This window comes from Acinetobacter sp. Brlt_5, assembly GCF_051949055.1.
Lineage (GTDB): Bacteria > Pseudomonadota > Gammaproteobacteria > Pseudomonadales > Moraxellaceae > Acinetobacter > Acinetobacter indicus.
This window is the reverse complement of record NZ_JAYJLP010000013.1, coordinates 1-89,370: the sequence shown is the minus strand read 5'-3', so window position 1 is coordinate 89,370 and position 89,370 is coordinate 1. Positions and strand designations below refer to the sequence as shown.

The 89,370-nt window shown below is 45.9% G+C and carries 86 protein-coding genes, 1 other RNA gene and 1 pseudogene; 39 read left to right on the top strand and 49 right to left on the bottom strand.

Annotated elements, in window-relative coordinates; translation table 11 throughout:
* Window positions 1-84 precede the first annotated feature (84 nt).
* The 9 genes from trpB to VF685_RS10085 all read right to left on the bottom strand — a co-directional run bounded on the left by trpB (window position 85) and on the right by VF685_RS10085 (window position 7,825).
* Window positions 85-1,293, bottom strand: a complete 1,209-nt coding sequence (gene trpB / locus VF685_RS10125) for a tryptophan synthase subunit beta (protein WP_016658999.1) — start codon at window positions 1,291-1,293, stop codon at window positions 85-87.
* A gap of 26 nt (window positions 1,294-1,319) precedes the next feature.
* Window positions 1,320-2,507, bottom strand: coding sequence for a vWA domain-containing protein (locus VF685_RS10120; protein ID WP_286385078.1), 1,188 nt, complete (start codon window positions 2,505-2,507; stop codon window positions 1,320-1,322).
* Window positions 2,508-2,522: 15 nt separating this feature from the next.
* Window positions 2,523-3,374, bottom strand: coding sequence for an AAA family ATPase (locus tag VF685_RS10115; RefSeq protein ID WP_045795395.1), 852 nt, complete (start codon window positions 3,372-3,374; stop codon window positions 2,523-2,525).
* Between the two features lie 37 nt (window positions 3,375-3,411).
* Window positions 3,412-3,795, bottom strand: coding sequence for a hypothetical protein (locus tag VF685_RS10110; protein ID WP_005178416.1), 384 nt, complete (start codon window positions 3,793-3,795; stop codon window positions 3,412-3,414).
* A 21-nt stretch (window positions 3,796-3,816) separates the two neighbouring features.
* Window positions 3,817-4,125, bottom strand: coding sequence for a YcgL domain-containing protein (locus VF685_RS10105; protein WP_005178417.1), 309 nt, complete (start codon window positions 4,123-4,125; stop codon window positions 3,817-3,819).
* A gap of 129 nt (window positions 4,126-4,254) precedes the next feature.
* Window positions 4,255-5,397, bottom strand: a complete 1,143-nt coding sequence (locus VF685_RS10100; RefSeq protein ID WP_104494848.1) for a ribonuclease D — start codon at window positions 5,395-5,397, stop codon at window positions 4,255-4,257.
* 221 nt (window positions 5,398-5,618) lie between these two features.
* Window positions 5,619-6,215, bottom strand: a complete 597-nt coding sequence (recR, locus tag VF685_RS10095) for a recombination mediator RecR (protein WP_005178420.1) — start codon at window positions 6,213-6,215, stop codon at window positions 5,619-5,621.
* Between the two features lie 12 nt (window positions 6,216-6,227).
* Window positions 6,228-6,557: a YbaB/EbfC family nucleoid-associated protein gene (locus VF685_RS10090; RefSeq protein ID WP_005178423.1), complete on the bottom strand. Its 330-nt coding sequence runs from the start codon at window positions 6,555-6,557 to the stop codon at window positions 6,228-6,230.
* Between the two features lie 80 nt (window positions 6,558-6,637).
* Window positions 6,638-7,825 (bottom strand): O-succinylhomoserine sulfhydrylase, encoded by a 1,188-nt coding sequence (locus tag VF685_RS10085; RefSeq protein WP_286385077.1) that lies wholly within the window; start codon window positions 7,823-7,825, stop codon window positions 6,638-6,640.
* A 137-nt stretch (window positions 7,826-7,962) separates the two neighbouring features.
* On the opposite strand from VF685_RS10085, the gene VF685_RS10080 reads away from it, so the two are divergent.
* The 5 genes from VF685_RS10080 to VF685_RS10060 all read left to right on the top strand — a co-directional run bounded on the left by VF685_RS10080 (window position 7,963) and on the right by VF685_RS10060 (window position 12,132).
* A complete protein-coding gene (locus VF685_RS10080) occupies window positions 7,963-9,069 on the top strand; it encodes an alpha/beta fold hydrolase (RefSeq protein ID WP_180061739.1) in 1,107 nt (368 codons plus the stop codon).
* Complete coding sequence (locus VF685_RS10075) at window positions 9,066-9,938, top strand: NAD(P)-dependent oxidoreductase (protein WP_286385076.1); 873 nt, start codon at window positions 9,066-9,068, stop codon at window positions 9,936-9,938. Before VF685_RS10080 ends, VF685_RS10075 begins: the two co-directional genes overlap by 4 nt.
* An 82-nt stretch (window positions 9,939-10,020) precedes the next feature.
* Complete coding sequence (locus tag VF685_RS10070) at window positions 10,021-10,290, top strand: YARHG domain-containing protein (protein ID WP_045795400.1); 270 nt, start codon at window positions 10,021-10,023, stop codon at window positions 10,288-10,290.
* A gap of 27 nt (window positions 10,291-10,317) precedes the next feature.
* Window positions 10,318-10,731, top strand: a complete 414-nt coding sequence (locus VF685_RS10065) for an HIT family protein (protein WP_286385075.1) — start codon at window positions 10,318-10,320, stop codon at window positions 10,729-10,731.
* A 345-nt stretch (window positions 10,732-11,076) separates the two neighbouring features.
* Window positions 11,077-12,132 carry a porin gene (locus VF685_RS10060; protein ID WP_104472781.1) on the top strand — a complete coding sequence of 352 codons (1,056 nt, stop codon included), beginning with the start codon at window positions 11,077-11,079 and terminating at the stop codon, window positions 12,130-12,132.
* A 110-nt stretch (window positions 12,133-12,242) separates the two neighbouring features.
* Here the strand turns inward: VF685_RS10060 and VF685_RS10055 are convergent, their stop codons facing one another.
* Window positions 12,243-12,854 carry a YidB family protein gene (locus tag VF685_RS10055; RefSeq protein ID WP_286385074.1) on the bottom strand — a complete coding sequence of 204 codons (612 nt, stop codon included), beginning with the start codon at window positions 12,852-12,854 and terminating at the stop codon, window positions 12,243-12,245.
* Window positions 12,855-12,961: 107 nt separating this feature from the next.
* Entirely contained in the window at window positions 12,962-13,432 is a 471-nt protein-coding gene (locus VF685_RS10050; protein WP_005178437.1) for a DUF6231 family protein, read from the bottom strand.
* A gap of 35 nt (window positions 13,433-13,467) precedes the next feature.
* Here VF685_RS10050 and VF685_RS10045 point away from each other — a divergent pair, with 35 nt between their 5' ends.
* Complete coding sequence (locus tag VF685_RS10045) at window positions 13,468-14,340, top strand: DUF2797 domain-containing protein (protein ID WP_075174536.1); 873 nt, start codon at window positions 13,468-13,470, stop codon at window positions 14,338-14,340.
* A 69-nt stretch (window positions 14,341-14,409) separates the two neighbouring features.
* Here the strand turns inward: VF685_RS10045 and VF685_RS10040 are convergent, their stop codons facing one another.
* The 3 genes from VF685_RS10040 to VF685_RS10030 form a co-directional block, all read right to left on the bottom strand.
* A complete protein-coding gene (locus VF685_RS10040) occupies window positions 14,410-16,281 on the bottom strand; it encodes a SurA N-terminal domain-containing protein (RefSeq protein WP_168395825.1) in 1,872 nt (623 codons plus the stop codon).
* Between the two features lie 129 nt (window positions 16,282-16,410).
* Window positions 16,411-16,683: an HU family DNA-binding protein gene (locus tag VF685_RS10035; protein WP_005178445.1), complete on the bottom strand. Its 273-nt coding sequence runs from the start codon at window positions 16,681-16,683 to the stop codon at window positions 16,411-16,413.
* A 168-nt stretch (window positions 16,684-16,851) separates the two neighbouring features.
* Window positions 16,852-17,319, bottom strand: a complete 468-nt coding sequence (locus tag VF685_RS10030) for a phasin family protein (protein WP_005178447.1) — start codon at window positions 17,317-17,319, stop codon at window positions 16,852-16,854.
* A gap of 186 nt (window positions 17,320-17,505) precedes the next feature.
* On the opposite strand from VF685_RS10030, the gene VF685_RS10025 reads away from it, so the two are divergent.
* From VF685_RS10025 to fdx, 8 genes are all read left to right on the top strand, one after another.
* Entirely contained in the window at window positions 17,506-18,153 is a 648-nt protein-coding gene (locus tag VF685_RS10025; protein ID WP_127800172.1) for a hypothetical protein, read from the top strand.
* A 111-nt stretch (window positions 18,154-18,264) separates the two neighbouring features.
* Window positions 18,265-18,738 (top strand): Rrf2 family transcriptional regulator, encoded by a 474-nt coding sequence (locus tag VF685_RS10020; RefSeq protein ID WP_005178455.1) that lies wholly within the window; start codon window positions 18,265-18,267, stop codon window positions 18,736-18,738.
* 1 nt (window position 18,739) lies between these two features.
* On the top strand, window positions 18,740-19,957 hold the full coding sequence (locus VF685_RS10015; RefSeq protein WP_104473046.1) for an IscS subfamily cysteine desulfurase: 1,218 nt from the start codon (window positions 18,740-18,742) through the stop codon (window positions 19,955-19,957).
* A 104-nt stretch (window positions 19,958-20,061) separates the two neighbouring features.
* The gene (gene iscU / locus VF685_RS10010) at window positions 20,062-20,448 is read left to right on the top strand and encodes a Fe-S cluster assembly scaffold IscU (protein ID WP_005178460.1); all 387 of its coding nucleotides are present in this window, start codon (window positions 20,062-20,064) and stop codon (window positions 20,446-20,448) included.
* A gap of 37 nt (window positions 20,449-20,485) precedes the next feature.
* Complete coding sequence (gene iscA / locus VF685_RS10005) at window positions 20,486-20,806, top strand: iron-sulfur cluster assembly protein IscA (protein WP_005178462.1); 321 nt, start codon at window positions 20,486-20,488, stop codon at window positions 20,804-20,806.
* Between the two features lie 104 nt (window positions 20,807-20,910).
* Window positions 20,911-21,426 (top strand): Fe-S protein assembly co-chaperone HscB, encoded by a 516-nt coding sequence (gene hscB, locus VF685_RS10000; protein ID WP_016659013.1) that lies wholly within the window; start codon window positions 20,911-20,913, stop codon window positions 21,424-21,426.
* 39 nt (window positions 21,427-21,465) lie between these two features.
* Entirely contained in the window at window positions 21,466-23,325 is a 1,860-nt protein-coding gene (gene hscA, locus VF685_RS09995) for a Fe-S protein assembly chaperone HscA (protein ID WP_286385073.1), read from the top strand.
* Between the two features lie 15 nt (window positions 23,326-23,340).
* Entirely contained in the window at window positions 23,341-23,679 is a 339-nt protein-coding gene (fdx, locus tag VF685_RS09990) for an ISC system 2Fe-2S type ferredoxin (protein ID WP_005178469.1), read from the top strand.
* A 96-nt stretch (window positions 23,680-23,775) separates the two neighbouring features.
* Here the strand turns inward: fdx and VF685_RS09985 are convergent, their stop codons facing one another.
* From VF685_RS09985 to VF685_RS09955, 7 genes are all read right to left on the bottom strand, one after another.
* Window positions 23,776-25,233: an adenylate/guanylate cyclase domain-containing protein gene (locus tag VF685_RS09985; RefSeq protein ID WP_407061115.1), complete on the bottom strand. Its 1,458-nt coding sequence runs from the start codon at window positions 25,231-25,233 to the stop codon at window positions 23,776-23,778.
* Between the two features lie 83 nt (window positions 25,234-25,316).
* Complete coding sequence (locus VF685_RS09980; RefSeq protein ID WP_005178471.1) at window positions 25,317-25,751, bottom strand: HIT domain-containing protein; 435 nt, start codon at window positions 25,749-25,751, stop codon at window positions 25,317-25,319.
* 218 nt (window positions 25,752-25,969) lie between these two features.
* Window positions 25,970-29,431, bottom strand: coding sequence for a transcription-repair coupling factor (mfd, locus tag VF685_RS09975; RefSeq protein ID WP_286385070.1), 3,462 nt, complete (start codon window positions 29,429-29,431; stop codon window positions 25,970-25,972).
* A 128-nt stretch (window positions 29,432-29,559) separates the two neighbouring features.
* Window positions 29,560-29,916 carry a hypothetical protein gene (locus tag VF685_RS09970; protein ID WP_127800166.1) on the bottom strand — a complete coding sequence of 119 codons (357 nt, stop codon included), beginning with the start codon at window positions 29,914-29,916 and terminating at the stop codon, window positions 29,560-29,562.
* 125 nt (window positions 29,917-30,041) lie between these two features.
* Window positions 30,042-30,818: a glutathione S-transferase N-terminal domain-containing protein gene (locus VF685_RS09965; protein WP_034597779.1), complete on the bottom strand. Its 777-nt coding sequence runs from the start codon at window positions 30,816-30,818 to the stop codon at window positions 30,042-30,044.
* Between the two features lie 54 nt (window positions 30,819-30,872).
* On the bottom strand, window positions 30,873-31,385 hold the full coding sequence (gene rraA, locus VF685_RS09960) for a ribonuclease E activity regulator RraA (RefSeq protein WP_005178481.1): 513 nt from the start codon (window positions 31,383-31,385) through the stop codon (window positions 30,873-30,875).
* Between the two features lie 11 nt (window positions 31,386-31,396).
* Complete coding sequence (locus tag VF685_RS09955; RefSeq protein ID WP_075167976.1) at window positions 31,397-32,062, bottom strand: NAD(P)H-binding protein; 666 nt, start codon at window positions 32,060-32,062, stop codon at window positions 31,397-31,399.
* A gap of 212 nt (window positions 32,063-32,274) precedes the next feature.
* Here VF685_RS09955 and rpsT point away from each other — a divergent pair, with 212 nt between their 5' ends.
* Entirely contained in the window at window positions 32,275-32,544 is a 270-nt protein-coding gene (gene rpsT, locus VF685_RS09950) for a 30S ribosomal protein S20 (protein ID WP_005178484.1), read from the top strand.
* Window positions 32,545-32,825: 281 nt separating this feature from the next.
* On the opposite strand, the gene VF685_RS09945 is transcribed toward rpsT, so the two are convergent.
* The 3 genes from VF685_RS09945 to VF685_RS09935 all read right to left on the bottom strand — a co-directional run bounded on the left by VF685_RS09945 (window position 32,826) and on the right by VF685_RS09935 (window position 37,514).
* The gene (locus tag VF685_RS09945) at window positions 32,826-35,504 is read right to left on the bottom strand and encodes a M66 family metalloprotease (protein ID WP_407061117.1); all 2,679 of its coding nucleotides are present in this window, start codon (window positions 35,502-35,504) and stop codon (window positions 32,826-32,828) included.
* A gap of 362 nt (window positions 35,505-35,866) precedes the next feature.
* Window positions 35,867-36,601: a histidine phosphatase family protein gene (locus VF685_RS09940; RefSeq protein WP_005178488.1), complete on the bottom strand. Its 735-nt coding sequence runs from the start codon at window positions 36,599-36,601 to the stop codon at window positions 35,867-35,869.
* Between the two features lie 55 nt (window positions 36,602-36,656).
* The gene (locus VF685_RS09935) at window positions 36,657-37,514 is read right to left on the bottom strand and encodes a 3'(2'),5'-bisphosphate nucleotidase CysQ family protein (RefSeq protein ID WP_005178490.1); all 858 of its coding nucleotides are present in this window, start codon (window positions 37,512-37,514) and stop codon (window positions 36,657-36,659) included.
* Between the two features lie 12 nt (window positions 37,515-37,526).
* On the opposite strand from VF685_RS09935, the gene VF685_RS09930 reads away from it, so the two are divergent.
* The 4 genes from VF685_RS09930 to VF685_RS09915 all read left to right on the top strand — a co-directional run bounded on the left by VF685_RS09930 (window position 37,527) and on the right by VF685_RS09915 (window position 40,536).
* Entirely contained in the window at window positions 37,527-38,213 is a 687-nt protein-coding gene (locus tag VF685_RS09930) for an HAD-IA family hydrolase (protein ID WP_152342418.1), read from the top strand.
* Window positions 38,206-38,646, top strand: a complete 441-nt coding sequence (locus tag VF685_RS09925; RefSeq protein WP_005178493.1) for an RNA-binding S4 domain-containing protein — start codon at window positions 38,206-38,208, stop codon at window positions 38,644-38,646. Before VF685_RS09930 ends, VF685_RS09925 begins: the two co-directional genes overlap by 8 nt.
* Before the next feature lie 145 nt (window positions 38,647-38,791).
* Entirely contained in the window at window positions 38,792-39,835 is a 1,044-nt protein-coding gene (gene recA / locus VF685_RS09920; protein ID WP_005178495.1) for a recombinase RecA, read from the top strand.
* Between the two features lie 89 nt (window positions 39,836-39,924).
* Window positions 39,925-40,536 (top strand): regulatory protein RecX, encoded by a 612-nt coding sequence (locus VF685_RS09915; RefSeq protein WP_168396506.1) that lies wholly within the window; start codon window positions 39,925-39,927, stop codon window positions 40,534-40,536.
* Window positions 40,537-40,674: 138 nt separating this feature from the next.
* Here the strand turns inward: VF685_RS09915 and ffs are convergent.
* Window positions 40,675-40,771: signal recognition particle sRNA small type (gene ffs, locus VF685_RS09910), an RNA gene on the bottom strand.
* Between the two features lie 291 nt (window positions 40,772-41,062).
* On the opposite strand from ffs, the gene VF685_RS09905 reads away from it, so the two are divergent.
* Window positions 41,063-41,917, top strand: coding sequence for a YbgF trimerization domain-containing protein (locus tag VF685_RS09905; protein WP_104471099.1), 855 nt, complete (start codon window positions 41,063-41,065; stop codon window positions 41,915-41,917).
* Window positions 41,918-41,964: 47 nt separating this feature from the next.
* On the opposite strand, the gene rodA is transcribed toward VF685_RS09905, so the two are convergent.
* The 6 genes from rodA to VF685_RS09875 form a co-directional block, all read right to left on the bottom strand.
* A complete protein-coding gene (rodA, locus tag VF685_RS09900; protein ID WP_005178500.1) occupies window positions 41,965-43,101 on the bottom strand; it encodes a rod shape-determining protein RodA in 1,137 nt (378 codons plus the stop codon).
* A 106-nt stretch (window positions 43,102-43,207) separates the two neighbouring features.
* Window positions 43,208-43,945 (bottom strand): 2-C-methyl-D-erythritol 4-phosphate cytidylyltransferase, encoded by a 738-nt coding sequence (gene ispD / locus VF685_RS09895; protein ID WP_127800154.1) that lies wholly within the window; start codon window positions 43,943-43,945, stop codon window positions 43,208-43,210.
* Window positions 43,905-44,306, bottom strand: a complete 402-nt coding sequence (locus VF685_RS09890; RefSeq protein WP_075167982.1) for a septum formation initiator family protein — start codon at window positions 44,304-44,306, stop codon at window positions 43,905-43,907. The genes ispD and VF685_RS09890 overlap by 41 nt, the downstream gene beginning before the upstream one ends.
* Window positions 44,307-44,313: 7 nt before the next feature.
* Window positions 44,314-45,603: a phosphopyruvate hydratase gene (eno, locus tag VF685_RS09885; protein ID WP_163170186.1), complete on the bottom strand. Its 1,290-nt coding sequence runs from the start codon at window positions 45,601-45,603 to the stop codon at window positions 44,314-44,316.
* A 44-nt stretch (window positions 45,604-45,647) separates the two neighbouring features.
* On the bottom strand, window positions 45,648-46,505 hold the full coding sequence (kdsA, locus tag VF685_RS09880; RefSeq protein WP_163170187.1) for a 3-deoxy-8-phosphooctulonate synthase: 858 nt from the start codon (window positions 46,503-46,505) through the stop codon (window positions 45,648-45,650).
* Between the two features lie 30 nt (window positions 46,506-46,535).
* Window positions 46,536-48,173 (bottom strand): CTP synthase, encoded by a 1,638-nt coding sequence (locus tag VF685_RS09875; protein WP_005178510.1) that lies wholly within the window; start codon window positions 48,171-48,173, stop codon window positions 46,536-46,538.
* A gap of 225 nt (window positions 48,174-48,398) precedes the next feature.
* On the opposite strand from VF685_RS09875, the gene VF685_RS09870 reads away from it, so the two are divergent.
* The gene (locus tag VF685_RS09870) at window positions 48,399-48,815 is read left to right on the top strand and encodes a hypothetical protein (protein ID WP_005178512.1); all 417 of its coding nucleotides are present in this window, start codon (window positions 48,399-48,401) and stop codon (window positions 48,813-48,815) included.
* A gap of 83 nt (window positions 48,816-48,898) precedes the next feature.
* Here VF685_RS09870 and VF685_RS09865 read toward each other — a convergent pair whose 3' ends face one another.
* The 3 genes from VF685_RS09865 to VF685_RS09855 form a co-directional block, all read right to left on the bottom strand.
* Complete coding sequence (locus VF685_RS09865) at window positions 48,899-50,011, bottom strand: YheT family hydrolase (protein WP_160241247.1); 1,113 nt, start codon at window positions 50,009-50,011, stop codon at window positions 48,899-48,901.
* 82 nt (window positions 50,012-50,093) lie between these two features.
* Window positions 50,094-50,501 (bottom strand): nuclear transport factor 2 family protein, encoded by a 408-nt coding sequence (locus tag VF685_RS09860; protein ID WP_286385067.1) that lies wholly within the window; start codon window positions 50,499-50,501, stop codon window positions 50,094-50,096.
* 272 nt (window positions 50,502-50,773) lie between these two features.
* Window positions 50,774-52,798 carry an NADPH-dependent 2,4-dienoyl-CoA reductase gene (locus VF685_RS09855; protein ID WP_005178520.1) on the bottom strand — a complete coding sequence of 675 codons (2,025 nt, stop codon included), beginning with the start codon at window positions 52,796-52,798 and terminating at the stop codon, window positions 50,774-50,776.
* Between the two features lie 134 nt (window positions 52,799-52,932).
* Between VF685_RS09855 and VF685_RS09850 the strand changes: the two genes are divergently transcribed.
* Window positions 52,933-53,478 carry a PadR family transcriptional regulator gene (locus VF685_RS09850; protein WP_104489245.1) on the top strand — a complete coding sequence of 182 codons (546 nt, stop codon included), beginning with the start codon at window positions 52,933-52,935 and terminating at the stop codon, window positions 53,476-53,478.
* Between the two features lie 21 nt (window positions 53,479-53,499).
* On the top strand, window positions 53,500-54,408 hold the full coding sequence (locus tag VF685_RS09845) for an alpha/beta fold hydrolase (RefSeq protein ID WP_163170188.1): 909 nt from the start codon (window positions 53,500-53,502) through the stop codon (window positions 54,406-54,408).
* A 93-nt stretch (window positions 54,409-54,501) separates the two neighbouring features.
* Here VF685_RS09845 and VF685_RS09840 read toward each other — a convergent pair whose 3' ends face one another.
* From VF685_RS09840 to VF685_RS09830, 3 genes are all read right to left on the bottom strand, one after another.
* On the bottom strand, window positions 54,502-55,731 hold the full coding sequence (locus VF685_RS09840) for a CaiB/BaiF CoA transferase family protein (RefSeq protein ID WP_127800144.1): 1,230 nt from the start codon (window positions 55,729-55,731) through the stop codon (window positions 54,502-54,504).
* A gap of 49 nt (window positions 55,732-55,780) precedes the next feature.
* Window positions 55,781-57,202, bottom strand: coding sequence for an MFS transporter (locus tag VF685_RS09835; RefSeq protein WP_075174549.1), 1,422 nt, complete (start codon window positions 57,200-57,202; stop codon window positions 55,781-55,783).
* A 230-nt stretch (window positions 57,203-57,432) separates the two neighbouring features.
* Complete coding sequence (locus VF685_RS09830; protein WP_016659032.1) at window positions 57,433-58,656, bottom strand: acyl-CoA dehydrogenase; 1,224 nt, start codon at window positions 58,654-58,656, stop codon at window positions 57,433-57,435.
* A 247-nt stretch (window positions 58,657-58,903) separates the two neighbouring features.
* Between VF685_RS09830 and VF685_RS09825 the strand changes: the two genes are divergently transcribed.
* The gene (locus VF685_RS09825; RefSeq protein WP_005178537.1) at window positions 58,904-59,863 is read left to right on the top strand and encodes a LysR substrate-binding domain-containing protein; all 960 of its coding nucleotides are present in this window, start codon (window positions 58,904-58,906) and stop codon (window positions 59,861-59,863) included.
* Complete coding sequence (locus VF685_RS09820) at window positions 59,856-60,560, top strand: SIR2 family NAD-dependent protein deacylase (RefSeq protein ID WP_286385066.1); 705 nt, start codon at window positions 59,856-59,858, stop codon at window positions 60,558-60,560. Before VF685_RS09825 ends, VF685_RS09820 begins: the two co-directional genes overlap by 8 nt.
* Window positions 60,561-60,649: 89 nt before the next feature.
* Here VF685_RS09820 and aspA read toward each other — a convergent pair whose 3' ends face one another.
* Window positions 60,650-62,098, bottom strand: coding sequence for an aspartate ammonia-lyase (aspA, locus tag VF685_RS09815; RefSeq protein WP_286385065.1), 1,449 nt, complete (start codon window positions 62,096-62,098; stop codon window positions 60,650-60,652).
* 424 nt (window positions 62,099-62,522) lie between these two features.
* On the opposite strand from aspA, the pseudogene putP reads away from it, so the two are divergent.
* Window positions 62,523-64,031: pseudogene (putP, locus tag VF685_RS09810) on the top strand (sodium/proline symporter PutP).
* Window positions 64,032-64,124: 93 nt separating this feature from the next.
* Here the strand turns inward: putP and VF685_RS09805 are convergent.
* Window positions 64,125-64,607: an Lrp/AsnC ligand binding domain-containing protein gene (locus VF685_RS09805; protein WP_005178547.1), complete on the bottom strand. Its 483-nt coding sequence runs from the start codon at window positions 64,605-64,607 to the stop codon at window positions 64,125-64,127.
* 129 nt (window positions 64,608-64,736) lie between these two features.
* On the opposite strand from VF685_RS09805, the gene putA reads away from it, so the two are divergent.
* From putA to VF685_RS09785, 4 genes are all read left to right on the top strand, one after another.
* Window positions 64,737-68,489, top strand: coding sequence for a trifunctional transcriptional regulator/proline dehydrogenase/L-glutamate gamma-semialdehyde dehydrogenase (putA, locus tag VF685_RS09800; protein ID WP_440203626.1), 3,753 nt, complete (start codon window positions 64,737-64,739; stop codon window positions 68,487-68,489).
* A 252-nt stretch (window positions 68,490-68,741) separates the two neighbouring features.
* Window positions 68,742-69,824, top strand: a complete 1,083-nt coding sequence (trmA, locus tag VF685_RS09795) for a tRNA (uridine(54)-C5)-methyltransferase TrmA (protein WP_087662276.1) — start codon at window positions 68,742-68,744, stop codon at window positions 69,822-69,824.
* Between the two features lie 243 nt (window positions 69,825-70,067).
* A complete protein-coding gene (locus tag VF685_RS09790; RefSeq protein ID WP_005178553.1) occupies window positions 70,068-70,292 on the top strand; it encodes a hypothetical protein in 225 nt (74 codons plus the stop codon).
* Between the two features lie 166 nt (window positions 70,293-70,458).
* Window positions 70,459-70,713: a hypothetical protein gene (locus tag VF685_RS09785; protein ID WP_225876358.1), complete on the top strand. Its 255-nt coding sequence runs from the start codon at window positions 70,459-70,461 to the stop codon at window positions 70,711-70,713.
* Here VF685_RS09785 and VF685_RS09780 read toward each other — a convergent pair.
* Window positions 70,700-71,548 carry a phosphodiester glycosidase family protein gene (locus VF685_RS09780; RefSeq protein ID WP_440203625.1) on the bottom strand — a complete coding sequence of 283 codons (849 nt, stop codon included), beginning with the start codon at window positions 71,546-71,548 and terminating at the stop codon, window positions 70,700-70,702. The genes VF685_RS09785 and VF685_RS09780 overlap by 14 nt on opposite strands.
* An 84-nt stretch (window positions 71,549-71,632) precedes the next feature.
* On the opposite strand from VF685_RS09780, the gene VF685_RS09775 reads away from it, so the two are divergent.
* The gene (locus VF685_RS09775; protein ID WP_005178558.1) at window positions 71,633-72,163 is read left to right on the top strand and encodes a lecithin retinol acyltransferase family protein; all 531 of its coding nucleotides are present in this window, start codon (window positions 71,633-71,635) and stop codon (window positions 72,161-72,163) included.
* A 141-nt stretch (window positions 72,164-72,304) separates the two neighbouring features.
* On the opposite strand, the gene VF685_RS09770 is transcribed toward VF685_RS09775, so the two are convergent.
* Entirely contained in the window at window positions 72,305-74,029 is a 1,725-nt protein-coding gene (locus VF685_RS09770; RefSeq protein ID WP_163170192.1) for a glutamine--tRNA ligase/YqeY domain fusion protein, read from the bottom strand.
* Between the two features lie 166 nt (window positions 74,030-74,195).
* On the opposite strand from VF685_RS09770, the gene VF685_RS09765 reads away from it, so the two are divergent.
* Window positions 74,196-74,705, top strand: coding sequence for a peptidylprolyl isomerase (locus tag VF685_RS09765; RefSeq protein ID WP_005178561.1), 510 nt, complete (start codon window positions 74,196-74,198; stop codon window positions 74,703-74,705).
* A gap of 57 nt (window positions 74,706-74,762) precedes the next feature.
* Window positions 74,763-75,482: a UDP-2,3-diacylglucosamine diphosphatase gene (locus VF685_RS09760; protein WP_286385060.1), complete on the top strand. Its 720-nt coding sequence runs from the start codon at window positions 74,763-74,765 to the stop codon at window positions 75,480-75,482.
* 63 nt (window positions 75,483-75,545) lie between these two features.
* Here VF685_RS09760 and hpaI read toward each other — a convergent pair whose 3' ends face one another.
* A complete protein-coding gene (gene hpaI, locus VF685_RS09755) occupies window positions 75,546-76,340 on the bottom strand; it encodes a 4-hydroxy-2-oxoheptanedioate aldolase (RefSeq protein WP_075166833.1) in 795 nt (264 codons plus the stop codon).
* A gap of 248 nt (window positions 76,341-76,588) precedes the next feature.
* On the opposite strand from hpaI, the gene nfsB reads away from it, so the two are divergent.
* On the top strand, window positions 76,589-77,242 hold the full coding sequence (nfsB, locus tag VF685_RS09750) for an oxygen-insensitive NAD(P)H nitroreductase (protein WP_005178567.1): 654 nt from the start codon (window positions 76,589-76,591) through the stop codon (window positions 77,240-77,242).
* A 97-nt stretch (window positions 77,243-77,339) separates the two neighbouring features.
* The gene (locus tag VF685_RS09745; RefSeq protein WP_005178570.1) at window positions 77,340-77,573 is read left to right on the top strand and encodes a hypothetical protein; all 234 of its coding nucleotides are present in this window, start codon (window positions 77,340-77,342) and stop codon (window positions 77,571-77,573) included.
* Here the strand turns inward: VF685_RS09745 and VF685_RS09740 are convergent.
* The 4 genes from VF685_RS09740 to VF685_RS09725 form a co-directional block, all read right to left on the bottom strand.
* A complete protein-coding gene (locus VF685_RS09740) occupies window positions 77,536-78,390 on the bottom strand; it encodes a DMT family transporter (protein WP_104490401.1) in 855 nt (284 codons plus the stop codon). The genes VF685_RS09745 and VF685_RS09740 overlap by 38 nt on opposite strands.
* Window positions 78,391-78,501: 111 nt before the next feature.
* Complete coding sequence (gene fba / locus VF685_RS09735) at window positions 78,502-79,539, bottom strand: class II fructose-bisphosphate aldolase (protein WP_005178575.1); 1,038 nt, start codon at window positions 79,537-79,539, stop codon at window positions 78,502-78,504.
* 137 nt (window positions 79,540-79,676) lie between these two features.
* The gene (locus tag VF685_RS09730) at window positions 79,677-79,952 is read right to left on the bottom strand and encodes a hypothetical protein (protein WP_005178577.1); all 276 of its coding nucleotides are present in this window, start codon (window positions 79,950-79,952) and stop codon (window positions 79,677-79,679) included.
* A gap of 132 nt (window positions 79,953-80,084) precedes the next feature.
* Window positions 80,085-81,272 (bottom strand): phosphoglycerate kinase, encoded by a 1,188-nt coding sequence (locus tag VF685_RS09725; protein ID WP_005178578.1) that lies wholly within the window; start codon window positions 81,270-81,272, stop codon window positions 80,085-80,087.
* Window positions 81,273-81,415: 143 nt separating this feature from the next.
* Here VF685_RS09725 and VF685_RS09720 point away from each other — a divergent pair, with 143 nt between their 5' ends.
* From VF685_RS09720 to VF685_RS09710, 3 genes are all read left to right on the top strand, one after another.
* Window positions 81,416-81,799 (top strand): DUF2237 family protein, encoded by a 384-nt coding sequence (locus VF685_RS09720; RefSeq protein WP_034597805.1) that lies wholly within the window; start codon window positions 81,416-81,418, stop codon window positions 81,797-81,799.
* Entirely contained in the window at window positions 81,799-82,389 is a 591-nt protein-coding gene (locus tag VF685_RS09715; RefSeq protein WP_005178582.1) for a Maf family protein, read from the top strand. Before VF685_RS09720 ends, VF685_RS09715 begins: the two co-directional genes overlap by 1 nt.
* Before the next feature lie 169 nt (window positions 82,390-82,558).
* Entirely contained in the window at window positions 82,559-83,740 is a 1,182-nt protein-coding gene (locus VF685_RS09710; protein ID WP_127798858.1) for a ribosomal protein uL16 3-hydroxylase, read from the top strand.
* Window positions 83,741-83,744: 4 nt separating this feature from the next.
* On the opposite strand, the gene VF685_RS09705 is transcribed toward VF685_RS09710, so the two are convergent.
* Window positions 83,745-85,634 (bottom strand): sensor histidine kinase, encoded by a 1,890-nt coding sequence (locus tag VF685_RS09705; protein WP_407061116.1) that lies wholly within the window; start codon window positions 85,632-85,634, stop codon window positions 83,745-83,747.
* A complete protein-coding gene (locus tag VF685_RS09700) occupies window positions 85,631-86,317 on the bottom strand; it encodes a response regulator (RefSeq protein ID WP_016659055.1) in 687 nt (228 codons plus the stop codon). Before VF685_RS09700 ends, VF685_RS09705 begins: the two co-directional genes overlap by 4 nt.
* Window positions 86,318-86,579: 262 nt before the next feature.
* On the opposite strand from VF685_RS09700, the gene VF685_RS09695 reads away from it, so the two are divergent.
* A complete protein-coding gene (locus VF685_RS09695) occupies window positions 86,580-88,250 on the top strand; it encodes an FMN-binding glutamate synthase family protein (protein WP_180087731.1) in 1,671 nt (556 codons plus the stop codon).
* Window positions 88,251-88,359: 109 nt separating this feature from the next.
* On the opposite strand, the gene VF685_RS09690 is transcribed toward VF685_RS09695, so the two are convergent.
* Complete coding sequence (locus VF685_RS09690) at window positions 88,360-89,331, bottom strand: IS481 family transposase (RefSeq protein WP_440203624.1); 972 nt, start codon at window positions 89,329-89,331, stop codon at window positions 88,360-88,362.
* Window positions 89,332-89,370 lie beyond the last annotated feature (39 nt).

The window sequence follows — 89,370 nt, the reverse complement described above, 5'->3', positions numbered from 1 at the left end:
CTCCTTCAAGAGAGTTTTTTTATGGCTAGCCTTTTAAAAAACGATCTTTTTTAAAACTGCTCGTTTAAAAGAGACTAAACAGGATTAATTCAAGCCCAGCTTGTGTGCCACATAGTCCGCATCTTTGTCACCGCGACCAGACAGGTTCACCACAATATTGGTGTCTTTGGACATTTTTGGTGCTTCACGCATTGCCCATGCGACCGCATGCGAGCTTTCCAGTGCCGGCACAATCCCTTCAACCCGTGATAGCTGAATAAAGGCGTCCAGACACTCCTGATCAGTAGCAGTGGTATATTCGACACGACCAGCATCTTTCAGGAAGCTGTGCTGTGGCCCTACACCCGGATAATCCAGCCCAGATGCAATCGAGTGTACCGGGAGTGGCTCACCCTGCTCATCTTCCAGCACATAACAGGCCATACCGTGTAACTGACCCGGTTTACCTAAGGTGAGGGTTGCAGAGTGCATATCGGTATTCAGGCCATGACCGGCTGGCTCAACACCAACCAGTTTTACTTCCGGATCATTCAGAAACGCGGTAAAAGCGCCCACAGCATTAGAACCACCACCGACACAAGCCACAATATAATCCGGCTGTGCACCAAAACGTTCCTGCGCCTGAACTTTAATTTCATCACCAATAATGGCCTGGAAATCACGTACCATCATCGGGAATGGATGCGGTCCCACCACCGAACCAATCGCATAAATATAGTTTTTCGGATCTTTTAAGTATTCTTCGAAGGCGCTGTCTACCGCATCTTTTAAGGTTGCAGTGCCGCGGGTCACGGAAATCAGCTTGGCGCCCAGAATTTTCATTTTTACGACATTGGGATGTTCTTTCTCAATATCGACCTGACCCATGTGAATTTCGCATGGAATACCCACCAGAGCACAGGCGGTCGCCAATGCCACGCCATGCTGACCAGCGCCAGTTTCGGCAATGACTTTGGTTTTGCCCATATATTTGGCCAGCAAGGCTTCACCTAAACAATGGTTAATTTTATGTGCACCAGTGTGATTTAAATCTTCACGTTTTAAATAGATTTGTGCCCCGCCCAACTGCTCAGATAAACGCTTGGCATGAAATAGCGGACTTGGACGACCCACATAATGTGCGAATAGCTCAGCCAGTTCCTGCTGAAATTCCGGAGTCTGACGAATTTCTTCGTAGGCCACTTTAATATCATCCATCGCCGCTTTCAGATGCGGTGGAATAAACTGCCCGCCATATTCACCAAAAAAGCCATCTTCATTGGGTAAGGCAACGCCATTCATCTGAGAGTTCATGCAGTATTCCTTCTATTTTATGAAGCTTAACGCGCCAAATAACGGGTTAAATCTTCAATCCCCTTTAACGTCATGGGATACATATGATTTTCAAAAATTTGCTGAATTAAACCGATGGTCTGGGTGTAGTGCCAATATTGCTCTTGTTCCGGGTTCAGCCAGGCGGTTTTATCAAAATGCTGGCGTAAACGGCGCAACCACACCTGCCCGGCCTCATCATTCATATATTCCACTGAACCCCCAACGGCATTCAGCTCATAAGGTGCCATACTGGCATCCCCGACCACAATGACACGATAGTCGCGTCCGTAGGTGTTGAATAAATCCCAGGTATTCATACGGGTGTGTGAACGGCGTACATTGTCTTTCCAGACATAATCGTACAGGCAGTTATGAAAATAAAAATATTCCAACGTTTTAAATTCGGTTTTGGCCGCACTAAACAGCTTTTCACACTGGGCGATGTGCGCATCCATGGAGCCGCCGACATCAAACATCATTAATACTTTAACGCGGTTACGCCGCTCGGGTACCAGTTGCACATCCAGAATGCCCTGTTTGGCGGTTTCACGAATGGTGCCATCGACATCTAATTCTTCAGCCGCGCCCTGACGGGCAAACTTGCGCAGACGGCGCAGCGCCATTTGCATTTGCCGTGAACCGAGCAGCTGGTCATCATCCAGATTACGGTATTGACGCTGTTCCCAGACTTTAACCGCCGAACGTTTACGGCCCGGCCCGCCTATACGCACCCCTTCAGGATGGTCGCCATAGGCACCAAACGGCGAGGTTCCACCGGTTCCAATCATGCGGTTACCGCCCTGATGCTTTTTATGCTGTTCGCGTAAACGCTCTTCCAGCATTTTCATCAGCTCTTCCAGTGAACCGGCTTTTTTCAGTTCTTCGCGCTGCTCCGGGGTTAAATGCTTTTCCAGCAGCTCCAGATCAAACCAGTCTTTGGGTAATTTATGGACCTGATTCAGAAATTCATCCAGATCAAAGGTCGAGATACCATCAAAGTAATCTTTCATGGCCCGGTCGAACTTGTCAAAAAAGCGCTCATCCTTGACCATAATGGTTTTGGCCAGATGATAAAACTCATCCTGATTGGCAAAGACCAGACCTTCTGCCACTGCACGGTTCAGGTCAATCAGTTCGCGGGTAGTGACCGGGACGCCGTATTTTCTTAAGGTATAAAACAATCGCACAAACATGTGGCGATTACTCCCTTAACGACGGGCCATAAAGGCTAAGCGTTCCAGTAACTGAACATCCTGCTCGTTTTTAATCAGCGCACCGTACAACGGTGGAATGGCTTTGGTTTTGTCAGCATTACGCAGAATATCGTCCGGCATGTCATCCGCCATTAACAGGCTTAGCCAGTCAATCAGCTCAGAGGTTGAAGGTGGTTTTTTCAGGCCCGGAATCTGGCGTAGTTTAAAGAATACCTGTAAGGCTTCTGACACCAAAGTCGTGGAGATATTCGGGAAATGCACATTGATGATGTCGCGCATGGTGGCTTCATCAGGGAAATCAATATAATGGAAGAAACAGCGACGCAAGAAAGCATCGGGCAGTTCTTTTTCATTATTGGAAGTGATGATCACAATCGGACGCTGCGTTGCGCTAATGGTTTCGCCAGTTTCATAAACGAAAAAGGACATTTTATCCAGCTCATGCAGCAAGTCGTTTGGAAACTCGATATCGGCCTTGTCAATCTCGTCAATCAGCAGTACACAGCGCTCTTCACTGCTAAACGCTTCCCACAGTTTGCCCGGCTTGATGTAGTTTTTAATATCATAAACCCGGTCATCCCCCAGCTGGCTATCACGTAAACGCGACACGGCATCATATTCATACAGGCCTTGCTGGGCTTTGGTGGTCGATTTGATATGCCAGGTAATCAGTTTCAGTCCCAGGCTTTGCGCGACCTGCTCGGCCAGTAAGGTTTTACCGGTACCCGGTTCACCTTTAATTAACAGGGGCTTCTGTAAACGACGTGCCGCCTGCACCGCCAGCTTTAAGCTGTCAGTGGCGATGTATTGATCAGTACCAGTGAAGTGTTGTGTATCTACAGACATGAGATAACCTTATTTCAATTTAAACTTATTTTTGTAATTAAAGCGCTGCGCTGTTGTTCTTGGCAGCAAGACCTGCTTTACGCTGGCTATATTTAGACCAGAAATAACCAACCACCAGTCCTAAGCCAATCACCACCAGAATGGCAGATAAATTGGACCAGACCAACGGCATTTCCTTGGTTAATACACCAAACAGCAAACCAAAGGTGGCCGGTGCAATACCTGCATTATGCCCTTCGGAAATGGTAGGCGTCAGCAAGATGGCAAAGACCACAATCCAGCTTACGCCGCCAAGTGGATGAGGCAGACGTTTGGCAATTTCATACCAGCACCATAAAATAATCAGGCTACCCAATAGATAGACCGTAACGGCAATGGTATTTTCAGGAATTGATTCTAAAAAAGTCATTAAATTTTCCATCACTCAACTCCTGAATTTAACTTAGGCACCGCGTAAGCCTTCTGGCTCAACCGCATTCGGATTAATTAAACCTTCTGGCGGCATTTGAATAAAGAAGCCTTTGGTTTGAATCGAATCCATGACATGCAGAATATTGGCCCGCGCGAGTTTACGGTTTTCATGCAATTCTAAATCCATGACAAACGTTGCACGACCAAATGCAGTACGCAGTACTTCCGGTACCACTTCAAGCGGATCTGCCGCTTCTGCTTGATCATCTTGGCTTTCAATACGAGCGACATAAAGATACATTTCATCTTTTTTGCTCGATTTATAAATTGAACAGAACATATTCAGCACAATACTCGTTTAACTCAGGCCAAAGCATACATCAAAAAAAAGACGGATACATTAGTGATTATTAACGCATCAGTCGTGATTGTGTACAAATCATAATTCTGGCAGCAGTTTGCTGTTTTTTTAATCCATCACTTTCATATGATTGGATAAATACTGCTGATCTTGATGCAGCACTTCAATCAGCGGCTTGGTCAGCAGATCATAACGCCAGCCCAATAAATAGCCCGGCAAATCCTGCTCATCATTTTTAAATACCACATGCTGATACAGGGCATTCAGCCATTTTTTCCGCATCAGTACTTCTTTGGGGATACCGGTTTCATTGACGCCGCGCTGAATCACCTGCTCAATGTGCTGTCCCACCTCTTTGGAAGAATGGCGAATTGGACGCGCCATGCGCAGCGGCCAGTGCTCTGGATCGGGCAGGAATTTCAACAGGTCTAAAATGGTTTTGCCATGTTCACGTAAAATATTCGGACGGATTTCCTTCACGTGTGACAGCTGAAAATTATTTTTCGGATTTTTTTCAACCAGATCCAGTAAGGTGGTATTTTTCAGAATAAAGCTGCGTGGCTGGTTTAAAGCCTTAACCATCTGTTCACGCCAGACCACCAGTTGCTGTAACTGCATAAGCTGACGGCGTGAATGGCGGTAATTACCGACATCCTGATACAGACGCTCTAGCGGTGTATCTTCCCCAATTTCCTGGGTTAAATGACGGCAGTCTTCTACCACCAGATTCAGTAACGATTTTTGCTGCAAGTCCTGCTGTACTTTTTCTGCCAGTTGCATTAAATACAGCACATCATTGGCTGCATATTGCAACTGTTCCGGTGATAATGGTCGCGCCAGCCAGTCCGAACGGGTCTGGTCTTTGTCAATATCGACCTCTAGCACCTGCTTTAGAGCATTCTGATAGCTGACCTGCAGACCATAGCCCAAAAAGGACATGCCAACCTGGGTATCAAATACATTTTTCAGTGATTTTTGCTGGGCATAATGATAGATCAGGTCGATATCTTCGCCGCAAGCATGGAAAATATTCTGCTGCGCCTGGAAGATTTTTTCCCAGAACGCCGAAAGATTCAGCGTTGTTCCATCCAACAAATAAACTTTTCCTGCGACATTAATCTGGAACACCCCCAATTTGGGCCATAAGGTATCAACCTTGATGAATTCGGTATCCAGTCCATAGGTAGAGTTTTGACTCATTAATGTTAAAACATTTTCAAAGTCTTGTTGCTGTTGAATAAATTGGAACATAGCAGAGAGAGTCGTTAAAGTTTCTCAAGGGGTATTTTAACCAATAAATATAATTTAGCTATAAAAAAATAAAACTTACGGTATATTTTGCTGATTTTTTTTTAAAGTTTAAGCTCAAGATAAACAAAAGTTTATATTTTTTATATCTTAGTTAAAATTTCAATATTTGATTAAGACACTATTTAAAAAGTTGAAATCTGATGAAATAAGCACCGGAGTACTTATTTCATGCGCATACGGTTATGGACAGCCTGACTTAAAGTATGACTGTCGATATATTCCAGTTCACCACCTTGCGGCACACCTTGAGCAATCCGGGTCATCTGTACCGGTAAATGCTTGGTCGCTTCAACCAGATAATGCGCCGTCGCCTGACCTTCTACTGTGGCATTGGTCGCCAGAATCACTTCTTTAACCTGCCCCGAGCTTAAACGATGAATTAAAGCCGGAATCCCGATTTCTTCCGGGCCAATCCCGTCAAGCGGCGATAAATGCCCTCCCAAAACATGATATTTGCCGCGGAAGCTGCCACTTTGTTCAATTGCCATCACATCGGCTGGCGATTCCACTACGCAGAGTAATTCTTCATCACGTTCCGAAGATGCGCAGATATTGCACACTTCATCTTCGGTTAAAGAATGGCAAATGGAACACTCATGAATATGTGTGGTCGCTTCATTTAAGGCATAAGCCAGACCCAGCGCGCCTTCACGGTTTTTCATGATCAGGTGCAAGGCCATGCGCTGGGCCGATTTTGGCCCAACACTTGGCAAAATACGCAAGGCTTGTACCAGTTGATCAAAACGATCGCTGAACACAGATGCGCTACCTTAGAACATGCCTGCCAAACCTGGTGGTAAGCCCATACCAGAATTCGCTGCTTTCATACGTTCTTCAGAAATGGTTTCTGCCTGACGCGCTGCATCATTCATGGCCGCAGCAATCAGGTCTTCAATCATGTCTGGATCGTCTTGTAACAGTTCAGGATTAATTTCAATACGCTTCACCACGTTACGGCAGGTCATGGTTACTTTGACCAGACCACCGCCCGCTTCGGCATGCACTTCAGTTTGTGCCAGTTCTTCTTTGGCTTTCTTGATATTGTTTTCTACTTCTTTCTGCATGCGCTGCGCTTGCTGCATTAACATATTAATGTTCATAAAAATCTCCGAACAAAACTGACATCTTTGGCTAAGCACTCTACACGAAAATTCAGCAAAAAGATGTCAGAATTTATAAATTAAATCAGGTCTAAACCACGGCTAAGGTCGCGCATAATATCATCAATATCTTCCAGACCCACAGAAACACGAATTAAACCTTCTGAAATACCGGCTTGCTGTTTGGCTTCGGCAGACATACGGCCATGTGAGGTGGTAGCAGGATGGGTAATTGTAGATTTTACATCGCCAAGGTTACTGGTAATGGATAAGAAACGCGTGTTATCAATGACGGTCCATGCGCCTTCACGCTCACCTTTCACCACGAACGATACAACACCGCCAAAACCGCTTTGTTGCTTTTTCGCTAATTCATGCCCCGGATGCTGCGGCAAACCGGCGTAATATACGGTTTCCACTTTTGGATGGGCATCCAGCCATTCTGCCAGCTTCTGTGCACTAGCACAGTGGGCTTTCATTCGCAGGTTCAGAGTTTCCAGACCTTTAAGGAAGACCCAGGCATTAAACGGGCTCATCGAGTTACCCAGGGTACGAATCACGCCATTAATTTCTTCCAATAACTGATGATTACCGACAACAGCACCACCCAAGGCACGGCCCTGACCATCAATATATTTGGTTGATGAATAAATGATTAAATCCGCACCAAATTTAATCGGCTGCTGTAAAACCGGGGTACAGAAAGTATTGTCGACGGCAAACAAGGCATTGGCTGCATGGGCAATATCGGCAATCGCTTGCAAATCACCCACTTGTGCCAACGGGTTAGATGGGGTTTCAATAAACAGTAAACGTGTATTCGGGCGAATCGCCTGCTGCCAGGCCGCTAAATCTTCCAGATCAACAAAGGTTACATCTACGCCAAATTTCATGATGTATTTTTCAAATAATGAAATGATCGAACCGAATACCGCGCGTGAACACACCACATGATCGCCGGCTTTTAAATAGGCCAGGGTAATTGCATGTACTGCAGCCATACCTGAACTGGTGGCCACGGCACGTTCTGCGCCATCGAGCACTGCTAAGCGTTTTTCAAAAGTATGGACAGTCGGATTGGTATAACGGGAATAAGTATTCCCTTCAATTTGCCCAGAAAATTTGGCGGCTGCATCAGCTGCACTTTCGCAAACAAAAGACGATGTTAAAAAGATGGGTTCACTATGCTCACCCTCGAAGGTACGGTCATGACCAGTACGAATTGCCAAAGTATCTAACTGATATTCGATCTCGTCTTGTTCGCTCATCTCGATTTTCGCCCTTAGACTACCGTTATAAGAATTGCCAACATTTTGAGCGCCCAAGGTGTTTAAGGTCAAGGTAAAATATGGAAATATCGCTTAGACTTCATCCAACTCAGCGTCATGACAAGCAGATAGAGGCTATGAACCCAGTACAGAAAAAATTTGCAGATCAACGCAAGAAGTTAAAAAACTTATCGACCCGGCTTTTTAACAGCAAGACTTTGGTGCTCTCCCAAACCACACCGTATGAGATCATTGGCGAATACCAGCACGCACAAATCCGTTATTACGCTTCACCCAATAAAGCCTATCAGGAGCCGCTGGTCTTTGTTGCGCCGCTGGCGATTAATATGGCGATTTATGATTTGTATCCCTATCGCTCTTTAATCAAGCATTTCCAGCATAGCGGTTTTGATGTCTACCTGATTGACTGGGGACGTTTAAACTATACCCATCGTCATTTAAATTTTATGTACTTTATTAATGCTGCGATTCCGCATTGTATTGAGCAGATTCGACAGCATTCCCATAGTGAGCAGATTTCCCTGCATGGCTGGAGTATGGCCGGCGTCTTTGTGATGCTGTATACCGCCTATCGTCAACCTCAGATTGTGAAAAACCTGATGGTGCTGGGCAGCCCGGTAGATAGTTATGCTTCCGGTCGCATCGGCCAGCTGTTTAAACGCAGCAACCAGCTGATTTCACGTAATCACAAATTAAAACAGGCCTTACATCAGGGCTCTATTCCCCCACATTTCATTCATACACCCGGCATCATCAACGCTTTAGGTTTTAAAATTCTAGATCCTAAAGGCTGGCTGGACAGTCAGCGCCAGCTGTTTCTCAACCTGCATGATCCGCAAATACTGCATGAACATGCCACGCTGGGGAATTTCCTGAACAATATGATCGATTATCCGGGCGGGATTAATCAGGACATGGTACTGAATGTCTGGCTGCAAAATCCGCTGAAAAACGGCATTATCCGCCTGAAGGATGAACATATTGAACTAAAAAATATTCGCTGTTCTTTATTTGTCGGGGCCGGGCAAAGCGACCAGATTGTGACGGCTGCCGCTGTACAGCCTTTAAGCCAGTTGACAAGTAGTACAGATGTCACGTTTACTCTTATTCCGGGTGGTCACTTAGGCCTGATGTCCAGCCAGAAAAGTGCCAATGAATTCTGGCCCAAGCTGACCCGGTGGCTCGAGCAAAGATCGACAAAAATACACAAGGAAACCGCATGATTCAGTCTGTTGCATTTATTGGTTTGGGCGCTATGGGATACCGCATGGCGGCGCATTTACCCCAGCATTTCGATACAGTCTATGTCTGGAACCGTAATTTTGCCAAAGCCGAGCAACACGCAGCGGAATATGCTACACAGGCGGTTGAGCTTGAACAGGCCGTACAGGCCGATGTGATTTTTTCCTGCCTGCCGACCAGCCAGGATGTAGAACATCTGTTAGAGGGTTTGACGCTAAAAGCCGGCTCTATCTGGGTAGACTGTACCAGCGGTGTGCCTGATTCTGCCAAAAAAGTGGCTGCGCAGCTCAAAGCACAACAGGTCGATTTTTTAGATGCACCTGTGAGTGGACAAACCATCGGTGCAGAAAAAGGCACCTTAACCGTGATGGTGGGCGGTGATGCGCAAGCTTTTGAAAAAGCCCTACCCGCAATGCAGGCTTTTGGGCAACTGATCAAGCATGTCGGTGAACCGGGCGCTGGTTTTGCTGTTAAAGCCATTAACAACATGTTGATGGCTGTGAATTTATGCGCCATTGCCGAAGGATTTACCACCTTAAAAGCGCATGGGGTAAACTTAAACGAAGCGCTGGATTGTATTAATGCCTCAAGCGGCAAAAGCGCGGTAACGGAAATGGTATTACCCCAGCGTATTCTTAATCGCGCATTTCCACTAACCTTTGCCCTGCCGCTACTGGCCAAAGACACCGGAATTGCTTTAGACTTGGTACGCGATGCAAAACTTTCAGCACCGGTACTGGGGCTGGCCCAAAGTTTGATACAGGCTGCCAATGCTACTGCTGAACCAGATAGCGACTTCTCCAGCGCCGTTAAAATGTATGAGGCCTGGAGCAAGATTACAATTGAGTAAGATCTGGCCATTGAATAATCAGAATAAAACCTAATATTGTGAGTAGATGCTTACCCACAATGTTATTACAGAGGAAACTCGTATGAATAAGCTCACTGTTGCATTATTGACCAGTCTTGCAACATTCATTGGGGCAAATACCACGGCTTTTGCTTCAGCACAGGAATGTCAAAAGCTGAAAAATGATCATGATGTGATTTATGCATCAAAAGGCTTCTGCTTTAAAGATCCTGAAGCCAAAGCCAAGTTTGGCAATGACAACTGCTATACCACCAAGCCAAAATTTTCTGAAAGAGAGCAACAACGACTTGACGAAATCAAGGCGCGTCAGAAAGAATTGAACTGTAAATAATTCAATGCATTGATTAAAGGAAATATCATGGCTTACGATGATCAAAATATTTTTGCAAGAATCCTGCGTGGAGAACTGCCTGCAATTAAAGTCTATGAAGATGAACAGGTTCTTGCGTTTATGGACATCATGCCTCAGGCAGATGGTCATACACTGGTCATCCCGAAATCACCTGCGGTTACCCTGCTCGACTTAGATCCACAAGTCGCAGCCTACACCATTCAGGTGGTGCAGAAAGTTGCCAAAGCCATGGAAAAAGCCTTAGGGCTAGATGGAATTGTATTAATGCAGCTGTCTGGCGCTGCTGCGGGACAAACTGTACCGCATGTTCATTTCCACCTCATTCCAACCTCGGTACATCAACTCAGCAAACATGCTGCGCAGATGGGTGACCAGGAAAAAATCATGCAACTGGCTGAAAAGATTAAGGCAGTGCTTTAAAATATTTTCCCCGGTGAAATGTAAAAATGAATGGAGCGACTGCTCCATTTTTTTAAGCAGAACTTCTGCTAAACCTATTTTTATGACACTAAGGTGTCAATTCGCTTGCAATTAAGTGATTCATTTTAAAAATTTTTCCAGATTTTTAAATTTATCTTTTTATAACAATGCTATTAAAAGTAAGTTTTTGATCTGATTTGTACTTTTTAATATTTTTGAAATATTTCCTTAATATTACTGTCGCATTTGTAAGGAATACTTAGCACCAATAGAGAACGGGGTAGATCAATCCTACTTCTGAACAATGTTTAGGACTAAAAACAATAGTCTGTATTGGAGCTACACATGAAAAAAACGCTTTGCGCATTAGCAGTTGGGGCAACCTTATTTACACCAGCATTAGCTATGGCTGCTGATGTAAAAGTATATGGTCGTGCACACGTATCTTTAGACTACCTAGATAATGGTGCAGACTATAATGAAGTGACTTTGTCTTCAAACTCATCTCGTTTAGGCTTCAAAGCTGAACAAAAATTAGAAAACGGCCTGACTGTTTTTGGTCAAATCGAACAAGAAGTAAACTTTGCAAGTGGCGCTAAAGATGAGGATGATGGCGTTGACTTTGCAACACGTGATACTTTCGTTGGTTTAAAAGGTGATTTTGGTCAGGCACGTGTAGGTCGTTTTGACAGCCCGTTTAAAGCCGCTCGTGGCCCAGTCAACTTCTTTGGCGACCAATTAGGTGATATCCGTAACGTAACACGTGTTGGTAACTTACGTTTTGATGAACGTAATGCCAATACAATTGAATATAAGTCACCAAAATTGGGTGGTGGTTTTAATGTAATCGGTGCTGTATCTTTACACGGCGAAACTGAAGTAGCTAGCGATGAGAAAAGCAAAGCATACGACTTGGCTTTAACTTATAAAGAAGGTCCAGTTGATTTTGCTGCTGCTTATGAACACTATGAAGAAGATGCTGACAAGAAAGAACGTGATGGCTTCCGTGTTGCAGCTGCATATAAAATTACACCAGAATTCAATCTAGGTGCTTTATATCAATATTTAACTCATGATGATGATGTTGCAAACCCAGATGCCCAAGTATTTGGTGTAGCAGCGGATTATAAGTTTGCGCCAAAAACTTATTTACGTGGTCAAGTATTCCACCGTGATGTAGATGCAGATGATGCAAATGCAACTCTTCTTGCAGTGGGTGTTGAACATCGCTTAGATAAAGCGGTACGTGTTTATGCGAACCTGGCTACTGTACTGAATGATGAAAACTCAAAATTAACTCCATGGTCAGCAGGTCGTAGTACAAAAACTTCAGATATTACCGGCGGCGCTAATGGTGAAGATGCATTCGGTCTTTCTCTAGGTTTCCGTTACGACTTCTAAGTCTTAACCGAAATTAAAAAACAAAAAAACACGCTTCGGCGTGTTTTTTTATATCCAGATTTATGGATTTAAAAAGCCAACCTCAGGTTGGCTTCATTATATAAACAGGCTTATCTTTTCAAGAAACCTGACACCATATTCAGCACATTCTGAATATCATTATTGGCTTCAGTTTTACTGGTCTGCTCACCCTGTGGAGTTAAAGAGTCAATAATCTGTGGCAACACCTGTGAAATTGCGCCATAAATATCCTGTTTAGGGGCATGGGTTTGCTGCGCTACCTGTTCCACTTCTTCATCATCAAACAGATTCTGGACTTCCTGCGGATTCACACTGGCATTCTCGCCCGGCCCGGTCGAAACCCAGTCATCCACCTGGCTGCTTAGGCCCTGACCTTTTAATTTGTCCAGTGCACCTTGCAAACCACCCTGCTTTTGAATCCAGGCCAGCACCAAAGGCAATACCGCAACCAGAAGAGAAGTTTTAGAACCACCACCTAGCCCCTGACTGGAACCACCGAATTGGCCCAGCACAGAGCCTAAAATCCCACCCAAACCGCCTTGCTGGCTTTGCCCACTCTGCTGGTGATTATTTCCCAGTTGACCTAGAACTGAACCGAGAATACCGCCTAGCCCAGCACTTTGTTGGGATTGCTGCTGATTAGAATTTGAACCTAAGGCCTGTTTCGCCAAAATTTCCACAATATTGCTTAAGTTTGTCATGATTTTTATTTCTTCCTTTAATGACATTCACTCAGCATACGATGCTTCATTCATTTGAAACATCCGAAATTGTTATGTTTTTGCAAAAACCGCAGAAAAGCTGAGCATTACCAGCGATATTTATCCCAGTTTTCCGGGTTAGCCCAGAATTTGGAATTAAACCAGTCCGGTACATGCTTATAGGTCAAAATATTAAATTGCCACAACATTAGGTCATGCTGCGGCTGGCTTTTATCCATCAGTTGGGTAAAGCCCAAGGCACGTAATAAAGGTTCATCTTGACGTTTAGTCACCACCACCATACGTTTGGCCAGCAAATCACGCAGTTTCACCAAAAGCTGCGATTTCTGCGCGCTGCTCAAATCTGCCATTTCTTCAGTATCGAGTAGTACAAAAGCCAAATCAAAACGCTGGGTAAAAGGCAGATTTAAAAGCGTAGTTACGTTAAAATATTGCCATTGAATTGTCTGATGATGATCGTATTGTTCAAGATGTTGACCAATACACAATGCAGTAGAAACTGGCTGCTCCTGGGTTAAATCGTCTAGCATAGAAGTGATGACATTCATCTCAGCCATGACTGCATTCCTTATGATGAAAGTGAGTATTTTTTATGGAACTACAAGGCATTTGCCATAAAATGCATGCAGGTCTAAAGGACCTTAGTGTAACTGATCAACAGACACACCGGGCAAATGTTGAATATAAATTTATTCTGGATCGCTCAGAAATCGAACTGCCTTTTCGCTTGGGTCAAGAAATAGAAATTGAATGGACCGGCAATATTTACTGTGTTTCTTGCGGCAGCAAAACTCCAAAATCCTATTCACAAGGTCACTGCTTTAAATGCTTTAAAACCAAAGCGTCCTGTGACATGTGTATTATGAAACCGGAAACCTGTCATTATCATTTAGGCACTTGCCGCGAAGAAGAATTTGCACGATCTGTCTGCTTCCAACCGCATGTGGTGTACCTAGCCAACTCCAGTGGCTTAAAGGTCGGAATTACCCGTATTGGCCAAATGCCAACACGCTGGCTGGATCAAGGGGCGACTCAGGCCTTACCGATTATGAAAGTCGGCTCTCGTCGTTTATCTGGGCAACTGGAAATCATGTTTGGTTCACAAATTGCCGATAAAACTGACTGGCGCAAACTGCTCAAAGGTGAAGCTGAACCGGTCGATTTAATTGCGACCCGTGACCAGCTGATTGAAGAATTTGCACCAAAAATCAGCACCATTCGTGAAGAATTTAACCAGAATCTTGAGTTTAATGAAACATTGGAATTGATGGAGCAGGAACGTCCACGTGAGTTTATTTATCCAGTGGAACAGTATCCTGAAAAAATTAAATCGCATAATCTGGATAAGACCCCGGTGATTCGCGGCAAACTTTTCGGGATTAAAGGACAATATTTAATTTTAGATACTGGCGTAATTAATATCCGTAAATATACTGGCTATGAACTGATTATCCGTACTGAATAAACTTTTCACCAAAATATAAGCATAATAAAAAACCGGCGTTTGCGCCGGTTTTTTATTATGCAGTCAGACTTATTCAATATCTGCTTTAGCTTTCAGATACTGGGTATAGTCATCCAGTTCTTGCTGGGCGCGCAGCTGTTGATACAACTTGGCCAGCTCCTGTAACTGTTCAGGCGTTAAAGCATTTGAAGTGGTACGGTTCACATTCGATACTGCCACGACCACCAGTTCATTTGGCAAAGCTGCCGTGGTCACAGACCACATCCCTTGCTTCGGTGGCATCAAGCTAAATGCAGCACGCTCAATTTCACGCTTTAAACGACCTTCAGCACGGGTAAATACACCAGCATCTTCAAAACGGATTTGCTGCTGAGCCAAGACTTCTGCAGCCGGTTGCGTCTTGAACTCATCCAGTGATTTCTGGATTTTGGCTTTGGCTGCATTAAAGGCTTTTTCTTCAATCAGTTTGGCACGTACACGTGGTGTTGCTTCAGCCAGGGTTTGCACACCCGCAGCATGATACTCACGTACTTTCACCCAAACCACATTACCATTGGCCATTTGGATGTTACTTGAAGCGTTACGATCGCCATTTTTCACATCATCATTAAACAGTTTCACCTTCACACTTGGATCAGATAATACTGGATGCTGAGAGGCCAGACTAAAGCCTTTTACCGATTCAACCTTGGTGCCTTTGACTTCCTGAGATACCACATCCAGCGCATCACTACCCACCACCATCTCATTCAGGCTATTTACCGTATCCGAGAAGGCATTTTGCTGTTTGGTCTTTTTCAGTTCTGCAGTTAAACGGGCTTTTTCCGCTTCAAAAGAAGGCACCTGAACTGCATCGGTTTCAACCTGAATTAGATGATAACCATATTGGGTTTTCACCGGCTGAGAAATCTGACCTGATTTCAGACTGGTGACTGCCTGATCAAAGGCATTGCCAAAGGCACCCACGTCATAAGCCTCAAATAAGCCACCCTTGTCTTTAGATTCCGGGTCTTCTGAATATTTCTGTGCAGCAGCGGCAAAACTGGTGCCCTGCTGGATTTCAGCATACACCTGATCCGCCAGTTTTTTGGCAGCTTCATCATCACGTGCATCGGTGGTAATTAAAATATGTTTAACCTCACGCGCTGCATTTTTTTGCTGGGCTTCAACAAACTTGTCATAGGCCTGTTGCAATTCTGCATCGGTGATTGCAGCTTCAGTCGCGGAAATATGTGCTGGCGTCAGAACAATAAAGTCGACATCAACATTGGCGACCTGCTTAAACAGGGTCGAATGTTTATTGTAATAATCACTGATTTCTTGCGCTGAAACCTGAATATTTTTCTTATATTCATCCAGTTTAATGCTGGATAAATGCAAGGTACGCTGTTCGGTTTGTAAATTGGCAATCTGCTGGATATCCAGCTCGCTCACCAAGGCATGATCCATAAAGCTCGCGCTAAGCATTTTCAAGGCATGATCCTGACGCAGATTCTGGATTAAAGCCTGACTGCTCATACCCACTGAACGCAGGTAATTGGCATACAGTGCTTCAGAAAACTGGCCATTTTCCTGAAAGCTTGGTTGCTGGGCAATCATCTGCTCAATTTGCGCATCGCTTAAGGAAATACCCAAATGTTCAGTCTGTTGTAACAGCAAGGTGCGTGCAATCAGAGTATCGAGTGCTTTATTTTCAATATACGCCTGATTCAACAAGGTCTCATCGCCCTGTGTATAGCTGAGATATTGTTGTTTTAATGAGTTGGATAAGGCTTCTAATTCCTGTTTGGAAACCTGTTGCCCATTTACTGATTTTGCCGAGTCGGCAGAATTGCCGCCACTAAAATATCCTTCAATACCTACAAGTGCTAAAGGGATCAGAAACAGAACGAGCAAAACCTTGCCCAACCAGCCCTTAATAACATTACGAAAAGATTCCATAAGTATTCCAATATTTTACTTGTGCAGGATTTTAACCGAAAACCCTCAGCGAATGAATGTATTAAAGCCCGAAACTCTGATTATTAATAAAAAACGCGCCAGGAGGCGCGTTTAATACTGCTTAAAAGATCAAGCTACAGAATCTTTTAAACCTTTACCCGCTTTGAAGCTAGGTACTTTGCTTGCTTTAATCTCAAGTGTTTCACCAGTTTGTGGGTTACGGCCTGTACGAGCAGCACGTTCTTTCACATTGAAAGTACCGAAGCCCACTAAAGTCACTGTGTCGCCTGCTTTCAGCGCTTCAGTGATTGAAGCAATTGTAGCGTCTAAAGCCTTACCAGCGTCAGTCTTAGACAATCCCCCTTTCTCTGCAATTGCATCAATTAATTCTGATTTATTCATGAAGATTACGTCCTCTTAATATCGTTTATTTAAGGTCCAAAGATTTCGTTTAAGTTACCGTAATGCCTTTATAGCAATGCTTTGAGGGTAAAAGCAATACTCTCCAGACGCATTTATACAAAATAAGTTGCAAAAATCTGCCAAAAAATGCCAAAGCTGTCGAGATTTTCACTTTTTCAGGAGTTGTTCTTTTAATTGCTTATTTTCTTCAATTAAAGCATCGACTTTGCTGTGCAGTTGCAGCACCAGCTGCTCTAAATGCTGGATATCTTTCACGGTTACCAGCCCTATACGGTTCAAGGAATGATGAACACTATGGTCAATCATCCGTTCGACCTTATCTTTGGTATCGACCACCGATTCTTTGGCCTTTTCAGAAACTTTTTCTACGGTCTGATCGGCAATTTCGGTGGTTTTGGATTCCAGTTCTTCCCCCACCTTGACCAGTGAGTCAAATAATTTATTGCCTTCTTCTTCAGCACGGGAAAATGCGCCTAAGCCGGCCAGCCAGATCTGTTTGGTATATTTGCGAAAATCCAGCGCCGATTTACGCCCAGAACGTACTCTTGCTTTGTTTTTAGACGCTTTTTCATTTTCGTTTTGTGGTTCTGGCGATTCTACTGCTGCTTCATCCATTCGCATTTCTCCTGCTTATTTTGTATACCATTCAATATCATAAACCAACAAAATGCTCTTATAATAGCAAATTAAGCACTTGAACGTTTTGTTAAACTGTTCTACAAAGCAAGAATATTATGTATTACTTCCTGGTAATGCACCGCTTGGATATGCATGACTCGATCTGGTTAGGGACTAAATTGTATGAATGAATCGCAACAAAGACAAAATGAATCACATTTGTTGCTGACGATGGTGATGATTGTTCTGGAAACAATCTTTAGCTTTATCTTGAAATATGATCGTGTCGTTGCACTTCAGGCCAAAAAATTTGTAGACCAGAAAATTGCAGTCAAAATTAACAGCTATATCCCCTATTTCGACTTCTATGTGCAGTTTAGCGAACACGGCATCCTGTTTGATCTAAAAGCACCTGAAAAAGCCGTCGAATTAGATGTCCGTACCACATTGCTGGATTTGATTAAGATTTTTGTCTTGGGGAATCGCCGCAGTATTCGAGCCATGCGCATTGAAGGCGACCCGACTTTAAAAGATGAATTCCGTGATCTGCTGACCTTATTTAGTATTCCTAAGGTGCTGTCAGACTGGCGTCAATGGCTGGCCGATCCTGAACACGAGCAGGAACTGGAAACCTCTAAACACCGAATTGCCCCGCTGCTAGAGAAAATTGACCTGCAACGCTCGACCATTAATACCCTGCAAGTAGAAGTTAAACAGTATAAAAACCGCATTCGTCGCATGCAACGCAACCAAAAGCGAATTAATCTGGCTTTTAGTCTAATTACTCTGCTATTAATTGCGTTATTAGTGTATAATTTATGGATCGTTTAAATCCTTAATTTCCCTGCGATTGAATCGAATATCCGAATAATAAAAAAACTTGACTATTTTAGTCAGGATTCATAGAATCTACACATCTAGTCCAACCATGTGTATCGAATCATGCGCTTAACCACTCGCGGTCGCTACGCAGTGACTGCTCTACTTGATCTAGCTTTGCAGCCAACTGAACAAACGATCACTCTTGCAGAAATTGCAGCTCGACAATCTATTTCTGTCGCTTACCTTGAGCAGTTATTTGCGAAATTAAAGCGTCACGGCCTGGTTTCCAGTATTCGTGGAGCCAATGGTGGTTATCACCTGGCGCGCAGTGCCGATACAATCACCGTATTAGAAATCATTGAAGCTGTAAATGAAACGGTTGATGCCACCCGTTGTGACCATAAAGGCAACTGCCAGAATGGTGCAATGTGCTTAACCCATGATTTATGGCAAGAACTCTCCCACCATATTGCCGATTATCTTGCAAAAATCACCCTTGCTGACCTTGTAGCTCGTGACAACGTTCAAGCCGTTGCAATTCGCCAAAATTCAGCATCTTTTGATTCAGCCCTTTTATCGGTTACAGGTATTTGACATGAAACGTCCGATCTATCTTGACTATGCAGCAACAACTCCTGTAGACCCTCAAGTTGCAGAACGTATGATGGAATGCTTAACTTTCGAAGGCACCTTCGGTAATGCAGCATCTCGTTCACATGCCTATGGCTGGCAAGCAGAAGAAAAAGTGGAATATGCACGTGAACAAGTTGCGAACTTGATCAAAGCTGACCCACGTGAAATTGTCTGGACTTCAGGCGCAACTGAATCTGACAACCTTGCCCTAAAAGGTGTGGCTCAATTCTATGCATCTAAAGGCAAGCACATCATTACCTCTAAAATTGAACACAAAGCAATTTTAGATACCTGCCGCGAGCTTGAGTCTGAAGGCTTTGAAATTACCTATCTTGAGCCACAACCACAAACCGGTTTAATTACCCCGGAAATGGTTCAGGCTGCAATTCGTCCAGATACTATTCTTGTTTCCCTGATGATGGTGAACAACGAAATTGGTACCGTGACTGACGTTGCAGCAATTGGTGAAATTACCCGTGCCAACAAAATCTTCTTCCACGTTGATGCTGCACAGGCTGCGGGTAAAGTCGAGATTGATCTTTCAACCTTAAAAGTTGATTTAATGAGCTTCTCTGCGCACAAAATCTATGGCCCTAAAGGCATTGGTGCCTTATTTGTACGCCGTAGCCCGCGTGTGCGTCTGAAAGCGCAAATGCACGGTGGCGGTCATGAGCGCGGTATGCGTTCTGGTACGCTGGCGACCCATCAAATCGTAGGTATGGGCGAAGCATTTGAGCTGGCAGGTAAAAACCTGGAAGCTGAACAAACCCGTTTACGCGTGTTACGTGACAAACTCTGGAATGGCCTGCAAGACCTTGAACAGGTGTTCCTGAACGGTCACCCGACTCAAAACGTAGCCAACTATTTAAACGTCAGCTTCAACTTTGTTGAAGGTGAATCGTTAATGATGGCGCTTAAAGATGCAGCAGTGTCTTCAGGTTCCGCATGTACGTCTGCAACCCTTGAGCCATCTTATGTACTGCGTGCGCTAGGTCTGTCTGACGAGCTTGCGCACAGTTCAATTCGCTTCAGTTTTGGTAAATACACCACTGAAGAAGATATTGATCATGTGTTATCAATTACCAAAGCTGCTGTTGAGAAATTACGTGAACTTTCTCCGCTTTGGGATATGTATAAGGAAGGTATTGACCTTTCTACAGTTGAGTGGGCGGAACACTAATTCGACTCTGAGATGAAGCTCTTTATTCAGCTTCATCTCATTGATAAAACGAATATTGACCCCATATTAATATTAACGCTGACCCCGAGGTTTGGAGAAGCAAAATGGCATATAGCGAAAAAGTAATTGATCATTACGAAAACCCACGCAACGTTGGTGTTTTAGACAAAAATGCAGACAACGTAGGTACAGGCATGGTCGGTGCACCAGCATGTGGCGACGTGATGCGTTTACAGATTCAAGTGAATAACGACGGTGTAATTGAAGAAGCACGCTTTAAAACCTATGGCTGTGGTTCGGCAATTGCATCAAGCTCACTAGTAACTGAGTGGTTAAAAGGTAAAACTTTGGACGAAGCTCAAGCCATCAAAAACATTGATATTGCAAACGAACTGGCTTTACCACCAGTTAAAGTACACTGCTCTGTACTTGCAGAAGACGCGATTAAAGCGGCTGTTGAAGACTATCGTACCAAACAGCAAAAAGCTTAATTGTTTCTCGTTTTAAAGACAGATTAACGGAGTTTTCATGATCCATTTAACTGAAAATGCTGCAACTCATATCAGCAATTACTTAAAGAATCGCGGTAAGGGTGAAGGTATTCGCGTTGGCGTGAAAACTTCCGGCTGTTCGGGTCTGGCCTATGTGCTTGAGTTTGTTGATGACGTCAATGCATACGATCAGGTATTTGAACAGCACGGTGTAAAAGTATTCGTTGACCCGAAAAGTCTGGTTTATCTTGAAGGTTTAGAGATGGACTATGTCAAAAACGGCTTGAATGAAGGCTTCGAATTCAATAACCCGAATAAAAAAGGTGAATGTGGTTGTGGTGAATCCTTCACGGTTTAATTCCCGACCTTCCCTTCTTTTGCAGATTAAAACAGTGTCTTGTACACTGTTTTAATCGCATTTATGCAGTCCTTTTTTGCAATCAATCGCGGATTATCTCTCCCATGAATCATTTTGAGCTGTTTAACCTGCCTGTAGCACTCGATATTGATTTGGCTACTTTAAAAGCAGAATTTTTAAAGTTACAGCAACAATATCACCCCGATAAAGCCGAAGATAAAGACCAGGCGCTGATTCAGTCCAGCGAAATCAACCAGGCGTATAAAGTTTTATCTCAGGTTGACAGCCGCGCAGGTTATTTACTGAGCTTAAAAAAACAGGATTATCATCTGGATCAGTCGATCAGTGATTTCGAGTTTTTACAGTCTGCCCTGGAAATTCGTGAGCAGCTGGATGATGCCCGCTCTGCCGATGAACTGGCTTCCCTGAAAACCGAAGTCCAGCAATGGATTGATGGTCTGGTTCGCGAATTTAAAATTGATTATGCAGATGAAGACTGGGGCGAAGCACGCGATACAGTACGTAAATTGCGTTTCTTCCAGAAAGTCATGACCGATATTGACAAGGCTGAAGATCGTTTCCTCGACGACGACAGCTTTGACCTAGATGACGATTTTTAATTTTATTTTTTCAAATTAACGTGCAAAGGATGTAACACAATGGCGCTCTTGCAAATTGCAGAACCAGGACAATCAAGCGCACCGCATGAACATCGCATTGCGATTGGAATTGATTTAGGCACCACACATTCACTGGTGGCCACTGTTCTTTCGGCGCAAGCCAAAGTCCTTCATGATGAACAAGGTCGTGTGTTACTTCCCTCAATTGTTCATTATGCCGAAAATACCACGCAATATGGCAATGATGCCAAACCGTTTATCACCAGCGATCCGAAAAATACCATTGTTTCAGTGAAACGATTTATGGGTCGCTCCAAGGCAGACATCAAGTTTCAGCACCCTTACGATTTAGTGGGTGAAGCCAATGAAATGCCGGCTTTTGAAACTGCACAAGGTCGTAAAACACCGGTAGAAATCTCGGCTGAAATTTTAAAACAGCTGAAAGACCGTGCTGAAGACAGCCTGAAAAATCCGGTCAATGGCGCAGTAATTACTGTTCCGGCCTATTTTGATGAAGCTCAGCGTCAAGCCACACGTGATGCAGCTCAACTGGCTGGCCTGAATGTGCTGCGCTTACTTAATGAACCGACTGCTGCTGCAGTGGCCTATGGTCTGGATCAGGACAGCAATTTAAGCACCGATCGCAACTATGTGATTTATGACTTAGGCGGCGGTACCTTTGACGTATCAATTTTACGTTTCTCGCAAGGCGTATTTGAAGTACTGGCGACCGGTGGTCACACTGCATTAGGTGGTGATGATCTGGATCGTTTAATTGTCAAATGGGCGAAAAAACAGCTGAATATTGCCAGCTTAAATGATACTGAATATGCCCACTTTGTGGTCGCAGCGCGTCAGGCCAAAGAAGCGCTATCGGATGCGGAATCGGTAGAACTGCAACTGTTAGACCAAACACTGACACTGGATCGTGCGACTTTTGAAAGCATTATTCAGGTGGCGTTAGACAAGACTATTAGTGTCTGCAAACGCGTACTGCGCGATGCCAAACTGGAACTGACCGATATTCAAAACGTAGTACTGGTTGGCGGCTCTACCCGCTCCTATGCCGTGCAAAAAGCTGTCCGTGAGGTATTTAACCAAGAACCGCTGTGTACTATTAACCCGGATGAAGTGGTTGCAATTGGCGCCTCTATTACGGCCAATCAGCTGATTGGTAATACCAAAGACGGTTCATTGCTGTTAGACGTCACCCCACTGTCTTTAGGTCTGGAAACCATGGGCGGTCTGGTCGAACGTTTAATTTCACGTAATACTGCAATTCCAGTTGCGCGTCGTCAGGAATTCACCACTTATCAGGATGGACAAACCGCCATGCTGATTCATGTGGTGCAAGGTGAACGTGATCTGGTTGAGCATTGCCGTAGTTTAGGCCGTTTTGTCCTGCATGGTATCCCACCAATGACTGCCGGTCAGGCGCGTATTGAAGTCACCTTCCAGGTTGATGCCGATGGCCTGCTTAGTGTTTCTGCCAAAGAAACGACTTCTGGCGTTTCCGCGCATATCGACATTAAACCGTCTTATGGTTTATCTAGCGAGGATACTGAGCGTTTACTGCTTGACGGTTTCAAATACGCAGAAGAAGACAAACACCTGCGTCATTTACAGGAAACCAAGGTCGAAGCACAGCGTGAACTGGAAGCTCTGGAGCAGGCACTAAAAGTTGATGCACAGCTATTGAGCGCAGAGCAACTGGACGCATTGAATAGTGCGAAAACCCATTTGTACAGCCAGCTTGAAACAACCGATATTCAGGCTATTGAACAGGCTGTTGAACAGCTTAAAATACACAGTGATGCTTTTGCTGCGCTTCGCATGAACCAGCATATTGATGCTGCTCTTAAAGGCACCAAGCTCGACGACTGGTCAAACTCAAACTAATTTAAGGTAAAGACTATGCCACGTATTAAAGTACTTCCACATGCGCAATTCTGCCCAGAAGGTGCTGAGTTTGAAGTTGAACAAAATGCCAACCTGTGCGAAAGCCTGTTAAAAAATGGCATTAAAATTGAACATGCCTGTGATATGTCATGTGCCTGCACCACCTGTCACGTGGTGGTACGCCGCGGTTTTGACAGCCTGGAAGAAATGAATGATGTCGAAGCTGATCTGTTAGATCGTGCTTGGGGTCTAGAACCTGATTCACGTTTATCTTGTCAGGTACAGGTGGTTGATGAAGATCTGGAAGTTGAAATTCCAAAATACACCATTAACCATGCTTCTGAAAATCACTAAGACTTAAAACAGAAAAACCACGCTCCGGCGTGGTTTTTTTTGACTTGATAGAACACTCAACAATCTTCGATCAAGCAGATCATCTATCTTTATAATTTAATGAAATTCCCGATCTGGTCGATTAACCTCGACTTCTTCAATCACTTCATCTTCCAGTTTTAATTTCACAATACCCTGCGAGTTGGTCAGTTTTTGCTGGGTCTGAATCCGTTTAATCATTTTTTCCAGCACACCAATCAGTTCCGGATATTCAAAGTTTTGCACTTCATCCAGATTCAGCAACAGATGAAAACCTTTGTATTCATAGTCAAACCAGCGCTGATAATCGGATTTTCTGGCCGCATATTTTTCCATGACCTGCCAGGTTTTCACCGGACCCTGAATACCTTTCAGGAAAATTGGCGCTTTCGGCGCACACAGATAATCATTTTTCACCAGTTGATAGGTATCATCTGACAGCAGGATTTCATCAACTTCGGCTGCGCTTTGCAAACGCGCTGCCAGATTGGCATCTCGGCCAACAATGGTATAGGCCATCCGATGCGCCGCACCATAGTTACCCACGTGGCAATAACCGGTACTGATGCCCATGCGGATATGTAACGGCGGATAGCCCATTTTAATCCAGCGTTCACGCAGCAGTTTCATTTGCTGGCGCATGGCAATGGCCATTTCAACGCAGGTCTTGGCATCATTTTCTACACCCTGACTGCTTGGATCACCAAAGAAAATCAGGATGGCATCCCCCATAAACTTATCGACGGTGGCTTCATACTGCTTGGCAATTTCAGTCATATGACTCAAATAATCATTCAGCAGGTAGGCTAAATCGTCTGGAATCAGGGTTTCAGACAGCTCGGTAAAGCCCTGAATATCGGAAAAGAAGATGGTGAGTTTTTTACGTTTATATTCAATTTTGGCTTCTGACTCGCCTTTCATGATCGAGTGCCAGAGCTGAAGCGGCGCATAACGGCTCAACTGGTTGGCAAACTCCATATAGCGGTTCATTTGCTGATAATAATGCTCACGCTTATGGTTAGACGCACGAATCCGGCGGGTCTGATAAACACTGCCCATACCGAAATACACGATCATGCACAGGAAGGCCAGAATAGTCAGCTCATTGGTGGTGTATTCAAAATATTCACCAAAGCCAAATACGAAAATATTGCACAGATAGAATACCGACGCCGCAAATAAAGCCGCCAGCGACACCAGAAAAAATGACACTTTGACGTTAATGGCGGTATACAGCAAGGCAAAAATAGCCGCAAAGGTCAGGACCAAATTTAAATGCACGGCCGACAGACAGATGGCCACAATCATAATATCTATAATAAACAAGATATTTCTTTTAATCTGATAGTTATATTTAGAATGTAGCCAGCGCGACAATTTCGGGGTAATAAACAGCAAAAATGCCAATAAAACCGGAATATAAATTTGGTACTGGGTGTCTGGATAGGTGTAATGATAGACAATCAGGATCAGCGATAAGCTCGCATAGCCCATGACCCGATGCAGGTAATCAAATTGCGTAGGATCTCGATCCATCCAATAACCTAGTGACACCGTACTCTACTCTCCTTAGCGGATCTGGTCACACCATACATCCCTGCATGATGCAAACACGAATATCAGTCCATTCGCCAGTCAAATGGCATATCGCCCTGACCGCGTAGTGCCAACATTAGCGTTTGGCGCATATGGTTCAGCACTTCATTGTTATACGGTACTGCTGGTGTTCCCCAGACCGGTTTTGGCCATGCCACATCATTTTGATAACGCACCACATGATGGAAATGCAATTGTGGCACCATGTTGCCCAGTGCAGCAACATTCATTTTATCGGCACGGAATACACGTGACAGTTGGCTAGATAACCAGCTCGATTCACGCAGGAACTGTTCCTGATCGGCCTGGCTTAATTCATAGAGTTCGGTAATGCCCGGCACACGTGGAATAAGAATGAGCCAAGGAAATTGCATATCATTCATTAAACGACATGTTGACAGGGGAAAGTCGCCTACAAAAAAAGTATCTTGAGCAAGTTGTGGATGCAAACTAAACATATCTTTATAAATGACGCAAATTAGAATGATGGCTAATACTATCACATCCCAAAGGACGTGAATATTCTATAACGGCCGTTTCACCACAAATAACACACTATTTGCAGCCAGCCAGAGCAATCCCCTATCTTCAATAAATTTCCTTAAATAATCAAGACTTCTTTGCGCAGTCAGCGATTAAATAAACAGCAGGAATTGCATCAGGACTGAGCGCTAACTCAGGCTGGCAGCTCACGCAGCAGTTGCTCCAGCAAATCGGAAATAAACTGAATCCGTTTTTGATGTTCATCCAGCAGCACCATGACTTTTAAACGCTGTCCGCCATCCATCCGGAAATAGGTCGGATGTTTCTGCATCATCTGGATAATGCTGATTGCCTGCACCAGGGTATCTGGTGAAAACTCGATATTGCCACCATTGGCACCCACATCAATTTTGGTAATACCGAGCTGCTCGGCTTTCAGACGCAGCTGATGCACGGCAAATAGCTGTTTTACCGGTTGTGGTGGAATACCAAAACGGTCAATCAGTTCCATACGGATGTTGTCGAGTTTTTCCTGTGTATCGGTATTGCTGATACGTTTATAGAATAATAAACGCTGATGCACATCGCCCAGATACTCATCCGGAATCAAGGCTGGCATGTGCAGATTGATTTCCGCTGTTAACGACAACGGCGCATCGAAATTTGGGGTTTTGCCTTTTTGAATGGCTTTAGTGGCTTTTTCCAGCATTTCCATATACAGGCTATAACCAATGGCCTGCATCGAACCGCTTTGCTGTTCCCCGAGAAGTTCACCAGCACCACGAATTTCCAGATCTTCGGTGGCCAGCATAAAACCGGCACCCAAGGTCGATGCACGCTGAATCGCATCCAGACGTTTTTCAGCATCACCTTTTAAGCCTTTAATCGACGGCACCAGCAAATAGGCATAAGCCTGATGGTGCGAACGTCCGACCCGGCCGCGTAGCTGGTGTAATTGCGCCAGGCCGAGCTTGTCGGCGCGTTCAATTAAAATGGTATTGGCATTCGGGACATCAATCCCGGTTTCAATAATGGTGGAACAGACCAGCACATTATATTCTTTATGATAGAACTGCTGCATCACCTGCTCCAGTTCACGCTCACGCATCTGGCCATGTGCGACTGCTACCCGTGCTTCCGGCACCAGCTGGCGGATATTTTCTGCTGCACGTTCAATGGTATCGACTTCATTATGCAGGAAATACACCTGACCGCCACGCAGCAATTCACGCAAAATCGCTTCTTTGACTGAATCACCAGTCTGTTCCTGCACAAAGGTTTTTACGGCTAAACGACGCGCTGGTGGTGTGGCAATGATGGATAAATCGCGCATGCCACTAAAGGCCATATTCAGGGTACGTGGAATAGGGGTTGCCGTTAAGGTCAGCATATCGACATCGGCGCGCAAGGCTTTAATCCGCTCTTTATCGCGCACACCGAAACGGTGTTCTTCATCGACAATCATCAGGCCCAGCTGTTTGAACTGGACATTTTCCTGCAAAATTTTATGGGTACCAATCACAATATCGACTTTGCCTTCGGCCAAATCTTCAATGATTTTAGTATGGGTTTTGGATGAACCAAAACGCGACAGGACTTCAATACGCACCGGCCAGTCGGCAAAACGGTCTTTAAAGGATTCATAATGCTGCTGTGCCAGCAAGGTGGTCGGTACCAAGACCGCTACCTGTTTATTATTTTGCACGGCGACAAAGGCGGCACGCATGGCCACTTCGGTTTTACCAAAGCCAACATCCCCACAGACCAGACGGTCCATCGGTTTTGCCTGCTGCATATCATATAAGGTTGCTTCAATGGCATTGGCCTGATCCAGGGTTTCTTCATAGGCAAACCCGGACGCAAACTGCATATACAGTTTTTCATCCAGCTCAAAGGCATAGCCCGGTTTGGACTGACGGCGTGCCTGTATATGTAGCAACTCAGCTGCAACATCATGAATCTGCTCCAAAGCTTTACGCTTGGCCTTGTTCCAGGCATCAGTGCCAAGTTTATGTAGCGGTGCCAAATCCGGATCGCCACCACTATAGCGGCTAATTAAATGCAAATTGGTCACCGGCACATAAACTTTAGCGCCATCGGCATAGTCAAGCTGCAAGAATTCATGATCCTGCTGATCAATTTCCAGCGTCACCAGTCCAGCATAACGCCCCACACCGTGATCAATATGTACCACTGGTGCGCCAATACTCAGCTCGGTCAGACTGCGAATTAAAAACTCTTCCGAGACTTCCTGCTGACGTTTACGCCGACGCTGAACCACACGATGTTCATAGAGCTGGTTTTCCGAAATGACCGAAAGCTGGCCCTGAATCACCAGACCACGATCTAAAGGAGCGTTGGTAATGGCAACGGCATATAAAGATTTCTGGAATTCGGCAAAGTTCTCAACCGTTGGGATTTCTCCCAGACTGGAACGCAGCGCATCTTTCAAGGTTTCACGGCGACCGGCACTTTCTGCGACCAGCAACACCGGATGATTGGCCGCGTTAATATACTCTTTGACTAGACTAAATGGTTTTTCCCGTTTCGGATCGACCGGCAATTTAGGCGGTGCTTCAGTGGCCAGATTTACCACACCGGCTTTTTCAGCAAAATGATCTGCCGAGGCGATGATGCGGCCAAACTGGTTCAGCTGTCCCAGCACCTGCTGCGATGATAAAAACAGTTGCTCTGGCGGTAAAATAGGCTGGTCAATATTATGCCGGCGATCTTCATAACGGCGGTTTACTTCCTGCCAGAAGCTGTTTAAACTTTCTTCCAGCCCTTTATCTGTAATGACAATGCCATTCTCAGGTAAGTACGCCATTAAGGTACTTTCGGCAGCCATTGCCTGAGCGCTAAAGAATAACGGAAAATAGAACTCTATCCCTGGCGAGGCAATGCCATCGAGCACATCCTGATACACCGGGCTTTTCTTTGGATTTGCACTTGGGAATAATTCTGCATAACGATCGCGGAACAGCGAACGGCCTTCTTTTAAAGGAAACTCTTTGGCGGGTAGTACTGAAAATTGCTGAATGGTTTGGGTGGTCCGCTGGGTTTCCGGATCAAAAAACTTCAGGCTTTCAATTTCATCATCAAACAGGTCAATCCGGATCGGCGCTTCTTGCCCTGAAGCAAAAATATCCATAATACTGCCGCGCACCGCAAATTCACCATGGTCATAGACTGTATCGACCAGATGATAACCAGCCTGAATCAGGCGTTTCTTTTGCTGTTCCAGTTCAAACTTCTGGCCAACCTGAATATCAAAATGCTCACCTAAGACCCAAGAGGTTGGCGCCACACGCTGCGCCAGGGTTGCAGCCGACACCAGCAGTACGCCCTGCTGTGGCATATTCGATAAAATCGCCAGACGCTCAGAGACAATATCCTGATGCGGCGATAAACGGTCATAAGGTAAAATTTCCCAATCCGGGAAAATGGTCGGTTGAATACCATAAAACTCAAATTCGCTTTCCAACTGCCCCAGATGCTGGCTGTTACGCGCCACCACAATCAATAACTGTTTATGCTGGGTACTCAGCTGCTTGATCAGCAAGGCCGCGGATGAGCCCTGCAAATTGCCCACCCAGCGTTTTTCGCCCGTTTTTAATTGTTTCAGATTGAGTTGGGAGCTTTCGTGTTGGAACATGTATATAGCTTTTAGGTCTAATCAACATGCGGCTTATACTAACACGAGCATTTCCATCCATTACGTTAATTTTTCTTAATCTTTATCTGAAAAATGAGACCGCATCTGGCTGAAAAATGGATTGAAGCTTACTTTTTCTCACGCAAGAACTGACGATAATAATCATTCAGGCGTTTCACAATACTTTTAAACTGCAACAGGTTTTCTTCTGTGTTGCCCAAACGCGTTACAAAGCTTTGCGTGGCAATTTCCAGATCAATTTTTTCATTGATCAGCATGGCGGTAAAATACAGTTCTTTCAGGTCATCAAAACGGTTCATACGCCGATTGGACAAATACTCCAGCCGCTCCGATAAAGCCTCATTCAGCACAATACCATCGACGATATAGCCATGTTGCGGATCAAACTGAATCTGATGTTCAGCCAGAAATTCTGCTTCTGGAGAGGGCTTGCTTTTAAACAGTTGCGCCACTTTATTGAACATATACTGATATCCTGAAATTCGCTGTGCCTAGTGTATCGGCTTTAGCGTGGAGATCCAGCATTTGAACGCGGCAATATCCTTATAAAAACAAAAAAGCATCCGAAGATGCTTTTAACTTGAGAGTTTTAACCATACTGGCGCTGTAAATAATGCACAATATCATCCGATTCAAACATATGAGCGCCGGTATTCGGATCAACCAGATAAGGCACCTGAATATTCTCTCCCATCAGTGCCAAGACTTTCTCACGTTTACCGCCCTTTAAAGGTACATATTTACCTGGCTTTAAACGTAATTTGGCCAGCCCCTGATCCTGCCAGCGCTCTTTGGCCACATTGTGGAAAATAAAAGGCAATTCCAGCTCGGTCAAGGTACTGCGCACAATGCGCGTATACGGACTGGCTTCAAAACCCCACAGCTCCAGCAGTTGCTCTGGTGCCGCACGGTTTTTAATCTTTTTCTTGACCCAGACCCCGCGTGCACCATTAAGCAGCGTACCAGCAAAGGCCACAAAGGGAATTTTTGGATAATGTGCATAGCGCCGCGGGGTTTTCCCGCTTTTGCCATAGTGTTTAAACAGATGATGAATAATCTGCTGCGATTCGTAGAGATGATCTCCGGTATTTTCATCTACCAGAAATGGAAATTGCAGTTTACCACCCAATTCCTTGACCTGCGGACGGTATTTTTTACCACCTTTAGGACAGGGATAGACTTCATAATCCAGATTCAGCAAGGTCATGACTTCGCGTACACGTCGACAAAATGGTGAACCTTCAAACTCATACAACTTGAGCGGCTGCTCAGGTTGCTTGGGAAATGCTGTGCCATTGCTTCCGCGCCCGCCTTCGGTCAAAGCAGAAGCCAATGCCTGTACCACTTTAATTTGATGATGCAACATCATGACCTTCCTGTTCTTGTTATGTTCTAGAAGATGAATGCCGAATCGGGTTGATTACAGCTCCACCAATGCTTCTTTGGCCACCACAATACCATTATTATCGGCATAAATATAATCACCCGACTGAATATTCACACCACCAAAGCTGAGCGGAATATCGACCTCACCCACGCCTTTACGGTTACTTTTTTGTGGAATTGCTGCCAGCGCATGTACGCCTAAATCCAGTTCAGCAATGGCATCGACATCACGTACACAACCGTAAATAATCACACCATTCCAGTTGTTTTTTACTGCAGATTCGGCAATCAGGTCGCCCATAAGTGCACAGCGCATTGACGCACCACCATCCACCACCAGCACTTTGCCCCGGCCTTCAGTCGCCAGTAATTCTTTTACACGCGAATTATCTTCAAAGCATTTTACCGTCACCACCTGACCGCCAAAACTTTTACGCGCGCCATAGCTTTTGAAAAATTTGCCATCCATTGATGGGGTGACCACTTGCAGCTGTTTATCCGGGTTATCATCCAGCAAATCACAAGTAACGAAAGCGACTGTAGACACGTGTGTTTCCCTCATTTTGTATGTTGTATGCGTAAATTATCATAAATTTCAAACTTTTCAGTTTGAGTTAAGGCAGCCTCGACCATAGTATGAGCCACCTGCCCGGCTGTCACTGGCCGATGTTTAAAATTTTTAGGCAAAAAAGATGAACAGCGCTGAAACAGCTGTTGTGACAGATCTTCCAGAAAACGTGCATCCTGACGCTCGCCTAGCAATAACGATGGGCGCAGCAGTGAAACTTTGCTTAAAGATAAGTTCTGAATGTACTGTTCCAGTTCACCTTTGACCCGATTATAAAAAAATGGCGATCTGGCATTGGCCCCCAAGGCACTGACCAGCAGATAATGGGCAGAGGTTTGCTGCAACAGCTCGGCAAAATGGGCATTGATAGTAAAGTCGGTCGCATAAAAGTTATCTTTTGAGCCGGCTTTTTTCAGGGTGGTACCCAAACAGCTAAAGCCATGACTATGCTCGCTGACATCCTGATCATTCAGCATCAGTAAATCTTCCAGCACCAATGGCTGTACTTTGGCCATCTGTTCAAAGGCTGCATCCGGACGACGCACCACCGCCGTAACCTGCTGACAGGCAGGATGATCATTTAAGGCAGAAACCAGTGCCCGACCGACCAAACCGGTCGATCCTATGACAATGGCTTTTTTTATGATTTGAGTCATTTTTTATCCAATATTCAGGCACTCACACTAATCTAACGTTTTCTTTCATTTTTTTCTGCATCTTAAATGTTGTCAAAGCTTGTCAAGACTTGACTTCGACGCATTGTTTAATCAAAATATGGCACTTGTTTACGGGCTGGTGAAATTCTGCTGATGTGGTTTTCAGTTGAATTGCGGCCCGCCCAGACCAATCTATTTCAAGGAGTGCACGAGTGGCAAACTCTGCTCAAGCTAAAAAACGTGCTCGTCAAAACGTTAAAGCACGTAAACATAACGCAAGCTTGCGTTCTATGGTTCGTACCTATCTTAAACGTACAGTAGCTGCTATCGCTGCTGGTGACTATGCTGTTGCTTCAGAAGCTTACAAAAAAGCTGTACCTGTAATCGACCGCATGGCTGATAAAGGCATCATCCATAAAAATAAAGCTGCTCGTCATAAGAGCCGCTTGAACGCGCAAGTTAAAGCATTAGCTTCTAACTAATCGCAAAGCAGAAAGAGCCCTGATTCAGGGCTTTTTTTGTATCTGTAGATTTTATTTTGGTCCGATCTTATCCTCAATACGTTTACGTCCCGATCGATTCCATCTCAATTCCACACTAAACCGTCTAAAAAACATCTAACCATCACACGACCTACCATCACTAGAAAATAAATCTGTCCCCCTATATTTTTGATTGCCACAACATCCCCCATAAAAAAACACCTCCTAAACTACTTAGAAGGTGTTTATATAATTCAGACTAGAATGTTGAATATGAATTGTTATTTCAGCATCAGTCTTAAGTTTTCTGGGGTTAAATAAGCCAGTTGCAGACTATTATTAGCGCTTAACTGGGTCCATTGCTGGTTAGCCCCACCGGTACAGCCATAGCGGATTAAACGGGCACGATTGTCTTTTAAATAGCCATGTTCCAGATCAAAACATTGAGCACCCTGGCGGATGGTTCCGGTTTCTGTATGCATTGTCCACACCTGACTGTCCTGTGTGGTGCTACAGCTGGCCAGTGTTACCACATTGCTGTTATTGCTTAAACACAAATCTATCTCGGCTTTACTATGAATCCGGCCCAAACCATCATAAATCCATTGCTCGGTGTCATCTCCGGTACAGGCGCTTGCACCACTGATATAGACATTTTTCTGACCTGTCGCCAGAGTTTCCACTTTCAAACAGTTATTTCTGTTTTTAAGTAGCGTTGCTTCAGCCAGAAGATCTTCATTGGCCAGTCCCAACTGCGTCACGAAGCCTTCCAGCGCTGTTTGCGCTTCAGGTTTTGCATGCTCCAGATCGGCACGGTAGACATTCATCCAGCGATTCAAACGGTAGATGTTCTGTTGCTGCTGTTCATAACGCTGCAACTGCTGCTGAGCTAGTGCACTCAATTCATGACGATTTTCTGCATAAGAATCATATAGTAATTGTGCAGCTGGCTTTAAAGCGATCACCGCCTGATTGGCCTGTGCTTCCAATTGCTGCTGGAATTCCGGCAATTCCACTTTTCTAAGCGCCGTATAACCATCCTCACGTCCAATTTTTACAGCAGCTGAAATGGCAGTGCCGTATTGAGGAATCGTAAGTGTCGATAATAATTTCTCGGCTTCATTGGCTTTTTTGCAGTACAAATTAACCTGTTGCGGCTGATCTGTAATGGCCAGGTTCACATGCAGCTTATTGGCATTACCACGCATACGATGAGGTGCCAAAGCCACGTTCTGGCTGCGATTGGTATATTGAACATCTAACCAGCAAGCCGCCTGCTCTGCGCCACGCTGTGCAGCCGGCAAATCATAGACATTGCCCCAGTTGCTGCGTGCTGCCGGATACAACACCCCTTGCTGGGTTTCCGGATCATAGCCGCCAATAATGGTAATCACCGGCACCCCAAATAAACGCGGTTTTAAATAATAGCCATCGGCGCTGTTATACCAGACCTCGCTTGAATTCGGCACTTTCGGATAGACCACTTCCATCTGGCGGCTGTCCGGATTCCAGCGTTTATAGCCGGATGGCGAGCTTTCATCCCACACATGACGATTGGTAAAATGCGGCTGGATACGCAAAAAGGTACTATAACCGGTGTAATGGGTATAACGTGAAATACTGCTATTGGTGGCACCGCCTGACATGGCATCCCAACCATACGGATACAGTTTCAGGAAATTTGGCACCCCGTTTTTGCCATCGCCCAGATTGGAGGATTGCCAGGCCAAATTACCGCGCATTTTGTTGCGATAGCCTATATAGCCCCAGCCACTATCGGCATGATGTGCCGACCAGAAATAATTGGTGGTGGTATCATCTACTTTAAAAGAGCCCGGATAATGGCCTAAACCATAATGATGGCCAATTTCATGGCTAAATTCGTTACCCACCGAGTTATACAGGGTCAACATGCCGTTACCGCCACTCAAGCCATGGGTCTGTTCACCATTGCTATATTTACCCCGCGCATGGTGAGTTACCACAGTTTGAGTCAGTTGAGGCTGTTGCTGACTGAGCATCGAAGCACTGGTCACCCCCCAGTTGGCCAAGTTAATTCCCACACTAAAGGTCGATTTCGCCGTGTTTTCACGCATATCCCCCGAATAAACACCGCCTTCGCCTGCACTTTGACTGTCGTAGATGGTGCCGTTGGCCACCATCACCCGATCCAGCTGAATATCATCATATTTAGCCACCGTCATGTGCGCTGCCGGAATGGTCTGGAAATAGTCTGTGCCTGAATTTTCCGGTTCAAGCAGCATGGCATGTCCTGTTGAATGTGGCGGCGCAGTGAGCAGTCCAATCCGGATATTATTTAGTACCAGTTCACCAGGCGCAGCAAAATCAATCTGCTCTGCCAGTAAATCACCACTGCGGTTTTTGCTGTCAATGATCCGTAATTTTAAGCCCGGACGTACTTCATCCCAGTTTAAGCGCGCTGACCAGGCCCGTTTACTGTAGCGCACTTCTGCACGGCCATCACGATTGCTCTGGTCCGAGGCCGGAATTTGAGTCGGATCAGCCAGGTTGATACGGCGTAACAGCCGTTCATTCTGATACACCTCAACCTGCAGTGCATTAATCTGATCCATCTCCTGCATCGGTGTGATTAATAACAATGCCTCCCGTTCTGCGGTTAAACGTGGCATTTTTTTCTCTTCGTTACCATTCGGGTCAACCACATGGCCTTGGGCAAACTGCACCATCGCCTGCAAAGAACCTGTTAAATCATTACGCACTTCACGTGATTCAGACTGGGCATTAAAATCATAAAAACCCAAAACAGATGGACTTACCACATCTTGCGTTGGCTCAGGATAATGACTTCCATGCAGCGGAGCATCTGGTGCTGTCCCATTGTTCGGCTGTTGACTTTCTCCATCACTACCACCACCGCCACATGCCGTCAGCATAAATGACAATATACTTACACTTAACAAACTAAGCGGAAACATGATCACACTTTTCACTATTTATTTTACCCCAATGTCAATTTATGACTAAAAATATAAAAATAAACACATATTTTTCAATGATTTAATAAATTATATTAGAGTAATTTAAAATCTAAAGCAATGTGTTGCACTTTATTGGACAGAGAAAGAGACAGCTTATTTTTATTTTTTTAAATGATGGACAAAAATGCAGCAGAAAAGAAAATTTTGATTTAGGCGGTTTTTAGACAAACAAGACTCTTGCACCCCAATAGAAATAGGCGTAACACATAGTCATTTTAGGTGGATTTTTTTTGAGTGTGAGCAAGATATATTAAAGCCAGCCATAGCTCACCTTCACAAACCATCCCCAGCGCAAATTTATATTAAACTTTTTGATGAAACTGCGAGATATCCAAGGTATGTACTTTGCCGCGCCAGATCCATTTCAACTGTGATTCCAGAAAATTTTCACCTTCAAACCAGACAAACAACCCTTCCATCATTTGTGGCCAGTCTTCCTGTGACACCTCATTACGCCCTGAAATTACCGCAATAATCGCAGCCAGAATGGTGTCATGACTGACCGCCAGACTTAGGCCGCCCGGACTGTTAGGATGAGTGTTATAAATCAGTTCCAGCACATCCACCACGCCATGAATCGGATGTTTCATGCCCGGCAAGGCATTATTGACAAAGCTGTTAATAAAGCCCAACGCACCCTGCTGGCGAAAATACGGACCAGCCTGCTTGATGTCCAGCACAAAACTGCCTGGCTCGACCAGCAAGCCCTGCTCGACAATTTCAATATGATGGGTATTTGGCGCAATATGTACCGAATCTGCGCCTTCAATCATTAAAGCGGCAGTATCGACACAGCGCTGGATCGGACTAGAGATACAATGCTGAATGGCGCGTCCGCTATGGTCAATGAGATAAGCCCCCCATTTTTGCGCCAGTTCACGTCCCGGACCGGTTAACTGCAAATCATAGCCCGCCAGTCCCTGTCCAGCCACATTTTCACGAATGGAATGCCGGGTAAACAAGGTCACGGGAGTATGCACATCGGGCAACAAATCAATTGCCTTTAACATACTCGGTGGAAGCAGCTCTAACGCCATGGATCAAGCCAAATACAAAGGTGTTAAGCCCACTATAGCATGTTGGCAAATTAGCTCAATGTTCATTCGCCATAAGTGCTAGAGCACGCAAGGCAATCTCTTTCATTTCGGCATTTTTATAGGCAATAAAATTGCCATTTAACAGCGTATCACGATGGTTATATAAAAATGGCCGTCCCTGAAAATCAATCAGGCCACCGCCAATCCGTTCAATCAGGCATTGGCCAGCACTGGTGTCCCATTCACTGGTTGGGTGAAAACGCGGATATAAATCCACTTTATCTTCCAGCATCATGCAGAACTTATAGGCGCTGCCAGCACGAAAAACCGTATAGTCCTGTTCAATCGTAGCGAGCGCCTGTAGATACTGCTCATAGACCGGTTTATTTTGGCTACTTTGACTTAAACCAACTTGAATCTGCGGACCACTGTCTACATATAGATAGGCGTACCATTGCTGTTGCTGGATATTAAACCGTAGCGGCAGGCCCTGTTTGGGGCAGATATACACCGTTTGCTCGCCCGGAATCGCCAGAATGGCAAAGGTGGTATGAATGCCTTCGACCAGACTCAGGTTAATGGTAAATTCCGGACGTTGATGTAAAAACTCTTTGGTGCCATCGAGTGGATCAAGCAGCCAGAACGTGTCCCACCGCGCCCGATCATAAACTGCGCCTTCTTCTGACAGTAGCGGCACATCTGGAAACTGCTGGGCCAGCTGTTCTGTAATGAAGGCATTCACCCGAAAATCAGCCTGGGTTACGGGCGATTCATCGCTTTTGTGTTCAATATCAAAATCGGCACCGGAACAATAACGCTGATATTCTTCTCGCAAGATTTCACATGCCTGTGTCACAATGGGCATCAGCTGCAAAATCAGTGGATCTTGTGGTGCTGTGGTTTTTTTAAACATAGATAGCCTTATATGTCGAATTATTCTGATCAACCCACCATCATCTTTGACATGGATGGTACGCTGCTTGACCTTGCCTATGATGATTTCATCTGGAATGAGCTGTTACCGGTGCGCTATGCCGAGCTGCATCAATGCAGTCTGGCGGAAAGCCGGGATACCCTGTTCCAGTTTTATCAGGAACACAACCATACCCTCAACTGGTATTCATCGCGCTTCTGGACCAGTAAAGTCGGGGTCGATGTACTGGCCATGCAGATTGAGCACAAACATAAGGTGGCTTTAAGACCGGGCTGTATCGAGCTGCTCGATTACCTAAAAGCCAATGGCTATCCAATCTGGCTGGCCACCAATGCCGACTGCGCCGGCCTGGCCTTTAAACTTGAGCAGACTGGTCTGGCCGACTATTTTGATGTCATGATCAGCAGTGAAAGCGTTGGACATGCCAAAGAATTTGTCGAGTTCTGGCAACACCTGGCACAGCAGCATCCTTTTGATCCTGCCCGCTGTTACTTTATTGATGATACCGAAAAAGTACTCAATGGTGCAGCAAAATTCGGTATTCAACAGCTGCTGACCATTCAGCAGCCTTCATCAGGCAAAGCAGCCCGTGCAGATAGTCATTATCCGATGCTGCATGCGCTAACCGATCTGATTCCCCTATTGCAACACGCTGAGGAAAACAAAATATATGCCTAAATCTGCTCAACACGAAGCTGTAGAAAGCATGCGTATTGACAAGTGGCTCTGGGCGGCCCGCTTTTTTAAAACCCGTTCAATTGCCAAAGCGGCCATTGAAGGCGGCAAGGTGCATCATAATGGTGAGCGCGTCAAAGTTTCCAAGGAAATCCGGGTTGGCATGGAGCTGACCGTACAACAGGGCTTTGACCGCAAAACGGTCAAAGTGCTGTCTTTATCAGCAGTCCGCGGTCCGGCACCGGTGGCCCAGCAACTTTATGAAGAAACTGAGGTCAGTATTGCTCGTCGGGAATTGATTGCATCACAAAGAAAGTTGCATAATCTAGCACGGCCTGATCATCGTCCAAGTAAAAAAGACCGACGACAAATCAGTAAATTTAAACAAGAAAATGATCAGTCCTATGACCAGTCCTGGTCATATCATGATGATTAATTTTAAGCGTCAGAATGTGTCGCAAGGCCACTGATTTTCATAGAAGAGAAACATAAATTCTGTCACTATACTCGGGTGGAAAGAGTTTGAAGTACATACATCCACTTGAGTATATTGTTTGGTGACATCGTATTGAGGTTGTAAGATGGATGAGAATAAAAGCAAGGCGCTAAATGCTGCCCTAAGCCAGATTGAAAAACAGTTTGGTAAAAACACAGTAATGCGTCTTGGTGACAATACCGTACAAGCTGTAGAAGCAGTATCTACCGGTTCATTAACGCTGGATATCGCGCTCGGTATTGGTGGTTTACCAAAAGGCCGTATTATTGAAATTTATGGCCCTGAATCTTCAGGTAAAACCACAATGACCCTGCAAGCCATTGCGGAATGTCAAAAAGCCGGCGGCACCTGTGCCTTTATTGATGCCGAACATGCTCTTGATCCTCAATATGCGCGCAAACTGGGTGTAGATATTGACAACCTGCTGGTCTCGCAACCGGACAACGGTGAACAGGCGCTGGAAATTGCCGACATGCTGGTACGTTCAGGCGCAATTGACCTGATCGTTGTCGACTCTGTTGCAGCCCTGACCCCACGTGCCGAAATTGAAGGCGAAATGGGTGATTCACATATGGGCTTGCAGGCTCGTCTGATGAGCCAGGCGCTACGTAAAATTACTGGTAATGCCAAACGTTCTAACTGTATGGTGATCTTCATTAACCAGATCCGTATGAAGATTGGTGTGATGTTTGGTAGCCCGGAAACCACCACTGGTGGTAACGCACTGAAATTCTATGCCTCAGTACGTTTAGATATTCGCCGTGTTGGTCAGGTTAAAGAAGGTGACGAAATTGTCGGTTCTGAAACCAAAGTAAAAGTGGTGAAGAACAAGATGGCACCTCCGTTCCGTGAAGCGCTGTTCCAGATTCTGTACGGCAAAGGTGTGAACCATTTAGGTGAACTGGTCGACCTGGCTGTGCAGCAAGAGATTGTGCAAAAAGCTGGTGCTTGGTATTCATATCAAGGTGAAAAGATTGGCCAAGGTAAAAACAATACCATTCGCCATCTGGAAGAACATCCTGAACTGGCACAGACCATTGAAAAACTGATTCGTGAACAGCTATTAACCACAGGCAACGTGGTTGAAGAAAAAGACGAAGAGGAACCTGACTTTTCATTAGATCTGTAAGACTCAACTGTTGAGACTTTAGACATTACACAATACGCCCTACGGGGCGTTTTGTTATTATGCTGATGGCCCTTTTCTGCGAGATACTTATGTCAGATGCAAAATTCACTAAACTGTTGGACTATGAAACCTTAAAGCAGCAATTTGGCGATGCAGAAGATCAGCCAGCACCACCTGTATCTGCAGCTGCTCCGCCTGAATTTGATCCTGAAGAACGCTTATTCGATCATAATAACAGTCAGGAGCACAAACCCGGTTTAAGCGGCTCGCGTTTGCGCTCTTATGCCTTCGCAGTCCTGACCCGCAAAGAATATTCCAAAGCCGAACTGATTGAGAAACTGGCGCTGTATGCAGAAAACCGTGAAGAAGTGGTCGTTTTGGTCGATGAACTGTCACGCGAGAATTACCAGAGTGACCAGCGTGTGGCCGAAACCCTGCTGTCCAGCCAAAAGCGCAAAGGCAAAGGCCCCAATCAGATTAAAATGAAGCTGAAAAGCAAAAAAATTGATACCGCTTTAATTTCAGAAGAACTGAAAGAAACCGACTGGGTGCAGCAAGCCTACGAATTAAAAGTTAAAAAGTTTGGTCCTGATGTCACGAAAGACCCGAAACTGAAAGCCAGACAGATCCGCTTTTTAATGTATCGTGGTTTTGAAATGGATGCGATTATGAAGGCGATTAACCGTAAAGCAGAAGATTAAAAACTGAATCTAGAGATGTAGATAAGCATCTAACTAGGATGAAACATCGACAAATATAAGAAAATAATATAGAGATTAAATCGAAAGGAAATTAAAAATAAAAAAGCGATATTCTAAGAATTATAAAAATGGTGGCAACCCTACCAGCAAAGCTTCGGCACATCCCACGTCTGCTACCGTTGCTACCTTCCGGTCCTGGCGGGGTTCACAGGGTGAAATTGCGAAGTAACCGGCAGGGCTACCATTGCAGAAACAGAGTATAGACAATTTTATTGAACTTGCAAGTCCTGATTGCGCTTTTATATAAATCAGCCATCTATTTGATTATTAAAAAAACAGTTTGTATTTAATTGGTTATTTTGCAACAGAATTCCGAGAATTTTGACAGATGCCTAATTCATGACAACTTTGTAAAAGCTTATTGCAATTCGGGTTCGGGCCGTTTTTAATGTGCACATGATGATGATTTGGAATGAGCTCTTTCCTGCCCGCTCATTCCCAGTAAAGATAAAAGATGGATATGAAAATGATGCTAAAAAAGCATACGCTCTGTGCACTCACCCTGCTCTGCTCTGCGCCAGCACTGGCCAATATTCCCATTGAATCACGCGGCTTAAGCCAGAACAGCGGTAGTACCAGCACCCCGACGGCCATTGGCGCCTCCAATAGCGGCGCTCCGGTCACCACCAACCTGAACTGGCAATTAATGCAAAAAAACCAGCAGCTTGAAAATGATATTCGCACCCTGCGTGGCAAAATGGAAGAACAGGAAAACGAGATTGCCCAGCTCAAGCATGAACTGACCAACCGTTATACCGATTTAGACCAGCGTCTTGAACTGCTGAACCAGAAAATTGATCCGGAAGCGGCACCTGCTGTAGAGGAGGATAATCAACAGGATAGTTCTCCCAGTACAGCCAGCAGCAGCCAACCCGCCAGTAACCCCGTAAATAATACCGCTGCCCCAGCGCCAGCAGCGACCACCGTGGTTAGCACACAAAGCTCGACGGAAGAACTGGAAAAAGCGGCCTATACCATCGCTTTGGATGCCTATAAACAAGGCGGTGCAAAAAAAGCCATTGCCCCGATGCAAAACTTTATTAAAAACCATCCGAATAGCGTGTATATTAGCAATGCCTATTTCTGGCTGGCCGAGTTTAATCTGGCAATTGAACCAACCAACTACAACGAAGCCAAAAAGAATTTTGAAATTGTTGCCAGCAAATATCCAAATTCGTCTAAAGCCTCTAATGCGGTGTATCGTCTGTATAGCATTGCCAAAAATGTCGACAAGAATGATGCACTAGCCGCGCAGTATCGTAGCACCCTGCTGACCAAATACCCGTCTTCCCAGGAAGCCAGCTTTGTGAAAAGCTCATAACCCAAAAGCCTCAGATGAGGCTTTTTTTTATAACAGCAGGATCGTGTTTAACGATGGGTATGTACTGACATAACAATGCCCATCCCGGCCAGCAGACTGACCACAGCCGTACCGCCATAACTCATTAACGGTAATGGATCGCCGGTTACCGGTAAAATCCCGCTGACCATACCGGAGTTTAAAAACACAAAGAAGAAGAAGGTCAAGCCAACTGCACCGGCATATAGGCGACCGAAATTATGAAAACAGCTCAGGCTGATAATCAGGCAGCGGATAATAATTGCAGCAAACAGCGCGAACAGTAAAAATACGCCAAAGAAGCCAAATTCTTCAGCATAGGTCGACATAATAAAGTCAGTATGATGCTCCGGCAAATAACCCAAATGCGACTGAGTGCCTTCCAGATAGCCCTTACCGGTCAGACCACCCGAACCAATGGCAATTTTAGATTGAATAATATTCCAGCCAGCGCCGAGTGCATCAGATTCCGGATCAAACAGGGTTAAAATCCGTTTCTTTTGATATTCCTGTAATAAAAACATCCAGGCCAGCGGTGCAACAATGGCCATCGCCGCAAATGCCCCGCCAATTAAACGCCAGGACATGCCGCTCAGAAACAATACAAAAATGCCCGGAATAATCAGGCCAATGTTCAAGTCCGGCTGTAGCGCCACCAGCACAAAAGGAATGCCGAGCAGCACCAGCGCACCGACGATTTGCAGGAATTTGGGTGGAAACGGTTTACGAGCAAAATACCAGGCCATCATCAGTGGCATGGTAAATTTCATGAATTCACTGGGCTGCATACTGCCAATACCGGGCAGACTGATCCAGCGTTTGGCCCCCATGCGGGTTTCACCAATCAGCAGCACCAGTACCAGCATGAGCACGGCCAGGGCATAAAAATAGGGACTGGCGGCCTGATAGACCTTGGGCGGAATCTGCGCACAGATAAACATGGCAATAAAGCCGATACCAAAGCTGATGCCCTGACGCATCACCATTCCCATATCCTGTGCGGTGGCACTATACACCACCATCAGCCCTAAAATTGCATTCAGGATCAGGAAGCATAATAGCCAGGGATCGAGGTGTAGTTTGGTCCAGCGAGAGGTATCGCTTTTAATGCTTCTTCCATCACGTAAAGAGTGACGTAAAAAACGATACTGCTGAGAAGGTATCATTGCGCCCCATTCAATCCAGATAACAAATCATCGGCAATTATAGGATGAACCATGCGCAGAGTGAATCGGAAATACACACTCGACTCATGATTTCAGCAAAGATTTTTTATGCAGTGCTTCCGGCGTGCTGGGCTTGCAGAATTAAACGCGCCAGCTCCAGATCATCGGGATAGGTAATTTTAATATTGTCGGAGCGTCCCTGTACCACCTGTACCGGATAGCCACCATGCTCCAGCGCACTGGCTTCATCGGTAATATTCACCTCTTGCGCCAATGCCTGTTCAATCGCGCGTTTTAGCTCACCTAAGCGCGCCATTTGCGGGGTTTGCGCCTGCCACAGCTGGGCACGGTCTACTGTGGTCTGAATCTGCTGCTGCGTCTCTACGCGCTTGAGGGTGTCACGGACCGGAATGGCCAGAATGGCACTCAGGTTGCTGTGTACCGCCTGATTCACCAGCGCATATAAGTTTTCAACCGCCACACAGGGACGCGCGGCATCATGCACCAGCACCCAGTCTTCATCCGATGCAATAGCAGATAAATACTGCAAGGCATTCAGTACCGAGTTGACCCGCTCTGCGCCACCCAGACAAAAATGAGCTTTATCCTGATGTGCAAACGGCAAACGCTGGGCCACATCATCCTGCGCACCAATGGCCAGCACATAACCTGCCAGCGGCAACTGATTTAAACGCGCTACCGTATGCTCCAGCACCGTGTGGTCCTGGATCATCTGATATTGCTTGAGTTCGGATTTGGAAAAGCGACTGCCCGAGCCTGCTGCCGGAATAACGGCCCAAAGTTTATGGTGTAGGGGTTGTTGCAGCTGGCTGTGGTGCTTCATTGGTACGTAAATCTACCTGGGCATTCGGATTGATATAAATCGGCTTATATTGGGTACTGATGGTACTCATCTGTACAAAAGTTTCATGTGGTTTAATTAAGCCCAGATCAAGACGGGCATGTTCTTCGATGGCTTCTACACCATTTTTTAAATCATAAACTTCCGCGGCCAAAACCCGGTTACGTTCTTTTAATTCATTATTGAGTTCGGTTTGTTGTTGTATTTTCTGGGTCAGTTCCTGATGTTCACGATAACCACCTTCACCAAACCAGTATAAATATTGAAACCCTGCGATCAGAACGATCGCAAGGCCCAACAGTACTTTACTCGATTTCGAGTCGAATACACTTAACATTGACATCTGTCACTTAGTTTAAACCTTTAAACTCAGCTTTACCGCGATATGCAGCATTCGTCAATTCTTCAATACGAAGTAATTGGTTATATTTCGCTACACGGTCAGAACGGCATAGAGAACCAGTCTTGATTTGACCTGCTGCTGTACCTACTGCAAGATCGGCAATGGTCGAGTCTTCAGTTTCACCTGAACGGTGAGAAATAACAGTCGAGTAACCATTGGCTTTTGCAAGGTAGATGGCATCTAAAGTTTCAGTCAAGGTACCAATCTGGTTGTATTTAATCAGAATCGAGTTACCCACTTTTTCGTTGATACCGCGTTGCAGGATTTTAGGGTTAGTCACGAACAGGTCATCACCGACCAACTGGATCTTGTCGCCAAGAATTGACGTCAGGTAAGACCAGCCTTCCCAGTCAGATTCATCTAAACCATCTTCAATTGAGATAATTGGATATTGGTTTACCAAGCCAGCTAAATAGTCAGCAAACTGGTTGCTGGTGAATGCTTTGTTGCCTTCGCCTTCCAGTATGTATTGACCGTTCTTGTAGAATTCAGAAGATGCACAGTCAAGCGCAAGCATCATGTCAGAACCTGCCTTGTAGCCAGTCTGTTCAATTGCTTCAAGAATTACGGTAATTGCTTCTTCGTTTGAACGTAAGTTCGGCGCGAAACCACCTTCATCACCTACAGCTGTGTTCAAACCTTTTTTCTTTAATACTGATTTTAACGCGTGGAATACTTCAGCGCCTGAACGTAATGCTTCAGCGAATGAAGTGAAGCCCACTGGCTCAATCATGAACTCTTGGATGTCAACAGTGTTGTCTGCGTGCGCACCACCGTTCAGGATGTTCATCATTGGCACAGGCATAGTCAAAATGGTTTGACCACGTAAATCTGCGATGTATTGGAAAAGAGGAATTTTCTTTTCATCAGCAGCAGCGCGTGCAGCAGCCAAAGATACGGCTAGCGTTGCGTTTGCACCTAATTTTTCTTTGTTTTCAGTACCGTCTAAAGCAATCATCGTATTGTCGATGTCTTTTTGCTCAAATACTGATTTACCCACCAGCGCATCACGGATTAGCGTGTTAACGTTGTTTACGGCAGTTTTCACGCCTTTACCTAAGTAACGTGCTTTATCGCCATCACGAAGTTCTAAAGCTTCACGAGAACCAGTTGAAGCACCAGATGGTGCACATGCACGGCCAACTACGCCAGATGCTAAGATTACGTCTGCTTCGATGGTTGGGTTACCACGAGAGTCCAAAATTTCACGTGCACGAATGTCAACGATTTGGCTCATGAACAATTCCTCAGTTGATTGAATAATAGATGCTGTTGCGGGCATCAATGAGTATCTAACTTTTTGAATCCTTTAACTAAAGTATCCAATTCTTTTAATTGCGCCAAGAATGGCTCTAGCTGTGACAGACGCAGCGCACACGGGCCATCACATTTGGCCACATCCGGATCTGGATGCGCTTCCAGGAATAAACCTGCAAGCCCGGTCGCCATACCGGCACGCGCCAGTGTGGTGATTTGCGCACGGCGACCACCTGCTGAATCGACACGACCACCCGGCGTTTGCAGCGCATGGGTCACATCGAAGAAGACCGGCACATTCATTTCTTTCATGATGTCAAAGCCCAGCATATCGACCACCAGATTGTTGTAACCAAAGGCTGAGCCCCGTTCACAAAGAATCAGCTTGTCATTACCAGCTTCCAGACATTTATGCAGGATATGACGCATTTCATGCGGCGCAAGGAATTGGGCTTTTTTAATGTTGATGATGGCCTGTGTTTTGGCCATAGCTTCAACTAAATCGGTCTGACGGCTTAAAAAGGCAGGAAGCTGAATAATGTCAGCAACTTCAGCCACCGGCGCAGCCTGATACGGCTCATGCACGTCGGTGATAATCGGAACATTGAAGTGTTTTTTGATGTCTGCCAGCCACTCAATCCCTTTTTCCAGGCCTGGGCCACGGAACGAGTTCAGGCTTGAACGGTTGGCTTTATCAAAGCTGGCCTTAAAAACGTAAGGAATATTCAAACGTGTGCAGATATCAATATAGGTTTCTGCAATTTCAAAGGCCAAATCTTTGGACTCAAGTACGTTCATGCCGCCGAATAGTACAAATGGCAAGTGGTTTGCCATTTGTATATCGCCTAAACGTACAACTTCTTGTGCTTTTAATTGTGACATTTAAACTTCCTGGTTTATTCCTTTTACCGCTTAGTGCTTGTTTTGGTACTGCTTTTTGGCAGCATCAATAAAGCTTGCAAACAGCGGATGTCCATCACGTGGCGAGCTGGTAAATTCTGGGTGGAATTGTACTGCAATAAACCAAGGATGTTGAGGGATTTCAACTGTTTCCACCAAGTGCTGTACTGGTGAATAACCTGAGATTTTCATGCCTTTTTCTTCAAGAACAGGAATATAACGGTTATTCATTTCATAGCGGTGGCGGTGACGTTCAATAATTTCTGCTGAACCGTACACTTCACAGGTTTTGGTGCCTTCAACCAGTTCTGATTTTTGTGCACCTAAACGCATGGTACCGCCGAGGTCAGAATCAACTGAACGCTGCTGTACTTCACCACGCTCATCTAACCATTCGGTAATCAGACCAATTAATGGAGATTTGGTTGAGCGGTTAAATTCAGTTGAAGTCGCATCTGCAATACCGGCAACGTTACGTGCGTATTCGATTACGGCAAGCTGCATACCTAAACAGATGCCCAGGAATGGAACACCGTTTTCACGTGCATAACGGATGGCCGCCATTTTACCTTCAGTACCGCGCTCACCAAAGCCGCCAGGGACCAGAATTGCGTCAGCATCTTTCAGTACGGCTGCAACGTCCTGGCTTTCAAGGTCTTCTGCATTGACATAGTCAATCTGTACTTTGACACGGTTTTGAATACCGGCATGCAATAATGCTTCGTTCACCGATTTATAGGCATCTGGCAGTTCAACGTATTTACCGACCATCGCTACACGTACGGTGTATTCCGGATTCAGTAAGGCTTCAACCACGTTATCCCAGTCAGACAGGTCTGCTTCTGGCACATCAAAACCAAAACGTTCACAGATCAGATCATCAACATCCTGCTCATAGAAGGTACGTGGAATTTGATAAATGGTTTTGGCATCTTTACACACCACCACTGCACGCGCTTCAACGTTGGTGAACAGTGCAATTTTGCGGGTAGTATCTGCGTCTACATCGTGCTCAGTACGGCAGATTAAGATATCTGGCTGAATACCGATTGACAGTAATTCTTTAACCGAGTGCTGGGTTGGCTTGGTTTTTAACTCTGCTGCAGACTTGATGTATGGCAACAGGGTTAAATGCATCAGCATGGTACGTTTATGACCGAGCTCAACCATGAGCTGACGGACCGATTCCATGAATGGGAGAGATTCAATGTCACCGACCGTGCCGCCAATCTCAACAATGGCAACGTCATAACCTTCACCTGCGCGAAGGACACGCTCTTTAATATTATCTGTGATGTGTGGAATCACCTGAACGGTGCCGCCCAGATAATCACCACGACGCTCTTTATTTAAGACGTCTTGGTACACGCGACCTGATGTGAAGTTGTTTAACTTCGTCATCTTCGCACGACGCAAGAAACGTTCGTAATAACCCAAGTCTAAGTCAGTTTCAGCACCATCCTCTGTGACAAAAACTTCACCATGTTGGAAAGGACTCATCGTCCCTGGATCGACATTGATGTATGGATCCATTTTGACCATGGTTACTTTCAAACCACGGGCTTCTAAAAGTGCAGCAACTGAAGCAGCTGAAATACCTTTACCTAGTGATGAAACAACACCACCAGTCACGAAAATAAAATGGGTCATTGGGTTTCTCGTACAATCGAGCCTAAACTGGCCTGCAATGTTGCGCAATTTTACTTTACTCTGCACCTATAAAGCAAAGTCATTCCGCATCAATTCATAGAACAATAAACAATTGGCTATTCTATCAGCATTTCCGATAAAAAATTAGATTTTATTCATAGGATTTTCATCTGATTTTTTGCTGTTATAATACGCGCATCTCGTTGAACCCTCCTTTTTTAGATTATGAACAAAAAATTTTTGATTTGTGGTGCAATTGCAACCAGTTTATTCCTGAGTGCCTGTGTTAAAAAAGAAGCACCTCAGGAAGAAGAACAGGTTGAAGTTGAGGTTCAGCAAACTGAGCAGATCACTGAGCCAGCCCAGTTCGAGCCACTTGAAGCAGAAACGCCAGAAGTGTCTGAAACTGAAGCGCCAGTGGAATACGAAGTTGAACGTACTGAAACTGAAAACACCACAACCGAAATTCGTCGTGAAGTGACGCCGCGTGAACCTGCGCCAGCCCCTCAGCCAGCTCAGGCCGCTCCTGCTGAAGACAAACCGGTAGAAGCCCGTCCAGCCAACCCGGACCCGGACAGCCAGTCACAAGATGACGCTGTTGCCGCAGCTATTGCCGCAGCAACCCCAGCGCTTGAAAACTGATTTCAGCCTTCAAGCACTGTTGCATAAAAAAACCCAGTCCATGTACTGGGTTTTTTATTGGCCTTTTTATGAAGCTGTTCCATTCAGGAATAAGAACGTTCACCCTGTTGATGCTGGTTCTTTAAATAATCAGCCATTAAACGTGTGGCCCAGGACTGTGGCGCACCTAAACCTTCATAAAAACCGCAATGACTGCCCTTTTTGGTGGTCACCACCATAATATTCGGCATTTTCTGAATACTTTCTTTATACGGTTCCAGATTTTTAATATGACAAACCGGATCATCTTCGGCGTTTAAAATCATCAGGGGAATTTTGACATTCTGGAACACATAAATCGGGTTAATGGCTTTGCTATAACTTTCATAATCATGATAGCCGGCCATCTCAAAATAGGCCTGTTCAAATTCGGCCAGGTTTTGCGCGGTAATGACTTTGGCCAGCGATTTGGTTTTCTGCCAGCTACTCCGATAAGGATCAATAAAGGCCTGAATCACCTTTTTGGTCATGACCTTACTATAAAACGGATGAACATGGTTAAAGCCAATTTCGGTGTCATACCCCGGGCACAGTGCAAAAGCAGCTTTTAGCGGCGTTTTGTCGCCTTCTTCACCTAAATAACGCACCAGCAAACCGGTACCGGCCGATGAACCTACCCCATATAGGGCAGAAACCGGGAATTTTTGCTGAATAAACTGGATCTGTTCCCGTAAATCTTCGGTGGAACCAAACAGGCAGATTTTTGGAACCGGCATAGGCAAGTTGGCATGACCACGGCGTAAACATAAGGCAATACGCCAGCCGGTCTGCTGATGTAAATCCCGCACCAGCTCGCTCATGCTCTCGGCAGTTCCGACAATGGTGTGCATTACAATAATGGTTGGGGTGCGTGGTGGCAGATGCAGACCGTACCAGGCAATAGCCGTTACGCCACCATCGGACATGTTCAGCTGTTCAATGGCATCGTAATGCAGACGGATGGTTTTTTTCTTGATTAAGTCAAAATAAAGCAGATGCGCATGGGTATTGGACAGCCACGGGGTTGGCCGGTATTTCTGTTTCAGTTGCGGTAAAACATCTATACAGCGCCGGATTTGACCTTCGGGATTAAAATATAAGGTCGGTTCTGCGGCGCCGGTCCATTCATCAATCAAGCGCTGGGTGAGCTGGGCCATTTTCTGGATCACAAATTTCATGTTTTGTTCCCCCCTTTTATGGTTTGGCTTATATCATGCTAGTTCTCTCATGTTATGAAGTCAGTTGAGTTCAGGGCTTAGATCAGGTGGGCATAAATTGTGCCATCCGTTGTCCCATCTCGGCAGCCAAAGCTTCGAGGCCGCTTTTAGGACGAATCATCACTTCAAAATCAATAATCTGACCTTGCTCATTGAAGCGGATCATATCAATACCCTTGAGTTTTTTATCTCCCACCTGGGCAGAAAACTCAAGCACAACATTGTTACCGTCTGCAGCATAAAATTCACGGTGATAGCTAAAGTTCTCAAAGACCTGAATTACATTGGTCAGAATAAAAAACACCACCTGCTTGCCGGCATAAGGCTGATAGGCCACCGGAGAACGAAACACCACCTCATCGGCCAGCAGTTCATTCAGGATGGCCATATCACGCTGTTCAAGCATCTGGTGCCAACGGGCAATGGCAGTTTTGGTAGTGTGTAAAGTCATTTTGGGGTCCTTTTTTGTTTTGATATTTCATTGCTATATAAAATCCCCCTGAGAAAGTTTTAAAGCATTGCTTTAAAACGAAGTGCAAGAAAGGGGGATTTAGGGGAATTTTTCTACAAAAATCCCGCCCCCCTTTTTCAAAGGAAGGAGTTGATTCTATTCAGCGAATTCCCTCGGCTTCCAAAAGACGAGCAACCCTGCTGCACAGGGCAGAGGCGGTTATTCAGCCTCTCCCCAGCGCTCTTCCATAGGGAGAGGGAGAAGGAATTAGATTAAATTTTCGCCGCCAACTCTGCACCCTGACGGATTGCGCGTTTGGCATCTAGCTCACCGGCTTCCTTGGCACCGCCAATTAGATGCACATTTTTACCCGCAGCTTGCAGCTGATCGTACATGGCGGTATATGATTCCTGTCCGGCACAGATCACCACGTTTTCAACTTCCAGCAGCATCGGCTGGTCATTGACCGTAATATGCAGGCCCTGATCATCAATTTTCTGATAGCTTACGCCTGCCATCATTTTAACATCGCGGTTTTTTAAGCCGGTACGATGAATCCAGCCGGTGGTTTTGCCCAGGCCTGCTCCCACCGAAGATGCTTTACGCTGCAATAAATAGATTTCATGATTGGAGGCTTCTACCTGTGCCGGTTTCAGGCCACCGACATGCTCATATTCGGTATCAATCCCCCATTCATCATAGAATTTTTCCGGATTCAGACTGCCACTTTCACCAGCATGACTTAAGTATTCTGCGGTATCAAAACCAATTCCACCAGCACCAATAATCGCAACCCGTTTCGCCACCGGTCGACGCTCTTTCAGCACATCCAGATAGCTCAGAACTTTAGGATGATCAATTCCTTCAATCTCCAGCTGACGTGGAGTCACCCCGGTTGCCACCACAATTTCGTCAAAACTGCTTTTGCTCAGCTCATCAAAGCTGGCCGTATGGTTCAGTTTTAGCTGAATGCGTGGCTGCAACTCAATTTGACGTTTGAAATAACGCAAGGTTTCATAAAACTCTTCTTTGCCCGGAATGGTCTTGGCAATATTAAACTGCCCGCCAATCTGGTTAGAGGCTTCAAAAATCGTCACTTCATGACCACGGTCTGCCGCATAAATTGCAAAGCTTAAACCGGCTGGACCCGCTCCAATCACCGCAATGTTTTTCGGCTGGCTGGCTTCTTTAAAGATCAGTTCGGTTTCATGACAGGCACGCGGATTGACCAGACAGGAAGCAATTTTCATGGAGAAAATATGGTCCAGACAGGCCTGGTTACAGGCAATACAGGTATTAATTTCATCGCTACGGCCCTGCTCGGCTTTCACCACAAAATCGGCATCTGCCAAAAATGGACGCGCCATCGACACCATATCGGCCTGGCCAGTCGCCAGTACATGCTCTGCCATTTCCGGGGTGTTAATCCGGTTGGAGGTGATTAAAGGAATTTTGACTTCACTTTTGAGCTTTTCTGTGACCCAGCTAAAAGCCGCACGCGGCACTTTGGTGGCAATGGTCGGAATACGTGCTTCATGCCAGCCAATACCGGTATTAATAATGGTCGCACCCGCTTTTTCAATTTCTTTGGCCAGCTGCACCACTTCTTCAAAACTTGATCCGCCTTCGACCAGATCCAGCATTGACAGACGATAGATAATAATAAAGTTTTCACCCACTTCAGCACGGGTACGTTTCACGATTTCAATCGGAAAGCGAATCCGGTTTTCATAGCTGCCGCCCCATTCATCATCACGATGATTGGTGCGCTTGGCAATAAACTCGTTAATCAAGTAGCCTTCCGAACCCATAATTTCAACACCGTCATAACCGGCATATTTGGCCAGCTTGGCACAGTTGGCAAAATCGGCAATGGTCTGCTGTACTTCGGCCGAGGTGAGTGCATGCGGTTTAGACGGGTTAATAGGCGCCTGAATCGCGGATGGCGCCACAATATCCGGCTGATAGGAATAACGTCCAGTATGCAAAATCTGCAAGGCAATTTTACCACCCGCTTCATGCACGGCTTGGGTGACCACTTTATGTTTTTCAGCTTCGGCCAGGGTGTCGAGTTTATTGCCGCCTGCAAAGGTTAATCCAGCATCATTTGGAGAAATCCCGCCGGTCACAATCAGGCCTACGCCACCTTTGGCGCGCTCTGCGTAGAATGCTGCCATCCGTGCATAACCATTGGGTGCTTCTTCAAGCCCCACGTGCATAGAACCCATAAGTACGCGGTTTTTTAAGGTGGTAAAGCCTAAATCAAGCGGGGCTAACAGATGCGGATAATTCGACATATTCTCTCCTTGGGTGGCCCAAAGCGGGCTATTTTTATGTTAATGCAACTTGTTGCATAAATTTATATGCGAATTTTGACTTTTATGCAACATGTTGCATAATATTTTAGATTCATACTTGCATGATCTCATCTATGTCTTTAGCCCATGTGTTACTCACCAGCCTGATTGAAAAACCCAGTACGGGCATTGAACTAGCCCGGCGCTTTGATCGCTCGATGGGCTTTTTCTGGAATGCCACCCATCAGCAGATTTATCGTGAATTAAACAGCATGCTCAGCAAAGGCTGGATTTCTACTTTGGCTGAAGAAGATGCCCAAGGCCGTAAAAAAACCTATCAGGTCGAAGCCGCAGGTCGGGTCGAACTGGCCGACTGGATGGTCAAGCAAAGTCCTCCGGCGCAGCTCCGTGAAGAACTGATGGTGCGTTTACGGGCCGAAGCACAACTCGGTGGTAATGAGGTTTTGCCCGAGCTAGAGCGGCATTTACAGTTGCATCAGGAAAAATTGCAGCTGTATCAGGCGATTTATGCCAAAGACTTTGCCCAGCAGACCGACGAAAATCGTACCTTATATATTCATAAAATGATTTTACAGCTGGGTATCGAGCAGGAAATCGGCTGGATTCGCTGGCTGGAAGCGGTGATTCCGGCGCTAAAAGCTTTTGATCAACAACAATAAAATTTCAAGGAATGAAATCTCATGCCGTATTATGTCATGCCCGATGGCGAAGGTTTATTTGTGCGTGAATTTGGTCAGGGCCAGCCGGTGCTGGTGCTGTCCGGTTTGGGCATGCACAGCTGGCAATGGCTGCCGTTTTTGTGGCCGCTACGTAAACAGTTCCGTTTTATTATTCCCGACTGGCGCGGCTTTGGCAGTTCGAAACAGTGCCGGATTCCGGAGCTGGATGCCATTTCCAGCCACTGGCAGGATGTGCAATCCTTAATTCAGCAACTACAGCTGCAACAGTTTATAATCGTTGCCTATTCGATGGGTGCGACCACTGCCATGCATGGTATGCAATATGGACAGCTGGCAGCGCAGTTAAAAGCTTATTTGCATATTGATCAGACCCCGAAAATCATGGTGGATGAACACTGGGCCTATGGCCTGTTTGGCCAGCAGCACAGCCGCTTCAAACAGATCTTATCCGAACTGTCCGCGCTATTTACGGAACACGCACATCTCCAGTGGATTCACGATTTAAATGATACGGCCAAAGATCAACTGTTTGCTTTATGGATGCAGTTTATTGAGCTGCAAAATAACAACCCTCGCCAGCGAGCCATCTTTTGTAAAATCCTGCAACAGCCACGTTTGCAACATCTGCTGTTACCCTCATCTCGACTGGACTATATGACTTGGTATATCCGCAACTATTTAGAACATGCCGAAGATTATCGTGAAGCCTTAAGCCAGCTGAACTGTCCTACGGTGTTTTTTAGCGGGGTGCAATCGGTGCTCTATCCGGTACAGGGACAAACCCTGATTGCCCAAAGTGTGGCACAGGCACAGCAGGTGTTGTTTGAAAAATCAGGGCATACTCCGCTACTGACTGAGCCGCTGAAATTTACCCGCGAACTTAAACGCTTTTTATTGCAGCATCAGTAAATATCTACATCAATATTTATAGCTGAATAAAAAAAGCCGAACGGTGTAAGGTTCGGCAAAAAGCAAGTGAAGACTAACAATCAAGGCAAAGCACTAGGCAATTTTCCCATCAATAATGCCCTGCTGTTTTAAAGCCTGCAGTTCTTCAGCAGATTTAAAGCGGGACAGAATATAGGCCGTATGTTCACCCAGTTGCGGTGGTGCCTGCCGGTATTCGACCGGTGTATCTGACAGCTTGATTGGTGATGCAATCATTTTAAATTGCGCATTTAAACTGTGCGGCAAATTGACCAGCATCTGCCGATGCTGAATTTGCGGCTCAGCCAAGGCATCTTCAATCGAGTTAATTACACCGACCGGTACTTTGACCGCATGAATCCGGCGTACCCATTCCTCTGCATCCTGACTCAGGAAAAATTCAGCCAGAGCTGGAATCAGCTCATCGCGGTATTTGACCCGGTCCTGATTACGTAAGAATTTCGGATTGTTCAATAATTCCGGATAACCAATGGCCAGACATAGGTCCTTGAACTGTTTGTCATTACCACAGGCAATAATAAATTCCTTATCTTTAGCCTTAAAGGTTTGATACGGCACAATATTCGGGTGTTTATTGCCCATGCGCTGCGGTGACTGGCCACTGCTCAGATAATTCATGCCCTGATTGGCCAGCGTTGCCACCTGAACATCCAATAAAGACAGATCAATATATTGTCCACGTCCGGTATGATGCCGCGCCAATAATGCTGCCTGAATCGCCACCGTGGCATACAGTCCGGTCTGAATATCCACCACCGCCACACCGACCTTCTGTGCACCACCACCCGGTTCATGATCCGGTTCGCCGGTAATGCTCATCAGGCCAGACATGCCTTGAATAATAAAGTCATAACCCGGTTCTGCTGCCCGCGGTCCATCCTGACCAAATCCGGTAATCGAGCAATATACCAATTGCGGATTCAGTTCACTCAGGCTGGCATAATCCAGTCCATATCTGGCCAGCGAACCAGCCTTATAATTTTCGATGATCACATCGGACGTTTTGACCAGCTCACGAATCAGCTGTTGGCCCTGTTCACTGGCAATATCGACACTGACCGAATATTTATTGCGGTTGGCACACTGAAAATAACCGGATTCACGGGTAGCGTTGCCCTGTGCATCGGGCATCCAGGGCGGTCCCCACATGCGGGTATCATCGCCTACCTGTGGCCGTTCAATTTTAATCACTTCTGCGCCTAAATCCGCCAGAATCTGTCCGCACCATGGACCCGCCAATACCCTGCTTAAATCCAGTACCCGAATTCCTTGTAATGCACCCATCTTATCCTCCGCTAGATCCGGGGGATGCTCCCCCGCGATCCTTTTATTTTTATTTAACTGTGGCTGGTTTCACGCTGACATCATTGCTGGCAGCCGCTGTTTGCCCCGTTTCCACGTTGGTGTTTTGCGCACTCAGACTGGCTTGCTGTGGATCATATTGACGCTCACGAATCAGCAGTCCTGGAATCACCCCGGCAATGAAGTAGGCGGCACCCATCACAATAAAGGCCATGGTGAAAGAGCTGCCTGCTGCAATCATCCCGATGGTTGCCGGTGCAATCGCTGCGCCCAGACGTCCCATGTTATAGGCACCACCAATGGCTGTACCGCGTACATCGGTCGAGAAGGTTTCAGCCATATAGGTGGCATTGACACCGTATGGAATCCCGTACAGGAAGCCAAAGGTCACCAGCAAGTAGGCAATATTGTCCGGCGTGTTAAAGAAGATGATGACTGGCAGGAAGGCCGCTGTACTGACCGTACCAAATACAAAGGTAATCCGGCGTCCGAACTTATCTGCAGCATAACCGGCCAGAATTTTACCCAGAATCATGGCGGTATAGGCACCGACCATATAACCGGTCAGGGCTTTAAAGTTCATGTTTAAATCGGTTTCCAGATAGGTCGGCATCCAGTTATTTACGCCATAATAACCAAACTGTAAAAAGGCCGCAGTAGTCATCCAGAGCAGGAACATTTTACGGTGGTTCTGATGGCCAAAAATACGCTTATAGATACTTTCAGACGGTGCAGCAGCTGGGTTTTCCGGTACGTGCTGAGGTGCCTCAAGTTTTAGTTCACGGCGTTTAATCTGTTCAATTTTGGCTTCCTGCCAAGAAGCTGGTTCTGGTACAAAGCGCATGAAGATTAAGGCAAAGCCGGCAGGAATAATAGTCACATAGAACAGCATACGCCAGCCATGATCGGGAATAATCGCCCCGGCCATGAGCGTCGCCACGATATAACCCACAGTCTGACCGGTCTGCAAAGTCCCCAGCACCGTGGTGCGGTATTTGGTCGGGACATACTCTGCCATTAAGGTATTACAGGCCATATACAGTGAACCTAAACCAAAGGCACCAATAAAACGTAAAATCATGAACTGTTCATAATTTTGGGTAAAACCTAAAATACAGGTCATGATCGAGAAAAACACCACCGACCAGGCAATGGTTTTGACCCGTCCAAATTTGTCACAGGCCCAGCCACCGGAAATGCCACCTAAGGCCATGCCGGCCAGTGACGCACTGCCGAGCATTCCGGCCTGAAACGTGGTTAAACCAAATTCTGCTTTTAAACTGGTTAAGCTAAAAGACAGCAGCATGATGTCTACGCCATCAATCACCAAAGACACAAAGGCAAAAATAAAGGCCAGTTTCCAGGTGTTTTTATTAATTCGATGGGCGGTACCCACATTCGATGGCAGTTTTAAGCCCAGTGTTCCGGCTTCAGCGTGTATATCGTTTTTCATCTTGTCGTTACCTCATTTTCCCAAATGAGTCACCGGTATTTTTTGCTATGGGTTCTGCCTTTCTGCTTTTTATTCTTTTTTATTCAGTAGCGCATGACAGCCAAAACTCGCCCACAGCAAGACCCGAGAGTCTGCCGATGAATCCTTTATTTACGTTATGAATCAGATTTTTTAGACACAACTATCCTGAGGATGTTCATCCTGAACATCCTGGCTATTTTTCTATGACATTAATTACAAAATGCAGCGATTCCGGTCTGTGCACGGCCCAGAATTAAGGCATGTACGTCATGCGTCCCTTCATAGGTATTCACCACTTCCAGATTCACCAGATGACGCGCCACACCAAATTCATCCGAAATACCGTTACCACCCATCATGTCACGGGCCAAACGGGCAATATCCAGCGCCTTGCCACAGTTATTACGCTTGATTAAAGATGTACCTTCAATCGAGGCAATACCTTCATCTTTCATGCGGCCAAAACGTAATGCGGCCTGTAAACCTAAAGCGATTTCAGTTTGCATATCAGCCAGTTTTTTCTGGATTAACTGATTGGCAGCCAAAGGACGACCAAACTGTTTACGGTCCATGGTGTACTGATGTGCGGTATGCCAGCAGAACTCTGCCGCACCCATCGCACCCCAGGCAATGCCGTAACGGGCACTGTTCAGGCAGGTAAATGGACCTTTTAAGCCACGAACTTCTGGGAAAGCATTTTCTTCTGGGACAAATACGTTATCCATTACAATTTCACCGGTGATGGAAGCACGTAAACCGACCTTGCCGTGAATCGCAGGCGCAGACAGCCCTTCCCAGCCTTTTTCCAGAATAAAGCCGCGAATGTCACCGACATTGCCTTCAGGTGAAACTTCTTTGGCCCAGACCACAAATACATCGGCAATTGGGCTGTTGGTAATCCACATTTTTGCGCCTGTTAAACGATAACCGCCATCGACTTTTTTGGCACGGGTAATCATGCTGCCGGGGTCAGAACCATGATCCGGTTCGGTCAGACCAAAGCAGCCAATATATTCACCCGTAGCTAATTTTGGTAAATACTTCTGTTTTTGTTCTTCCGAGCCAAATTCATTAATCGGTACCATCACCAGCGAACTTTGTACACTGGCCATAGAACGGTAGCCTGAATCAACACGCTCAACTTCACGGGCAATCAGACCATAGCTGACATAATTTAAACCGGCACCGCCGTATTGCTCAGGAATGGTCGGGCCCAGCAAACCGAGCTCGCCCATTTCACGGAAAATGGTCGGATCGGTTTTTTCATGACGGAACTGTTCTAATACACGTGGCATCAGCTTGTCCTGACAATAGGCCGCAGCAGTATCACGGATCATGCGCTCTTCTGCAGTCAGCTGCTGCTCCAGCAGGAATGGGTCTTGCCAGTCAAAATGTACTTTACGGCCTGAATGTGAATTTACCATTTGATTCATAGCTTCCTCTGCCTGAATGATGTTCTCGTTGTTTGTGTTGATACTATGTGTGAAAAATAATATTTTCAAACGAGATTTTTTAATGCAGATATGCATTCTCCGCATATCTTAAATAAGCATATTCATACTGGAGCTGCGCATCGCGCTAAAACCTGTGAAGAAACAATAAAAAATAAACAAATTGGCGATCATAGTGCCTTCATCTATGCTATTTTCAAATACCTGTGCAGATAAAGGATGATCTGAAATGCGGCGTAATATTCCCTCTTTACAGGCCTTGCTCTGCTTTGAGTCGGCAGCCAAGCATTGCAGTTATACTCATGCCTCGCAAGAACTGTTTATTACCCAGAGTGCGGTTTCCCGGCAAATCCAGCAGCTGGAAGAATTTCTTGGCTTAAGCCTGTTTATCCGGACCCGGCATGGAGTCGAACTGACGCCTGCAGGACAGCATTATTATAAAAGTATCAAACCCTATTTACTGGGGCTGGAGCAAAGCACGCTCGATGTGATGTCGCATAAAGGATTAGGTGGCACCTTAAAACTGGGTGTGGTACCGACCTTTGCCACGCGCTGGCTGGTGCCGAAGCTGCATCGTTTTAACCAGCGCTATCCGGAAATTACCATCCATTTGGAAACCAGCACCAAGCCGTTTTTATTTAATGAAAATATTTTTGATGCGGCCATTTATGCGGGCACGCAGCAGCAGATTGATCATTGGCCCGGAATCCACACCCATTTTTTAATGAAGGAAGATGTGGTGCCGGTGTGCTCACCGCAGCTGATTGCCCGGCATTTTCCTGCGGCACAAAAAAGCCATCGCTATGGTTATAACCTGGCTGCTGAACAATTACAGCAACTGCCCTTATTACAGCAAACCACACGACCGACCATCTGGCAGGAATGGTTCCAGACCCAGCAGATTGAGCATGCCCATCCGTATGATGGACAGCGTCATGAACTGTTTTCGATGCTGGCTGTGGCCGCCAGTCATGGCATGGGCATGGCGCTCATCCCGCAAATGCTGATTCAGCAGGAATTAACCAGCGGTGAACTGGTACTGGCCTCAGATCAGCAGCTCAGCGGCCGGCGCTCCTATTATCTGGTGCATTCTAGTCAGGAAAATTCAGTTTTAATTCAGAAATTTGTAGAATGGATGCAACAGGAAGTCACGCACAGTATCGCCACACAGGAATCTGCCTATGCCTAAACTGATTGTTTTCTCCGGCGCCGGAATGAGTGCCGAAAGCGGGATCAATACCTTTCGTGATAGTGAAGGATTGTGGGAACAGCATCGGGTAGAAGATGTGGCCACGCCGGAAGCCTGGGCCAAAAATCCGGTGCTGGTGCAGCGTTTTTATAATGAACGGCGCAAAAATATTCTGAATGCCCAGCCCAACGCGGCGCATCAACTGATTGCCGAACTGGAACAGTATTTTGATGTGGCTGTTATTACCCAGAATATTGATGATCTGCATGAACGTGCCGGTAGCCAGCAGGTATTACATTTGCATGGCAATATCCGGCTGGCCAAAACCTCCGGTCCCGATGCACAAACCACTACCCGCTTTTACCCGATTGAAGGCGCCGAGCTGGATTTGGAACGCGATGTCTGTGATGCGGGTTATCCGCTACGGCCACACGTGGTCTGGTTTGGTGAGGCGGTACCAGCCTATGCACAAGCGATTGAATGGGTGCAGGATGCCGATATTTTTATTGTGATTGGCAGCAGTCTGGCAGTCTACCCGGTGGCTGGTCTGGTTCATGAAATTCCGGCCAGCTGTCAGGCCTATTATATTGACCCGAAAGCCAATCAGCAGCGTTTACCGGCGCAATATGAATGTATTGCCGCCACTGCAACCCAAGGTTTGGCACAGTTAAAACCACGTCTGCTGGCGGCCCTGTAAGTTGAATCAAAACCATCGGCCAAACACAAAAGGCTCAAAACCAATATATGACCTTGAGCCTTTGCTGTTTTACTGAAGCAGTCAGTGTCTTAGCTGACTTGGGCAAAAACTGCTTCCGGTGGTGTTACCTCACTGACCAGACTATGCAGGGCAAAAATTTCATCCAGCTGTTCCTGAGTCAGTAATTCCTGCTCCAGTACCACCTGCTGAATGGTTTTGTTTTCAGCAATACACAGTTTCCCGATTTCATCACATTTGGCATGACCTAGAATCGGATCAAGCAAAGTGACAATACCGACGCTACGCATCACCGCATCATGGCAAGCCTGTTCATTGGCCTGAATGCCCTGAATACATTTTTCATCCAGACTTTTCATGGCTTGAGTCAATAACTGGATGGATTCATGAATCGACACGGCAATCACCGGTTCCATCACGTTTAACTGCAACTGCCCGGCTTCGGCCGCCATGGTCACGGTCAGGTCATTGCCAATCACTTTAAAAGCAATCTGGTTCACCACTTCCGGAATGACCGGATTGACCTTGGCCGGCATAATCGAAGAACCGGCCTGCAACTCCGGTAACCGGATTTCCCCCAGACCGGTACGCGGGCCAGAACTTAATAAACGCAGGTCATTACAGATTTTCGATAACTTCACCGCCAGACGTTTCAGTGTGCTGGATAAAATGATGAAAACCCCACAGTCGCTGGTGGCTTCGACATAATCTTCTGCGCCAATTAATGGCAAGCCGCTAATCTCTTTTAAAGCCTGCACCGCTTCCTGGGCATAGCCTTTGGGAGTATTTACACCCGTACCAATCGCGGTAGCGCCGAGGTTAATTTCCAGTAACAACTGACGGGTCCGGTCAATCAGTTTTAAATCTTCTTTTAACAAGGTGGCAAAGGCACGGAACTCCTGCCCCAAGGTCATCGGCACGGCATCTTGCAGCTGGGTCCGGCCCATTTTTAATACATACTGAAATTCAGCTACTTTCTTGTAGAAACTGTCAATCAGGTTACGCATCTGCACGAACAGATCATCCAGACTGTAATAAGTCGCTAAACGCAAGGCTGTTGGATAGACATCATTGGTCGATTGCGACTTATTAACATGATCATTTGGATGAATGGAAAAATAACTGCCTTTTTCCAGACCCAGATGTTCTAAGGCGATATTGGCAATCACCTCATTGCTGTTCATGTTAATCGACGTTCCGGCACCGCCCTGATAAACATCTAAAGGAAAATGCGCACGCCATGCAGCAGGCTGTTCAATCAGCTGGTCACAGGCATACTGAATCGCCTCAGCCACCTGCGGGGAGATTTTTTCAAACTGTAAATTGGTTTGTGCAGATGCCTTTTTCACCTGCACCAAAGCACGAATGAAATGCAGGTTTTCACCGACCTGCTGATTAGAGATCTGGAAGTTCTCCAAGGCACGCAAGGTATGAATACCATAATAACTGTCTGCCGGCACTTCTTTAGCACCTAGCAAATCATGCTCTATTCTTGTTTTCTCTGTCTGAACCGTAATCACACTGTTTACTCACTATTTCGCACCAATATTATGCATAAGAAAATCTTAAACCTGTGCCAGCCTGAAACTACACAAGATTGATACGCTTTTTGAAATATTTAATTACACATTCTTTCTGAATGTACGGGATGTAACATAATGTAAATTTACTCCATTTTTAAGCCAGATTTAACAGATTCTCTCCATATTTGCAAAAATAAAAATATTCACCGCTTTATTCAAAATTTTGACTTAATAATTTTCCGCTCATTGCTCCCATTTTTTCAATTGTATCTAAAGCTACAAACTGCAACATAAGACCGCTATAAATCCCGTCGAAATGTTACAGAACGTAATTTTAATTCCATGCTTGAATCAGCTCCTTGAAAAAATGCGCAAAAAATCATCTCGGATGGATGAACGCTTACAGACAAAGGATGGGCATATGAGTCAACTGAATCCCACATTAATTACCTTTATATTTTATATCGTGGCCATGATCGGTATCGGGCTGTATGCCTACAAGGCCACCACAGATTTCTCGGATTATATTCTTGGGGGCCGCAGTCTGGGCAGCGTGGTGACTGCGCTTTCTGCCGGCGCATCGGATATGAGCGGCTGGCTGCTGATGGGTTTACCCGGTGCAATCTATCTGGCCGGATTATCTGAAGCCTGGATCGCCATCGGCCTGATTATTGGTGCATGGTTAAACTGGCTTCTGGTCGCCGGGCGTTTGCGGGTTCATACCGAAGTACAAAACAATGCCCTGACCCTGCCAGATTATTTCACCAGCCGTTTTGGCGACCGCAAGAAAATCCTGCGCGTCAGTTCAGCACTGGTGATTCTGGTATTTTTCGCGATTTACTGTGCATCCGGCATGGTGGCCGGTGCGCGTTTATTTGAAAGCCTGTTTGGCTGGTCCTATACCACGGCGCTGTGGATTGGCGCGATTGCCACCATCAGCTATGTCTGTATTGGCGGCTTCCTGGCAATTAGCTGGACCGATACCTTCCAGGCCGGGCTGATGATTTTTGCCCTGCTGATTACCCCCATCATGACCTATCTGGCATTGGGTGATCATGGCCAGCAAATTGGTCTGTTACTGGAAACCGCACGTCCACATGCCACACAAATGCTGTCCGGTTTAAGTTTTATTGCCATTTTATCTTCCTTGGCATGGGGCTTAGGCTATTTTGGATAACCGCATATTCTAGTGCGTTTTATGGCGGCCGATTCGGTTAAAACCATTCCGGCGGCGCGTAAAATTGGTATGAGCTGGATGATTCTCTGTCTGGGCGGTGCGGTGAGTGCCGGTTTCATTGCCATTGCCTATTTCCAGCAATTTCCAGAACTGGCGGCTGTGGTGAATCAGAACCCGGAAACCGTGTTTATGGAGCTGACCAAAATCCTGTTTAATCCGTGGATTGCCGGGATTATTCTGGCCGCCATTCTAGCCGCGGTCATGAGTACACTCAGCTGCCAGTTACTGGTCTGCTCCAGTACCTTAACTGAAGATTTATACAAGGCTTTTTTACGCAAAAATGCCTCACAAAAAGAGCTGGTCTGGGTCGGCCGTTTTATGGTGCTGTTGATTGCAATGCTGGCAATCTGGCTGGCCAGCAATCCATCGAGTAAAGTCCTGGGGCTGGTGGCCTATGCCTGGGCCGGATTTGGTGCGGCTTTTGGTCCTCTCATTATTCTGTCGCTGTTCTGGAAACGCATGACCCTGAAAGGCGCGATTGCCGGGATGCTAGTCGGTGCGATGACCGTGATTGTCTGGAAAAATGTCATGGCCGATACCGGACTCTATGAGATTATTCCCGGCTTTATTCTGGCCAGCCTGAGTATTGTAATAGTCAGTCTGCTCGACCGGGCACCAAGTACAGAGGTGATTGAACGCTTTGAACAGTCAGATGCCGAGTACAAAAAAGCCATGCAGGAAATGAACAGCTAGCACAGCAATCTACCGAATTGATTGATCATCCATAAAAAAAGGAGCTTCGGCTCCTTTTGGGTTTTAACGGAAAATACAGACAAAGATGACGGTTTATTTGGCCTTGTGCTGATATTTCAGTTTCAATTGCGAGCTTTCCTTAATCACTTCCATCACCGGATAACTGCGGGTTTCTTTCACCCCCGGCAACTGCCATAAAATTTGCCCGGAAATCTTACGGAATTCTTCCATATTGGCGCAGCGGATTTTGACTACAAAATCGAAACCACCACTAATCATGTGACATTCCACAATTTCCGGATGCTGCAAAATCGCATCTGAAAATTCTTCCAGTACATTCGGTGTGGTTTTATCCAGCAGAATTTCCACAAATACCACAAAGCTGCTATTCAGCAACTCCGGATTCAGCTTGGCTTCATAGCCCAGAATAAAACCATCTTTGCTCAGTTTCTGTACCCGTGCCAGCGCAGCAGTTGGCGATAAATTGACGGCTTCGGCCAGTTTAATATTTGAAATCCGGCCATCTTTTTGCAGAATATCCAGAATTTTAATGTCAGTGCGATCTAGACTCATCATTCCATTCATAATCCGTATTTATCTCTAAAAATAACAAAAATTATAGTGAGTTATTCGGCATATTTTCTGTGATCATAAATTATATAAGGTACACCGTTCAACTAAAATATATCGTCACAGGATGTTGGCATGAACATGATGGATAGCGAAACCCATTTCGACGACGCAAAACCGCATTTGGATTACATCACTGAATTCAAAGAAAAAAATGAGGCAGAAATTGCCATCAATACCGCATGGCGTCGCCCTGAAAGTGAATGTGTCAGCCATTTACTCGAGCACAGTGAAATTCCTGATGCACTCAACAGCCAAATTTATGAGCTGGCTTTTCAGCTGGCCCACTCCCTGCGTGAACGTAAAAATTCCAGCGGTAAAGCCGGTCTGGTGCAAGGCCTGTTGCAAGAGTTCTCCCTCTCTTCACAAGAAGGCATCGCCCTGATGTGTCTGGCCGAAGCGCTATTACGTATTCCTGATACCGCAACCCGTGATCTGCTGATCCGCGACAAGATCAACCAGGGCAACTGGAAAGAGCATTTAGGTCAAAGTAACCTGATGTTTGTGAATGCAGCGGCCTGGGGCTTAATGCTGACCGGCAAGCTGATGGAAACCCCGAAACAGAACAGCTTAAGCGGTATTCTGACTGGCCTGCTGGCGCGCAGTGGCCGTGGTATTATCCGTAAAGCGGTAGATGTGGCGATGCGGATGATGGGTGAGCAGTTCGTGACTGGTGAAACCATTAGCGAAGCCCTGCAACATGCCGAACCGTTAGAAGAAAAAGGTTTCCGTTATTCTTATGACATGCTCGGTGAAGCGGCCCTGACCGAACACGATGCAGAGCGTTATTTTGATGACTATCAAAATGCCATCCATGCCATTGGCCAGGCCTCTAAAGATAAAGATGTTTATACCGGTCCGGGGATTTCGATCAAGCTCTCTGCCCTGCATCCACGTTATCAGCGTGCTCAAATTGACCGCGTGCATACCGAACTGTATGACAAGGTGCTGCAACTGGCGGTGCTGGCCAAGGACTACAATATTGGCCTGAATATTGATGCCGAAGAATCTGAACGACTGGAAATGTCTTTAGAACTGCTGGAACGTCTGTGTTTTGAACCGGCACTGGATAACTGGAAAGGCATTGGCTTTGTGATTCAGGCCTACCAGAAACGCTGCTTCTATGTAGTAGATTATGTGGTTGATCTGGCCAAACGCAGCCAGAAACGCCTGATGATTCGCTTGGTGAAAGGCGCCTATTGGGACAGCGAAATCAAGAAAGCGCAAATTGATGGCATGTCAGATTATCCAGTCTTTACCCGTAAAGTGCATACCGATCTGTCCTATATTGCCTGTGCGAAAAAATTACTGGCGGCACCGGAACAGATTTATCCACAGTTTGCGACTCACAATGCTCAAACGCTGGCCACGATTTATCATCTGGCCGATCCAGCGCGCTATTATGCTGGCCAATACGAGTTCCAATGCCTGCATGGTATGGGCGAGCCGTTGTATGAAAATGTGGTCGGCTCGAAACAGCAGCAGAAACTCGGTGTGCCGTGTCGTATTTATGCACCAGTCGGTAACCATGAAACCCTGCTGGCCTATCTGGTACGTCGTTTGCTGGAAAATGGTGCCAACACCTCTTTCGTCAACCGTATTGCCGATAAGACCCTGAATATTGAAGATCTGATTGAAAATCCGCATCAGACCATTTTAGCCACAGCTCAACAGGAACAGAAAGTCGGCCAGAAACATCCGGCGATTCCCTTACCGCATGAGTTATATGGCGAGCAGCGCGACAACTCTGCCGGCCTGGACTTAGCCAATGATCAGGATTTGGCGGCTTTAAACGCAACCGCGCAGAGTTTGCATCAGCATCAATGGACTGCCCAGCCGATGGGTGAAGGCTTAACCGCCGAAGACAGTGCCGATGTACACGCAATTTTAAACCCGGCGCAGCATCAGGATATTGTTGGTCATGTGCAGGAAGCCACTGCAGCACAGGTCAATCAGGCGCTGGAAAATGCGGTACAGGCACAAGCCGTCTGGGCCAATATTTCCAAACATGAACGCGCACAATGTCTGGAACGTGCTGCCGATTTAATGCAGGCACGCCTGCAACCGCTCATGCTGCTCCTCTGCCGCGAAAGTGGCAAGACCTATGGCAATGCCATTGCCGAAGTGCGTGAAGCAATTGATTTCCTGCGCTACTATGCCGCGCAAATGCGTGATCTGGACATCAATACCCAGATCATTCCGCTAGGGCCGGTGCTGTGTATCAGCCCGTGGAATTTCCCGCTGGCGATTTTTAGCGGCCAGATTGCCGCGGCACTGGTGGCTGGCAATACCGTTCTGGCCAAACCGGCCGAGCAGACCCCGCTGATTGCAGCGCAAGCGGTGCAGATTTTATGGGATGCCGGCATTCCGCAAAATGTACTGCAACTGCTGCCGGGACGCGGTGAAACAGTCGGTGCGCAGCTGAGTCAGGATGAACGGATTCAGGGCATTATGTTTACCGGCTCGACTGAAGTCGCCAAAATCCTGAATCAGACCGTGGCCAAACGTTTAAGCCAGACTGGTGGTGCCATTCCGCTCATTGCGGAAACTGGCGGGCAAAACGCCATGATTGTTGATTCTTCAGCCCTGACTGAACAGGTGATTCTGGATGCGGTCAGCTCTGCTTACGACAGTGCCGGTCAGCGCTGCTCGGCCCTGCGAATTTTATGTGTGCAGGAAGATAATGCCGACACGGTACTGACCATGCTCAAAGGTGCCATGCAACAGTTGCGCGTCGGTAATCCTTATGTGCTAAAAACCGATATTGGTCCGGTGATTGACCTGGAAGCGCAGAACAATATTGAGCGTCATATTGAAAAAATGCGCATTAAGGGCTATCCGGTGCATCAGTTGATGTGGAATAAGCAAAGCGATGCAAGCTTGCAACACGGCACTTTTGTACCACCAACGCTGATTGAACTGCCGCATCTGGATGATCTGGAGCGCGAAGTGTTTGGCCCGGTACTGCATGTGATTCGCTACCGTTATGGACAGCTTGATCAACTGCTGGCACAAATCAATGCCAAAGGTTATGGCCTGACCATGGGCTTGCATACCCGTATTGATGAAACCATTCATAGCGTGATTGCCCAAGCCGAGGTCGGCAACCTGTATATCAACCGTAATATTGTCGGTGCTGTGGTCGGGGTGCAACCTTTTGGCGGCGAAGGCCTGTCCGGGACTGGACCTAAGGCCGGTGGACCACTGTATCTCTACCGCTTAATGCAATACTGCTCGCAGAAAAAGCTGGCTCAACCATTTGCGGCGCAGGCTCAGCATCCAGCAGCAATGCCTGCCCTGTATAACCAATTGGTGGACTGGGTACAGGCCGAGTTCCCGCAGCAGCTGATTCAACTACCGGAAAAAATTGCCACGGGTCAGAGTTTTAACCTGACTGGCCCAACCGGTGAAAGTAACCAGTATACGATTTTGCCCCGCCATGCCGTGCTATCCCTGGCCGAACAGGAGCTGGATCAGATTCATCAGTTACTGGCGATTTTTGCAGTCGGCAGTCAGCCGGTGGTTCTGGCAGAAAACCGCTTCATGCTGAAATATCTGCCGAAAATGCCGCCAGAGATTGCCCAGCGGATTCACGTGATCCCAGACTTGCTGCATGGCGATTATGATGCAGTGCTGCATCATGGCAGCTCGGCGCAATTGCTGGAGTTACAGCAAACGGTAGCGCAGCGTGCCGGAGCGATTGTCGGCATCAGCCATCTCAAACCGAATGATCCGAAAATTCCGCTGGAACGTCTGGTGATTGAACGGGCCATCAGCATTAATACTGCTGCAGCTGGAGGGAACGCCAGCCTGATGACGCTGGATTAAAGCCGCTCCTTTTCATGGTGTTATTCCTCTTTGCCAAACCAACTCTCCCTGGTCTCTGTTGGTTTGGCTTTTTTTATCTTTGCTCTCGCAAGTGATGTATTTCCCGGCTTTAATCTGCCGATCCGTTGAGCCGAAGCTCGATTTCTTCCCTCACGCTACCGCAATTTAAGGTTTGCACAGAATATCTTTAGGCATCTGCCTGAAACTTTGTTACCATCCCCTGTCTCAATGGGTTTGTGATTTTTACTGCATATGACTTCATCTTATCAGCAACAACTTGATGCCAAAGTTGCACGTATTTCTGCACAGTTTGCCGAATTTAATCCTCCAGCACTGGAGGTGTTTGCCTCGCCTGAACAGCATTTCCGTATGCGTGCAGAATTCCGGATTTGGCATACCGAAGATGACCTGTTTTATGCCATGTTTGAACGCGATGAGCAGCAGAACAAAAAAGTCATTCGAATTGATGAATTTCCAATTGCCGATGCCAGCATCAACCAGTTAATGCCGGTACTGCTGAATGCCTTAAAAGCAGAACCGCTGTTATCCAATCGCCTGTTTGAAGTGCATTTTCTGGCGACCTTAAAAGGTGAAATGCTGGTTTCACTGATTTATCGCTGTCCATTAACTGCAGAGTGGGAAGCGCTGGCCAAACAGCTGGCCGAGCAACTGCAGATTAAGATTATTGGCCGGAGCCGTGGCCAGAAACTGGTGCTGAGCGATGAGTTTGTGGTGGAAGAACTGCAAGTCTTTGAGCGCCAATATCAATACAAACAGATTGAAAGCAGCTTTACCCAGCCGAATGCACGTGTTTGCCAGCACATGCTGGAATGGGCCTGTACAGCTGCCGGACACGCCAATCAGGATCTGTTAGAGCTGTACTGTGGCAATGGTAACTTTACCCTGCCGCTGTCGACCCGTTTTAATCGCGTCTTAGCCACAGAACTGGCCAAATCTTCAGTCTATGCGGCGCAGTGGAATATTGAGCAGAACCAGATTGACAATATTCAGGTGGCGCGTTTATCTGCCGAAGAATTTACCCAGGCCTACAACGGCGAGCGTGAATTCCGCCGTTTGCAGGAAGCCGGCATTGAGATGTCCAGCTATCAGTTTGATACCGTGTTTGTGGATCCACCACGTGCTGGTATTGATGCCGAAACCTTAAAACTGTTGCAGCGTTTTGAGCGGATTATTTATATCTCCTGTAATCCGGATACGCTGCATGACAATTTGCAGACTTTGGCCAGCACCCACAAGATCACCCAATTTGCCCTGTTTGACCAATTCCCTTATACCCATCATGTGGAATCTGGTGTCTTACTGGAAAAGATCTAAAACAATTTGTTTCAAATTATATTATTCAGCCCGAAAAGGAAGATTTTTTAATCTTCCTTTTTTCTTATAAAAATAAGCAACTTAGTTATAATCAAGGCTTATAGCCATCATAATTACGTTTAAACTGTTACAAGCTATCGAAATTTCTAGAGTCTGTTTGCTGCTTTTATCACTTTAGTCGACTTGCATTAATTTTTAAATTGGCTATATTTCGAGCTATGTTAGGTTGCAAATGAAGGCTCTATGAGTTTTTGGCAAAAGCTGTTCGCTCAGGAACAGCAAAACGAGCATAAGAATCAGATTGCTTGTGTTGAAAATGATTGCTCTTGTAAGACAAATGAACAGCTTCTTGAAGCTTTAGCAAAAGCGACAGATGAAGATGTGATTATCGGTATTAAAAAGGTTCTCGCTTCGCGCGGCTATAGCCGTAAAGAGTTGAATGAACTTCAACATTTACCCCTGCAATAGCAGAGTCTGACCACAGAAAAAGGCATTTAGAATTTCTAGGTGCCTTTTTTATTGGTCTCATTTTAATCAGATTTCTTAGTTTTGAAATTTTTTTCATGTATGCTCAAGGGCTTAGATCAGTCTTGATCGTATTTTTAATTCAATACATAACAATAAGGATACCGCTATGAATAACAAAATGATCGGCGCTCTTACCCTTCCACTGCTCTGCCTGGCCCTCACAGGCTGCGACCGTATGCCGGCAGAATGTGAAGAAGCCTGGGACAAGATGGACAGCTTGAGCACAAAAATGGGGCTTTCGGAAGAACAACGTCAATTCCAGAAAAAACAGTTTGAGGCCGGAATCAAAGAAATGTCGACTGAAGATGCCAAACGCCTCTGCAGCCAGCAAAACCAGACCCTGGGCATTATTGGCCAGTAGATTTTTCTGGCTCAGTCGCGCAGGCTGAATCATCAATATACGCCAGCATCGGGCCAACTGCGCGGTACTGGCGATGGCGTTTTAAGGCCGCAATATACACAGAAGATACTGAACCATCCAAGTACAGCGCATTCGGTGTCTTAAGCTGCTGCTGAAACAGCCGGGCAAAGTCATAAAAATTTATTGGCTGCTGGCTGATCACAAAATACAGGGTGGCGTCTTTCAGCCCAACGCCATTGCGGATTTTTCTGGAATCGGAATCCGGAATAAAGTTTGGGTTAATTTTTCCGTCAATCACCAGTATCGGGCCAGATTGGGTGGCATATTTCGGTTGCACATTGGCCTGCTGATACTGCTGGGTGGTCATCAACAGTGGATGCTTGTCCCAGGCCAGTACCCCATTCGGCTGAATCAGAAAATTGCCCCAGCCTTGGGTCTGGGTATTTAACTGGCTTACCCTCTTGCCCTCTTCAATATACAGCCCGACGGGTGCATAATCGGCATGGAACATCCCGGCATTCATGGCAAATTCCAGCTGCTGGCACGGTTGCAGATCATCCTGGAGCGCAGTGAAATAACGATAGGGCTGCTGTGCTGTATTCTTTAATACCAGCTTCAGCTGCGCCATTGATCGGATTTCCGTGACATCAAAATCACCCAGCGTATGTTTCAGCTGCCAGCTGTAGATTTGCGGCTGTGCCTGTGCCCAGTTTGCACTGCAAGCACCCAGCAGAATCAGCAGTTTTAACAGCGGTTTGGCAGTAACTCGTGCAAAGTACTGTCCTAACTTTTTCATTGCATCTGTTCCCTGTTCATCGTTGTATAATTCAGCCATTCTTGTCGCCACCCTGTCGATTCTTGTGCCAAGAAGCAGTACACTAGAGCTTTAAAATACACCTGTCACTTTACTAATGTCACAATGCTCAAGCAGAACACACGGTTCCCTTTAGGGGCGCATCTGATTGTCAAACATTTCGGCTACACCCACCACGGGATTTATGCCGGACGTGGTCGTGTTATTCATTATTCCGGTTTTGCGCATTTATTTAAAAAACATCCCATCGAAATCACCAGCCTGGACAAGTTCAGTCATGGAAAACCGGTGCATGTGCAGCATTATGATCAACCCAAATATAAAGGCCGTAAAGTGGTGCGCCGGATGCGTTCACGGATGCATGAAAATAATTATCACCTGATTATCAATAACTGCGAACATTTATGCACCTGGGCCATTACCGGCGTGGAAAGCAGTCCGCAAGTCTTCCGGATGATGAACCGCTTAACCACCATTGGTTATGTCAGCTCCTTAATGAGCTATATGAACAGCATGATGCTGACCCTGACCACCACCTGTTTTGCCCTGGTGCTGTATATTAAAAAGAAATTGCGCGACAAAGCCAAAATGCAGATGCCGACCCATCTGTTTTATAAACGCGATGAAAAGAAATAACACACCGGATCATCTGTAAATCAAATTTTTTTTTAATTTAACGTGCTACTTCCTTTCAACGTTTACTTTCCATTTTCAACACCGCATAAAAAAGCCCACTGAGTCCAGCAGGCTTTTTCAATCATCTAGCAAAATGCGCTTTTATTTGCCCGGTTTGAAGCTGTCTTTTAAGTCCAGAATACGGTTAAACACTGGCGTTTCGCTGGAATGATCATACTGATCCGCCACGAAATAACCTTCACGTTCAAACTGGAAACGATCTTCTGCTTGCGCTTGCGCTAAAGCCGGCTCAATAACCGCTTGTACCACTTTCAATGAGTCCGGATTCAGATTCGCCAGGAAGTCATCGCCGACTTCTGGGTCAGATTCGGTGAACAGACGGTCGTAAATACGCACTTCAGCTTTCACGCCTTTAGTGGCAGATACCCAGTGAATCACGCCTTTTACTTTACGGCCTTCCGGATTCTTACCTAAAGTTTCAGGGTCGATTGAACATTTCAGCTCAATAATTTCACCCTTGTCATCTTTAATGATTTCGTCGCACTTGATCACATAAGCATGACGTAAACGCACTTCACCGCCCGGAATCAGACGTTTAAAGCCTTTCGGTGGCTCTTCTTCGAAATCTTTACGGTCAATATAGATTTCAGAGGTTAGCGGAATGACACGCTCGCCCATATCTACGTTTGGATGACGCGAATGAGTCAGATCCATTTCTGCTGGCAGATTGGTTAACGTCACTTTTAATGGATTCAGCACGGCCATACCACGCGCTGCGGTATTTTCTAGCGACTGACGGATGCAGTATTCCAGCATTGCCACATCGACAATCCCGTCAGACTTCGACACACCAACGCGCTTACAGAAATCACGCAAGCCTTCCGGAGTAAAGCCACGACGACGCATACCCACTACAGTTGGCATACGCGGGTCGTCCCAACCCTTAACAAAACCACCTTCCACCAGACGGCGCAGCTTACGCTTTGAGGTAATGGTGTAATCGACGTTTAAACGGCTGGATTCATACTGACGTGGTACCGCCGCTGATTTTACCTTTTCCACCACCCAGTCATAGAACGGACGGTGATCCTGGAATTCAAGCGTACACAGTGAATGAGTAATGCCTTCAATCGCATCGGATAATGGATGCGCATAGTCGTACATTGGGTACATTTTCCATTTGTCACCAGTCTGGTGATGCTTGGAATGCAGCACGCGATACAAAATTGGGTCACGCATATGTACGTTTGGCGATGCCATATCAATTTTGGCACGTAATACCGCCTGGCCTTCGCCCAGCTCACCATTACGCATCTGTTCAAAACGCGCCAGGTTGTCTTCTACAGACGCATCACGGTACGGTGAGTTTTTACCCGGCTCGACAAATGAACCACGATTCAGCTTGATTTCTTCAGGAGTTTGCAAATCGACATAGGCATCACCCTGTTCAATTAACTGCACCGCCCAGCTATACAACTGGTCAAAATAGCTCGACGCATAGCGTGGCTCGCCATTCCAGTTAAAGCCCAACCATTTCACGTCGTTGGCAATACCATCTACATATTCTTGTTCTTCGGCATCCGGGTTGGTATCGTCAAAACGTAAGTTACATAAACCGTTAAATTCTTCGGCAATCCCGAAATTCAGGCAAATTGCTTTCACGTGACCAATATGTAAGTAACCGTTCGGTTCTGGTGGGAAACGTGTGATCACTTTTTCAGTACGGCCTGCGGCCAGATCATCGGTAATGACCTGACGTATAAAATCTAAGCCCGGCTGTTGTTCTTGCTGCGCAGCATCGACAGAGGCATGGTTACTTGGTGTCGGGGTGTTAGGCAGAGATGAAACAGCATCATTCGGCTTCATAGTTAATAAATCACTTCTAGATAAAAATTTAGGATAATTAAAACGCTATTCCCACTTTTTAACAAAGAAAATAACGTTTTTACTTGCCTTGTAGTTTACAGTTTGCTTATGCTTCTCTCAACCAAAAAACCCATGGCTTTTTTGTCCATGATTAGGAGATAACACAATGAGTTTTCCTCAAGTCGAATTAAACACCAACAAAGGTCGTATTGTTCTTGAGCTTAACACTGAAAAAGCACCTAAAACTGCTGAGAACTTCCTTCAATACGTTCGTGACGGTTTCTATGATGGCGTAATTTTCCACCGTGTCATCGATGGTTTCATGATTCAAGGCGGCGGCTTTGATGAAAACTTCAAAGAGAAAGCAACCCGTGATTCAATCGAAAACGAAGCAGACAACGGTCTGAGCAATGACGAAGGGACCATTGCAATGGCGCGTACCCAGGCTCCGCACTCTGCATCTGCTCAATTCTTCATTAACGTGAAAAACAACTCCTTCCTGAACCACACGGGCAAAACTGCACAAGGTTGGGGTTATGCCGTATTTGGTAAAGTGGTTGAAGGTATGGACGTAGTTGCTGAAATCAAAGGCGTACGTACAGGCAACCGTGGTTACCACGCTGATGTTCCACTAGAAAATGTGGTGATTGAATCTGCCAAGATCATTTCTGAATAAGAATCCCTCTCAACCTCCCTTTATTTAAGAGCGTTGGGAGATTCCAAGGAAAAGATTGTGACCTATCTGTTTATTTCAGATTTACATTTGTCACCTGATCACCCTCGACTCGTTCGGGGGTTTTTAGATTTATTACGTGCTTATCAGGATCAAAACACCCAGCTGTATATTTTAGGCGACTGGTTCAATGCCTGGATTGGCGATGACTACACCGCCCCTTGGCTGGATGAAATTGTCAGCGCTTTAAAACAGTTTAATGCCGCAGGCAATCAGCTGTATTTTCAGGTCGGCAACCGCGATTTCGCACTGCATGAGGTTTTTTTACAGCAGTTTAACGGGCAATTATTACCTGAAATTGACACCCTCACTATTGGCCAGACCCGTTATCGTCTGGAACATGGCGATGCCTTGTGCACCGATGATGTATCCTATCAGCGCTTTAAAAAAGTTATCCGTCATCCGCTCGTGCTGCGTATGTTAAGAAAAACTCCGCTGTCCTTTCGCAGCAAACTGGCCAACGGTTTTCGCAAACAAAGCCGCGCTTCTAAAGAAGTTAAATCGTATGAAGTGATGGATGTGAGTCCGGCTGCGGTAACGCAGGCTTTGGCCGAGGTGGATGTACTGATTCATGGTCATACCCATCGACCAGCCATCCATGAGCTGAATGGCAAAAAGCGGATTGTACTGGGGGACTGGCGTGCGCATGAGGCACTGATTCTGGAAATTGATCCTGAACAGCCTACCACTCACCTGCAACTGAAACGCTGGACCTATTAAGCAGCAGGTGGATGACTATAAATCCCCACCTCCTGCATCATCTGTCAGGTTAATAATGACCGCTTAATACCCCCCTTCAGGTTTTACCCAGCTCGCTCCGGTTTTATATTTGGCCAGCAGCTCACGCAAGGAATTCATTAATACGCTGGTATCGACACCGACAGCGACAAATTCGGTACCCAGTTCAATATATTTTTGCGTCACGTCATGTTGAGTCGATAAAATCCCGGCCGCTTTACCCGATGCGCGAATTCGTTGAATTGCATCAACCACTGCGTTTTGCACGTCAGGATGGTTCGGATTGCCTTCATAACCCATAGTGGCAGATAAATCTACTGCGCCAATAAATACCCCATCAATGCCCTCGACTTTTAAGATGTTATCCAGATTTTCCAGCCCTGTAACTGACTCAATCTGAATCAGCAAACAGATATTTTCATGTGCAGTGGCATAATAATCCGGAATACTGTTCCAGCGTGTGGCACGTGCCAAAGCCGCACCTACACCGCGAATCCCTTCCGGTGGATAACGCACTGCTTTAACCATCAGTTCGGCCTGCTCCACGGTTTCCACCATCGGAATCAATAAGGTTTGTGCGCCAATATCCAGCAACTGTTTAATAAGCTGCACACTGCCAATTGGCGGACGGACCACCGCCTGTGACGGATAGGCCGCAATACTTTGCAGCTGGGCCAGTGTGGTTCTTAAATCACTGGGCGCATGTTCCCCATCAATCAGCAACCAGTCATAACCGGCATTGGCCGCAATTTCAGTGCCATAGGCATCGGCCAGACCGACCCATAAACCAATCTGCTGCTGGGTTTTTAATTTATGTTTAAAGTGATTACGATAGTCCATCGACAGGCTCGCTATAGTCCACACCTGTCTCCATTAAATGCCGATTTTTAAAAATTGCCAATATTCAAAACCGCTGTTGTGATTTGATTTAACACTTAATCGGGCAATAACTGAAAATACGATGACCACATTTTAAGGTTAATTTTGACAATAAAATTGCAGCGAATATGCCATCAAAGCCGTCAAAATGGCGTATGATGCTGAAGGTTCAGCCTTTCTCAATTTATCCTTATTGCTGGAGTATCTTTATGGATTTGCTCGACGTCGTACGCAGCCGCTATACCACCAAAGCCTATGATCCTGCAAAAAAAATTCCTCAAGAGCAGTTTGAACGCTTTCTCGAAATTCTCCGTTTTACCCCCTCTTCTATTAATATCCAGCCTTGGCATTTCTTTATTGCCGAGCATGATGCAGCCAAGCAGCGCATTGCCAAAGCCCTGGTCGGGAAATATGCCTACAATGCGCCTAAAGTCTTAGATTCTTCTCACACCATTTTGTTCTGTACCAAAGCCGATATTAGCGATGAACATCTGGACAATTTGTTGCAGCAAGATGATGTCAGCGGCCGTTTTAAAGATGCCAGCGCCAAGCAGGGCCAGAAAGACAGCCGTAGCGGATATGTGGATTATTACCGCAATGAAAAAGGTGATATTCAGCGCTGGGCCGAAAACCAGACCTTTATTGCCTTGGGTCAGATGTTACTGGCTGCCGGTATTGAAGGTGTAGATGCCACCCCGATTGGCGGCTTTAATGAACAGATTCTGACAGAAGAACTAGAATTACAGGACAAGGGTTTAATTCCATCGGTGCTGCTGACCTTGGGCTATCGCAGTGAGCAGGACTTTAATGCTAAACTTCCCAAGTCACGCCTGAATAAAGATGAAATTTTCACCAAATTGTAAGAACTACATTACATAATACAGGGACGAAAGTCCCTGATTTCGGCTTGATTTTTGCTTTCCCTTTCACAACACAATAATAATAGACCGGAGAAGAAAGATGTCTATCCTTGCCCAGCTCCCAATGAAGTTTGAATGTCGTCAATGCAATAAACTGTATTTACATCAATATCAGCAGGAAAAACGCCATTATCCTCATTGTCCGAGCTGCCAGAAAGCCGGTCTGTTACTGGGCATTGCCGAACTTCAGGACCTGATCAAACATCCGCTGATTTTTGCTGCCAGCTTCATCAAATTCAAGCCGTCATCGCATAAGCTAAACACATCACACTGATGATGCCCAGACCCAGCCCGATGGCGGTGCTGGGTTTTAATTTTTCTTTAAAGAACAGCAAACCGCTGATTACCCCTAAAATTACCACCAGAATATTCATGCCAGCAAATACAACCGCCGGTGAATCTTTTAAAGCCATATGCGCCTTGACATAAAACGCGATATTGGCAAAATTCAGCATCCCCAAAATTAAGCCTGCCGCTATATTTTTGCCACTGCCCCAGCTTTTATGCTGAATCAGAATATACCCCAACGATAAAATAAAAGCGCAGATGAACATTAGGTTCAATACCAGCGCAAACTGCAGGCCTAAACCGGTGGTGTATTTCAGCAACACATCAATCAGCGCATAACCGACCCAGACCAAAGCCAGATACAGCATACCCGCCTGGGCGGACGATGAACCGCCACGATGCGAATATAAAATACACAGTACCGCTGCAATCCCCAGCGCAATCCCGACAATTTTCAGGCTATTAAACTGTTCCTGGAAAATAAAATAGGCCGCAGTTAAAGACAGCACCACCGACAGCCGCTGGGCAATTTCGGTTTTTAAAATTCCGGCAGTTTGTAATGCTTTGGCTAAAAACAGGAATACGCTTGGCAATAATACCCCTAAAGCCAGAATCAGCAGCCACGGCGTGTCGGTGAGGGACAGCTGTTGTACATTAGGCTGAAACCACCAAAAACACAGCACACTGGCCGAGGCATAATTCCAGCTGATCATCTGCAAAGGTGAATAGCCGCGGTTCTTTGCGACTTTCAAGAGAATCGACACCACCACACTACAAATGGCCGCTGCTAAAATCAGTTCCATGATCCACTCTTATCTGTATGCATTATTTGATCTGCTCTGCTGCACTATAGCGGTTCAGATACAGAAAAGCCCACGCAATGTGGGCTTTTTTTATAAATACTTCACTAGGAATTATTTATAACGATCTACCATTTTCTCTAAAGAAATTGGACGGATCTTGTCGGCATTGCCCGCAGTACCAAACGCTTCATAACGTGCAACACAAATATCTTTCATTGCATCGACAGTTTTAGCGAAGAATTTACGTGGGTCAAACTCGCTTGGTTTTTCAGCCATGAAGCGACGCATTGCACCAGTAGAGGCCAGACGCAAGTCGGTGTCGATGTTAATTTTACGTACACCGTGCTTAATCGCTTCAACCAGCTGCTCAACAGGTACACCATAAGTTTCCTTGATGTCACCGCCATACTGGTTAATGACTGCCAGCCATTCTTGTGGCACAGAACTTGAACCGTGCATCACCAGATGCGTATTTGGCAGCGCCGCATGAATTTCTTTAATACGGTCAATCGCCAGAATATCGCCTGTAGGTGGACGGGTGAATTTGTATGCACCGTGTGAAGTACCCACTGCAATTGCCAGTGCGTCTACATTGGTGTCTGCTACGAAAGAACGTGCTTCTTCAACTGAAGTCAGCAATTGAGAGTGATCCAGTACACCTTCTGCACCGACACCATCTTCTTCGCCGGCCATACCTGTTTCAAGGCTGCCCAGACAACCGATTTCACCTTCAACAGAAACGCCACATGCGTGCGCCATTTGTACCACACGACGGGTCACATCTACGTTGTATTCATATGAGGTTGGGGTTTTACCATCTTCACCCAGTGAACCATCCATCATGACTGATGAGAAGCCCAGCTGGATAGAACGTTGACAGACGTCAGGACTGGTACCGTGATCCTGGTGCATCACCACCGGAATGTGTGGCCATTCTTCAATTGCAGCCAAAATAAGATGACGTAAGAATGGTGCGCCTGCGTACTTACGGGCACCTGCAGATGCCTGTACGATTACAGGTGAATTCGTCGCATCTGCGGCCAACATGATTGCGCGCATTTGTTCTAAGTTGTTTACGTTAAACGCTGGTACGCCGTATCCGTGTTCACCGGCGTGATCCAATAGCTGGCGCATTGAAATAAGAGCCATAATATCCTCCCAGGTAATGCTGCATATTCTACATGGGGATTTGTTTCAATTCAGCAACAAAACGTCGTATTTAAAAAAAATCCCTGCCAATGCAGGGACTTTTATACAAATTACTACAATTTGTGGAGCATTTAGGATTATTGCGCTTCAGATGCTGGCGCTGCTGCGCTGTCTGGGGTTGCAGCATCTGCTGGTGCATTGGCCACTTCTTCAGGCACATCGGTATTGTTTTCATCAAGTACTGGCTGATCAATTGCATCAATCGCCGCTTGCTGTTCTGCAGAAATTTGCTCTGACGCTACAGCTGCTGATGCATCTGCAGTGGTCGCTGTTGCATTGTCGTCTTTTTTAGCACATGCAGTGAAAGCTAAAGATGCAGCAAGTAACGCGGCAAGAGTTAATTTTTGGTTCATCAGAATATCCTACAACCCGGTGATTTTTGATCATAATATTTCAGAAACATGACAGTTTTATGACTAAAAAATGAAGTGCATAAAAAAGGCTGACCGAGGTCAACCTTTTGTCATCTTGCAAGCGTGAGCGAATTAAGCACGTTCTAGCAATACGGCAACTGCTGGTAAGGTCTTGCCTTCTACAAACTCAAGGAAAGCACCGCCACCTGTAGAGATATAACCAATTTTGTCTGCAACTTCATATTTGTCGATGGCAGCCAAGGTGTCACCACCACCTGCAATTGAGAAGCCTTCTGATTCAGCAATCGCTAAAGACAGGGCTTTAGTCCCTTCACCGAACTGATCCACTTCGAATACGCCAACTGGGCCATTCCAGAGAATCGTTTTAGAAGTTTTCAAGATCTCAGCAAATGCTTTTGCCGTTTCTGGACCAACATCCAGAATCATGTCGTTGTCTGCCACATCTTCTACTTTTTTCACGGTTGCTTTGGCAGCCGCCAGTGAACCCAAGAAGTCATCAAAGTTGATTTCAGATGCATCTGCAACTACCACATCCGTTGGAAGTGGTACAGATACTTTGGCAGCAATGGCTTTGGCTGTGTCGATCAAATCATTTTCACACAGTGATTTACCCACGTTGTAACCCGCAGCGGCCAGGAAAGTATTGGCAATACCACCACCCACGATCAACTGGTCGCAAATGTCAGACAGTGACGTCAGTACATCCAGCTTGGTGGATACTTTAGAACCGGCAACAATCGCCACCATTGGTTTTTCTGGGGTTTGCAGTGCACGGCCCAAGGCATCCAGTTCAGCAGCCAGTAAAGGACCTGCTGCGGCAACTTTAGCAAGACGCGCAACACCTTCAGTTGACGCTTCTGCACGGTGCGCAGTACCAAATGCATCCATTACGAATACATCACACAGCGCTGCATATTTTGCTGCCAGCTCAGGATTGTTTTTCTTTTCACCCACGTTAAAGCGGCAGTTTTCAAGTAACACCACTTGACCTGCTTCTACTTCTACTCCATCCAGATAGTCAGTCAATAATTTGACTTCCTGGCCTAATGCTTCGGTCAGGTAAGCTGCGACAGGCGCAAGTGATTGTTCAGCTTTAGGTTCACCTTCAACAGGACGACCCAGGTGAGAATACACCATTACGGCTGCGCCTTTTTCCAAAGCTGCTTTAATTGTCGGTAAGGCAGCACGTAAACGCGCATCGCTGGTAATCACACCATTTTTCACCGGCACGTTTAAGTCTTCGCGGATCAGAACACGCTTTTGTGCCAGGTCGAGGTCAGTCATACGCTGAAAATTCATGTATAGCTCACTTTTTAGATATTAAAATCGCCAAGATTCTAAATGATTATGCAGAAAAAGGTTAGCTTCTTTTGCAGAAAAGCTAACGATTGCCAAAGTTTTGTTATGATAGAAAAAAAACAGACCTGATAATTTTTATGCCTATGTCTATACATCCAGATCCAACCCTGAACCGTTTAAATGTTTTAGGCGAGCCTTTGGCCAGCTGCTGTTTTGACCCGATTACCGGCTATTTTCGTAATGGCTTTTGCCATACGGCGCCCACGGATCTGGGCCAGCACACTGTTTGTGCACAAATGACCTCGGAATTTCTGAACTTTTCCCAGAAAATTGGCAATGACCTGATCACACCGTTGCCTGAAGTCGAATTTCCGGGCTTAAAACCGGGTGATTTCTGGTGTATTTGTGTGACCCGCTGGGTTGAAGCCTATCAGGCCGGTAAAGCACCACCCGTAAAAATTCAGGCCTGCCATCAGGCGGTACTGTCTTACGTTCCCTTAGATATTTTGATGGAATATGCTGTCTAATGAAGCGTCCGATTATTCTGGCGTCCAGCAGCCAGACCCGTAAAGAGCTGATGGACCGTTTAAAGCTCGACTATCAGTGTATGACACCCGACATTGATGAATCACCGCAAGGTGAAAACCATGCCGATGATCTGGCCAAACGGCTGGCTTTTGAAAAAGCCCAGAGTATTGCCGAGCAATATCCTGAAGCCATTGTGATTGGCTCCGATCAGGTGGCGTGGCGTGAAGGTGCGCCCGATATTTTTATTGGTAAACCGTTAAGCTCGGAAAAAGCCATTCGCCAGCTGCAGGCCAACTCGGACAAAATTGTCTACTTTAGTACTGCGCTGAGCGTACAGCAAAAATCCAGCGGTTTTGAACAGACCCTTGTCGAACACTACAAAGTCAAATTCCGTAAACTGAGTCTGGATGAAATCGAGCGCTATGTGGCACTGGAACAGCCGCTGCATTGTGCCGGCAGTTTTAAATGCGAAAGTCTGGGGATTAGCCTGTTTGAACAGATGATTGGCCAGGACCAGACCACCTTGATGGGCATGCCGATGATTCAGCTGTGCCAGATTCTCCGCCAGCTTAATCTGCAGATTCCCTAAACACGGTAATGCAATACCCAAAATGATCAGGCGCCTGTCCTGATCATTTTTTGCGCCACCTTTTCCCTTCTGCCACTTTTCTAAATTTCCTTAAGATGAAGTTCATCACTTGCACCACCGCACAACTCAAGGGACAATAACAGCTAAATTTATGTTGTAGTTATTTGACATGTCTCAACCTTTAGACGTTTTAGGCGGAATCACCGCTGAACAATTCCTTGCCGAATATTGGCAAAAAAAACCGCTGCTGGTGCGTAATGCTCTGCCTGAAATTGCCAATATTCTTGAGCCGAGTGATGTCATGGAGCTGGCACTGGACGAAAATATCAGCGCCCGCTTAATTAAACAGAAAGATCGTGATCCCAACCAGTGGTCCGTAAAATCTTCACCGCTATTAAAAGCCGATTTCCAGAAAATGCCAAAGCTGTGGACGCTGCTGGTCCAAGCGGTAGATCACTACTCTTTTGATCTGGCGGAACTGTGGAAAAAATTCCCGTTTATTCCGCAGTGGCGCCGTGATGACATTATGGTGTCATATGCGCCAAAAGGCGGTTCGGTCGGCAAACACTTCGACTTCTATGATGTATTTCTGGTGCAGGGCTATGGTCATCGCCGCTGGCAACTGGGCCAGATGTGTGATGCCGAAACCGAATTTGTTCCAGGCCAGCCGCTGAAATTACTGCCAGAAATGGACGTCAATTTTGATGAAGTGCTGGCACCAGGTGACCTGCTTTACGTACCACCAGGTTTATCGCACTATGGCGTGGCCGAAGATGACTGCCTGACCTTCTCTTTCGGTTTCCGTATGCCAAATATCAGCGACATGATGGATCGCGTCAGTGACAAGTTTTCTGACAACCAGTTGCTAAAAAATCCGTTGCAAGATCTGATCCGCGACCAGATCAGCCCGATTGGACAAATTACCCAGCCGGAACTGGAATATTTAAAAGCCGAATTGCTGGCACAACTGCACAACTCGACCGTGTTGGAAGATGCCATCATGAGCCTGATGTCAGAGCCAAAATATCCAGACAATATTCCAGAAGCAGAAGAAATTGGTACTGGCGATCTGGAAGATGCGCTAGATCAGGGCTATCAACTGATTTTAGAACCGGCTTCACGCCTGCTCTATACCGAAGAAGATGGCGAGTTACTGTTCTGGGCCAACGGTGAAGGTCTGTATATTTCGGATGAGTTTGCGTCGCTACTGAAGCAGATTGCTGATGGTGAACTCGTCGAGCTGAATGAAGACCTGTACCATGAAGACATTCTGGAAGATGTGGCCCAGTTACTCAATGATTCTGTGCTGATGCTGCTGCCTGCCGAAGATGCAGAAGATGAGGCCGAATAAGGGCCTAATCCTGAGGTGATACCACTAAAATCGCCTTGATTAAGGTATAACCGGGTGTAGAGTTCACCTTTAACTCTGCACCTATCCGCGCCAGACGCAGCTTCATACTGCGTACGCCAATACTCATCCCATGATCGAGCACCCCATGGGTATCAAAACCAATTCCATCATCCTGAATACTTAAACATAAAGTCTGTTCATCGGGAAAATCTAGCGTCACCTGTACATGCTTGGCCTGACTGTGCTTCACCACATTGGTCAGACTTTCTTCCAGCACCCGCATCAGGTTCAGACATTGCAGCGGTGTCGGTTGCACCACCCATTCACTGGCAATATTCCAGGTGGCCCGCATCTCAACTTCATCCATGAGCTGGCTGAACCGATGACGCACCGGCGCAATCCACAACACCGGCGTTTCCGGCACTTTGGCACCAATTGAGGAACCACTGTCAATAATTTGCCGCAAATCATCACGCAGTAATTTCAAGATCGACAGAAACTGGCGGTTACTCATGGGCTGCTCGCTCTGGTCGACCATAATCATCGAGCGTACCAGCGAAGCACCCAAGCCATCATGCAAATCATGCGAAAGATGAATCCGCTCCTGCAAACGCACATTTTCCAATTCCAGATAATGCTTTTCCGACATGCTCTGTTTTAAGTCTTCACGAACCTCAAACACGCGATATTCAAGTTGCTGGTTAAACTGCTCAATTTTCTGCATGCTTTTGGTGGTGCGAATCCCGAGAATTAAGGCAATAAACAGCGTCACCACCGGTGAGGTATACGGCGATAAGGGCTGTAAATCGGTATCAAACGGTGCAGCCAAAAGTGCAATATCTAAAGCGGCAAAAATAATAATCAGGCTTAAACAGATCACCAGCAGGATATTTTCTACACGTGGTACGCGGAAGGTTAAACGCAGCAGGTACAGGAAAACCCCGAAAAATAACAGGCTATAGCCTAAAAATACCAGCCCGAAAACGGTTTGTGCATAATCGAGCGGCGTCACGAAAATCCCCAAAATCACCGCCACCGAACAGATAAAGGCGGTTTCTTCCAGTATCGGAAATTTTTTATCAACAAAACGCAGTAAATAGACAATAAACGACAGAATATACAGCACAAAAAAGGCGATATTGGCCTGTGCCGCTATCAGCGTATTCGGGAAGGGATAGGTTTCTGTACTAATAATATTGGAGACAAATAACAGCCACAGCAAACAGCTTAAGGCAAACCAGCCATAACTGACTTCTTTACGCCGAAACAGCCAGATCACCAGACACAACACACCCAAGGTCGCCGATAAAATTGCATTAATCACAAATAAGGTACGACGATCCCAGATCTGTTGCTGATATTCCGTATAACTGTTATAGACATTATGGAAGGAAACATCACCAAGACCGGCAGATTGAAAGGCATAGCCCCGCACATAAACTAAAATTTCATTCTGGTCGGGACGCAGGCCGCTAATCGGTAAAATCCAGTAGCGTGGCATATTCCAGCTTTTGGAGAGTGGTTCTTCCAGATGCCGGTTTGACCAGATTAAATCGCGGTTTAAAAACACCGCACCCGCACTGTTTAAATAATTAATAGAAAATACTATCGACTGATCCAGCACGGCCGGTTCCTGACAGGACCAGTTCCAGACAATTTTGTACCACACCCCACCGTTATAATCCGGCCAGCGTTCACTCCAGCGATCAGGCAACGTCACAGGTTGCCATCCTGTATGTGGATGGCTATGAATATCCGGTGTCTGTACGGTGCTGACCGACTGAATATTAACCTGACAATACGGGTCTATGGCATAGCTTTGCTCTGCATACGCACTCGATAGACAAAGATAAAGACAACAGCCGCACCAAAACTGGAGCAATCTGTAGATCATAAAATGCCTAATGAGCGCGCTGTACTGACTGCCTTGGTACGTTTACTCACCGAGAGCTTGCGATAAATATGCTTGATATGACTTTCCACGGTATACCGCGACACAAACAGCTGCTCGGCAATTTCCCGATTACTCAGGCCCTGCGCGACCAGATTTAGAATTTCATGTTCACGGTTGGTCAGCTGTTCAATATCTTCATCGGGCTGTTTAAACGGCTTGGCAATTTCCTGCGGCTTCTGTACTGAAATCTGTGACAGTATTTCCCGGGCAATAAAGGGATCAATCGGTGCGCCGCCTCTTAAAATACTGCGGATGGCCATGATCACTTCAGTATCGTCGCGTTCTTTTAACACATAACCGGTAGCGCCCGCCTGAATGGCCGAAAACAGGCTGTTTTGCGTACTCCAGGCCGAAATCACCAAAATTAGTACACTGCTGTCTTTGGCCCGAAGCTGTTCAATCAGTTCAATTCCATTGCCATCTGGCAACCCCAAATCGACCAGCGCCAAAGACACCGGCTGTTCTTCAATTTTCTGTAATGCTGCTTTTAAATGGCTAACAAAAATCAGCATGTCATTGCTGTAGCCCATTTCAAGGAGGATATGTCTGAGGCGTGACTGAATCATGGGTTCATCTTCCACAATCAGCACAGGGGCCGGTAATATTGATTCTGTAATGTCCACTGTCTTCCCCGATCTTTTAACTTTCAATATAGCGATATTATTAAACGGTTCTCTATCCCTAGAATTAAGGAATTTCAGAGTGTTAGCACTGTTATTTTTATGATTTCAGCATAGCAGCTATTTTTTAATTTTTATAGATTTCATTGCTCATTTTTAAGCTGTGCTAAAGCCCTTGCCAAATTTCACAAATCATTACTTGTATGCCCTATTCAGAATCTGCACAGTAATACTAGATTGAATTCACAATGGAAAAATCATAACAATGCCAAGTCCAGCCCAAGCCATTCGCCATAAACTTTTAAATACGTTCTTCTCCCGTCACTCGGTCTGGTTTGCCTGTATTTTAATTGCGCTGGGGATTACATGGCTTAGGCTATTTTATGAGCCACATTATATTTATTATTTTCTGTCCGATAGCGTAATTAACTCGCTCTGGCTAATCACCACGCTGCTGAGTCTGGTCGGTCTGTATGATGTGATTCAGACCAAGCATTCCATTCTGAAAAACTACCCGATTATGGGTCATTTCCGGTTTATTTTTGAAGATTTCCGCCCCGAAATTCGCCAGTATTTTATTGAGGCCGATCAGGATGCCCAGCCTTTTTCCCGCATGCAGCGCAGTCTGGTCTATCAACGTGCCAAAAATGAAAATGCCGATAAACCGTTTGGCTCGATTTTGGATGTGTACGAAGCCGATTACCGTTTTATTGTGCATTCCTTGCGCCCCTGCCCACCGGCTGATCCAAAAACCTTTCGGATTCATATTGGCAATGAACAATGCAGCCAGCCTTATAATGCGTCGATTTTAAATATTTCTGCCATGAGTTTTGGCAGCCTGAGTGCCAATGCCATCCGTGCCTTAAATAAAGGCGCCAAACTCGGTAGCTTTTATCATGACACTGGTGAAGGCAGCCTTAGCCCGTATCATCTGGAATATGGCGGTGATATTGTCTGGCAAATTGCCAGTGGCTACTTTGGTTGCCGCACCGCAGAAGGTTTATTTGATCCGGAAAAATTTGCCCGTCAGGCCGGTAATCCGAATATCAAGATGATTGAACTCAAACTCTCTCAAGGTGCCAAGCCGGGCCATGGCGGTATTTTGCCGAAACATAAAATCTCAGAAGAAATCTCGCAGATTCGTGGTGTGCCACGTGACCGCGATTGTGTATCGCCATCGCGCCATCCAAGCTTTAGTACCCCAATTGAAATGCTGCAGTTTTTACAGCAGTTACGCGATTTATCGGGTGGTAAACCGGTGGGCTTTAAACTATGTATTGGTCAGCCCTGGCAATTTATGAGTATCGTCAAAGCCATGCTGGTGACCAAAATTGTGCCTGACTTTATTGTGGTGGATGGCTCGGAAGGCGGTACCGGTGCCTCCCCGATTGAGTTTAGTGACTATATTGGTACGCCGCTGCGTGAAGGCTTACTATTTGTGCATAACACTTTGGTTGGCGCCGGCCTGCGCAGTAAAATCAAGCTCGGGGCCAGCGGTAAAATTATCAGTGCCTTTGATATTGCCAGTACCTTTGCCTTAGGCGCAGACTGGGTCAATTCAGCCCGTGGTTTTATGTTTGCCGTTGGCTGTATTCAGGCGCAAAGCTGTCATACCAACCAATGTCCGGTCGGTGTCGCCACACAAGATAAAGACCGTCAAAAAGCGCTACATGTACCCTCCAAAGCAGAACGGGTCTATAACTTCCATAAAAATACCATGCATGCCCTGTCGGAAATGATTGCGGCAGCCGGTTTAAAACACCCGGCCGACATTCGTGCCCATCATCTGGCGCAGCGGATTAACGACCGGGAAATTAAAAACTATGCCCAGCTGCATTTCTGGTTGAAAGAAGGCGAATTACTGAGCTGTGAAAATAAAGATGAAGAAAACTTTTATTTCCGTATGTGGAATTTGGCCAAAGCGGAAGAATTTTAAAAAAAGAGGCTCAGGCCATTGCTGTCCCACAATTTTTCACAAGAGGAAGCTCATTTGAGCTTCCTCTTGTTTTATGGGTATTTTATCGGGTGAAAATAAAGTGTGTGATTCATAGAGATCGTTTCAATTTAGCGATCTCTAAATCCATCTTGTAATTGGCGTGTTGAATCCGTTCATTGGATGGGTTGTATTGCTTCTGGACCTCATCAGAGAAAGGGGTTTCTTCACATAATTCAAAGTACCTTTCCATCGGTGTTTTACCTTTCAAAGCTGAATGTGGTCTCATCCAGTTATAGTAATGCTGCCATTCGGCTAGCTTGTCTTGGATATCTTCAGAATTAATATCGACAGTAGCGTAGAACTCAGATTTATCAGTCTTTTGAGAACGCTCTACCTTGCCATTCAAATGAGGTGAACCTGGTTTATTTGGCCTAAATTTGATTCCATGCTGCATCAATTTTTTCTGTACTTTTTCAGCAAAAAATTCCCGCCCACGATCGGTCTGTATTCGCTGTATGGGAAAAGGCATTTCTTCAATTACGCAGTCTAAAAAGTCGAGCGTATTCGCCGCTGTTCGGCGTTTATATATCCTTAAAACCCGATATCGTGTGCAGTCATCGATAGATGTGTACTGATATAGCCCAGGACCCAGTTTACAGGTATCCATTTGAATTCTATCGCCTGGTAGTGGGCGTTCATAACGAATGAAATCTGCTTTACGACGGAATTTTTTAATTGGTTTGACTTGATGGGTGGATAGTACTTTATGGATAGTCGCTAAGGACAACGAGACTCCGTGCAGCCTCATCAATTCTGTTTGCAAACGTCGAGCACCCAGATTTCTAGCCGAGCGTATTTCCAATATTAAGGCCTCTAGCTCAGCATTGATTTTAGTATTTGGAGATTTTAATGGGCGTTTACTCTGACTACTTAATCCATCAATACCTTGATCAGAATATCGTTTCCACCACTTGCGTAATGTTGGTCTAGAAATGCCACATCTCCGACAGACTAGGCCAGCATCATTGGTCTCTTCAAATAATTTAACCCATACGAGTCTTTGTTGAATTTCTCTGTTCATAGACACCAATTATATTGAAATGATGTCTATGAATCACAC

Excerpts from the sequence above, each read along its gene's own strand:
- VF685_RS09805 (WP_005178547.1), bottom strand. The coding sequence starts at position 64,607 with ATGATGAGTCTAGATCGCACTGACATTAAAATTCTGGATATTCTGCAA.
- VF685_RS09690 (WP_440203624.1), bottom strand. The coding sequence starts at position 89,331 with ATGAACAGAGAAATTCAACAAAGACTCGTATGGGTTAAATTATTTGAA.
- recA (WP_005178495.1), top strand. The coding sequence starts at position 38,792 with ATGGATGAGAATAAAAGCAAGGCGCTAAATGCTGCCCTAAGCCAGATT.
- VF685_RS09790 (WP_005178553.1), top strand. The coding sequence starts at position 70,068 with ATGAGTTTTTGGCAAAAGCTGTTCGCTCAGGAACAGCAAAACGAGCAT.
- VF685_RS09955 (WP_075167976.1), bottom strand. The coding sequence starts at position 32,062 with ATGACTCAAATCATAAAAAAAGCCATTGTCATAGGATCGACCGGTTTG.
- ispD (WP_127800154.1), bottom strand. The coding sequence starts at position 43,945 with ATGAAGCACCACAGCCAGCTGCAACAACCCCTACACCATAAACTTTGG.
- VF685_RS09870 (WP_005178512.1), top strand. The coding sequence starts at position 48,399 with ATGAACAAAAAATTTTTGATTTGTGGTGCAATTGCAACCAGTTTATTC.
- VF685_RS10080 (WP_180061739.1), top strand. The coding sequence starts at position 7,963 with ATGAACCCAGTACAGAAAAAATTTGCAGATCAACGCAAGAAGTTAAAA.
- VF685_RS09745 (WP_005178570.1), top strand. The coding sequence starts at position 77,340 with ATGTCTATCCTTGCCCAGCTCCCAATGAAGTTTGAATGTCGTCAATGC.
- VF685_RS09710 (WP_127798858.1), top strand. The coding sequence starts at position 82,559 with ATGTCTCAACCTTTAGACGTTTTAGGCGGAATCACCGCTGAACAATTC.
- VF685_RS09715 (WP_005178582.1), top strand. The coding sequence starts at position 81,799 with ATGAAGCGTCCGATTATTCTGGCGTCCAGCAGCCAGACCCGTAAAGAG.
- hpaI (WP_075166833.1), bottom strand. The coding sequence starts at position 76,340 with ATGGACTATCGTAATCACTTTAAACATAAATTAAAAACCCAGCAGCAG.
- fdx (WP_005178469.1), top strand. The coding sequence starts at position 23,341 with ATGCCACGTATTAAAGTACTTCCACATGCGCAATTCTGCCCAGAAGGT.
- VF685_RS10105 (WP_005178417.1), bottom strand. The coding sequence starts at position 4,125 with ATGTTCTGTTCAATTTATAAATCGAGCAAAAAAGATGAAATGTATCTT.
- VF685_RS09940 (WP_005178488.1), bottom strand. The coding sequence starts at position 36,601 with ATGGCGTTAGAGCTGCTTCCACCGAGTATGTTAAAGGCAATTGATTTG.
- VF685_RS09720 (WP_034597805.1), top strand. The coding sequence starts at position 81,416 with ATGTCTATACATCCAGATCCAACCCTGAACCGTTTAAATGTTTTAGGC.
- VF685_RS09765 (WP_005178561.1), top strand. The coding sequence starts at position 74,196 with ATGAGTTTTCCTCAAGTCGAATTAAACACCAACAAAGGTCGTATTGTT.
- VF685_RS09780 (WP_440203625.1), bottom strand. The coding sequence starts at position 71,548 with ATGGCTGAATTATACAACGATGAACAGGGAACAGATGCAATGAAAAAG.
- hscA (WP_286385073.1), top strand. The coding sequence starts at position 21,466 with ATGGCGCTCTTGCAAATTGCAGAACCAGGACAATCAAGCGCACCGCAT.
- VF685_RS09970 (WP_127800166.1), bottom strand. The coding sequence starts at position 29,916 with ATGTTCAATAAAGTGGCGCAACTGTTTAAAAGCAAGCCCTCTCCAGAA.
- VF685_RS09860 (WP_286385067.1), bottom strand. The coding sequence starts at position 50,501 with ATGACTTTACACACTACCAAAACTGCCATTGCCCGTTGGCACCAGATG.
- VF685_RS10050 (WP_005178437.1), bottom strand. The coding sequence starts at position 13,432 with ATGGCTGAGATGAATGTCATCACTTCTATGCTAGACGATTTAACCCAG.
- VF685_RS10015 (WP_104473046.1), top strand. The coding sequence starts at position 18,740 with ATGAAACGTCCGATCTATCTTGACTATGCAGCAACAACTCCTGTAGAC.
- VF685_RS09705 (WP_407061116.1), bottom strand. The coding sequence starts at position 85,634 with ATGATCTACAGATTGCTCCAGTTTTGGTGCGGCTGTTGTCTTTATCTT.
- trmA (WP_087662276.1), top strand. The coding sequence starts at position 68,742 with ATGACTTCATCTTATCAGCAACAACTTGATGCCAAAGTTGCACGTATT.
- VF685_RS10055 (WP_286385074.1), bottom strand. The coding sequence starts at position 12,854 with ATGACAAACTTAAGCAATATTGTGGAAATTTTGGCGAAACAGGCCTTA.
- VF685_RS09770 (WP_163170192.1), bottom strand. The coding sequence starts at position 74,029 with ATGAAGCCGAATGATGCTGTTTCATCTCTGCCTAACACCCCGACACCA.
- VF685_RS09915 (WP_168396506.1), top strand. The coding sequence starts at position 39,925 with ATGTCAGATGCAAAATTCACTAAACTGTTGGACTATGAAACCTTAAAG.
- iscA (WP_005178462.1), top strand. The coding sequence starts at position 20,486 with ATGATCCATTTAACTGAAAATGCTGCAACTCATATCAGCAATTACTTA.
- VF685_RS10120 (WP_286385078.1), bottom strand. The coding sequence starts at position 2,507 with ATGTTTGTGCGATTGTTTTATACCTTAAGAAAATACGGCGTCCCGGTC.
- VF685_RS09965 (WP_034597779.1), bottom strand. The coding sequence starts at position 30,818 with ATGTTGCATCATCAAATTAAAGTGGTACAGGCATTGGCTTCTGCTTTG.
- VF685_RS10090 (WP_005178423.1), bottom strand. The coding sequence starts at position 6,557 with ATGAACATTAATATGTTAATGCAGCAAGCGCAGCGCATGCAGAAAGAA.
- VF685_RS09875 (WP_005178510.1), bottom strand. The coding sequence starts at position 48,173 with ATGACCCATTTTATTTTCGTGACTGGTGGTGTTGTTTCATCACTAGGT.
- VF685_RS09820 (WP_286385066.1), top strand. The coding sequence starts at position 59,856 with ATGCCTAAACTGATTGTTTTCTCCGGCGCCGGAATGAGTGCCGAAAGC.
- VF685_RS10100 (WP_104494848.1), bottom strand. The coding sequence starts at position 5,397 with ATGTTCCAATTTATTCAACAGCAACAAGACTTTGAAAATGTTTTAACA.
- VF685_RS09930 (WP_152342418.1), top strand. The coding sequence starts at position 37,527 with ATGTCGAATTATTCTGATCAACCCACCATCATCTTTGACATGGATGGT.
- VF685_RS09730 (WP_005178577.1), bottom strand. The coding sequence starts at position 79,952 with ATGAACCAAAAATTAACTCTTGCCGCGTTACTTGCTGCATCTTTAGCT.
- VF685_RS10030 (WP_005178447.1), bottom strand. The coding sequence starts at position 17,319 with ATGGATGAAGCAGCAGTAGAATCGCCAGAACCACAAAACGAAAATGAA.
- trpB (WP_016658999.1), bottom strand. The coding sequence starts at position 1,293 with ATGAACTCTCAGATGAATGGCGTTGCCTTACCCAATGAAGATGGCTTT.
- VF685_RS10025 (WP_127800172.1), top strand. The coding sequence starts at position 17,506 with ATGAATGAATCGCAACAAAGACAAAATGAATCACATTTGTTGCTGACG.
- eno (WP_163170186.1), bottom strand. The coding sequence starts at position 45,603 with ATGAGCCAAATCGTTGACATTCGTGCACGTGAAATTTTGGACTCTCGT.
- VF685_RS09890 (WP_075167982.1), bottom strand. The coding sequence starts at position 44,306 with ATGTCAATGTTAAGTGTATTCGACTCGAAATCGAGTAAAGTACTGTTG.
- mfd (WP_286385070.1), bottom strand. The coding sequence starts at position 29,431 with ATGTTCCAACACGAAAGCTCCCAACTCAATCTGAAACAATTAAAAACG.
- kdsA (WP_163170187.1), bottom strand. The coding sequence starts at position 46,505 with ATGTCACAATTAAAAGCACAAGAAGTTGTACGTTTAGGCGATATACAA.
- VF685_RS09905 (WP_104471099.1), top strand. The coding sequence starts at position 41,063 with ATGATGCTAAAAAAGCATACGCTCTGTGCACTCACCCTGCTCTGCTCT.
- VF685_RS09865 (WP_160241247.1), bottom strand. The coding sequence starts at position 50,011 with ATGAAATTTGTGATCCAGAAAATGGCCCAGCTCACCCAGCGCTTGATT.
- fba (WP_005178575.1), bottom strand. The coding sequence starts at position 79,539 with ATGGCTCTTATTTCAATGCGCCAGCTATTGGATCACGCCGGTGAACAC.
- VF685_RS09695 (WP_180087731.1), top strand. The coding sequence starts at position 86,580 with ATGCCAAGTCCAGCCCAAGCCATTCGCCATAAACTTTTAAATACGTTC.
- VF685_RS09980 (WP_005178471.1), bottom strand. The coding sequence starts at position 25,751 with ATGTTTAGTTTGCATCCACAACTTGCTCAAGATACTTTTTTTGTAGGC.
- VF685_RS09925 (WP_005178493.1), top strand. The coding sequence starts at position 38,206 with ATGCCTAAATCTGCTCAACACGAAGCTGTAGAAAGCATGCGTATTGAC.
- VF685_RS10060 (WP_104472781.1), top strand. The coding sequence starts at position 11,077 with ATGAAAAAAACGCTTTGCGCATTAGCAGTTGGGGCAACCTTATTTACA.
- putA (WP_440203626.1), top strand. The coding sequence starts at position 64,737 with ATGAACATGATGGATAGCGAAACCCATTTCGACGACGCAAAACCGCAT.
- VF685_RS10045 (WP_075174536.1), top strand. The coding sequence starts at position 13,468 with ATGGAACTACAAGGCATTTGCCATAAAATGCATGCAGGTCTAAAGGAC.
- iscU (WP_005178460.1), top strand. The coding sequence starts at position 20,062 with ATGGCATATAGCGAAAAAGTAATTGATCATTACGAAAACCCACGCAAC.
- VF685_RS09855 (WP_005178520.1), bottom strand. The coding sequence starts at position 52,798 with ATGTCGAATTATCCGCATCTGTTAGCCCCGCTTGATTTAGGCTTTACC.
- VF685_RS10065 (WP_286385075.1), top strand. The coding sequence starts at position 10,318 with ATGGCTTACGATGATCAAAATATTTTTGCAAGAATCCTGCGTGGAGAA.
- VF685_RS09985 (WP_407061115.1), bottom strand. The coding sequence starts at position 25,233 with ATGGATCGAGATCCTACGCAATTTGATTACCTGCATCGGGTCATGGGC.
- VF685_RS10035 (WP_005178445.1), bottom strand. The coding sequence starts at position 16,683 with ATGAATAAATCAGAATTAATTGATGCAATTGCAGAGAAAGGGGGATTG.
- VF685_RS10085 (WP_286385077.1), bottom strand. The coding sequence starts at position 7,825 with ATGAGCGAACAAGACGAGATCGAATATCAGTTAGATACTTTGGCAATT.
- VF685_RS09825 (WP_005178537.1), top strand. The coding sequence starts at position 58,904 with ATGCGGCGTAATATTCCCTCTTTACAGGCCTTGCTCTGCTTTGAGTCG.
- VF685_RS10110 (WP_005178416.1), bottom strand. The coding sequence starts at position 3,795 with ATGGAAAATTTAATGACTTTTTTAGAATCAATTCCTGAAAATACCATT.
- VF685_RS09740 (WP_104490401.1), bottom strand. The coding sequence starts at position 78,390 with ATGGAACTGATTTTAGCAGCGGCCATTTGTAGTGTGGTGGTGTCGATT.
- VF685_RS09850 (WP_104489245.1), top strand. The coding sequence starts at position 52,933 with ATGTCTTTAGCCCATGTGTTACTCACCAGCCTGATTGAAAAACCCAGT.
- VF685_RS09835 (WP_075174549.1), bottom strand. The coding sequence starts at position 57,202 with ATGAAAAACGATATACACGCTGAAGCCGGAACACTGGGCTTAAAACTG.
- VF685_RS09845 (WP_163170188.1), top strand. The coding sequence starts at position 53,500 with ATGCCGTATTATGTCATGCCCGATGGCGAAGGTTTATTTGTGCGTGAA.
- VF685_RS09785 (WP_225876358.1), top strand. The coding sequence starts at position 70,459 with ATGAATAACAAAATGATCGGCGCTCTTACCCTTCCACTGCTCTGCCTG.
- VF685_RS09935 (WP_005178490.1), bottom strand. The coding sequence starts at position 37,514 with ATGTTTAAAAAAACCACAGCACCACAAGATCCACTGATTTTGCAGCTG.
- VF685_RS10020 (WP_005178455.1), top strand. The coding sequence starts at position 18,265 with ATGCGCTTAACCACTCGCGGTCGCTACGCAGTGACTGCTCTACTTGAT.
- VF685_RS09840 (WP_127800144.1), bottom strand. The coding sequence starts at position 55,731 with ATGGGTGCATTACAAGGAATTCGGGTACTGGATTTAAGCAGGGTATTG.
- VF685_RS09775 (WP_005178558.1), top strand. The coding sequence starts at position 71,633 with ATGCTCAAGCAGAACACACGGTTCCCTTTAGGGGCGCATCTGATTGTC.
- VF685_RS10070 (WP_045795400.1), top strand. The coding sequence starts at position 10,021 with ATGAATAAGCTCACTGTTGCATTATTGACCAGTCTTGCAACATTCATT.
- VF685_RS10115 (WP_045795395.1), bottom strand. The coding sequence starts at position 3,374 with ATGTCTGTAGATACACAACACTTCACTGGTACTGATCAATACATCGCC.
- VF685_RS09830 (WP_016659032.1), bottom strand. The coding sequence starts at position 58,656 with ATGAATCAAATGGTAAATTCACATTCAGGCCGTAAAGTACATTTTGAC.
- hscB (WP_016659013.1), top strand. The coding sequence starts at position 20,911 with ATGAATCATTTTGAGCTGTTTAACCTGCCTGTAGCACTCGATATTGAT.
- VF685_RS10075 (WP_286385076.1), top strand. The coding sequence starts at position 9,066 with ATGATTCAGTCTGTTGCATTTATTGGTTTGGGCGCTATGGGATACCGC.
- VF685_RS10040 (WP_168395825.1), bottom strand. The coding sequence starts at position 16,281 with ATGGAATCTTTTCGTAATGTTATTAAGGGCTGGTTGGGCAAGGTTTTG.
- nfsB (WP_005178567.1), top strand. The coding sequence starts at position 76,589 with ATGGATTTGCTCGACGTCGTACGCAGCCGCTATACCACCAAAGCCTAT.
- rodA (WP_005178500.1), bottom strand. The coding sequence starts at position 43,101 with ATGATACCTTCTCAGCAGTATCGTTTTTTACGTCACTCTTTACGTGAT.
- VF685_RS09725 (WP_005178578.1), bottom strand. The coding sequence starts at position 81,272 with ATGAATTTTCAGCGTATGACTGACCTCGACCTGGCACAAAAGCGTGTT.